General features: G+C 31.3%; 104 protein-coding genes, 1 pseudogene and 1 riboswitch (1 of these 106 running past the window's edge). Of the genes and pseudogenes, 64 read left to right on the plus strand and 41 right to left on the minus strand.

The genetic code is table 11. The annotated features are described in order from the left end of the window. Both ACH5TX_RS07495 and ACH5TX_RS07500 read left to right on the plus strand, forming a co-directional pair. Positions 1–2,599: pseudogene (locus ACH5TX_RS07495) on the plus strand (hypothetical protein); the annotation flags it as partial. Between the two features lie 151 nt (positions 2,600–2,750). After that, positions 2,751–3,623, plus strand: a complete 873-nt coding sequence (locus ACH5TX_RS07500) for a helix-turn-helix domain-containing protein (protein WP_439338912.1) — start codon at positions 2,751–2,753, stop codon at positions 3,621–3,623. Between the two features lie 608 nt (positions 3,624–4,231). Here ACH5TX_RS07500 and ACH5TX_RS07505 read toward each other — a convergent pair. Beyond that, the gene (locus ACH5TX_RS07505; RefSeq protein ID WP_439338913.1) at positions 4,232–5,869 is read right to left on the minus strand and encodes an ABC-F family ATP-binding cassette domain-containing protein; all 1,638 of its coding nucleotides are present in this window, start codon (positions 5,867–5,869) and stop codon (positions 4,232–4,234) included. A gap of 133 nt (positions 5,870–6,002) precedes the next feature. On the opposite strand from ACH5TX_RS07505, the gene ACH5TX_RS07510 reads away from it, so the two are divergent. Beyond that, on the plus strand, positions 6,003–6,449 hold the full coding sequence (locus ACH5TX_RS07510; protein ID WP_439338914.1) for a KTSC domain-containing protein: 447 nt from the start codon (positions 6,003–6,005) through the stop codon (positions 6,447–6,449). On the opposite strand, the gene ACH5TX_RS07515 is transcribed toward ACH5TX_RS07510, so the two are convergent. Both ACH5TX_RS07515 and ACH5TX_RS07520 read right to left on the minus strand, forming a co-directional pair. Then, a complete protein-coding gene (locus ACH5TX_RS07515; protein WP_439338915.1) occupies positions 6,450–7,700 on the minus strand; it encodes a glycosyltransferase in 1,251 nt (416 codons plus the stop codon). Between the two features lie 9 nt (positions 7,701–7,709). After that, positions 7,710–8,183 carry a heme-binding domain-containing protein gene (locus ACH5TX_RS07520; RefSeq protein ID WP_439338916.1) on the minus strand — a complete coding sequence of 158 codons (474 nt, stop codon included), beginning with the start codon at positions 8,181–8,183 and terminating at the stop codon, positions 7,710–7,712. 37 nt (positions 8,184–8,220) lie between these two features. On the opposite strand from ACH5TX_RS07520, the gene ACH5TX_RS07525 reads away from it, so the two are divergent. Then, positions 8,221–8,799, plus strand: coding sequence for an adenylosuccinate lyase (locus tag ACH5TX_RS07525; RefSeq protein WP_439338917.1), 579 nt, complete (start codon positions 8,221–8,223; stop codon positions 8,797–8,799). Positions 8,800–8,874: 75 nt separating this feature from the next. After that, a complete protein-coding gene (gene purB, locus ACH5TX_RS07530; RefSeq protein ID WP_439338918.1) occupies positions 8,875–10,218 on the plus strand; it encodes an adenylosuccinate lyase in 1,344 nt (447 codons plus the stop codon). Between the two features lie 250 nt (positions 10,219–10,468). Here the strand turns inward: purB and ACH5TX_RS07535 are convergent, their stop codons facing one another. Genes ACH5TX_RS07535 through ACH5TX_RS07550 form a run of 4 tightly spaced genes read right to left on the minus strand, consistent with a single transcriptional unit; the run spans position 10,469 to position 12,608 of the window. Next, positions 10,469–11,011, minus strand: a complete 543-nt coding sequence (locus ACH5TX_RS07535; RefSeq protein WP_439338919.1) for a GFO_1091 family lipoprotein — start codon at positions 11,009–11,011, stop codon at positions 10,469–10,471. Positions 11,012–11,025: 14 nt separating this feature from the next. Further along, positions 11,026–11,589, minus strand: a complete 564-nt coding sequence (locus ACH5TX_RS07540; protein WP_439338920.1) for a GFO_1090 family protein — start codon at positions 11,587–11,589, stop codon at positions 11,026–11,028. 31 nt (positions 11,590–11,620) lie between these two features. Next, complete coding sequence (locus ACH5TX_RS07545; RefSeq protein ID WP_439338921.1) at positions 11,621–12,112, minus strand: PG0215 family putative anti-sigma factor; 492 nt, start codon at positions 12,110–12,112, stop codon at positions 11,621–11,623. Then, positions 12,099–12,608 (minus strand): GFO_1088 family ECF-type sigma factor, encoded by a 510-nt coding sequence (locus ACH5TX_RS07550; RefSeq protein ID WP_439335290.1) that lies wholly within the window; start codon positions 12,606–12,608, stop codon positions 12,099–12,101. Before ACH5TX_RS07550 ends, ACH5TX_RS07545 begins: the two co-directional genes overlap by 14 nt. A 167-nt stretch (positions 12,609–12,775) precedes the next feature. On the opposite strand from ACH5TX_RS07550, the gene ACH5TX_RS07555 reads away from it, so the two are divergent. Continuing rightward, the gene (locus tag ACH5TX_RS07555) at positions 12,776–14,218 is read left to right on the plus strand and encodes a GFO_1087 family putative carboxy terminal peptidase (protein WP_439338922.1); all 1,443 of its coding nucleotides are present in this window, start codon (positions 12,776–12,778) and stop codon (positions 14,216–14,218) included. A gap of 12 nt (positions 14,219–14,230) precedes the next feature. Continuing rightward, positions 14,231–14,953, plus strand: a complete 723-nt coding sequence (locus tag ACH5TX_RS07560) for a Dph6-related ATP pyrophosphatase (RefSeq protein ID WP_439338923.1) — start codon at positions 14,231–14,233, stop codon at positions 14,951–14,953. A gap of 53 nt (positions 14,954–15,006) precedes the next feature. Here ACH5TX_RS07560 and ACH5TX_RS07565 read toward each other — a convergent pair whose 3' ends face one another. Next, entirely contained in the window at positions 15,007–16,878 is a 1,872-nt protein-coding gene (locus ACH5TX_RS07565; protein ID WP_439338924.1) for a TonB-dependent receptor plug domain-containing protein, read from the minus strand. A gap of 65 nt (positions 16,879–16,943) precedes the next feature. Then, a riboswitch (cobalamin riboswitch) is annotated at positions 16,944–17,216 on the minus strand. Positions 17,217–17,459: 243 nt separating this feature from the next. Between ACH5TX_RS07565 and ACH5TX_RS07570 the strand changes: the two genes are divergently transcribed. From ACH5TX_RS07570 to ACH5TX_RS07600, 7 genes are all read left to right on the plus strand, one after another. Continuing rightward, the gene (locus ACH5TX_RS07570) at positions 17,460–18,569 is read left to right on the plus strand and encodes an ABC transporter substrate-binding protein (RefSeq protein ID WP_439338925.1); all 1,110 of its coding nucleotides are present in this window, start codon (positions 17,460–17,462) and stop codon (positions 18,567–18,569) included. Next, a complete protein-coding gene (locus ACH5TX_RS07575) occupies positions 18,570–19,601 on the plus strand; it encodes a FecCD family ABC transporter permease (RefSeq protein WP_439338926.1) in 1,032 nt (343 codons plus the stop codon). A 3-nt stretch (positions 19,602–19,604) separates the two neighbouring features. Further along, positions 19,605–20,399, plus strand: coding sequence for an ABC transporter ATP-binding protein (locus ACH5TX_RS07580; protein ID WP_439338927.1), 795 nt, complete (start codon positions 19,605–19,607; stop codon positions 20,397–20,399). Between the two features lie 77 nt (positions 20,400–20,476). Further along, positions 20,477–21,859, plus strand: coding sequence for a DNA recombination protein RmuC (locus ACH5TX_RS07585; RefSeq protein ID WP_439338928.1), 1,383 nt, complete (start codon positions 20,477–20,479; stop codon positions 21,857–21,859). An 18-nt stretch (positions 21,860–21,877) separates the two neighbouring features. Next, a complete protein-coding gene (locus tag ACH5TX_RS07590; protein WP_439338929.1) occupies positions 21,878–22,222 on the plus strand; it encodes a DUF8785 domain-containing protein in 345 nt (114 codons plus the stop codon). Positions 22,223–22,235: 13 nt separating this feature from the next. After that, on the plus strand, positions 22,236–22,772 hold the full coding sequence (locus tag ACH5TX_RS07595; protein ID WP_439338930.1) for an acyl-CoA thioesterase: 537 nt from the start codon (positions 22,236–22,238) through the stop codon (positions 22,770–22,772). 77 nt (positions 22,773–22,849) lie between these two features. Continuing rightward, positions 22,850–23,203, plus strand: coding sequence for a hypothetical protein (locus ACH5TX_RS07600; protein ID WP_439338931.1), 354 nt, complete (start codon positions 22,850–22,852; stop codon positions 23,201–23,203). A 61-nt stretch (positions 23,204–23,264) separates the two neighbouring features. Here ACH5TX_RS07600 and carB read toward each other — a convergent pair whose 3' ends face one another. Continuing rightward, positions 23,265–26,117: a carbamoyl-phosphate synthase large subunit gene (carB, locus tag ACH5TX_RS07605; RefSeq protein ID WP_439338932.1), complete on the minus strand. Its 2,853-nt coding sequence runs from the start codon at positions 26,115–26,117 to the stop codon at positions 23,265–23,267. A 114-nt stretch (positions 26,118–26,231) separates the two neighbouring features. Further along, the gene (gene rpmH, locus ACH5TX_RS07610) at positions 26,232–26,393 is read right to left on the minus strand and encodes a 50S ribosomal protein L34 (RefSeq protein ID WP_188215129.1); all 162 of its coding nucleotides are present in this window, start codon (positions 26,391–26,393) and stop codon (positions 26,232–26,234) included. A 302-nt stretch (positions 26,394–26,695) separates the two neighbouring features. On the opposite strand from rpmH, the gene ACH5TX_RS07615 reads away from it, so the two are divergent. Next, positions 26,696–27,271 carry a tetratricopeptide repeat protein gene (locus tag ACH5TX_RS07615; RefSeq protein WP_439338933.1) on the plus strand — a complete coding sequence of 192 codons (576 nt, stop codon included), beginning with the start codon at positions 26,696–26,698 and terminating at the stop codon, positions 27,269–27,271. A gap of 4 nt (positions 27,272–27,275) precedes the next feature. Here ACH5TX_RS07615 and ACH5TX_RS07620 read toward each other — a convergent pair whose 3' ends face one another. From ACH5TX_RS07620 to ACH5TX_RS07630, 3 genes are read right to left on the minus strand one after another with little or no spacing between them, the layout of a single operon-like run. Further along, the gene (locus tag ACH5TX_RS07620; protein WP_439338934.1) at positions 27,276–27,692 is read right to left on the minus strand and encodes a PH domain-containing protein; all 417 of its coding nucleotides are present in this window, start codon (positions 27,690–27,692) and stop codon (positions 27,276–27,278) included. A 10-nt stretch (positions 27,693–27,702) separates the two neighbouring features. Continuing rightward, the gene (locus ACH5TX_RS07625) at positions 27,703–28,629 is read right to left on the minus strand and encodes a lytic transglycosylase domain-containing protein (protein ID WP_439338935.1); all 927 of its coding nucleotides are present in this window, start codon (positions 28,627–28,629) and stop codon (positions 27,703–27,705) included. A gap of 48 nt (positions 28,630–28,677) precedes the next feature. Beyond that, positions 28,678–29,343: an alpha/beta hydrolase gene (locus ACH5TX_RS07630; RefSeq protein WP_439338936.1), complete on the minus strand. Its 666-nt coding sequence runs from the start codon at positions 29,341–29,343 to the stop codon at positions 28,678–28,680. 117 nt (positions 29,344–29,460) lie between these two features. Here ACH5TX_RS07630 and ACH5TX_RS07635 point away from each other — a divergent pair, with 117 nt between their 5' ends. Further along, positions 29,461–29,757, plus strand: a complete 297-nt coding sequence (locus ACH5TX_RS07635; RefSeq protein ID WP_439338937.1) for an N-acetyltransferase — start codon at positions 29,461–29,463, stop codon at positions 29,755–29,757. Positions 29,758–29,830: 73 nt separating this feature from the next. Here the strand turns inward: ACH5TX_RS07635 and ACH5TX_RS07640 are convergent, their stop codons facing one another. Beyond that, positions 29,831–30,214: a hypothetical protein gene (locus ACH5TX_RS07640; protein ID WP_439338938.1), complete on the minus strand. Its 384-nt coding sequence runs from the start codon at positions 30,212–30,214 to the stop codon at positions 29,831–29,833. Positions 30,215–30,353: 139 nt separating this feature from the next. Then, entirely contained in the window at positions 30,354–31,676 is a 1,323-nt protein-coding gene (gene mtaB / locus ACH5TX_RS07645) for a tRNA (N(6)-L-threonylcarbamoyladenosine(37)-C(2))-methylthiotransferase MtaB (protein WP_439338939.1), read from the minus strand. Between the two features lie 342 nt (positions 31,677–32,018). Here mtaB and ACH5TX_RS07650 point away from each other — a divergent pair, with 342 nt between their 5' ends. Further along, complete coding sequence (locus ACH5TX_RS07650; protein ID WP_439338940.1) at positions 32,019–33,542, plus strand: ABC transporter substrate-binding protein; 1,524 nt, start codon at positions 32,019–32,021, stop codon at positions 33,540–33,542. A 5-nt stretch (positions 33,543–33,547) separates the two neighbouring features. Here the strand turns inward: ACH5TX_RS07650 and ACH5TX_RS07655 are convergent, their stop codons facing one another. The 4 genes from ACH5TX_RS07655 to ACH5TX_RS07670 all read right to left on the minus strand — a co-directional run bounded on the left by ACH5TX_RS07655 (position 33,548) and on the right by ACH5TX_RS07670 (position 36,439). Continuing rightward, positions 33,548–33,877, minus strand: a complete 330-nt coding sequence (locus tag ACH5TX_RS07655) for a hypothetical protein (protein WP_439338941.1) — start codon at positions 33,875–33,877, stop codon at positions 33,548–33,550. Between the two features lie 5 nt (positions 33,878–33,882). Continuing rightward, a complete protein-coding gene (locus ACH5TX_RS07660; RefSeq protein ID WP_439338942.1) occupies positions 33,883–34,821 on the minus strand; it encodes a TolB family protein in 939 nt (312 codons plus the stop codon). A gap of 61 nt (positions 34,822–34,882) precedes the next feature. Next, positions 34,883–36,058, minus strand: a complete 1,176-nt coding sequence (locus ACH5TX_RS07665; protein ID WP_439338943.1) for a GlmU family protein — start codon at positions 36,056–36,058, stop codon at positions 34,883–34,885. Between the two features lie 129 nt (positions 36,059–36,187). Then, complete coding sequence (locus ACH5TX_RS07670) at positions 36,188–36,439, minus strand: type B 50S ribosomal protein L31 (RefSeq protein WP_092853449.1); 252 nt, start codon at positions 36,437–36,439, stop codon at positions 36,188–36,190. A gap of 158 nt (positions 36,440–36,597) precedes the next feature. Between ACH5TX_RS07670 and ACH5TX_RS07675 the strand changes: the two genes are divergently transcribed. The 7 genes from ACH5TX_RS07675 (at position 36,598) to ACH5TX_RS07705 (ending at position 43,925) form a co-directional block, all read left to right on the plus strand. Next, positions 36,598–37,131, plus strand: coding sequence for a DUF4199 domain-containing protein (locus tag ACH5TX_RS07675; RefSeq protein ID WP_439338944.1), 534 nt, complete (start codon positions 36,598–36,600; stop codon positions 37,129–37,131). Positions 37,132–37,169: 38 nt separating this feature from the next. Next, positions 37,170–38,120 (plus strand): glycosyltransferase family 2 protein, encoded by a 951-nt coding sequence (locus ACH5TX_RS07680; RefSeq protein WP_439338945.1) that lies wholly within the window; start codon positions 37,170–37,172, stop codon positions 38,118–38,120. 98 nt (positions 38,121–38,218) lie between these two features. Further along, positions 38,219–39,949 (plus strand): phospho-sugar mutase, encoded by a 1,731-nt coding sequence (locus ACH5TX_RS07685; RefSeq protein ID WP_439338946.1) that lies wholly within the window; start codon positions 38,219–38,221, stop codon positions 39,947–39,949. Continuing rightward, complete coding sequence (locus ACH5TX_RS07690) at positions 39,949–41,793, plus strand: ABC transporter ATP-binding protein (protein ID WP_439338947.1); 1,845 nt, start codon at positions 39,949–39,951, stop codon at positions 41,791–41,793. Before ACH5TX_RS07685 ends, ACH5TX_RS07690 begins: the two co-directional genes overlap by 1 nt. A 584-nt stretch (positions 41,794–42,377) precedes the next feature. After that, the gene (locus tag ACH5TX_RS07695) at positions 42,378–42,920 is read left to right on the plus strand and encodes an RNA polymerase sigma factor (RefSeq protein WP_439338948.1); all 543 of its coding nucleotides are present in this window, start codon (positions 42,378–42,380) and stop codon (positions 42,918–42,920) included. A 33-nt stretch (positions 42,921–42,953) separates the two neighbouring features. Next, on the plus strand, positions 42,954–43,454 hold the full coding sequence (locus ACH5TX_RS07700) for a hypothetical protein (RefSeq protein ID WP_439338949.1): 501 nt from the start codon (positions 42,954–42,956) through the stop codon (positions 43,452–43,454). An 18-nt stretch (positions 43,455–43,472) separates the two neighbouring features. Then, positions 43,473–43,925: a sensor of ECF-type sigma factor gene (locus ACH5TX_RS07705; RefSeq protein ID WP_439338950.1), complete on the plus strand. Its 453-nt coding sequence runs from the start codon at positions 43,473–43,475 to the stop codon at positions 43,923–43,925. A 30-nt stretch (positions 43,926–43,955) separates the two neighbouring features. Here ACH5TX_RS07705 and ACH5TX_RS07710 read toward each other — a convergent pair whose 3' ends face one another. Next, positions 43,956–44,999, minus strand: a complete 1,044-nt coding sequence (locus ACH5TX_RS07710; protein WP_439338951.1) for a WD40/YVTN/BNR-like repeat-containing protein — start codon at positions 44,997–44,999, stop codon at positions 43,956–43,958. A gap of 104 nt (positions 45,000–45,103) precedes the next feature. Here ACH5TX_RS07710 and ACH5TX_RS07715 point away from each other — a divergent pair, with 104 nt between their 5' ends. The 6 genes from ACH5TX_RS07715 (at position 45,104) to ACH5TX_RS07740 (ending at position 54,418) form a co-directional block, all read left to right on the plus strand. Continuing rightward, entirely contained in the window at positions 45,104–46,318 is a 1,215-nt protein-coding gene (locus tag ACH5TX_RS07715; protein WP_439338952.1) for an RsmB/NOP family class I SAM-dependent RNA methyltransferase, read from the plus strand. A gap of 145 nt (positions 46,319–46,463) precedes the next feature. Next, entirely contained in the window at positions 46,464–46,685 is a 222-nt protein-coding gene (locus ACH5TX_RS07720) for a hypothetical protein (RefSeq protein WP_439338953.1), read from the plus strand. A 241-nt stretch (positions 46,686–46,926) separates the two neighbouring features. Continuing rightward, the gene (locus ACH5TX_RS07725) at positions 46,927–47,565 is read left to right on the plus strand and encodes a hypothetical protein (RefSeq protein WP_439338954.1); all 639 of its coding nucleotides are present in this window, start codon (positions 46,927–46,929) and stop codon (positions 47,563–47,565) included. A 286-nt stretch (positions 47,566–47,851) separates the two neighbouring features. Then, on the plus strand, positions 47,852–51,523 hold the full coding sequence (gene purL, locus ACH5TX_RS07730) for a phosphoribosylformylglycinamidine synthase (RefSeq protein ID WP_439338955.1): 3,672 nt from the start codon (positions 47,852–47,854) through the stop codon (positions 51,521–51,523). Positions 51,524–51,606: 83 nt separating this feature from the next. Further along, positions 51,607–53,028 (plus strand): T9SS type A sorting domain-containing protein, encoded by a 1,422-nt coding sequence (locus tag ACH5TX_RS07735; protein ID WP_439338956.1) that lies wholly within the window; start codon positions 51,607–51,609, stop codon positions 53,026–53,028. Positions 53,029–53,032: 4 nt separating this feature from the next. Further along, entirely contained in the window at positions 53,033–54,418 is a 1,386-nt protein-coding gene (locus ACH5TX_RS07740) for a T9SS type A sorting domain-containing protein (protein WP_439338957.1), read from the plus strand. Between the two features lie 157 nt (positions 54,419–54,575). On the opposite strand, the gene ppdK is transcribed toward ACH5TX_RS07740, so the two are convergent. The 4 genes from ppdK to pflB all read right to left on the minus strand — a co-directional run bounded on the left by ppdK (position 54,576) and on the right by pflB (position 62,296). After that, the gene (gene ppdK, locus ACH5TX_RS07745) at positions 54,576–57,308 is read right to left on the minus strand and encodes a pyruvate, phosphate dikinase (RefSeq protein WP_439338958.1); all 2,733 of its coding nucleotides are present in this window, start codon (positions 57,306–57,308) and stop codon (positions 54,576–54,578) included. A 286-nt stretch (positions 57,309–57,594) separates the two neighbouring features. Further along, on the minus strand, positions 57,595–59,097 hold the full coding sequence (locus ACH5TX_RS07750) for a DUF3360 family protein (protein ID WP_439338959.1): 1,503 nt from the start codon (positions 59,095–59,097) through the stop codon (positions 57,595–57,597). 139 nt (positions 59,098–59,236) lie between these two features. Next, a complete protein-coding gene (gene pflA, locus ACH5TX_RS07755) occupies positions 59,237–59,986 on the minus strand; it encodes a pyruvate formate-lyase-activating protein (RefSeq protein ID WP_439339158.1) in 750 nt (249 codons plus the stop codon). An 84-nt stretch (positions 59,987–60,070) separates the two neighbouring features. Then, the gene (pflB, locus tag ACH5TX_RS07760) at positions 60,071–62,296 is read right to left on the minus strand and encodes a formate C-acetyltransferase (RefSeq protein ID WP_439338960.1); all 2,226 of its coding nucleotides are present in this window, start codon (positions 62,294–62,296) and stop codon (positions 60,071–60,073) included. A 503-nt stretch (positions 62,297–62,799) separates the two neighbouring features. Between pflB and ACH5TX_RS07765 the strand changes: the two genes are divergently transcribed. The 8 genes from ACH5TX_RS07765 to ACH5TX_RS07800 all read left to right on the plus strand — a co-directional run bounded on the left by ACH5TX_RS07765 (position 62,800) and on the right by ACH5TX_RS07800 (position 73,668). Further along, a complete protein-coding gene (locus ACH5TX_RS07765; RefSeq protein ID WP_439338961.1) occupies positions 62,800–64,569 on the plus strand; it encodes an AMP-dependent synthetase/ligase in 1,770 nt (589 codons plus the stop codon). Between the two features lie 118 nt (positions 64,570–64,687). Continuing rightward, entirely contained in the window at positions 64,688–65,131 is a 444-nt protein-coding gene (locus tag ACH5TX_RS07770; RefSeq protein WP_439338962.1) for a MarR family winged helix-turn-helix transcriptional regulator, read from the plus strand. Positions 65,132–65,146: 15 nt separating this feature from the next. Beyond that, a complete protein-coding gene (locus ACH5TX_RS07775) occupies positions 65,147–67,555 on the plus strand; it encodes a 3-hydroxyacyl-CoA dehydrogenase/enoyl-CoA hydratase family protein (RefSeq protein WP_439338963.1) in 2,409 nt (802 codons plus the stop codon). Between the two features lie 131 nt (positions 67,556–67,686). Then, the gene (locus ACH5TX_RS07780) at positions 67,687–68,877 is read left to right on the plus strand and encodes an acetyl-CoA C-acyltransferase (RefSeq protein WP_439338964.1); all 1,191 of its coding nucleotides are present in this window, start codon (positions 67,687–67,689) and stop codon (positions 68,875–68,877) included. A gap of 121 nt (positions 68,878–68,998) precedes the next feature. After that, positions 68,999–70,801 carry an acyl-CoA dehydrogenase FadE gene (locus tag ACH5TX_RS07785; RefSeq protein ID WP_439338965.1) on the plus strand — a complete coding sequence of 601 codons (1,803 nt, stop codon included), beginning with the start codon at positions 68,999–69,001 and terminating at the stop codon, positions 70,799–70,801. Positions 70,802–70,899: 98 nt separating this feature from the next. Beyond that, a complete protein-coding gene (locus ACH5TX_RS07790) occupies positions 70,900–71,370 on the plus strand; it encodes a DUF6265 family protein (RefSeq protein ID WP_439338966.1) in 471 nt (156 codons plus the stop codon). A gap of 73 nt (positions 71,371–71,443) precedes the next feature. Next, a complete protein-coding gene (locus ACH5TX_RS07795; protein ID WP_439338967.1) occupies positions 71,444–73,090 on the plus strand; it encodes a M1 family metallopeptidase in 1,647 nt (548 codons plus the stop codon). 5 nt (positions 73,091–73,095) lie between these two features. After that, positions 73,096–73,668 (plus strand): YdeI/OmpD-associated family protein, encoded by a 573-nt coding sequence (locus tag ACH5TX_RS07800; RefSeq protein WP_439338968.1) that lies wholly within the window; start codon positions 73,096–73,098, stop codon positions 73,666–73,668. Positions 73,669–73,674: 6 nt separating this feature from the next. On the opposite strand, the gene ACH5TX_RS07805 is transcribed toward ACH5TX_RS07800, so the two are convergent. From ACH5TX_RS07805 to ACH5TX_RS07835, 7 genes are all read right to left on the minus strand, one after another. Further along, positions 73,675–74,556, minus strand: coding sequence for a carbohydrate kinase family protein (locus ACH5TX_RS07805; protein WP_439338969.1), 882 nt, complete (start codon positions 74,554–74,556; stop codon positions 73,675–73,677). 32 nt (positions 74,557–74,588) lie between these two features. Then, the gene (locus ACH5TX_RS07810; RefSeq protein WP_439338970.1) at positions 74,589–75,869 is read right to left on the minus strand and encodes a glycosyltransferase; all 1,281 of its coding nucleotides are present in this window, start codon (positions 75,867–75,869) and stop codon (positions 74,589–74,591) included. A 19-nt stretch (positions 75,870–75,888) separates the two neighbouring features. Then, positions 75,889–77,970 (minus strand): HAD-IIB family hydrolase, encoded by a 2,082-nt coding sequence (locus ACH5TX_RS07815; RefSeq protein WP_439338971.1) that lies wholly within the window; start codon positions 77,968–77,970, stop codon positions 75,889–75,891. Between the two features lie 327 nt (positions 77,971–78,297). After that, a complete protein-coding gene (locus ACH5TX_RS07820) occupies positions 78,298–78,975 on the minus strand; it encodes a Crp/Fnr family transcriptional regulator (protein ID WP_439338972.1) in 678 nt (225 codons plus the stop codon). A gap of 52 nt (positions 78,976–79,027) precedes the next feature. Further along, positions 79,028–79,867, minus strand: coding sequence for a universal stress protein (locus ACH5TX_RS07825; protein ID WP_439338973.1), 840 nt, complete (start codon positions 79,865–79,867; stop codon positions 79,028–79,030). Positions 79,868–79,956: 89 nt separating this feature from the next. After that, positions 79,957–81,009 carry a response regulator gene (locus tag ACH5TX_RS07830; RefSeq protein ID WP_439338974.1) on the minus strand — a complete coding sequence of 351 codons (1,053 nt, stop codon included), beginning with the start codon at positions 81,007–81,009 and terminating at the stop codon, positions 79,957–79,959. Further along, complete coding sequence (locus ACH5TX_RS07835; RefSeq protein ID WP_439338975.1) at positions 81,009–82,250, minus strand: PAS domain-containing sensor histidine kinase; 1,242 nt, start codon at positions 82,248–82,250, stop codon at positions 81,009–81,011. Before ACH5TX_RS07835 ends, ACH5TX_RS07830 begins: the two co-directional genes overlap by 1 nt. 222 nt (positions 82,251–82,472) lie before the next feature. Between ACH5TX_RS07835 and ACH5TX_RS07840 the strand changes: the two genes are divergently transcribed. The 12 genes from ACH5TX_RS07840 (at position 82,473) to ACH5TX_RS07895 (ending at position 96,502) form a co-directional block, all read left to right on the plus strand. Continuing rightward, the gene (locus ACH5TX_RS07840; protein WP_439338976.1) at positions 82,473–84,848 is read left to right on the plus strand and encodes a heavy metal translocating P-type ATPase; all 2,376 of its coding nucleotides are present in this window, start codon (positions 82,473–82,475) and stop codon (positions 84,846–84,848) included. A 75-nt stretch (positions 84,849–84,923) separates the two neighbouring features. Then, a complete protein-coding gene (gene ccoS, locus ACH5TX_RS07845; protein WP_439338977.1) occupies positions 84,924–85,109 on the plus strand; it encodes a cbb3-type cytochrome oxidase assembly protein CcoS in 186 nt (61 codons plus the stop codon). A gap of 11 nt (positions 85,110–85,120) precedes the next feature. Continuing rightward, positions 85,121–87,304, plus strand: coding sequence for a cytochrome-c oxidase, cbb3-type subunit I (ccoN, locus tag ACH5TX_RS07850; RefSeq protein WP_439338978.1), 2,184 nt, complete (start codon positions 85,121–85,123; stop codon positions 87,302–87,304). 16 nt (positions 87,305–87,320) lie between these two features. Beyond that, positions 87,321–87,506: a CcoQ/FixQ family Cbb3-type cytochrome c oxidase assembly chaperone gene (locus ACH5TX_RS07855; RefSeq protein WP_439338979.1), complete on the plus strand. Its 186-nt coding sequence runs from the start codon at positions 87,321–87,323 to the stop codon at positions 87,504–87,506. Then, on the plus strand, positions 87,503–88,444 hold the full coding sequence (locus ACH5TX_RS07860) for a cbb3-type cytochrome c oxidase N-terminal domain-containing protein (protein ID WP_439338980.1): 942 nt from the start codon (positions 87,503–87,505) through the stop codon (positions 88,442–88,444). Before ACH5TX_RS07855 ends, ACH5TX_RS07860 begins: the two co-directional genes overlap by 4 nt. Positions 88,445–88,530: 86 nt before the next feature. After that, the gene (gene ccoG / locus ACH5TX_RS07865) at positions 88,531–89,955 is read left to right on the plus strand and encodes a cytochrome c oxidase accessory protein CcoG (RefSeq protein ID WP_439338981.1); all 1,425 of its coding nucleotides are present in this window, start codon (positions 88,531–88,533) and stop codon (positions 89,953–89,955) included. 173 nt (positions 89,956–90,128) lie between these two features. Further along, positions 90,129–90,575, plus strand: a complete 447-nt coding sequence (locus ACH5TX_RS07870) for a FixH family protein (RefSeq protein WP_439338982.1) — start codon at positions 90,129–90,131, stop codon at positions 90,573–90,575. Position 90,576: 1 nt separating this feature from the next. Beyond that, positions 90,577–91,278, plus strand: coding sequence for a sulfite exporter TauE/SafE family protein (locus tag ACH5TX_RS07875; protein ID WP_439338983.1), 702 nt, complete (start codon positions 90,577–90,579; stop codon positions 91,276–91,278). Between the two features lie 131 nt (positions 91,279–91,409). Then, complete coding sequence (locus ACH5TX_RS07880; RefSeq protein ID WP_439338984.1) at positions 91,410–92,081, plus strand: TetR/AcrR family transcriptional regulator; 672 nt, start codon at positions 91,410–91,412, stop codon at positions 92,079–92,081. A gap of 5 nt (positions 92,082–92,086) precedes the next feature. Continuing rightward, positions 92,087–93,757, plus strand: a complete 1,671-nt coding sequence (locus ACH5TX_RS07885; RefSeq protein WP_439338985.1) for a peptidase domain-containing ABC transporter — start codon at positions 92,087–92,089, stop codon at positions 93,755–93,757. Further along, the gene (locus tag ACH5TX_RS07890; RefSeq protein WP_439338986.1) at positions 93,750–95,111 is read left to right on the plus strand and encodes an HlyD family secretion protein; all 1,362 of its coding nucleotides are present in this window, start codon (positions 93,750–93,752) and stop codon (positions 95,109–95,111) included. The genes ACH5TX_RS07885 and ACH5TX_RS07890 overlap by 8 nt, the downstream gene beginning before the upstream one ends. Next, entirely contained in the window at positions 95,108–96,502 is a 1,395-nt protein-coding gene (locus ACH5TX_RS07895) for a TolC family protein (RefSeq protein ID WP_439338987.1), read from the plus strand. Before ACH5TX_RS07890 ends, ACH5TX_RS07895 begins: the two co-directional genes overlap by 4 nt. Before the next feature lie 60 nt (positions 96,503–96,562). Here ACH5TX_RS07895 and ACH5TX_RS07900 read toward each other — a convergent pair whose 3' ends face one another. Both ACH5TX_RS07900 and hemN read right to left on the minus strand, forming a co-directional pair. Next, positions 96,563–97,396, minus strand: coding sequence for a universal stress protein (locus ACH5TX_RS07900; RefSeq protein WP_439338988.1), 834 nt, complete (start codon positions 97,394–97,396; stop codon positions 96,563–96,565). A 54-nt stretch (positions 97,397–97,450) separates the two neighbouring features. Then, the gene (gene hemN / locus ACH5TX_RS07905; RefSeq protein ID WP_439338989.1) at positions 97,451–98,815 is read right to left on the minus strand and encodes an oxygen-independent coproporphyrinogen III oxidase; all 1,365 of its coding nucleotides are present in this window, start codon (positions 98,813–98,815) and stop codon (positions 97,451–97,453) included. A gap of 122 nt (positions 98,816–98,937) precedes the next feature. On the opposite strand from hemN, the gene ACH5TX_RS07910 reads away from it, so the two are divergent. The 3 genes from ACH5TX_RS07910 to lpxD all read left to right on the plus strand — a co-directional run bounded on the left by ACH5TX_RS07910 (position 98,938) and on the right by lpxD (position 101,887). Beyond that, complete coding sequence (locus ACH5TX_RS07910; protein WP_439338990.1) at positions 98,938–99,561, plus strand: YceI family protein; 624 nt, start codon at positions 98,938–98,940, stop codon at positions 99,559–99,561. Positions 99,562–99,651: 90 nt separating this feature from the next. After that, complete coding sequence (locus tag ACH5TX_RS07915) at positions 99,652–100,824, plus strand: LETM1-related biofilm-associated protein (protein WP_439338991.1); 1,173 nt, start codon at positions 99,652–99,654, stop codon at positions 100,822–100,824. 67 nt (positions 100,825–100,891) lie between these two features. Next, positions 100,892–101,887, plus strand: coding sequence for a UDP-3-O-(3-hydroxymyristoyl)glucosamine N-acyltransferase (gene lpxD, locus ACH5TX_RS07920; RefSeq protein WP_439338992.1), 996 nt, complete (start codon positions 100,892–100,894; stop codon positions 101,885–101,887). A 436-nt stretch (positions 101,888–102,323) separates the two neighbouring features. Here lpxD and ACH5TX_RS07925 read toward each other — a convergent pair whose 3' ends face one another. From ACH5TX_RS07925 to ACH5TX_RS07945, 5 genes are all read right to left on the minus strand, one after another. Beyond that, positions 102,324–102,551 carry a VF530 family protein gene (locus ACH5TX_RS07925; RefSeq protein ID WP_439338993.1) on the minus strand — a complete coding sequence of 76 codons (228 nt, stop codon included), beginning with the start codon at positions 102,549–102,551 and terminating at the stop codon, positions 102,324–102,326. Next, positions 102,532–102,672: a DUF6500 family protein gene (locus ACH5TX_RS07930; protein ID WP_439338994.1), complete on the minus strand. Its 141-nt coding sequence runs from the start codon at positions 102,670–102,672 to the stop codon at positions 102,532–102,534. The genes ACH5TX_RS07925 and ACH5TX_RS07930 overlap by 20 nt, the downstream gene beginning before the upstream one ends. Then, on the minus strand, positions 102,653–102,757 hold the full coding sequence (locus tag ACH5TX_RS07935) for a DUF6500 family protein (RefSeq protein ID WP_439338995.1): 105 nt from the start codon (positions 102,755–102,757) through the stop codon (positions 102,653–102,655). The genes ACH5TX_RS07930 and ACH5TX_RS07935 overlap by 20 nt, the downstream gene beginning before the upstream one ends. Positions 102,758–102,761: 4 nt before the next feature. Then, positions 102,762–104,033: a DEAD/DEAH box helicase gene (locus ACH5TX_RS07940; RefSeq protein WP_439338996.1), complete on the minus strand. Its 1,272-nt coding sequence runs from the start codon at positions 104,031–104,033 to the stop codon at positions 102,762–102,764. A 132-nt stretch (positions 104,034–104,165) separates the two neighbouring features. Further along, on the minus strand, positions 104,166–104,747 hold the full coding sequence (locus ACH5TX_RS07945) for an NUDIX hydrolase (protein ID WP_439338997.1): 582 nt from the start codon (positions 104,745–104,747) through the stop codon (positions 104,166–104,168). 130 nt (positions 104,748–104,877) lie between these two features. Between ACH5TX_RS07945 and pyrE the strand changes: the two genes are divergently transcribed. Beyond that, positions 104,878–105,522: an orotate phosphoribosyltransferase gene (gene pyrE, locus ACH5TX_RS07950; protein WP_439338998.1), complete on the plus strand. Its 645-nt coding sequence runs from the start codon at positions 104,878–104,880 to the stop codon at positions 105,520–105,522. 21 nt (positions 105,523–105,543) lie between these two features. Next, on the plus strand, positions 105,544–105,939 hold the full coding sequence (locus ACH5TX_RS07955; protein WP_439338999.1) for an SRPBCC family protein: 396 nt from the start codon (positions 105,544–105,546) through the stop codon (positions 105,937–105,939). Here ACH5TX_RS07955 and ACH5TX_RS07960 read toward each other — a convergent pair. Beyond that, positions 105,936–106,664, minus strand: a complete 729-nt coding sequence (locus ACH5TX_RS07960) for a biotin--[acetyl-CoA-carboxylase] ligase (RefSeq protein WP_439339000.1) — start codon at positions 106,662–106,664, stop codon at positions 105,936–105,938. The two genes, ACH5TX_RS07955 and ACH5TX_RS07960, sit on opposite strands and share 4 nt — an antisense overlap. Before the next feature lie 94 nt (positions 106,665–106,758). Between ACH5TX_RS07960 and rsfS the strand changes: the two genes are divergently transcribed. The 7 genes from rsfS (at position 106,759) to ACH5TX_RS07995 (ending at position 112,572) form a co-directional block, all read left to right on the plus strand. Continuing rightward, the gene (gene rsfS, locus ACH5TX_RS07965) at positions 106,759–107,130 is read left to right on the plus strand and encodes a ribosome silencing factor (RefSeq protein ID WP_439337028.1); all 372 of its coding nucleotides are present in this window, start codon (positions 106,759–106,761) and stop codon (positions 107,128–107,130) included. 9 nt (positions 107,131–107,139) lie between these two features. Next, the gene (ftsH, locus tag ACH5TX_RS07970; RefSeq protein ID WP_439339001.1) at positions 107,140–109,077 is read left to right on the plus strand and encodes an ATP-dependent zinc metalloprotease FtsH; all 1,938 of its coding nucleotides are present in this window, start codon (positions 107,140–107,142) and stop codon (positions 109,075–109,077) included. Positions 109,078–109,204: 127 nt separating this feature from the next. Continuing rightward, positions 109,205–109,813 (plus strand): LUD domain-containing protein, encoded by a 609-nt coding sequence (locus ACH5TX_RS07975; RefSeq protein WP_439339002.1) that lies wholly within the window; start codon positions 109,205–109,207, stop codon positions 109,811–109,813. Position 109,814: 1 nt separating this feature from the next. Next, entirely contained in the window at positions 109,815–110,636 is an 822-nt protein-coding gene (locus tag ACH5TX_RS07980) for a phosphatidate cytidylyltransferase (protein WP_439339003.1), read from the plus strand. Then, positions 110,626–111,282 (plus strand): phosphatidylserine decarboxylase family protein, encoded by a 657-nt coding sequence (locus tag ACH5TX_RS07985; RefSeq protein ID WP_439339004.1) that lies wholly within the window; start codon positions 110,626–110,628, stop codon positions 111,280–111,282. The genes ACH5TX_RS07980 and ACH5TX_RS07985 overlap by 11 nt, the downstream gene beginning before the upstream one ends. After that, a complete protein-coding gene (locus ACH5TX_RS07990; protein ID WP_439339005.1) occupies positions 111,275–111,541 on the plus strand; it encodes an acyl-CoA-binding protein in 267 nt (88 codons plus the stop codon). The genes ACH5TX_RS07985 and ACH5TX_RS07990 overlap by 8 nt, the downstream gene beginning before the upstream one ends. Before the next feature lie 95 nt (positions 111,542–111,636). Beyond that, on the plus strand, positions 111,637–112,572 hold the full coding sequence (locus tag ACH5TX_RS07995; RefSeq protein WP_439339006.1) for a T9SS type A sorting domain-containing protein: 936 nt from the start codon (positions 111,637–111,639) through the stop codon (positions 112,570–112,572). 238 nt (positions 112,573–112,810) lie between these two features. Here ACH5TX_RS07995 and ACH5TX_RS08000 read toward each other — a convergent pair whose 3' ends face one another. Further along, the gene (locus tag ACH5TX_RS08000; RefSeq protein ID WP_439339007.1) at positions 112,811–113,686 is read right to left on the minus strand and encodes a helix-turn-helix domain-containing protein; all 876 of its coding nucleotides are present in this window, start codon (positions 113,684–113,686) and stop codon (positions 112,811–112,813) included. Positions 113,687–113,740: 54 nt separating this feature from the next. Next, positions 113,741–114,478, minus strand: a complete 738-nt coding sequence (locus ACH5TX_RS08005) for a methyltransferase family protein (protein ID WP_439339008.1) — start codon at positions 114,476–114,478, stop codon at positions 113,741–113,743. A gap of 379 nt (positions 114,479–114,857) precedes the next feature. Between ACH5TX_RS08005 and ACH5TX_RS08010 the strand changes: the two genes are divergently transcribed. Continuing rightward, positions 114,858–115,238, plus strand: coding sequence for a nuclear transport factor 2-like protein (locus ACH5TX_RS08010; RefSeq protein ID WP_439339009.1), 381 nt, complete (start codon positions 114,858–114,860; stop codon positions 115,236–115,238). 18 nt (positions 115,239–115,256) lie between these two features. Beyond that, positions 115,257–115,343: the 5' portion of a GNAT family N-acetyltransferase gene (locus tag ACH5TX_RS08015; RefSeq protein ID WP_439339010.1), read on the plus strand. The gene runs 360 nt beyond the window's last position; only the first 87 of its 447 coding nucleotides appear in the window; the start codon lies at positions 115,257–115,259; its stop codon lies beyond the right edge, outside the window.

A 115,343-nucleotide genomic window follows, 5' to 3' on the forward strand; every position in this document is an offset into this window, starting at 1 on the left:
TGATGGTGCCGATGGAGACTCAGCATACCAAATATGGTTAGATAATGAGAATACTGGAACGAAAGCTGATTTTTTAGCAAGTTTAGTGGGTGAAACAGGTGCGCAAGGGCCACAAGGTGTTGCTGGTAATGATGGAGCTGATGGGGCTGATGGTGTAAATGGTACAAATGGTGTTGATGGTGCCGATGGAGACTCAGCATACCAAATATGGTTAGATAATGAGAATACTGGAACTGAAGCTGTCTTTTTAGCTTCATTAAAAGGAGATAAAGGAGACAAAGGAGATACTGGTAATCAAGGGCCACAAGGTGTTCCTGGGAATGATGGAGCTGACGGTTCAGATGCAACAGTAACCATAACAAATAACCTTACTTCTACAAGTACTACGGAAGCATTATCTGCGGCACAAGGGAAAGTATTAAAAGATTTAGTAGATACCAAGGTAAACACCACTATAATAAACGACCTTACTACAGGTGGTACAACCAATGCACTTTCTGCCGAACAAGGTAAAACATTAGAAAATAGTAAAGCAGCAAAAACGAACGTATTAGAACTTGACAATACTAATGCGTTTACACCTGATGCTGATTATGAGCCAGCTACAAAAAAATATGTTGATGATTCTAATACCACTATAATAAACGATCTCACTACCGGTGGTACAACAGACGCGCTTTCTGCCGAACAAGGTAAAACTTTACAAGACTCTAAGCTTGATAAAACCCTAACAAACACCAACCTACTGGTAGGTAATAGCAGTAATGTAGCGACATCAGTTGCCTTAAGCGGCGATGCCACTTTAGCAAACGATGGCACACTTACCATTACAGACAATGCCATAGATGGCACCGATATTTCGTTAAGTGGTGAAACTGCAGGCGATATGACATATTTTAATGGGACAGACTGGGTACGTTTACCAAAAGGTTCAGCCAACCAATCTTTAGTAATGAACAGTGGAGCAACAGCTCCAGAATGGCAAAGTGGCGGAGCTACAGAAGACGTAGAGGTAGTTCTTGGAAGTGCCACTGGTGGCAATGGAACAATTATTCCCATTCCAGCCAATGTAAGTGATTATAAATACATTAGACTTGAAACAGATAATTGGTATGTAGGTTCTGATTTACACGCTGTGCATGTGCATGGTACGGCATTAGTATCAAACATGGCAAATAAACGAATATTAATTTATGCTGACGCCGACAGAAATTACCTTCATGCAGATGTTAATGCATCCCGTACAAGTCTAACAGTAAATTGTACTGGTTCAGCTACATGGAGAATTGTTGGTATCAAAGCCCAAAAAACAGTATTAAACCCTTCTTTAGCCACCGTAATAAACGACCTTACTACAGGTGGTACAACCGATGCGCTTTCTGCCGAACAAGGTAAAATTTTAGAAAATAGTAAAGCAACAAAAGCGAACGTATTAGAACTTGACAATACTAATGCGTTTACACCTGATACTGATTATGAGCCAGCTACAAAAAAATATGTTGATGATTCTAATACCAATATAATTAACGACCTTACTACAGGCGGTACAACAGATGCACTTTCTGCCGAACAAGGTAAAACTTTACAAGACTCTAAGCTTGATAAAACCCTAACAAACACCAACCTACTGGTAGGTAATAGCAGTAATGTAGCGACATCAGTCGCCTTAAGCGGCGATGCCACTTTAGCAAACGATGGCACACTTACCATTACAGACAATGCCATAGATGGCACCGATATTTCGTTAAGTGGTGAAACTGCAGGAGATATGGCATATTTTAATGGGACAGACTGGGTACGTTTACCAAAAGGTTCAGCCAACCAATCTTTAGTAATGAACAATGGAGCAACAGCTCCAGAATGGCAAAGTGGCGGAGCTACAGAAGACGTAGAGGTAGTTCTTGCAAGTGCCACTGGTGGCTATGGAACAATTATTCCCATTCCAGCCAATGTAAGTGATTATAAATACATTAGACTTGAAACAGATAATTGGGATATAGCTACTGATTTACACGCTGTTCATGGTACGATATTAGTATCAAATATGGCAGGTAAAAGGATTTTAATTTATGCGGACACAGTATATTATTTTCATGCAGATATAAATGCATCCGGTACAAGTTTAACAGTACATTGTAGTGGTACTGCTGATTTTAGAATTGTTGGTATCAAAGCACAAAAAACAGTATTAGACCCTTCTTTAACCACTGTTATTGACGACGATACTTTTGCTACGGCTTCTAGTAGTAACGTACCAAGTGCAGAGAGTGTAAAGGCTTATGTCGATGCTAATTCAAACCCTGCCTATTCAACAGCAGAACAACTTACAGGGCGTACTTGGGTAGACGGAAAACCAATTTACGAAAGATCTTTTGTTGGAAATTACAATGCTTCGATCAATATTTTAACAGGTGTAGATAAAATTATAACTTCTAACATTAGTGTTAGATACAATGGTTCTTCTGATTGGTACTCGGGTACTACAAGCACTGATGACGTAGCATTAATAAAACGTGCAACTGGTAATGTAAATATTGCTGGTTCTGGAGGCTTCAATACAAACGATTATATTATTGTTGTTACGTATACCAAACTTTAAAAATTTCACTTATAGCTGATTCAATAGCTATGAAACCTATAAAAAGCTGAATAACAACCACAAAAAGTTATTCAGCTTTTTTTTATGCAACATTACTAGAGAAATCTTACTAACTTTTTTACTTTAGTAGCATAAAACTATCCCTCTATATATGGAATTTAAAGATCTAAAAAAAGGCTATAAACTAATTGAATGTGAAAACTTAGAAATAGCCGCTTCTTGTGAAGCGCATTTTGAAGAAGATGAATGCACTGTTAATGAATATTATCAACCTTATAGTTTCCTTTTTTATGTTGAGCAAGGAATTGTAGAAATTGAACTAGATAACAAACTGCATCGATACAACAAAGGAAGTTTTATTTTAGTAAGAAAGCATCTTCATGCAAAAGTATCTAAACGATTTACTAAAGAAGAAGGACAAGCAAAAACATATACATTTATAATGCCCGATAAGTTTTTAAGAAACGTTATTGCCAATTTTAAATTTGAAAAAGACCTACAACCCATAGGTGAACGTATTTTAAAGCTAGATCCAACCCAAAGATTACATAATATTATCACAAATATTAAAACTGCTGTAGACAACAAACAATATATAGACACTGTAGAATTAGAAGCAAATATAGTACAATCTTTAAGAGCTATTATAGATTCAAACTATAAACTAGCTATACTTTTTAAAGAATTCTCTTTAGCCGAAAGAGCCGATTTGTATTTATTTATGAACCTTAATTTTATGCTAAAAACATCTTTAAAAGAATTAGCAGAACTATCTGGTAGAAGCCTTTCTACTTTTGAACGAGAATTTAAATTGATTTTTAATGAAACGGCTCATAAATGGATATTAAAAAAACGGTTACAATTGGCTCATACACTACTAGTCGAAGCCAACAATTTGGTAAGTGATGTTTGCCTTCAAACTGGATTTGAAGACATAGGACATTTTAGTAAAGCCTTTAAAAAAGAGTTTGGTATAAACCCATCAACATTAAAACAATCTGATGATAAACTTGTAAAGCTCTAATCTGCTAAAAGGTGAGTTATTTGAATTAATAATCCAAATCTACATTTCTCGATTTGTTGTTTTTTCTCCAACTAAAACAATTGACGTTTTTAGATAAATCCCTATGCTTTTTCTCGTTTATTTTCTCTCATATTTATCAATAAGAGAGTCGGAGATTATCTTAATAATCTAAACAGTTTAACAATGACTAGTAGATATTTTCGCTAAGTTAAAACGCTGACTTTATATAATAGCTATAGTTAACAAAATCTATTTAATATCTCTATTAAATTGTGAATCTACTTTACGAACTTGGTTTGTTGGGATATTTTGGTTAATGATGTACATTCCATATTTACCCATTATCTTAAAGGCAGCACTTTTTATCAATCACATTTTTTTTTAATAAAACTCTCTTTTTTATTCAAACTCAAAACTTGACGTTTTTAGACAAATAATCAAAGTATTTTCTTAGTTATTTCGCATTAGAAAAGCAAAAAAGGAGAACCGGTAATTACCAACTAAAACAGTATAAATGACTGGAAAATAGTTTCGCAAAGGTAATAAGCCGGTTATCTCTTTTTTTTATATATTTTTAATAAAAAAAGAAAACATAAAGCTTAAGCTATTTACTTCTTCAAATCAATCTGCTTCAAATTCTCAATACGGTTTCTTACTAAGAAATCGTCAATAGTTTCAAAATGCTCAATAACACGTTGGTCTTTAAATTCAAATACTTTTTGTGATAAGCCTTGAAGAAAATCACGATCGTGAGATACTAAAATAAGCGTTCCATCAAAAGACAATAAGGCTTCTTTTAAAACATCTTTAGATTTTAAATCTAAATGATTGGTAGGTTCATCTAAAATTAACAAATTAACAGGTTCTAAAAGGAGTTTCACCATGGCTAGTCTGGTTTTTTCTCCACCAGAAAGCACGCTTACTTTTTTATCAATATCGTCGCCTTTAAACATAAAACGACCTAAAATATTTTTTATCTGTGTTCGTATATCCCCCTGAGCAACCTCATCTACGGTTTGAAAAATTGTTAAATTCTCATCTAACAACGATGCTTGATTTTGCGCAAAGTAACCCACTTTCACATTATGTCCTAAACTACATTCGCCATCTACATCTATCTCGCCCATAATAGCTTTAATCATGGTCGATTTTCCTTCACCATTTCTACCAACAAACGATACTTTTTCGCCACGTGCAATAGACATGTTTGCATTTTTAAATACCACATGTTCGTCGTACGCTTTAGACAACTCTTTAACAGTTACAGGATAATCTCCCGAACGTTGTGCTGGTGGAAACCTAAGTTTTAAACTAGAATTATCTATTTCATCAATTTCTATAATATCTAGTTTTTCCAACATACGTTCTCTTGAACTTACTTGGTTGGTTTTAGAATACGTGCCCTTAAAACGTTCAATAAACGCCATATTATCGGCAATAAACTTTTGCTGCTCTTGATAGGCTTTTATTTGATGCTCACGACGTTCTTCTCGCAATTGTAAATAATGAGTGTAGTTTGCTTTATAATCGTAAATACGCCCCATAGTAACTTCAATCGTTCTATTGGTAATATTATCAATAAACGCTTTATCATGTGAAATAACCATGACCGCTTTGGCTTTATTTAATAAGAAGTCTTCTAACCAAATAACCGATTCAATATCAATGTGATTGGTAGGCTCATCTAAAAGAATTAAATCTGGTTTTTGTAATAAAATCTTAGCTAACTCAATACGCATACGGTATCCGCCACTAAACTCGCTTGTTAAACGCGTAAAATCTTCACGTTTAAAACCTAAACCTCCAAGAGCTTTTTCAACTTCAGCATCATAATTCACATCTTCTAATGCATAAAATTTTTCACCTAAATCGGAAACCTTTTCTATAATCTTCATATAGTCATCCGATTCGTAATCAGTTCTAGTTTCCAATTCTTTATTAAGACGTTCCATTTCGTCTCGCATTTCAAAAATATGCTTAAAGGCTTTTGAGGCTTCTTCAAAAACAGTACAATGATCTTCGGTTAATAAATGCTGTGGTAAATACGCAATAACAACATCTTTAGGATATCTCACATGACCTCGGGTTCCTTTTTGAACACCTGCAATAATTTTCATCATGGTCGATTTTCCTGCGCCATTTTTTCCCATTAAAGCTATTTTATCGTTCTCATTTATAGTAAATGAAACATCACTAAATAAAGCTTGTCCACTAAATTCTACTGCTAAAGCATCAACTGAAATCATAGTTTATTTTTTAAAGCTGCAAAGCTAGAAAAAAGCACGTTAATAAAAAGAAATAATGTTTTTATAACAATCTTTTCTCTTTCAGTATTTTATAAAGACTATCTTCGCGCCTTATTTTGAAAAAAGCCTGGTAATGAAACGTATAAACGAATACAAAAAATTGTTTAATGTTGAAAAAAACATTGAACTAAAACAACTAAAAAAAACATACCGAAATTTAGTTAAAGAATGGCATCCTGATAAATTTCAAGCAGGTGATGAAAAAGCTATTGAAGCCGAATTGAAAAGTAGACAAATAATTGACGCGTATCATTTTTTAGTAAGTATTGCTCCAGAAACTAAGGCTGCAAATTTAGAAGAATACAATACGACCATAACGTCACCAATAATGGATTGGCAACATAAAGGCATGTTGTTAGAAATAACCTTTTTAGATGGTAATACCTATGAGTACTTTGGAGTTAATAAAGCGTTATACATTAAACTTTGTCAGTCTGATAAATTAACACGCTTTGCAAAGCGTAATATTTTTAACAGCTTTATTTATAGAAAAATTAAAAAGAGTGAGGTTGAGGCTTAATTAATTTTTATTCTTTTCCTCAATCCACTTACTCATAAACTTAGTGCTTTGCATGGTATGATGCTGTATCATTTGCCCTGTGAAGTTATCTAATCTATGAATTTGTATATTGTTTAAAATTGAATTTATTTTGAACACAAAATCAGAAACGAACAGTTGTTTATCAAAACGGGCATTCATTACAATAAACCCGCTTTTTTGTTTTCCGTTCCAAAAAATCTTGTTCGTATATAATTCAATAGCCTTATCTGCAAATTGTTCGGCATCATCTGCTATAAAACCATTTGAATCAAATCCACCAAACATACCTTCAGCAGCAATTGATGTCATAACAGCAGGTGTTCCGTTTAACATGGCATCAATAAGTTTGCCTTTTAACCCCGCACCAAAACGTAAAGGCGCTAAACACACTCTAGCATTCTGCATTACTAAACTTACATCTTCTGCAAACCCCTTAATAATAAAACCTTCTTTTATATTGTTTAACTGAAGTACTTTTTCTGAAGCATAAGCTCCATAAATATGCATTTCAACTTTTGGTAACTTTTTTCTAATTAAAGGCCATATTTCTTCTTTTAAAAATAAAATCGCATTATAATTAGGTGCATGTAAAAAATTTCCAATCGTTATAAAATGCTCTCTTTGATTTAATTTTGGTAAATTACGTTTCGCCTCCATTGAAATTACTTCGGTTAAAAAAGGCAAATAATACAAAAGGTGGGCACTTACATTAAACTGATTTTTTAATATTTCTATTTCTTCTTCTGAAATTATAAGACTTAAATCGCATCTATAAATACTTGCAATTTCTCGTTTTGCTGTATCATTAAACAAATATGTCTTGCTAAAAACAGACTGATCTTTAAGCGCTTGTTCTCGCCCTTTTCTTAAACAATGTAAATCTTCAGTATCTAAAATTCTTAAAGCATTTGGGCATTGTTCAGCAACACGCCAACCAAATTGTTCTTCAACCATAAAACGATCAAACAGCACTATATCTGGATTTAATGTTTTAACAAACACATCAAAACTATCGCTATTTAGCGCTATATCAACTTGCTCAACACCAATTTCAGTTAAATCAAAAGCATTCTCTTTTTTAGCACATGTGCTAGCAAACGTTATTTTATAACCTGAAGATCGAAATATATCTATCAACTGCATCATACGGCTTCCTGCAGCAGAACTATTAGGTTCAGGCCATACAAAACCAATAATTAATATTTTTTTTTGAATTAGGTTACTAGACATAAATTAAATTTATTCTGGTTTAGGCATTAAACTATACTTTATACGAACCTGTTTTGCCCAATTAACAACAGATGCTATTTGTGCATCTGTAAGTTTAGCTTCTGCGTGTGTCCATGTATACGAAGGTAAAGGCATTTCTTTTTCTTCAACTTGTTCTATAATTTCTTCAAATTTATGATCTTTTCGTTTTACTGAATTACCTACCCAATTAGAGAGGTTTAGTTCATGCTTCCCTTCTTCTACATGATGATTTAACCAGTAATTAACAGGGGTTATATTGTTATACCAAGGATATCTGGTAACATTGCTATGACAATCGTAACATGTTTCTTTTAAAATAAGCTTGACATCTTCTGGCGGATTGGTTTCTTCTAAAAAAGCATCTATAGAAGCTAAATCTCCTTGATTTTTTTCTGGACCGAAAAACTGTGAAATTAAAAGCAGGATTAATAAAACCCAAAGTATCTTTTTTATTATTCGCATTTTAGTAATTTTATATTTTAAAAATACTAAAATTCATTTGACTACAGCACAACTTTACAAAGAATTAAATTATGTCAATCATTCGCGTGAAAAACGTCTACATTATGCTCATTTAATGATTGATAATCCAAGCTTAGTCCCTAAATTATTAGAAATTCTTTTTAGAGTTAATGATAAAATATCGCCACGTGCTGCTTGGGTTTTCGAATTTATGTGTAGTAATAACATTAACACTATCATTCCTTACTTAGATATTTTTACAGAACAGATGCATAAAGTTCATCTAGATTCTGCTGTAAGACCCGTTGCTAAAGTTTGTGAATTAATTGCCAAAGCATATACGTCAAAAGTAAATAATGAAGTAAAAAAAGCATTAACTACCATACACAAAGAACGTATTATTGAAGTTTGTTTTGATTATATGATTAATGATGAAAAAGTAGCTCCAAAGGCTTATAGCATGAGTACACTTTTTATGTTTGGAAAAGCATATGATTGGGTTTACCCTGAATTAGTCTTAATTTTAGAACGCGATTTCTCTTTACAAAGTGCCGCTTTTAAAGCACGAGCAAAACAAATATTAAAAAAAATAAAAAAGAGCCCTTCTAAAAACTAAAAAACTTCCGTCTTCAATCTTCCGACTTCAGTCTAAAAATTCTATCTTTGCAACTTCTTAAAAAACAAACCATACATGTCATTATCACCACTTAACGCCATCTCTCCTATTGATGGAAGATACCGAAGTAAAGTAAACGAATTAGCGCCTTATTTTTCTGAAGAAGCTTTAATAAAATATCGTGTTTTAGTTGAAATAGAATATTTTATTGCGCTTTGCGAAATTCCGTTACCACAACTTGCAGCTATTGACACTGCCATTTTTGAAGATTTAAGAGCTATTTACAAAACCTTTTCTACAGAAGACGCTCTTGCTATTAAAAAAATTGAAAGCGTTACAAACCATGATGTTAAAGCAGTTGAATACTTTATAAAAGAAAAGTTTGATGCTTTAGGTTTATCTGAATACAAAGAGTTTATCCATTTTGGATTAACATCTCAAGATATAAACAACACTGCCATTCCTTTAAGTATTAAAGAAGCAATGAATGATGTTTATGTTCCTGAATATTTAATTATTCTTGAAAAACTAAAAACATTAACTAAAGACTGGGCTGAAATTTCTATGCTTGCAAGAACTCATGGGCAACCAGCCTCTCCTACTAGATTAGGTAAAGAGATTGAAGTTTTTGTAGTACGCCTTGAAGAACAATTTAATTTATTGAATGATATACCAAGTGCTGCTAAATTTGGTGGAGCAACAGGTAATTTTAATGCACACCACGTAGCCTATCCAAATATTGATTGGAAAGCTTTTGGAGGTAGTTTTGTTCAAGAAAAACTAGGTTTACAACACTCGTTTCCAACTACTCAAATAGAGCATTACGATCATATGGCTGCTTTATTTGATACATTAAAACGTATTAATACCATTATAATTGATTTAAACCGAGATATATGGACCTATGTATCTATGGATTATTTTAAACAAAAAATTAAAGCAGGTGAAGTTGGAAGTAGCGCTATGCCACATAAAGTAAATCCTATCGATTTTGAAAATAGCGAAGGTAACTTAGGTATTGCAAATGCTATTTTCGAGCATTTATCGGCTAAACTACCGGTTTCAAGATTACAACGTGATTTAACAGATAGTACTGTTTTACGTAATGTAGGCGTGCCTTTTGGACATACTTTAATTGCTTTTAAATCGACTTTAAAAGGTTTAAATAAATTACTTTTAAATGAAAGTAAATTTGCTGAAGACTTAGAAAACAATTGGGCTGTAGTAGCTGAAGCCATTCAAACTATTTTGCGTCGTGAAGCTTATCCTAATCCATATGAGGCCTTAAAAGGATTAACAAGAACCAATGCTAAAATAAACAAAGATTCTATTTCAAATTTTATTGACACTTTAGAGGTTTCAAATTCAATTAAAGAAGAATTAAAACAAATTACACCTAGTAACTATACAGGGATTTAAGATATGCCAATATTAAGCGACAAACAATCTTTAATTCTTTGCGGCGTTATGGCCGGTGGAATTTTTGTTAGTGGTATTTTAGAAATACTAACCAATTTTGTTGTTTTAACTATTTTAACACTTGTTTTTTTTACAATAATTCTGAATCTTTTTTTAATTAAAGAAAACTCAAAAAAAGAAGAAAACAATATCAAATAAAAAAAGGTTTACCATATTGGTAAACCTTTTTTATTAACATCTATAATTCACTTTACTTAAAGAAATCCATAACATTTGCAAGTTGATTTTTATCAACTCCTGTCTTTTGTACCGCTCCTACTAAGGTTACCATCTTATCTGGATTCATATTATTTCCTAAAATACGTACCACACCAAAGCCTAATTCTTTAGAACTTCCAAAAACAACAACTTCATCTGCTGTTTCTTCTGTTCCAATATATTTCACAACTATTTTATTTCCTTTATCATTAAATTCCATAAGATCGTTATACTTAGAATCACTTAAAATAGTTTTCACTGTTTCTATTTCTTCTTTTAATTCTTCAGCATTATCTTCATCGGCTTTAAATCCTAAAAAATTTAATTTACTTACTGAATTATAAGCCTCATTTTGCTCTTCAGAAAAACTAGTCTTATCTATTTTCATCATAGACAATGGAATGTCTTGTGAAATAAAGTTTTTTGTCTCTTGCTTATCTACAAAATAACTTTGTAAACTAACACCACTGCTACAGCTAACTAAAATAGCTGTAGCAAATAAGGTGCAAATTAATTGATTGATGGTTCGTTGCATGATTGAATAATTTATTAGTTCTTTTTCTCTAAATGCTTACCGCCTGGAATATTCATTTTATCGGTAAGTTTAGATATTTCATTTAAATCGATATCGCCAGTAAGCGACACAATTACAGTTTCAATTTTACGCTGCTCTCCATTAATTTCAACGCCTTGACCTTTCATAGCTTTATCAATACCATTAACAAAGATTAAAAGTTCTTTAACATGGTCGGCATCTTTACCTTCTTTAACATAAAATTTCACTTCGGTGCCATCATCTTTAACTTCCATAAGTTCCTCTAACGAACTTGAACGCGATTTCACCCATTTTGAAAGATCAACAGATATTGTTTTATTATCAGTTATTATCGTTTTAAAACTGGTAATACTTTTAACCATATCAATATAAGCTTTTGCTTCAGCATCATCTACATCAATACCCATTTTTGCTATCATTTGAAACATTTTTGGCTTAATGGAGACAAAAGTTACATCAGAATTATCACTGTATTTTTCAAAAATATCTTTTTGAGCCATTCCTGATAAAGGCATTAACATAATTGCCATTACTAATACTATTAATTTATTTTTCATTTTATTTATTTTAAAGGTTTTCATTATTTAATTATTTGTTTGTTTTAAAAATTATACTTGTTCCGTTTTCAATTTCATTAAGGTATCCTAGTGCAGACGTTCCTTTATTTACTTCGTTTAAGTAACTTACAGTAGAAGCTCCCTTATTAAAATGACTCGAAATCATTGCTAATGATTTTGACACTTCTTTATAAGCGTCTTTTGGGTTATTATAAGTGCCATATGCATATTCATCGTACGAAGAAACCAATGGTTTTGTATAATAAATCCCTAACATAAGAACAGCTACGGCTGCGACAGAAATCCATTTATAGTTAAATACTTTTTTAGTTTTTAATGGAATGTCTTTAGTAAATTGTTCTTGCTTGTTTACCAAAAAATAGGCGAACATGGGTTTATACATTTCTAAATGTGGCGCTACAGTTTCTTGCGAAAAATAGTTTTTTAACTGCTGCTCTTCTTTTAGAGTAGTTTCTCCATTCTCGTATTTTTCTAGTAAATTTTCTATATTATTTAATACCATAATTATGTGTATTAGTTAATTTTTCTCTTATTGTTTTTCTTGCTCTCGATAAGTTTACTCGTACTGCCGTGTTATTCATATCTAACATTTTCGCAATCTCATCAAAATCGTAATCTTCTATATCTCTTAATTGAATAATCATTTTTTGTTGCTCAGGTAACTCTTCTATTATTTTAGCTACCCAATTTACACTATCATTTAACTCAACTTGTTTTTGTAATTGTGTATTACCATCCTCATAGTTGCTGTGTACAATTTTTAAATTTTGTGCTTGCTTCGACTTTAATTTATCAAAACAAAAATTCTTTGTCATGGTCATTGAAAATGCTTCTACATTTTTATACTCTTGCATCTTCGTTTTATTATTCCATAACTTCAACAAAACCTCTTGTGTTGCATCTTCAGCTTCTTCTGTAGATACAAGCAATCGTTTTGCTAAACGAAAGACCTTATCTTTAAAAGGCATTACAATATTTAAAAACTCTGTTTGAGTCATTTTTGGTTTGGTTTAGTTAAAACAACTTTAGTAAGGCTGTTTGATATTACGACGACACACTTTCTTTTTTGTTACAATTAAAATAAAATTCGTTGAGATTATTTTTTTATTACACAATAATGTAAGTAAATTTAGGGTTTTATAGACTACTTACATAAATACCTTAAATGAAAAATTTAAAAGCCCTTGTTCTAATCCTTATAGTTGCTATTAGCACTGCAAGCTGTTTTAACGATAATGATGACGATAGTGTTTCTGCAAGCCAAATAAACGATTTCGTATGGAAAGGAATGAATATTTTCTATCTCTATAAAGAGAATATCCCAAACCTTGCAAATGATAGATTTAATAATAATAATAATAATGGTGAATATGCTAATTACTTAAATAGTTTTAATTCTCCCGAACAATTATTCGAAAGCTTAATTTACAAAAGACAAACCGTTGATAGATTTAGCTGGATAGTAGATGATTATTTTGAATTGGAAAATCAGTTTAATGGTATTTCTAACACAAATGGTATTGAATTTGGTTTCTTTTCTAATCCTAACATTGCCAATGAAGGTATAGGTATTATAAAATTAGTATTACCTAATAGTCCAGGCGATATTGCAAATTTAAAACGTGGTGATATTTTTTATGGTATAAATGGACAAAGGCTTACTAATCAAAACATAAATGAGTTATTAAGTCAAGAAACCTACACTTTAAATCTTGGTTTTTATAACGACAAAGGCACACCAGAAACAACAGATGATAGCATTGACCCATTAAATGAAGATATAACATTAACTAAAGTTCAATATACTGAAAACCCTGTTTACCAAACTAATATATTTAATATTGGTGGTGAAAATGTTGGCTACTTAATGTACAATGAGTTTAACAATAGTTTTGAAACGCAATTAAATGATGCATTTGGTGAATTTAAATCAAATAACATCAAGCATTTGGTTTTAGATTTACGCTACAATCCAGGAGGCCGTGTAAGTACTGGAACATTTTTAGCAAGTATGATAACAGGACAATTTACAGGTGAAATTTTTAGTAAAGTTATTTATAATGAAGATTTACAAGTAGCAAATAACATCTACAATTTTGATACTAAAATAGAAAACGGCAATACCATTAACAGCTTAAATCTTCAAAAGCTTTATGTGTTAACAACAAGTAGATCTGCATCTGCAAGCGAAGGTTTAATAAATGGTTTAGCTCCATTTATAGAAATTGTACAAATAGGCACTAACACAACTGGAAAAACACAAGCATCTATTACAATTTATGACTCTGAAGATTTTGGAAGACAAGGCGTAAATCCAAATCATACATATGCTATGCAGCCCCTTGTTGCAAATGCTATAAATAAAAATGATGTAGCTGTACCAGGTTCTGGACTAACACCATCAATTGGATTTGAATACCAAGAAAACCCTTTTAACTACGGGATATTAGGCGATATAAACGAACCCTTATTAGCAATTGCTTTAGCTGATATTGAAAATTCTACTTCTAAAATTTCAAAAATAAAATCTAAGGCTAACTCTTCATTAAAATTAATATTTGACAGTAACGATCTTAATCCTTATGAAGGTGGTATGCGTATTGAATAAACATCTATAATTTTGAAAAAACACAAAACCTACTTCAACTGGAGTTCTGGTAAAGATTCCGCTTTAGCGTTACACCATTTATTACAAGACGAACGTTATTCGATTGATGAATTAATTACCACCGTAAATAGTCATTACAACAGAGTCTCTATGCACGGATTGAGAAAAGAACTTTTACTTGCTCAAACGGATGCTATTAATATAAAGTCTAGCCTTATAGAATTACCAGAAATGCCATGTATGGAAGTCTATGAGCAAAAAATGGAAGAAATAGTTTCTAGACTTAAAAACGATGGCTTTACACATAGTGCTTTTGGAGATATTTTTCTAGAAGATTTAAGAATTTACAGAGAGAAAAAACTTGAAGAACAAGACTTTGAAGCCCTATTCCCTATTTGGAAACGAGATACAAAAGAGTTGCTTAATGAATTTTTAGATTTAGGTTTTAAAACCATTATTGTTTGTGCCAATTCTAAATATTTTGGCGAAGACTTTGTAGGAACTATTATTGATAAAAATTTTATAGACAATCTTCCTGAAGGTGTTGACCCCTGTGGTGAAAATGGTGAATTCCATACCTTTTGTTTTGATGGCCCTATATTTAAAAAACCTATTAAGTTTTCTATAGGTGAAAAAGTATATCGTGAATATAACACACCAAAATCAGACGACGATTCTATTTGTAAAAGTGATTCTGAAAAATATGGTGTTTGGTATTGCGATTTAATTCCATAAAAAATGCCGCCAAATAGCAGATGACGGCATTTAAAATTGACTTTATTCTCTCTTTATAAAGTCAATTGAAGACCTATACTAACATTTCTACCTTTAGTAGTATAACCAATAATTTCAAAGTAATCTTCATTAAAAAGATTTGTTATACTTGCAAAAAGCTTCATTTTATTGTTAATTAATTTCTGACTAAAATAGATATCTATCAATGAAAACGAATCTAACTCAACATTTTGATAGGTCGAAAAGTCTGTATCTGTTCGACTTCCTACAAATTGATAATTTAAAGACGCAAAACTTTTCTTAGAAAAATTATAACCTAAACTTGCATTTGCTTTATGTTTTGGGATACGTAAACGCACGCCTTCTTTTAATTCTGTAAAGGTATAATTAGCACTAATAGATAAATCTTTAACAAGATTAACAGCTGTCTCTATTTCAAAACCATGTACAGTTGCATCTGTTGTTGCGTTTTCATAAGTAGCACCATAAACAATCGTATTATCTTCATTTCTATTAAAATAAACACCATTTATACGGAACCCTTTTTTATTATTAAACTCTAAACCAGCTTCTATAGTAACATTTTCTTCTGGTTCTAAATCTGGATTTGCTCCATAATATCCGAATAACTGAGATAGGTTTGGTGCTATAAAAGAGGTTGCATAAGAGCCAAACACTTTAGCATAACCATCTTTTACAGGAATACTGTAAGACGGGTTAATATTATAAACTAAATGCGAACCATATTCGCTATGGTTATTAAATCGTGCACCAGCATTTAAATTCAACCCGAAGTCTGATACATAAACGGCGTTTATATACGGATCGGTATTTGTAAAACTTTCTTCGGCAGCAAAAACACTTTTATAATCGCCATAATTAACACCTACAATCGTATAAAACGTTTTATTAAAAACATATTTATTAAAGGCATCAACCACAAAACTTTTAGCTTCATTTACCGAACCAAAATCTGAAATAGTTTCTCTATCTATTTTAGTATACGCTGCATTAACTTGAAAACTTCCATTTTCATAATTAAATTTTGGCGAGACTCCTACTCTAGACTGTTCTGATATATATTTATCGTTGGTATCTGCTATAGTATATGTTGGTGGTGGAAATCCATCAATATCTGTTTTAAATTTATCATAACTAGCAAAAGCAGTTAATTGTATAGCATCGCTTATTTCATAACCCATTTTTAAATTGGTATTATACCTTGAAAACACATCGTTTTCTGCATTATCAGCTTTAGCTGCCGATAAACCATCAGCATATCTATTTCCAAAACTCGCCAAATAAGTAAACTTATTTAAACTACCATTTATAGATACATTATTAGTGACATTTGATCCCTTAAGACCTGAATCGTCTTGAGTTTGATTCGTCCCTACAACCGTTAAAAAACTAGCAGCCACTTCTTTTTTAGACACTTTTTTTGTGGTAATATTTATTACCGCTGTAGCAGCTGCATTCCCATATAATGTACTAGCAGCGCCTTTAATTATTTCAATAGTTTCAATAGTATTCAAATCTAAAAGACGTAAATCAAACTCATTAGAAACTAATGATGGATCGTTTACAGAAACTCCATCAATAAGTATTAAAACCTGTCTTGTGCTTCCTCCCCGAACATAGTATCCTAAATTCTGACCTTCAACACTTCTACTGCCATTAATTTCAATACCACTCTTGGTATTAATTAATTCAGACAGATTGCGTCCTTGATTGTTTTCAATCTCTTGTTGTGAAATTTTAATAACCGTTTTACCTGAATTTTCACGTTTCAATTTAAATCGTGAATCTGTAACAACAACTTCATCAAGTTGTTGCACTTTTGTTGAATCGACTTGCTCTTGTGCAAACCCTAACATTGATATACCAAAACACAGTACACCAAAAACATTTGTTTTTTTGTTCATTTTAATGAATAATACTCGAGAACCGCATGGATAACATACGCAAACCTTTATCCCGAAAGTTTAACTTATTTGTTTTGAAAATGGCAGGTCTCCTGACTTGCGTCTTCATGTTGGTCTTCCCAAAGATTAATCTTCAGTGACATTGAAGTTGAACATGAAGCTTTATAGCTTACAGTTGCGGGAACAGTTCAAGAATGAAGAATAACGGATATAGATTTTATTTTCAGAATTTTATTCAAAATTCATCAATAGTTAATCATCAATCGTCAATCTTTTCACTTGATTCCCTTTTAATTTATTCACGTGAAATGAATAAAACCAAATTTCGATGCAAATGTAAATATTAACTTTAATATAGTATCTCAAAGCTTACTTTTTCTTGGTCATTTTATAAATTAAATAAATAAAACCTACTAAAAAGTGAGCGATTATTATGCCTCCTACTATATATATTGTTAAATTTGAACCATCTCGCATTGTTAATATTTTCACCAAAAGTAACAAGCTATAAAATGTTTAAAAATGACAATTGTCATATCCTATTTATGAATTACAAATATCTTTTTTTAGTTTTTACAATCATGTTATTTAATTGTAAAAACGACTCTAACAAAAAAGGTTTAGAAGCTACCAAAAGCAAACAACTAGACATTAAATATGCTAAAGGCTTTTCGGTTAAGAGTTATCAAACATATAAAATTTTAGAAATTAAAAAACCTTGGCCAAAGGCTGAAAAAGTTTACAAATATGTTTTAATAAGTAAAGAGAATGCGACTAAAACAAGTTTTAATCAAGATGAATATGATGCTGTTATAATTAATCCTATTCAAAAAATAGTAGTGACCTCTACCACTCATATTCCAGCTTTAGAGCTTTTAAATGAAGAAGAAACTTTAGTTGGATTTCCAGGAACCGATTATGTATCTTCTGAAAAAACAAGAAAGCGTATAGATACTGGTAACATAAGAGAACTAGGAAAAAACGAAGGAATAAACACCGAAGTTTTACTAGCATTACAACCAGATGTTGTTATTGGTTTTGGTATTGATGGCAATAACAGAACCTTTGAAACTATAAAAAAATCTGGTATTCCTGTAATTTTTAATGGCGATTGGGTTGAAGAATCTCCACTTGCTAAAGCCGAATGGATTAAACTTTTTGGCGTTTTATTTAACAAAGAAAAAAAAGCCGATTCTATTTTTAATAGCATTGAAAAAAATTATTTACAAGCTAAAAAGTTAGCTAAAAACACTAAAACAAGTCCTAGTATTTTAAGTGGTGCTATGCATAAAGACATCTGGTATTTACCCAATGGAACAAGTACCGAAGCACAAATTTTAAAAGACGCGCATACCAACTATTTATGGCAAGATTCAAAAGGCACAGGGAGTTTATCTCTTAATTTTGAAACTGTTTACACAAAAGCTAAAGATGCCGATATTTGGTTAAGTCCTTCAAATTACAATAGTCTTGAAGCGCTAAAAAACGGAAGTACGCATCATACAATGTTTAATGCCTTTCAAAATAAAAACATCTTTTCTTTCACTAATACCACAGGAAAATCTGGTGGTGTTATATATTACGAGCTGGGTTTAACAAGGCCCGATTTAGTTTTAAAAGATCTTATCAAAATTTGTCACCCAGAACTCTTAAAAAATTATGATCTTTACTTTTTTAAACGTTTAGAATAATTGAAAGACTCTAAAACATATAAAATTCCTTTTTTGGCATTAACCATTTTGCTGATTATTTGTTTGTTAGCAAATATTAGTTTGGGTTCTGTTCATATTCCATTAAAAGACGTTTTTAATAGTCTTATTGGTAATACATTACAAGAAAACACTTGGCAACATATTATTTTAAACTATAGATTACCAAAAGCATTTACAGCCATATTAGTTGGTTCTGGCTTGGGTATTTCTGGTTTGTTAATGCAAACCCTTTTTAGAAATCCATTAGCAGGCCCTTTTGTTCTTGGTATAAGTTCCGGAGCGAGTTTAGGAGTTGCTTTGGTTATTTTAGGTTCGGGTTTATTTGGTGGTTTTTTAACAACATTATTACTATCTAAATGGAGTATTGTAATTGCAGCTAGTTCTGGTAGTTTTCTCGTTTTATTAGCAGTTTTAATAACTTCATTAAAAGTGAGAGATACTATGGCAATTCTTATTATTGGACTTATGTTTTCTAGTATAACTGCGGCTATTGTTAGTGTGCTTTCTTATTTTGGATCTGCAGAACAATTACAACAATACACATTTTGGGGCTTTGGGAGTTTAGGTAATTTATCTTGGAATGAATTATTAATATTTTTCATTATTTATGCCTTCGGAATTTTAGTTAGTATAACCTCGGTAAAATCGTTAAACACATTACTTTTAGGGCAGAATTACGCTAAAAGCTTAGGTTTAAATATTAAAAGAAGCCGTTTAGCCATTATTATTGCAACAAGTTTACTTGCAGGAACTATTACTGCTTTTGCTGGCCCTATTGCATTTATAGGATTAGCTATTCCACATTTAACGCGTCAAGTTTTTAATACCTCAAACCACAAAATATTATTACCTGCAACCTTCTTATTTGGAGCTATTATTATGCTTGTTTGCGATAGTATTTCACAAGTACCTAATAGCGATTACACACTTCCTATTAATGCTATAACATCGTTAATTGGAGCGCCTGTTGTTATTTGGTTATTAGTTAGAAAACGAAAAATGATGTTTTAAATAATGACAAACAAAAACGAACATATCATTTTAAAAACCGAAGATTTATCTATTGGTTATACTTCTAAAAAAGAAAAAAACATTGTTGCTTCTAACATAAATATTGCATTAAAAAAAGGAGAGCTTGTTGGTTTAATTGGCGCAAATGGCATCGGAAAATCAACGCTTTTAAGAACACTAACCAATGTTCAAAACCCGATTAGTGGTCGTGTTTTAATTAATAATAAAGAAGTATCTAAACAACACCCATTAGAATTAGCCAAAGTATTGAGTCTTGTTTTAACTGATCCTATTGCTTCAAAAAATTTATCTATTTTAGAACTCGTTGCTTTAGGCAGAATGCCTTATACAAACTGGATTGGCAACTTATCTAGTAAAGACATGGTTATAGTAAACAAAGCCATGGAACAAACACATGTTCAACATTTAAAAGACAAAAAATGCTTTGAACTAAGTGACGGACAGTTACAAAAAGCTTTAATTGCCAGAGCTTTGGCTCAGGACACCGATTTAATTATTCTAGATGAACCAACCACGCATCTAGATATGTATCACAAAGCTTATATACTAAAACTATTAAAAGAACTCGCTAAAGAAACAGGCAAAACCATCTTATTTTCATCACACGAAATAGATTTAGCTATTCAATTATGTGACTCCTTAATTGTTATGAATAAAGACGAAGTTGTGATGAACGATCCTTGCAGCTTAATTTCAAAAGGAACATTCAACACATTATTTCCAGAAGATTTAATTGCTTTTGATAAAAAAACAGGCAGTTTTAGAGTGAAGAAGTAAAATTTATAAATCTTCGTGCTTCCAATCTTTATACTTCATATCAAAACATTTATATTTGATTAAATTTCTTTTTTTTAATGGACAACGTTATTATCATTTTATCTATTTTAATTTCTCTAGCAATTGGAGGGTATCTGGGTATGCTTTTTACTAAACTAAAAAGTAAAAGTGAACAAAGCACTCTTGAGGAACGCAATAACAATTTACAGCAACAATTAAATGATTTAAAAGCATTTAATGCATCTGAAACAGAAAAACAAAACACAAATTTTAATCTTCAAATTAGTCAGTTAAAAGAAACAGTTTCTAAAATTGAAACTGAACGCGAAGAAATACGTCGTGAAAAAGAATTTTTAAGTACAGAATTAGCTAGAAGAAATTCAGAATACGAAAATCTGCAACAGCAAAACATAAAACGTGATGCCGAAATAGAAGAGCGCCAAGAGCAATTGCGTAAAGATTTTGAATTATTAGCCACTAAAATTCTAGATGAAAAATCGGAAAAATTCACAATTCAGAATAAAGAAAACATTAAAAATATTTTAAATCCACTTCAAGAAAAAATAAAAACTTTTGAAGAAAAAGTAGATTTGACCCAAAAGGAAAGCATCAGTATGCATTCGGCTTTAAAAGAGCAATTGTTAGGTTTAAAAGACTTAAACCAACAAATGAGTAAAGAAGCCACCAACCTAACTAGAGCTTTAAAAGGCGATAGTAAAATGCAAGGAAACTGGGGCGAATTGGTTTTAGAACGTGTTTTAGAAAAATCGGGCTTAGAAAAAGATAGAGAGTATTTTGTACAACAAAATTTTACCAGAGAAGATGGTTCACGTGTTTTACCCGATGTGGTTTTAAACCTTCCCGATGGTAAAAAAATGATTATTGATAGTAAAGTATCTTTAACCGATTACGAACGTTTGGTAAATGCTGATGATGACGATAAAGGTATCTATTTAAAAGCGCATGTTAATTCTATAAAAAGACATGTCGATCAACTTTCTGAAAAGAATTATCAAGATTTATATGATATTGAATCACCAGATTTCGTACTCATGTTTATCCCTATTGAACCTGCTTTTGCCGTGGTTGTAAATGAAGACAATAGTATTTATAACAAAGCCTTCGAAAAAAACATTGTTATTGTAACACCTTCTACTCTACTTGCAACACTTAGAACGATTGATTCTATGTGGAATAACGAAAAACAACAACAAAATGCCATTGAAATAGCTAGACAAGCTGGTGCTTTATATGATAAATTTCATGGTTTGGTTATTGATTTAACTGGTGTAGGTAAAAAAATTGATGCTGCCAAAACTGATTATTCTGCAGCTATGAATAAATTAGTTGATGGTAGAGGCAACTTAATTACCAGTGTAGAAAAATTAAAAAAGATGGGAGCTAAAGCAAAAAAAGCACTTCCAGAGGCTATTATAAAACGTGCAGATGAAAACGAATAAAACAATAAATACAAGCAAATGAAATTTTTAATCAAATCACTTATTGGCATTCTAGTTATAGTCGCACTATACTTTAGCTTTATTTATTTTGTAAGCTATAGCGATGGTGTTAGAGCTGGAAAACTAGTAAAATTTAGTCATAAAGGTATGATTGTTAAAACCTGGGAAGGCGAAATAAGCCAAGGTGTATCAGATGCTCAAACCTTTGTATTTTCTGTAGAAGACAAAGAAAAACAAGCTATTAAAGACTTAAACGAGTACCAAGGTAAATTTGTTAAACTTCACTATTTCGAGCGTTTTAAAACGTTCTTCTGGCTTGGTGATACCAAATATTTTATAACAAAGGTAGAAGTACAAAACTAAAACTATAACATACATGTTTAAACATCCTAAAGATTCACAAGTAACTATTACCGAATTAATGCTGCCTGCACACTCAAACTTTAGCGGTAAAATTCATGGTGGTTACATTCTAAATTTAATGGATCAGATTGCATTTGCCTGTTCTTCTAAACATTCTAGAAATTATTGCGTTACAGCATCTGTAAATAAAGTAGATTTTTTAAACCCTATTGAAGTTGGCGAACTTGTTACATTAAAAGCATCTATAAATTATACGGGTAGAACCTCTATGGTTGTTGGTGTTCGTGTAGAATCAGAAAATATACAAACAGGAGAAAAGAAGCACTGTAACTCTTCTTATTTCACTATGGTAGCTAAAGATGAAAATGGCAAAAACGTACCCGTTCCAGGTATTATATTAGATGATGAACAAAGTGTTAGACGCTTTGCACGAAGTATAAAAAGACAAGAACAAGCCAGAACACGTTCAAACAGTTTTAAAGCTTCAGAATTTAAAATGGAAGAACACATTGAGTTGGTTAAAACACAGAATGCAAAAATTGATTTTTAGAATACTGATATTATTTTAATTCTTTTGTAAGGCATATTGTTTTTTTTAGACTAACTACTTATTAAATATTTATTGATATGAAAAATTTAATTTTATTATTTGTTATTGCTTTGTTTTTATTTAATTGCTCTTCAAGCGAGAATGACGATACAAATACCACTCCTGATCCTCAACCAAATGCAATAACATACAATGGCAATATAAAAAGTATTATTAACAATAACTGCACAACATGTCATGGAAGCCTTACCACACAAGGAGCTCCAACATCTTATGTAAATTATAATCAAGTTAAAGCAGCTGTAAATAATATTATTTCAAGAACAAATAGTAGTTCTAACCCAATGCCTCCAGCACCAAATGCTATGTTATCTCAAGCAAATCGTGATTTAATACAAAAATGGAAAGACGATGGTCTTTTAGAAAAATAAATACACCCATAAAAAAAGCCGCTAATAGCGGCTTTTTTTTATTTAATTAAATATCTACTTGTTATTTATTCAAATACATTTTACGTCTTGAATATAAATCGTAAAATTCATCATCTTTTAAACCATCTATAAACAAGATACTTTCTCCAGTACTTTTCATTTCTGGACCAAGTTTTTTATTTACGTTATGGAATTTATCAAAAGAGAATACTGGTTGCTTAATAGCATATCCTTCTAATTTAGGTTTAAAATCAAAATCTTTAACTTTTTTATCACCTAACATTACTTTGGTTGCATAATTTACATATGGTTCTCCGTAAGCTTTTGCTATAAATGGCACCGTTCTAGATGCTCTAGGGTTCGCTTCAATAATATAAACGGTATCGTCTTTAATAGCAAATTGAATATTTATTAAACCAACCGTATTAAGTGCTAAAGCAATCTTTTTAGTATGATCTATAATTTGCTGCATTACTAAATCACCAAGGTTAAATGGTGGTAATAACGAATTACTATCGCCTGAGTGTATACCACATGGCTCAATATGTTCCATGATACCAATTATGTAAACATCTTCTCCATCACAAATAGCATCAGCTTCTGCTTCAATAGCTCCATCTAAATAATGGTCTAATAACAATTGATTCCCTGGCATTCTGCTAAGTAAATCAACCACATGCTTTTCTAACTCTTCTTTATTAATTACAATTTTCATCCCTTGTCCTCCAAGAACATAAGATGGACGTACTAATATTGGAAAGTCTAACACATCGGCTATAGCAGCAGCTTCATCGGCTGTTGTAGCAATATCAAACTGTGGGTAAGGAATGTTATTTTCTTTTAATAAATTAGAGAACAACCCTCTATCTTCAGCTAAATCTAAAGCTTCAAAACTAGTTCCTAATATTTTAATACCATATTTAGTTAGTTTTTCAGCAAGCTTTAAAGCCGTTTGACCACCTAACTGTACAATAACACCTTCTGGTTTTTCATGTTTGATAATATCATAGATATGTTCCCAAAAAACAGGTTCGAAGTATAATTTATCTGCAGTATCAAAATCAGTTGAAACCGTTTCTGGATTACAGTTAATCATAATAGTTTCATAACCCGCTTCAGCAGCAGCTAAAACTCCATGAACACAACAGTAATCAAACTCTATTCCTTGTCCAATTCGGTTAGGACCAGAACCTAGTACAATCACTTTTTTCTTTTCTGTAACAACACTTTCGTTATCTGCATAACGATTACCATCAGCCGTTTCCATATCGCTTTCAAACGTTGAATAATAATATGGTGTCTTTGCTTCAAACTCGGCAGCACAAGTATCTACTAATTTATAAACACGATTAATACCTAGTTCTTCACGTTTACTATATACTTGACTTTCTAAACAATTTAGCATATGTGCTATTTGTCTGTCTCCGTAACCTTTTTGCTTTGCTTCTAGTAATAAATCTTTATCTATGGTATCAATAGTAAAAGTTGAAATTTCATTTCTTAAAAAATGCAACTCTTCATATTGCTTTAAAAACCACATATCAATTCTTGTGATTTCGTGAATTCTACTTAGTGGAATTCCCATAGCAATGGCATCATAAATAATAAACACACGATCCCATGATGCATGCGTTAATTTCTCTATAATTTGATCGTAATTTTTATTTTCTTTTCCGTCGGCTCCTAACCCATTACGTTTAATTTCGAGCGATTGTGTTGCTTTATGTAAGGCTTCTTGAAACGAACGTCCAATACCCATTACTTCTCCAACAGATTTCATTTGAAGTCCTAAAGTTCTATCAGAACCTTCAAATTTATCAAAATTCCAACGAGGTATTTTAACAATCACATAATCTAAAGTAGGCTCGAATAATGCCGAAGTAGATTTTGTAATTTGGTTATTTAATTCATCTAAATGATAACCTAAAGCCAATTTAGCAGCAATTTTTGCAATTGGATATCCAGTAGCTTTACTAGCTAATGCTGAAGAACGTGATACACGCGGATTAATTTCAATTGCAATAATATCTTCGTTTTCATCTGGAGATACAGCAAATTGCACATTACAACCACCAGCAAAATCGCCAATACTACGCATCATATGAATAGCCATATCGCGCATTTTCTGGAACGTTCTATCACTTAAAGTCATAGCAGGAGCTACAGTAATAGAATCCCCTGTATGAATTCCAATAGGATCCATATTTTCTATAGAACAAATAATAACAACATTATCATTTGAATCTCTAAGAAGCTCTAATTCATATTCTTTCCAGCCAATTAAAGCCTTATCAATCATAACTTCATGAATAGGAGAAATCTCTAATCCGCGAGTTAATAATTCATCAAAATCTTCTTCTTTATAAACAAAAGAAGCTCCAGCACCTCCTAAAGTAAAGGATGCTCTAATAATTAAAGGAAAACCAAACTCTTGAGCTATTTCTTTTCCTTTTAAATATGAAGTTGCAGTAGCTTGAGGCGCCATAGGAATACCTATTTTAAGCATCAATTCTCTAAACTGCTCTCTATCCTCAGTGATGTTTATGGCATCAATATCAACACCTATAATTTCAACGTCAAAATCTTTCCAAATACCTTTTTCGTCAGCTTCAATACATAAATTCAAAGCTGTTTGACCTCCCATTGTTGGTAATACAGCATCAATTTGAGGATGATCTTTAAGGATTTTAATAATTGATTTTGTGTTAAGTGGCAACAGGTATACATGATCTGCCATAGACGGATCAGTCATTATAGTTGCCGGATTAGAATTGATAAGAATCGTTTCAATTCCATCTTCTCTTAAAGATCTTAAAGCTTGTGTACCAGAATAATCAAATTCACATGCTTGCCCAATAACTATTGGCCCAGACCCAATTATTAAAATAGATTTAAGTTTAGGATTTTTTGGCATTTTTACTGTTTATATTATTGAATTATAATTTGTTACAAAAATAGATGATACGTAGATATAAAAAAAGGCGTTACACTTAAGTAACACCTTTAAATTATCAACAATTGTTAATCATTATTTCTTATGTCTAGATTCAGTTGACACAGATAATTTTTTTCTTCCTTTAGCTCTTCTACGTGCTAAAACTTTTCTACCATTAGCAGAAGCCATTCTTTCTCTGAAACCGTGTTTGTTTCTTCTCTTTCTTTTTGATGGCTGAAATGTTCTTTTACTCATTATCTTATGTCTTTAAAATCTGAAATGTATTTTTTATCTTTGTTTGGTGCTTCTCCAAAACTGAGGGCAAATATACAAAGCCTTTATTACTTTGCAAATCATTTTCGAAAAAATATTTATTTAATTTTTATAACCTATAAACATTCTTAAAGACCTTTATTTATTTGGGATAATCAGTCGTTTTTTTGTTTAAAAGGTATAAGTAATTTTTAATAAAAATTTAGTTTCTTTGTAATCGAAATAAAAACAGACGTCAATTTGAACGCAAAACACGTCTATAATTCATATCAAACTAAATAAAAATGTACAATAAAATCATAAAACTTATTATTGCAGCTGGTATCATTGCTTTTGCTGTTTATCAATTTACAGAAGGTAACATAGGTAACGGCATTATGTATATTTTACTTTCTACAATTTTCATCTTTCTTTATTTTAAAAACGAGTTTATTCTATTAGCCTTTTTAAGATTACGTAAACAAGATTTTGTTGGTGCTAAAAAATGGTTGAATAAAATTAAAAACCCAGAAAGTGCTTTAGTAACTAAGCAACAAGGTTATTTCAACTACTTACATGGTATCATGGTATCTCAAAGCAATATAAATGAAGCTGAAAAATATTTTAGAAAAGCCATTTCTTTAGGCTTATCTATGGATCATGATTTAGCTATGGCTAAATTAAATTTATCTGGTATTGCTTTTTCTAAACGCAGAAAACAAGAAGCTCAAAAACTTTTATCTGAAGCTCAAAAACTAGATAAACAAGGCATGCTTACAGATCAAATTAAGGAGATGAAGCAAAACATGAAACGTGCCCAAGCTCCAAATCAACATTTCGGAGCAGGAGGTTCTATAAGAGCGCAGAAACGTAGAGGATAAATTATTACTTTACCTCTATATTTGGATTTATCTGAATTAAATCCTCAATAAAATTAGATTTTTCTTTTGGTGAAATAATTACTGAAGCATATTTACCATAGTGTAATTCAATTCTATCTAAAGAAGCTGCTGGAGATGACATTAAACTATTTGAACTCCTTATAGATTTTATTGAATGAATATCTAAGTCTTTATTATACAAAAACCCTGATTTAATTTTTAAAACGCTATTTACTATAGTATACTTGGTGTTTAAAAACAAGTGTAATACAAAACCGAATGTTAAAATAAAAACACCAATTGGGACAACTATACTTTGAATTGATTCTGCTTTAAAAATTCCAAAACCGAAGGATAAAGCTAAAATCAAAAAAATAAACAGCAATAATCCGTAGCTAATTTTTGACTTATAAACTTTCATTATTTTTTAATTACTGTACATCATAATATCCTTCTTTAGGAATATCAATAGTATATAATTTTCTAGATTTATTATTAAGATGTGGCTCACGCAACCAAGGGTTGTGTAGTTTTAGTATTTTATAATTAATACCAAAATTTTGTGCAAACTTTGAAAAATTGGTTACAGCTGTGTCTACTTCTACCTTATATGTAGGCACATTATTATATAAATCTTTATCTCTAAAGTTAAATCCATATTTTGAAGGGTTTGATAAAATCTCCTTTAAAGCCACAATTCTAAACAGATAACGCCCAGTTTCTTCTCCTAGCAATAAATCGTAATAATTATTAACACCTTGTTCTTTTAAACGTCTAGAAACTCCCGCATTTCCTGCATTATAAGCCGCAGCGGCAAGTGTCCATGATCCAAGCTCTTCTTTAGACTTTAATAAATATTTACAAGCAACCTCAGTTGCCTTTTCTAAATTATAACGCTCGTCAACATTCTTATTAACCTCTAAACCATTTTCTCTAGCCGTTGCTGGCATTATTTGCCAAAAGCCCTTTGCTCCTGCTGGGGAAACGGCATTTGTTAAACCACTTTCTATAACTGCTAAATATTTAAAATCTTGGGGGATATTATATTTTTCTAAAATAGGTTCTATAATTGGAAAATACTTTTTTGCACGCTTAAACATTAATAAACCATTAGATTGCCAGTAAGTATTTACCAATAACTCACGATCCATACGCTCTAAAATATCTGGATTTTTAAGAGGCATGGCTTCTCCTGAAAAATCTAAATTTTCTGGAACTTGAAGCGCATAAACATTATAATCGTTTATTAGTTTTGTTTCAAAATTTTCATCGGTTGGAGCATCTTGTAGGGCATAAATAAATAAGGCACACAAACTTAACAACCCCACAAACGCCAAGGCTTTTTGTACTATCTTCATCTTCAATAAGTTTTTTTTAAAGTTAAAAAAAATAATTGGATTGACTCTCTAGTCTTTTAAAATAATGCGAGGTAAATTTTCGTTAAACCATTTGTGTTTATTAATAATCATAATATGTGTCCCATTTTTTATTGAAATACAATTAGATATGTTTTTAATAGGAAATACAGCATCATTATCGCCATGAATATGAATTATATTCGGGTTATGATCTTCTTGATTCCAACATACCATATTCTTAATAGCCCAACTTAAATATTTACTATCGTTAACAGATAAATACTTTTTATATAATTCCAATCGTTTTGTAACAACCTCTCCAAAAGCATATTTAGCAAATACATCTATATTACTAGCCAATTGAGTAGGCACTAATTTATATGCTTTAGTAGCCTTTGCTAGCAACATGTGTTTTGGTATTTCACCCATCGTTTTTACACTAGAAACAATTATTAACTTACTCACTTTTATATGTTTATTTATTTCCTGAACCAATACACCTCCAAAAGAAACTCCTAACAACACACAATTATCATGTTTAATAAATTGAGAAACTCTAAACGCATAATCTGAGAGCAATTCATCATCTAAAGGCATAATCCATTCCAAATAATGAATTTCAAATTGACAATCTGGTAGTTTAATATATTCGAAAATTTTAGGGCTAGCTGCCATTCCTGGCATTAGGTAAACATGTATTATCTCTTGATGCATAAGCGATTAACTTGATTTTTACTTTAATTTAATGTTTTTTTTATGTACTTTTGCAAAACAAAGCTACTAAATTAGTATTCGCTAAATTAGATTCCATTGAAATAAAAATTTTACAACATGATTGATGCTGCTGAATTAATTGATAATGACTTTTTACGTCAGTTTGAAATAAAAATTGATAATCAATTAGCAAAAATTGAATATTCACTCCAAGAACGAAAAATTTTTTTAACAAAACTTATTATTCCAGAAGGAATTAAAAGTGAAGATTTTAGCAAAGAATTTTTAGCTGTTGTTTTTGAACAAATTGAAGCTAGAAATTTAAGTGTGGTTCCTACGAGTCCTGAAATTGCAAAATTTGTAAGAGGAAACAGAAAGTACAAACGTATGCTACCTGTAGGATTGAGAATATAATTTTCTAAAAAAAGACAATAAAAAAAGCCAAAACTAGATGTTTTGGCTTTTTTTATATTTATAATTCTTAATATTAATAATATTTTGAATAATCGTCTGATACTTTTTCTAAACGTAAATCTTGAGAGTTACTTAAAACAAGTTGTCCTTCTGAATTTAGAATAAACGTTTTTTGAGACTCATCATCCATTAGCGTTATAACTTCATTATTCGCTTCCCATTTAAAAGGTACTGCACTTGATGCCATTTCATCAGGACTATTTACACTTCTTTGTATATTTAATCCTGTATTATTATCGCCAAAGACCAAGGTTTGTATTTCTGTAGAATTTGCACTTAAATCATTAGACTCCCAAACACCTAATAAATTAGTGCTGTCATTAATATCTTCTGAAGAACAAGATGTAAAAAAAGATATAATAATAAGAGTTGCTAAAAACTGTATGTGTTTTTTCATAACTAATAGATTTGGGTATGCGTAATATTAAAAATATAGGTTACTCAAAACTAAGGCTGTATGGCAGTTTCATCAAAAAAAATCGTTTAAACTCAATTAAACCAACTTCAAAGGAGTAATCTACTACTTTACTAAGGAATTATTCTTCAAAAAAATCAAAACGTACTAAGCCCTCATCGTCAATTTCTTTAAGTACTACCTGATGTAAGGTGTTTACTAATTCAGGATTCCAAGGCGACTTAACTTTTACATAATTTTCAGTAAAACCATGTATATATCCTGCTTTATTTTCACTTTCAAATAAAACAGTTCTATTAGTCCCAATTTGACTTTCATAAAAAGCACGTCGTTTTTTAACAGACAAGCCACGTAACATTTTACTACGTTTGCTTCTTACATTGTTTGGAACCACATCATCCATTTCTGCTGCCTCCGTATTGTCGCGTTCAGAATACGTAAAAACATGTAAATAAGAAATATCTAATTCATTTAAAAAATTATATGTTTCTAAAAAATGATCATCGCTTTCTCCAGGAAAACCAACAATAACATCAACACCAATACAAGCATGCGGCATGACTTCTTTTATTTTTGATACGCGATCTACATACAATTCTTTCATGTAACGGCGTTTCATTTTTTTAAGAATTTCATTATTTCCTGATTGTAATGGAATATGAAAATGCGGTACAAAAGCTCTAGATTTTGAAACTATATCAATGGTTTCATTTTTTAATAAATTGGGTTCTATTGAAGAAATTCGTAAACGCTCAATACCTTTAACTTTATCTAACTCGGTAACTAAATCTAAAAACGTGTGCTCGTGTTTTTTATTTCCGAATTCCCCTTTACCATAATCACCAATATTTACACCAGTTAAAACAATTTCTTTAATATTTTGTTCCGAAATTTCTTGAGCATTTTTCAAAACATTGCTCATGGTATCACTTCTTGAAATACCGCGTGCTAAAGGAATGGTACAATAGGTACACTTATAATCACAACCATCTTGCACTTTTAAAAAGGCACGTGTTCTATCACCTATAGAATAAGAACCTACATAAAAATCAGCTTCCTCAATTTCACATGAATGTACTTCTCCTAAATCATTTTTAGAAAGGTCATTAAGATAATCGGTTATTTTAAACTTCTCGGTAGCTCCAAGAACCAAATCAACACCATCAACATCAGCTAATTCTTGAGGTTTCAATTGCGCATAACACCCAATTGCAATTACAAAAGCTTCTTCATTTGCTTTTTGAGCTTGTTTCACTATCGTTTTAAAACGCTTATCTGCATTTTCAGTAACAGAACAAGTATTTATAACATAAATATTAGCTCTTTCTGAAAAATCTACGCGATCGAAACCTTCATTACTAAAATCTCTAGCAATGGTAGATGTTTCTGAAAAGTTGAGTTTGCAACCCAATGTGTAAAATGCGACTTTTTTTCTAGAATTCATTTCTTATATAAAAACGTGCAAATTTAAGAAAAAAAGAGCGTTTCAAATTGAAACGCTCCTTATAAAACCATAACATAGTAATTATGTAAACCTGAGAGACTTTATTTTATTGACAATAGCAATAATAGTCAATTTTAAGACACCTCATTTTTTAAAAAGTCACATTTAATTTTTAACTTTTAAAAATTTATTAGAAATAAATAATAAAACCGCTATTTTTGAAACACATTAACACGTATTCATGTGATAGAAAAACACACTAACCTTTTAAAAACATTAAAATATTTAAGTCTATTTATCCTTTTTTTGAATCTTTCATGTTCAAATGAAAAATCTAAAAAAATGGATGCACTTGTTTTTCGCTATAACGAATATGCAAACATTAACACCTTAGACCCAGCTTTTTCTAGAACTTTACAAGATAATTCGGTTTGCAATCAATTATTTAACGGTTTAGTACAATTAGATAGCGACTTAAATATTTTACCATGTATAGCTAAAGAATGGACGATATCTGATGATGGAAAAACCTATCAGTTTTCACTAAGAAACGATGTTTATTTTCACAAACATGTTCTTTTCGGAAAAGACTCAACAAGAACTGTTATAGCCAACGATTTTGAATTTAGTTTAAACAGATTAAGAGATAAAAAACTCGCAGCTCCAGGTAGTTGGGTTTTAAATAAAGTAGACGATTTTAAAGCTATTAACGACAGCCTTTTTCAAATTACTTTAAAGCAACCGTTCCCTGCTTTTATAGGTTTACTTACCATGAAATATTGCTCGGTAGTTCCAAAAGAAATAGTTGAATATTATGGTACCGAATTTAGATCACAGCCTATAGGCACAGGGCCTTTTAAATTTAAACGCTGGGAAGAAAACATAAAACTTGTTTTTAGAAAAAACGAACTCTATTTTGAAAAAGATAAAAACGGCAAACAATTACCCTATTTAGAAGCCGTAGCATTAACCTTTTTACCTGATAAACAAAGTGAGTTTCTACAATTTATACAAGGAAATATTGATTATTTATCTGGATTGGATGCTTCATACAAAGACGAATTATTAACAGCCGACGGAAGACTTCGAGACACATACAAATCTACAGTAGATATGATTAGAGGTCCTTATTTAAATACTGAATATTTAGGGTTTTATCTAGATTCTGAAACCCCCGAAATACAATCTGAACTCATAAGAAAAGCCATTAACTATGGTTTTGATAGAAAAAAAATGATGATTTATTTACGAAACGGCATTGGTAATCCAGCCAATGGTGGTTTTATTCCCATTGGTCTTGCTGGTCATGATAAATCTATTGGTTTTACTTACCAACCGGAAAAAGCAAAACAACTTGTTGAGCAATTTAAAAAAGAAAGCGGCATAACTAATCCTGAAATTAACTTAACAACTACAAGTAATTATCTCAGTTTTTGTGAATTTATACAGCGTGAACTTGAAAAAACCGGACTCAATATTCATGTAGATGTTATGCCAGAAGCCACTTTAAGAAGTGCTCGATCTAACGGAAAAGTAGATATGTTTAGAAGCTCTTGGATTGCCGATTATTTAGATGCCGAAAACTATTTATCGATATTCTACAGTAAAAACTTTGCTCCAAACGGATCAAATTACTTCCACTATAAGAGTAAACAAGTTGATAGCTTATACAACAAAGCTTTTACTATAACGAATATTGAAGAACGCAAATTCTTATACACAAAAATAGATTCTTTGGCTATGGATAAAGCGCTTATGGTACCTTTATTTTATGATGAAGTAGTGCGTTTTACAAGAAAAAACGTAAAAGGTTTAGGAATAAACCCTATTAATATGATTGATTTAAAACGGGTGAGAAAAGATTAGTTCTCTTAATTAATATTTTTTCCAATATCATTAATTTCATCTTTAACGATTACCACTGATTTTTTCCATCTGTTTTCTAATAAATAGTGGATTAAACAGGCAAACCCTATACCAAAAGGCATCGTTATAAAACCTGTTCCAAAAAATGAAAAAAGCTTAAAATTATAATTACTAATCCCTGTGAAATAAAACAAAATTAAGTTTCCTAATACAATTGATCCAAAATAAAAAACAAAGACACCTAAAACACAATACACCAACTTTTTTTGTTGATAATCTTTAGCTAGTTTATAAAAATATTTACCAATAAAAAAAGCACATATTAAACCGATCATAAATTTTATTTATTTTTTACAAAATAATAGATATCATCATCACCTTTACCTTTTTCTCGCTTAGATGAAAAATATCCAGACACATTATCTTGATTCATAATAAAGGAAAAATCATCTTTATTACTATTTATAGGTTTAGGTAATTTTTCTGCTTTACCAAAAGTACCATCAGCATTCATGATACTTTTATAAATATCGAAACCTCCAAATCCGTTTGGTCTATTTGATGCAAAATACAAGGTATTATCATCAGCTATAATCGGAAACATTTCTTTACTATACGAATTCACTTTACTACCTAAATTTTTTGGTTCGCTAAAAGTATTAGCCCCTAAAACATCTACTTTAAAAATATCAGATCCTCCTTTAGTAGTCTCTTTTCCACCTCGTTGATTTGCTGTAAAATACAGCACATTACCATCTTTACTTAACGATGGATGTGCATACGAATATTTAGGTTTACAAAAAGGAAGTACTTTAAAATTTGTCCAACCGACACTTTCTTTATACTCACCAACTGCTATATGGAAATTAGTATCTTTAAAATCGCCTTTAGGTCTGTTTTTAAAAGTATAAAGCGTTGTTATATAAAGTAATTTACCGTCAGCAGATTTTGTTGCACTTGTAATTTGAGGTATATTTTGTTTAGAATCTATTTCAAGTAATTTTACCGATTCAATATCACCAGAACTAGCTACATCGCCTTCAAAAACAGTTAATACAGGACTCCCTTGAAAACGTTTTAACCTTCCTTTTTTATCTAATAAATAAGATGTAAAAAGTATTTTTTCACCAACCCGCATCATTCCAAAATGAGGATATTCGGTATTAATTTTATGATTTATTACAGTATAATTTTCTGTTTGAGAATAGGATATTATTCCAATAAAAAAAATAAAAACACAACGCCAATTGATCATAAGAGAAAGACTTGATTCAAACAAATATAATATTTTGAAATCAATTGTCAATTTAAAACATTAACTACCAATATATTAAACAAATCTATTCACGCCTATATTTCTTTGTTTCTTCAAAAACGTGTTCTAAAATATCTTTATCTTGCTGTGTAAATTCAATTTGACGCCTAGACATAACAACTTCTGCTACTTCAAAAGCCTTTTTTGTTAAATAGGTTGTAAAACCACTATTACCTCCCCAACTAAAACTTGGCACAAAGTTTCTTGGAAAACCACTTCCAAAAATATTAGCACTCACACCTACAACGGTTCCTGTATTAAACATGGTATTAATACCACATTTACTATGATCTCCCATCATGAGTCCACAAAACTGCAAACCTGTTTTTGCAAAACCTTCAGTTTGATAATCCCATAATCTAACCTCGGCATAATTGTTTTTCAAGTTAGAGTTATTAGTATCTGCTCCTAAATTACACCATTCACCTAAAACAGAATTCCCTAAGAAACCATCATGTCCTTTATTTGAATTAGCAAAAATAACAGCATTATTAATCTCTCCTCCTACTTTACTTTGAGGTCCTACCGTGGTAGGTCCATAAATTTTAGCGCCTAACTTTACAACCGCACTTTCGCATAAAGCAAAAGGTCCTCGAATAAGAGCTCCTTCCATAATTAAAGCATCTTTACCTATATATATAGGACCATTAGTTGCATTTAGTGTAGTAAATTCTATGGAAGCACCTTCTTCAATAAAAATATTTTCTGGAGCAATAATATTATTACTTTTAGGAATTGATTGCGATTCTCTACCCTCTGTTATTAAATTAAAATCTTCTTGAATAGCATCTCCGTTTTTAGAAAAAATATCCCACGTATTTTCAATTTTAATACTATCTCCTGTAAATTCTATAGCATCAAATGTATCAAAATCAATATCTTCTTGCGACTCTTTAGCAAAAAAGGCTATAATATTGTCGCCATCAAAAACAGCTTGATTTTCCTTTAAATCTTTAATAATACTTACTAATTCTAAATTTGGAAGATAAGACGCATTAATCATAATGTTCTCTTCCATTTCTACCATAGGATATTTATCAGACAAATAATCTTCAGTAATAGTTGTGGTGGTAGTTCCTAAAAAAGTTTCCCACTTTTCCCTAATGGTTAATATACCCACTCTAATATCGGCTACGGGTCTTGTATATGTAAAAGGTAATAGGTTATTACGAGATGGTCCGTCAAAAAGGATGTAATTCATTTTCAAATTTAATAAGTTATAATTATTGCTATTAACCTAAACTTTAATTTAATCAAAAATAGTTTAATTGCATAAAACAAAAAAGCCTTTCATTAATGAAAGGCTTTTAATATAAAATATAATGCAAAATTATTTTTTAAATTTCGCGTATTTGTTTTTGAATTTATCAATACGACCAGCAGTATCTACTAATTTAGATTTACCAGTATAAAATGGATGAGATGTTCTTGAAATCTCCATTTTTACTAATGGGTACTCAACACCATCAACCTCTAAAGTTTCATTTGTATTTGCAGTAGATTTTGTTAAAAACACATCGTCATTAGACATATCTTTAAATGCTACAATTCTATAATTTTCTGGGTGTATACCTTTTCTCATCGCTAAATGCTTTAATTCTTTTCAATTTTGGAAGTGCAAATTTAAGTAAATTTTATAAATCTACAACACTTTTTAATATTTTTTATTTACATTACAAATGTAACGTTTTATTATCTTTGAATACTAACTAATCAACTAACAAAATTATCATATATATTATGGAAAAATCTTTAAAATCAATTGCAATTAATTATGGCTTATACTTAGGAGTTGGATTATCTTTATTTACCCTTATTGGATACACTATAAACCTTAGCTTATTAGTTAATTATTGGGTTATGCTTTTAATACTACCATTAGCTGTTATAATTTCAGGAATTGTAGCTACAGCAAAAATAAAAGCTCATTTCAATGGTTTTCTTTCTTTTAAAGAAGCTTTTTCATCATTTTTTATAACTGTAGCCACTGGAATAATTATTAGCACATTGGTTTCAATTATCATTTTTAACTTTATTGATCCTGATGCAGCTATAGAAATAAAAAATATTTTAATTAGCAACACAGAAGATTTAATGAGAAGTATGAATGCTCCAGTAGAAGCCATTGCAGAAAGCGTTAGTCAAATTGAAAAACAAGACACCTTTGCTTTTGGCACGCAACTTAAATCTTTAGCACAAAGTATCATCTTTTTTGCTATTATTGGGTTGTTAGTTGCTGCTGCAATGAAAAAAAATAACCCAGACGCAGAATAAATTCAGTATTTTTGAATATTATTTTTGAAAATATATAAATGAATATATCTGTAGTTATACCACTACTTAACGAACAAGACTCTTTAACCGAATTACATGATTGGATTGCAAAGGTTATGCAATCCAATCATTTTTCATATGAAATCATTTTTATTGATGATGGAAGTACCGATGATTCTTGGAATATTATTAAACAATTATCTGTAAAAGACGAAAACTCTAAAGGTATTCGGTTTTTAAAAAACTTTGGAAAATCACAAGCTCTTCATGCAGGTTTTGAAAAAGCTAAAGGCGATGTGGTTATTACTATGGATGCCGACTTACAAGACAATCCTGATGAAATCCCAGAACTATACAATATGATTGTAAAAGATGGATTCGATTTAGTTTCTGGCTGGAAAAAGAAGCGTTATGATTCTGTTATTTCAAAAAACCTCCCTTCAAAATTATTTAATTGGGCCGCTAGAAAAACCTCTGGCGTTAAATTAAATGATTTTAATTGCGGATTAAAAGCTTATAAATTAGAAGTTGTTAAACATATAGATGTTAATGGTGAAATGCATCGTTATATCCCTGTACTGTCTAAAAATGCTGGTTTTACAAAAATTGGCGAAAAAGTAGTGCAACATCAAGCCAGGAAATACGGTGAAACCAAATTTGGAATGGATCGGTTTGTTCATGGGTTCTTGGATCTCATTACCATTTGGTTTTTATCCCGTTTTGGTAAACGCCCTATGCATTTATTTGGTGCTTTAGGTTTTATTATGTTTGCTATTGGTTTTGGCTTTGCAACCTACCTAGGCATCGATAAATTATTTTTAAATCCTTCTGGACGACTTATAACACAACGTCCTCAATTCTATATTTCACTAGTTACTATGATTATTGGGACACAGTTTTTCGTAGCTGGATTTTTAGGCGAAATTATATTACGCACCAAGCAGGACAAAAAACGATATTTAATTAAAGACAAACTAAATTTAATTTAATTATTAAAAAACAACTTAATAATTATCAATACCTAAACTATTTTTGTTAATTATTATCTCACAATTGCTTACTTTTGAAGTATATTTTTTAAGACATTATGATACACATTGAACCAAAAATTTTAGATAGAATTAATAGCTGGTTAACCCCTGCATTTGATGAAGATACGCAAGCTTTAATAAAAAGTAGTATTGCTAATGACCCAGAAGACATTCAAGAAAGCTTCTACAAAGATTTAGAATTTGGAACTGGTGGTATGCGAGGTATTATGGGTGTAGGCACTAATCGTATTAATAAATATACACTTGGAAAAAGTACACAAGGTTTAAGTGATTATTTACACAATCAATTTCCTAACGAAACCCCTAAAGCTGTTATTGCTTATGATTGTAGACACAACAGTAAAACATTAGCAAAAGTTGTTGCCGATGTCTTTTCTGCAAATGGTATTGAAGTGTATCTATTTGAAGATTTACGCCCTACTCCAGAATTATCATTCGCCGTAAAACATTTAAATTGCCACTGTGGTATTGTTTTAACAGCATCTCACAATCCTCCAGAATATAACGGCTACAAAGTTTATTGGCAAGATGGTGGGCAACTAGTCCCTCCGCATGATAGCGCTGTTATTAATATGATTAATGCTTTAGATTATGCCGATATTAAATTTGAAGCCAATGATAGTCTTATAAAATATATAGGAGAAGATGTTGATAATATTTTTATTGATGCCTCTGTTAAAAACGGATGTGTAGGAGCTACTGATGCTGCAAAAGACGATTTAACTATTGTGTTTACGTCGCTTCACGGTACATCTATTACAGCAGTTCCTGAAACCTTAAAACGTGCAGGCTATAAAAATGTGCATATTGTAAAAGAACAAGAAGTTCCAGACGGCAATTTTCCAACGGTTAAATCGCCAAACCCAGAAGAACCTGCAGCTTTAAAAATGGCTTTAGAACTAGCTGAAAAAGTGAATGCTGATATTGTTATTGGAACCGATCCTGATTGTGATAGATTAGGTGTAGCTGTTCGTAATGCAGATGGTGATTTACAATTGCTTAACGGAAATCAAACCATGTTAATGATGACTGATTTCTTATTAAAACAATGGAAAACAGAAAACAAAATAAAAGGTAAAGAGTTTATTGCTTCAACTATTGTATCTACACCAATGCTTAGCAAATTAGCTGAAGCATACAAGGTAGAAAGTAAAATAGTTTTAACAGGTTTTAAATGGATTGCTAAACTAATTCATGATTTCCCAGAGCTTGACTTTGTTGGTGGTGGTGAAGAAAGTTTTGGTTTTATGGTAGGCGATTTTGTTCGCGATAAAGATGCCGTTACCTCTACCCTTTTAGCTTGTGAAATTGCAGCCATAACAAAATCTCAAGGAAGTTCTTTTTTCAATGAGCTTTTAAACCTTTATACAGAGCACGGTTTTTATAAAGAAAAACTTGTTTCTTTAACTAAAAAAGGTATTGAAGGTGCTCAAGAAATTAAACAAATGATGGTTGATGCTAGAGAAACGCCTTTAAAAGAAATTAATGGTTCTAAAGTAGTTAAGTTTGAAGACTACGATTTATCAATCTCTAAAAACATGTTAACTGGAGAAGAAAGCACTATCGATATTCCAAAATCTAACGTATTAATTTATTATACTGAAGATGGTAGCCAAATAGCTTTAAGACCTAGTGGAACAGAACCAAAAATAAAATTCTACGTAAGTGTAAACACAAAATTAGATGCTGTTGAAAATTTCAAACAAACAGAAACCTTGTTAGACACTAAGGCTGAGGATATTTTAAAAGACATGAAACTCATTTAATGAATCATTTTTATAACATACTTAAGTATGCTAAACCATACAAAAGGTTTGCAATAGGACACATTATTTCTAATGTGTTTTTTGCTTTATTTGGCACACTATCTTTTGTGGCTTTAAAACCCATGCTCGATGTTATTTTTAAAAAAGAAAAAGAAGCTCCAACAGTTAAGCCTATATTTTCTTGGAACATTGAGTTTTCAAAATTAGGAGATTTTGCTGAAGACTATTTAGCATACCAAATGAATCAGTTTACTGGTGGCGATAATTCTAAAGCACTTATACTAGTTGTTGGGCTTATTATTGTAATGTTCTTATTAAAAAACATTTCCGGGTATTTAGCTAATTATTTTTTAGTATTCTTAAGAAATGGTGTTATTAGAGACCTAAGAAACAAAGTTTACAAGCAAACTGTAGAACTTCCACTTTCATATTTTTCTGAAAAACGAAAAGGCGATATTTTATCTCGTGTTACTAGTGATGTTTTAGACTTACAATATTCATTTTTGTCTGTCTTAGAACTTATTGTTAGAGAACCTTTAACGATTATTTTTACTATAACCGCAATGCTGATTATAAGTGTCAAACTCACCTTATTTGTGTTTGTTTTTATTCCTGTTATGGGGTTTATCATATCAAAAATTGGTAAAAGTTTAAAACGAAAATCAGATCGTGTTCAAAAAGAACAAGGAACATTTTTATCTACTTTAGAAGAAACCCTTACTGGCTTAAGAATTATAAAGGGATTTAATGCTGAAGAGAGTTTTAATGATAAATTCCAAGAATCAACAACACGTTTTTACCATTTTTCAAACAAGCTTTTAAATCGTCAAAACTTAGCGTCACCAACAAGTGAATTTCTAGGTATTTGTATGATTGCTGTAATACTATGGTATGGTGGTAATTTGGTTTTAAATTCAGATCCTGATTTAGCTCTAGACAGCAGTAGTTTTATAATATATATGGGGTTAGCTTATAATATATTAACTCCTGCAAAAGCAATTTCTCGTGGTCTGTATAATATTAAAAAAGGAGGTGCTGCTGCAGAGCGTATTCAAGAAATTATTGACACACCAAACCCTCTAAAGGATAAAGAAAATGCCATTTCAAAAGATAGTTTTGATTCTGAAATTGAATTCAAAAACATTTCTTTTAAATATCAAGATGAGTATGTTTTAAAAGATTTCTCTTTAACTATTCCAAAAGGAAAAACAGTGGCATTAGTTGGACAATCTGGTAGTGGAAAATCTACCATAGCCAATCTTATTACACGCTTTTATGATGTAAATAAAGGTAGTATTTTAATTGATGGAATTGATATTCGCGATTTAACCACAAGTTCTTTAAGAAGTCAACTTGGTATTGTAACTCAAGATGCCATTCTATTTAACGATAGTATTAAAAACAACCTAAAGTTAGGAAATGAAAATGCTACTGAAAACGACGTTATTGACGCTTTAAAAATTGCTAATGCTTGGGAATTTGTAAAAGATTTACCTGACGGTATAGAAACAAATATTGGCGACTCTGGAAATAAGCTTTCAGGCGGGCAAAAACAACGCTTAAGTATTGCACGTGCAGTTCTTAAAAGTCCTCCTATTATGGTTTTAGACGAAGCTACCTCAGCTTTAGATACCGAAAGCGAACGCCTCGTTCAAGTAGCTTTAGAAAATATGATGAAGAATAGAACTTCTATTGTTATTGCACACAGACTTTCAACTATTCAAAATGCAGATGAAATTGTAGTACTTAATAAAGGTGAAATTGTAGAACAAGGAAAACATAACGAGCTTATTGACAAAAAAGGTGTTTACCAAAAATTAGTAGACATGCAAAGCTTCGAATAAACAATTACAAACCATATAAAATATAAAAAAGGATAGAGATTTGGGTTTCTATCCTTTTTTTGTTCTTGTTAGATTTGGGGACAACTAACAACATAAGTAAGTTTCTGATACAAATTTATATTAAAAAAACATTCCTGACAAGAAAAAACGTATTTAATCGGGTTTTAAATGCATTTCGTCGATAAAATTGCAGATTTCAATAAGACTTTTAATAAACAAGAGAATACCTTAAGCATCTTGACAAAAAAGTGTTTACAAAAATGATTAGAGATGAAACGCTTTAGATAAACACGTAAAAAAAGGTATAAAATATAAAAAAGGATAGAGATTTGGGTTTCTATCCTTTTTTCTTCTTGTTAGACTTGGGGACGACTAACAACATAAGTAGGTTTCTGATACAAATTTATATTAAATAAACATAATTGACAAGAAAAAAATGTATTTAATCGCATTTATTTACACTTAATCGATTAAAAAGACTTTAAGATACTGATTTACAATCGCTTAATTTTTTACGGAAATATATAAATAAATTAGACTTTAAACTTTTAGTATATTTAGTAGTCTAAAGCAAAACTAGTTTAGTGACTGACGAAGTACAATTAATAGAACAACTTAAATCGAATACCCATAAAGAGCAAGCCTTTAGGGAGCTAATAACGCTTTATAAAGAACGTTTGTATTGGCACATACGTAATATTGTAAAGTCGCATGACGATACTGATGATGTCCTTCAAAACACATTTATTAAAATTTATAAAAATATTCATAACTTTAAAGGAGATAGCAAACTATTTTCTTGGATGTACCGTATTGCAACTAACGAGTCCATAACATTTATAAATAAAAACGCAAAACGCTTACAAACAACAAATGAAGAAGTTCAGCAATTAGCACTAAACAATTTAACTTCCGATGTGTATTTTGAAGGGAATGATATTCAATTAAAATTACAGAAAGCTATTGCAACATTACCCGAAAAGCAACAATTGGTTTTTAACATGAAATATTTTGAAGACATAAAATATAAGGATATGGCTGATATTTTAGAAACTAGCGAAGGAGCATTAAAAGCATCATACCATATTGCAGTAAAAAAAATAGAAACTTATTTAACTAAAGATTAAACCTTTAACAAACAAAACAGTCTTATTAATAAGATGAAAAAAAATAACTTACATAATATTAACGAAACCGGTTTTAAAGTACCTAAAGATTACTTTGAGAACCTTGAAGATGCTATATTAAGTGACATAAAACTTAAAGAGCTATCTCATGAGTCTGGTTTTATAACACCCAAAGATTATTTTGATACTTTAGAAGATCATATTATTGAAAAAACATCAACTAAAGAAACTCCAAAAGTAATTTCATTATTTAATAGAAGAAACCTACTTTACCTATCTGGTGTTGCTGCAGCTGTATTATTACTTTTTAATTTATCTATTTTTAACAACACAACCACTTGGGCATCATTAGATACTGAAACGGTAGAAGATTATATGATAAACGGAGGCTTATTAGACTCATATGAAATTGCATCATTACTAACAACAGAAGAACTCTCTGATGCTAATTTTATAGAAACTAATTTTAACGAAAACAATATTGAAACCTACTTAATAGATCATCTAGATATAGAAGATTTATATGTTGAATAAAACAAATATTATAAACAAATGAAAAAAATTATACTCCCACTATTCGTGCTACTATTATCATTAAGCACATTTGCCCAACATAAAGGCAGAGAAAAAATAAAAGCACTTAAAGTCTCTTTTATTACAGAAAAACTAGATTTAACAGCACAAGAAGCACAACAATTCTGGCCTATTTATAATGCTTATGATGAAGTAACAACAAAAATAAAATATACTGATATAAAAAAAATTAGACGTGAAATAAAACAAAATTTCACTACTATATCTAATGAAAGAGCCAATGAACTTTTAAGCCAACTATCGGGTTATGAAAAACAATTACATGATGAAGATGTTAAACTTATCAGCAAACTAAGAAAAGTGTTGTCTCCTAAAAAAATAATTTCACTAAGAATAGCAGAAGAAGATTTTAAAAGAAAACTATTTGAACGGTTTAAACAAATGCGACAAAATCATAAAAAACCTGAATAATAAAATATGGAGCAATAAGCTCCTTTTTTATTACCTAAAAGTTAATTTAGATATCTTTCCTTGTCCAGCTGCATACGCTGTACTATCATTTAAAAACCGAATAGTATAAAAGCTTTCATCTGTTATATGATTCCACAACTCACCAGAATCATTACTAAAATCGATTCCTGTAAAACCAACAGAAACTAAATCCTTTCCTCCTTTATTTGGAATATATTGGACACAACTCTTATAATTTGGGTTTTCATTCTCTGCTACTAAAACCCATGTTTTTCCGCCGTCAGTCGTTTTTATTTTATTGGCAGTATTTACACTTGGGTTGCTATAATCGCCTCCAATAGCAAATCCGTTATTTTCATCATAAAAATCGATGGAATAAATGCCTTCAGTAACTTTCTCTTGAATTATAGGCGTATTTACAACTTCCCATGAAGTGCCTTTATCTTCAGAATAATATATATTCCCACTTGTAGTAGCTATCCATGTTTTATTTTTAAGGACTTTAATATTAGTATTACTTGCAGCAAAAGCACCTTCGCCCGCTTCCGCTTTTGGCAAATTATTGCATGCTGTTTTTTGCCATGTTTGCCCACCATCTCTTGTTATAATAATAGACAAACAGCCATTCATACTATCACCAACAGCAATACCTTCGGTGTCATTCCAAAAGGTCATCGCATCATAAAAAACGCCTTCTCCTCCTTCTTCTTTATAAACCAATTCCATGTTTCCTGTATCACCAGTTTTAAACAATAAAGCTGGACTTTCAATACTTAGCATAAAGAAATCTGTACTTGTATGCGCAACTGCTCGAAAATGCAAGTTTAAAGTATCGTATTTTTGAATAGAAGTTTGCCATAATTTTGTTTTAGGATTATATAACCCAAAAGCACCATTATTCGCCGCAAAAGCTAAACTTTTATCATTCAATATATCTATTGCACGAATACTTAATAAGGAGTCTTGTAAAATGGTTTCAACATCTACGTTACTAAAACTTCTAATATTTTCGTCTTTCTTTCCCCCACATGAAAATAAAACGATAGTAACCAATACAAATAAAATACGATTCATAAATTTCAAATTTCTATAAAAGTAGAAAAGCAAAATGAATAAACAGATAAACGATTTAGCAAATCGACATTTTAAACGTAACTTTGCACCCTTATTTATATACAATGCGATTACACAGAAATTTATGCTTTGCGGTTATTGATGGTTTAACCCTAATATTTAACGAAGGAAAGTATGCCGATAAGGTAATACAACAACTACTAAAACGTGATAAACGTTGGGGAGCTCGCGACAGAGGTTTTGTTGCCGAAACCACCTACGACATGGTACGATGGAAGCGTTTATATGCGGAAATTGCTGAAGTAAAAGAACCGTTTGACAGAGAGAACCTGTGGCGTATGTTTGCTGTTTGGGCAACCTTAAAAGGAATAAAATTACCAGATTGGAAATATTTTGAAGGCACGCCTTTACGAAAAATTAAAGGGCGTTATGATGAACTCTCAAAAACCAGACGATTCAAAGAATCTATTCCAGATTGGATGGATGAAATTGGTCGGAAAGAATTAGGAGATGCTGTTTGGGGTAAAGAAATTGCTGCTTTAAACGAACAAGCCGACGTTATTTTAAGAGTAAACACGCTTAAAACAACCAAAGAAAAATTACAAACGGAATTATTCGATTTAGATATTGAAACAGATTTTATTGATAACTATCCAAGTGCACTAAAATTAAGAGAGCGTGCTAATGTATTTTCTACTGAAGCTTTTAAAAATGGTCATTTTGAAGTTCAAGATGCTTCATCGCAATTAGTAGCTGAGTATTTATATGTAAAACCAGGAATGCGTGTTGTTGATGCTTGTGCAGGTGCAGGAGGAAAAACATTGCATTTAGCCGCTTTAATGGAAAACAAAGGTCAAATTATTGCTATGGATATTTATGGCAATAAATTGAATGAATTAAAACGTCGTGCAAAACGAAACGGTGCTCATAATATTGAAAACCGTGCTATCGAATCGACTAAAGTCATTAAAAAATTATACAATAAAGCAGATCGTGTTTTAATTGATGCCCCTTGTTCTGGTTTAGGTGTATTACGTAGAAATCCGGATGCTAAATGGAAACTACAACCCGACTTTATTAATAAAATAAAGAAAACCCAACAAGACATTTTACAACAATATTCTAAAATGGTAAAAGCTGGTGGACAACTAGTATATGCTACCTGTTCGGTATTACCATCTGAAAACCAAGAACAAGTTGAAAACTTTTTAAAATCTGAAGCAGGTGAAAATTTCACGCTTGTAAAAGACAAAAAAGTATTGTCGCATAAATCTGGTTTTGATGGGTTTTATATGGCGTTGTTGGAACGTAAAGCTTAATACTTGTTTAATTTAATAAACTCTTATGTTAAAATAAGAAACACTTAACTTAATAATAGTTAAAAACGTTAAAGCTTTTTTAAAAAAATTCTTACACTTATAAAAAACACTTGATTTGTTTTAAATAATTTTAAAATTTAAAACAATGAAAAAACTATTACTAGTAACAGCAATCGCTATATTGGGATTCGCAACCGTTAACGCACAAGATATAGATTTTGGAGTAAATTTTGGCATTGTATACAAACTAGATAACGGTCTTAATTTTAATGCACGTTATAATTGGGGTTTAACCAATATTACTGTTGAACATGACATAACAAAAAATAATAGTGTGTTTCAACTTTCTGTAGGCTATTTTTTTTAAAACATTACACCTTAATATATTAAAAACCGAAGTCTATTAGCTTCGGTTTTTTGAGTTTTATTAATTATATAATAAGAACTTTAAAACAAATTTCAATAGAAAACCATATAACTCACCTTGTTTATATGTAGGAAAAATTAATTATATTTACAGTTTAACAGTAGTTAAAAACTCACTTTATATCGACTTATTTATGGGATGTGATAACTAAAAGATACTATATAAAAAGTTAGCAAAAATTATGAAAAAAATAACGATAATATTAATTATTATATTAAGTAAAACAGCTTATTCTCAAAATAAAGAATATATAAATGATTTTGGAACTCCTCTTACAAAAATCGAATTCAAAAAAATAAGAAGAGATGGTGGAGTTGTTGTTAGGCATAAAAACAATAATCATTCTAAAAAAGGAATTATTCCAATCGAATACAATGGACATATATCAGACTCTCTAAAATTAAAAATTATAAACTTTTTAGAATCAAATTCCAACTTTAAAATAGATAATACAGATAAAATAATTATAGATTATGCAATTGACCATCGCTGCAATGTAATAAATAATATTAATTTCAATCGTTATATCAAAACTATTGAAGAAAATGAAGATTTAGCTTTGTTTCTTGTCATAGACAATTATGACAATAATGCTAAAAATCAAATTGTAGACAGCTCTGATTTAATAAAAAATAACTTTTTCAAATACATCCATTGGAATTTAGAATATCAATACAAATGTGGTGGAGTTCTTTTAATTTATCCTGACAATTCATTCCTGAGAATTTATAGTGAACATAATCCTATGGACATATTTGATAAAATAACATTTGCTAACAATCGAATAAAACCAATAAAAAACTCAAAATCCCAGCAATAACCTCAACTTCATAAATGTTTACTAAAAACATTTGAACAAACCCCAAAGCTTATTTTTAAAAACGCAAACCCGCGTTAGCGATTAAGACATTTGTTGAAGCTCTCCCGATTTTTTTATCGGGAAGCGACTGCCGCAAGCGCGACCCCTTTTCGGGGTAACGCCCAAACTAAAAAACATCTGTTTAAAACCCCTTAATAACTCTCTGTTTAGTATGAAATTTTTTGCATGAAAATCAACTAAAAAGAAGTAAATTTGCACTTTCTTTAAACAAACAAATTAAGATATAATGATTCATTTCTTTGGAAACGTAACCAGTAAGGTATTTGCTGTTCAAACAACAAAAGAATTATCAACCGAGAGCATCTCAAAATTAGTTTGGTTATTTGGCGACCAACCTAAAATAGAACAAGCATCACTAGATGCTTTTTTTGTTGGCCCTCGTGCGGCTATGATAACACCTTGGAGTACCAATGCTGTTGAGATTACCCAGAATATGGGTATTGTTGATATTATTAGAATTGAAGAATTTGAAGCGGTTGCCGACGATTTTAAAGATTTTGACCCGATGATTTCGGAAATTTTTAAAGGCCTAAATCAAGACTCATTTACTATTGATATTCAGCCAGAGCCTATTCTTAATATTGAAGACATTGCGGCTTACAATGATCAAGAAGGTTTATCGTTAAGCGATGAAGAGGTGGCCTACTTAGAAGGAGTTGCTAAAAAGATTGGCAGACCGTTAACGGATTCTGAAGTATTTGGCTTTTCGCAAGTAAACTCAGAGCATTGTCGTCATAAAATATTTAACGGTACGTTTGTTATTGATGATGAAGAAATGCCGGTGTCGCTTTTCAAAATGATTAGACAAACATCTGAAGCACATCCTAATGATATTGTTTCGGCATATAAAGATAATGTGGCTTTTGTAAAAGGCCCTAAAGTGGAACAATTTGCACCTAAACGTGCCGATATTCCTGATTATTATACGACTCAAGAATTTGAATCGGTTATTTCGCTAAAAGCGGAAACGCATAATTTCCCAACAACGGTTGAACCTTTTAATGGTGCTGCAACGGGTGCTGGTGGAGAAATTAGAGATAGACTGGCTGGAGGAAAAGGATCGCTTCCGTTAGCAGGAACGGCGGTTTACATGACATCGTATTCGCGTTTGGAAGCAAACAGACCTTGGGAGCAAAAATTTGAAGCTAGAGAGTGGTTATACCAAACTCCAATGGATATTTTAATTAAAGCATCTAATGGAGCTTCTGATTTTGGTAATAAATTTGGTCAACCATTAATCTGTGGTTCGGTATTAACGTTTGAACACGAAGAAAATGCGGCTGCAAGCGCATCGGCAGCAAGGAAGCTTGGTTTCGACAAAGTGATTATGCAAGCGGGTGGTATTGGATACGGAAAAGCAGATCAGGCTTTAAAAGATACGCCTAAAAAAGGTGATAAAATAGTGATTCTTGGTGGTGAAAATTACCGAATTGGTATGGGTGGTGCTGCGGTATCATCGGCAGATACAGGAGAGTTTGCTTCTGGCATCGAACTTAACGCAGTACAACGTTCTAACCCAGAAATGCAAAAACGTGCTGCCAATGCGGTTCGTGGTATGGTAGAAAGTGATGAAAACTTTATTGTTTCTATTCACGATCATGGTGCTGGTGGACATTTAAATTGTTTATCGGAACTTGTTGAAGATACTGGTGGAAAAATTAATTTAGATAACTTACCTGTTGGAGATCCTACCCTATCGGCTAAAGAAATTATAGGTAACGAATCGCAAGAACGTATGGGACTTGTGATTGCCGATGAACATATAAAGACACTTAACAAAATAGCGGAACGTGAGCGTTCGCCAATGTATACTGTAGGTGATGTGACAGCTGATAACCGTTTTACTTTTGAATCTGAAACCAAAGGCGATAAACCTATGGATTTAGCTTTAGAAGATATGTTTGGTAGTTCTCCTAAAACGGTTTTAACAGATAAAACGGTTACTAGAAATTATAAAAACTCAAGATATAAAACCAAAAACTTACAAATCTACTTAGAGCAAGTGTTGCAACTGGAAGCTGTAGCTTGTAAAGATTGGTTAACAAATAAAGTAGACCGTTGTGTTGGTGGTAAGGTTGCCAAACAACAATGTGTGGGACCTTTACAAATTCCGTTAAATAATGTGGGTGTTATGGCACTAGATTATAACGGAAAAGAGGGTATTGCGACTTCTATTGGTCACTCGCCTATTTCAGGATTAATTAATCCTGAAGCGGGTAGTAGAAATTCAATCACAGAATCGCTTACCAACATTATTTGGGCGCCTTTAAAAGATAATTTAGCGTCTATTTCACTGTCGGCAAACTGGATGTGGCCTTGTAAAAATGAAGGTGAAGATGCTCGTTTATATAAAGCAGTTAAAGCAGTTTCTGAATTTTCTATAGATTTAGGAATTAATGTGCCAACAGGAAAGGATTCGCTTTCCATGAAACAAAAATACCCTAACGAAGAAGTAATTTCTCCAGGTACGGTTATTATTTCGGCTGCTGGAAATTGTAATGAAATTTCTAAAGTTGTAGAGCCTGTTTTAAAACAAAACGGCGAAAGCATCTATTATATTAATATGTCTCAAGACGAATTTAAATTAGGTGGTAGTTCTTTTAACCAAGTTTTAAATACAATTGGAAACGATGCACCTGATGTAAAAAGTTCAGCGTTTGTAAAAGACACGTTTAACACCATTCAAGATTTGATTAAAGCAGATAAAATTTCTGCTGGTCACGATGTGGCTTCTGGTGGATTAATTACTACGTTACTTGAACTATGTTTTGCTGATGTTAATTTAGGTGCCGATTTTGATATCTCTGCCTTAAATGAAGAAGATTCTATAAAAGTATTATTCTCTGAAAATTCAGGTATTGTTTTTCAAGGCGATGCTTCTATTGAATCTGTTTTAGCTGAAAACAATATTGAATTCTTTAAAATAGGAACTGTAAATAACTCAGCTACTTTAAATATTAAGAACAACGAAGATACATTCTCTTTTGATGTTTCTAAAATGAGAGATGTTTGGTATAAAACATCGTTCTTATTAGACCAAAAACAAACGGCTAATGGTTTAGCACAAGACCGTTTTGATAATTATAAAAATCAACCACTGCAATACACTTTCCCAAAACAGTTTACAGGAAAATTACCTGAACTAAACGGAAAAAGACCAAAAGCTGCCATTCTACGTGAAAAAGGATCTAATTCTGAACGTGAAATGGCAAACGCTATGTATTTAGCGGGGTTTGATGTGAAGGATGTACACATGACCGATTTAATTTCAGGTCGTGAGACCTTAGAGGACATTCAGTTTTTAGGAGCCGTTGGTGGTTTCTCTAACTCCGATGTTTTAGGATCTGCTAAAGGTTGGGCAGGTGCTATTAAGTACAACGAGAAAGCAAATAAAGCGATACAAGATTTCTTTAACAGAGAAGATACGTTGTCGGTTGGTATTTGTAATGGATGTCAGTTATTCATGGAATTAGAAGAAATTAATCCAGATCATGAGATTCATGGTAAAATGGTTCATAATGATTCTCATAAACATGAAAGTTCATTTACTTCGGTGAAGATTCAAGAGAATAATTCAGTGATGCTTTCTACACTTGCAGGAAGCACATTAGGTGTTTGGATTTCTCATGGTGAAGGAAAATTTAATTTACCTTACGGTGAAGATAAATATCAAATAGTTGCTAAATATGGTTATGAAGGGTATCCTCATAATCCGAATGGTTCTGATTTTAACACCGCTATGATGTGTGATAAAACAGGTCGTCATTTAGTAACCATGCCACATATTGAGCGTTCTACTTTCCAATGGAACTGGGCAAACTACCCTGAAGGACGTAAAGATGAAGCAACGCCATGGTTAGAGGCCTTTGTGAATGCTAGACTTTGGATTGAGAAATAAGAAACAATTCTTTATATAAAACCAAAAGCTTTTTCGTAAGAAAAAGCTTTTTTTTATGCATAATTTTTACGTATTTTCAAGACATGAAAAAACACATTTTTAAAATCATTACTATAATTTTAGGATTGATTTTTACTTCTCAAACTTTTAGTCAAAACGACCAAAAACTAGTAAAACGAGATTACTATAATGACAGCATCGTTTCTATAGAAAAATGGTACAATAAAAACAAAGAATTAGACAGTGTTAAAACTTACTTTAAAACTAAAGAATTATATGAAAGCTTTCATTACAAAAACAATTACTTAAATGGTAAATCTTACCAGTTTAACAAAAAAGGAGACATTATAACTACTTGGAACTTTAAGAACAACACCCTTATTGAACGTACAGATCATATTATAAAATTCAACAAAAAAAATAAAGACAATATAAAAAATGCATACGAAAGCATTAAACGTGTAAACGAACTTATAAAAGCGAACCCCAAAAACACTGAGCTTCGTTACCGAAGAGCTAGAATAAGATATTACCTAGAAAACCGTTATTTGGCACTAATTGATTTTAAGCAACTAACAAAAAACATGTTTGATTATGCAAAAAAGAATGACACAGTGCCTCCAAAAAAACTAATAGGAGAAATATATAACCTTACAGGAAGTCTTTACGCTTCCTTAGAGAAGAAAAACCAAGCCATATATTATAAGTTACAAGCTACCTTAGCAAATCCTGAAAGCACAAAATTAGCTTACAATTTTGCATCACATTTATACACAATTAAATCTTATAAACTTTCAGAAAATTTATTAAAAACGGCTTCCGAAAAATGGCCAAACCATTCCTTTACAAATCGCTTACTTGCAAGCTTATACATTGATTTCGAAGATTACAAGAAAGCCTTACATCACATAAATATTGCTTTTGAAAGAGAAGAAGATCTTCTAAAAAACAGTAAAGGAGTTACAGGTAAAGATATAAGAACTTTAAGAGGCTTTATTTATCATAAATTGGGTGACACTAAAAAAGGAATTACTGATTTAAAAAAAGCCATTAATTTAAACACCTCCAATGCTTACGTCTATAGAAATCTTGGAATTGTTTACTATGACACTGAAAAATACGAAAAAGCTTGTGAGTGCTTAAAAAAAGCTCAAAAATTAGGATATGAAAAAACATATAACAGAGATGACATACAAGATTATTTAGATTATTCTTGTAAAGAAAAATCTAATAGAGAAAACATAGAAAAACCAATAAAAACATCTGAAATAAACACATTACCATATTTACATCCTAATCCTTCTCATAACGTTATCAATATTAAAAACCTTCCTTTTGAAAATTTTCAATACACCATCTATGACTATAAAGAAAGAGTGGTAATGAAAAAAAAGACCTCTATCCATTCATCAATTAATATATCTTATTTACCAAAAGGTTTTTATACTATTAAAGTTATAAGTGGTGAAGAATCTGAAAACTTTATACTTATTAAGGACAAATAAAATCATGCTAAAAAACATCTCTTTAATTTCTATTTTTATTTCAGTTTTTTATGCTGAATCCCAAAACTTATCTGTCGCAAGATTTTACTACCAAGATAGTATTATAGCAATGGAGCAGTTTTCCAACAATAAAAAACTAGATAGTATCAAAACCTACTACAAAACTGGTGAGCTTGATGAACTCTTTTACTTTAACAAATCTAGTCTTAACGGAGAGTCATATAAATTCAACAAAACTGGAGAAAAAATAGTGACTTGGATTTTTAACAATGATAAATTAATAAGTAGAACAGATCATTTTATTAAGTTTAATAAAAAAAATAAAACAAGAATTCAATTAATTCATGATGAATTAGTTGAATTAAACAAATTAATTAAAAACACTAAAAACGGCACTGTAAACACCAATTTAATTCTTCAACTTTCACATAAACGCTTAGAATTAGGTAATAGAATATTAGCTTTATCTGATTTAATGAATGTGGTAAATTCTATTGAAAGCTTACCAGAAGAAGATCAAAAAAAATACAAATTAAGTTCTTATTATGACGCCCTAGGTAATGTTTATGAAAGTTTTGAAATGTACAGATTAGCAAACATATATAAATCTAAAGCATTAAAAGAAGAACCAAACAACTCATATTTTCAATATAAATTAGGAGCTTTTAAATACACTAGCAAGAATTATAAATCTGCCCTTAAATATTTAAAGAAAGTTATTCAAAAATCACCCGAGCATGCAGCAGCTCATAATATTTTAGCAAGCTTATATATAGATTTCGAAGCATATGAAAACGCTATGTATCACCTCTACATAGCATTTCGAGATGAAACAAACTTAATAAAATATGGCTTAGACAATACAGATAATAATTTATTAACTAAAAGAGGGTTTTTACAACATAAACTGGGCTTTTCAGAAAATGGAATTCTAGATTTAAAAGAAGCTATTTACCAAGACCCTCAAAATTCGTTTGCACATAGAACACTTGGTTTTATATATTCTGAATTAGGAAAAAACAATGAAGCATGTACCGAACTTTTAATAGCAAAAAAATTAGGCTATGAAAAAATTCATGATAGAAACGATCTATCTAAACACACCTCATCTTGGTGTAAAAATGATTCAATAAGTTCAAAAACATTAGGATTAAATAAAAGACCATATGTAAGTCCAAATCCTGCAACGGATTTAATTAAAATAAAAAATATAAACGACTCGAATTTTGAATTTGAAATATTTAACTCAGACAACATAGTTGTTAAACATGGTATTTCTGAAGAAAAAAGCATTCGTCTTTTTGGATTACAGCCAGACTTTTACACATTAAAAATAAAAAGTAAAGGACTCGAGTATACCATGAAATTTGTCAAAAAAAAGGCCATTTAAAACAAAGTACCTCCTAAACCAAAAGTCTTTGTGAATGCTAGACTTTGGATTGAGAAATAAACAATCTGTTTAATAAAAATTTAAAACGAAGCCAGAAGTGTAATTACGCTTCTGGCTTTTAGTTATTAAAAAATAAAAACATTATAAACTTTAGTATTTAAATACTGGTAGCTTTTATTACGGCTTGAGCAGAAACTAACCTTGCAATAGGGACTCTATAAGGCGAACAACTTACATAATTCATACCTGTTTTATAGCAAAATTCTACCGAACGAGGTTCGCCTCCATGCTCGCCACAAATTCCAACTTTTAAATTTGGTTTTACACTTCTACCTCGTTCTGTTCCCATTTCAACTAACTGCCCTACGCCTTCTTGATCTAATACTTCAAACGGGTCGGATTTTAAAACACCTTTCTCAATATAAATAGGCAAGAATTTACTAGCATCATCTCGCGAATAGCCAAAGGTCATTTGAGTTAAATCATTTGTACCAAACGAAAAGAAATCAGCGTGTTTAGCAATTTTATCGGCCAATAAAGCAGCTCTAGGAATTTCAATCATGGTTCCTACTAAATAATCGATACGATCATTTCTTTCTTTAAAAACAGTACGAGCTGTGTTTCTTATAATAGCTTCTTGTGCTTCATACTCTTTAACGGTTCCTACCAAAGGCACCATGATTTCTGGAATAACAATTTTATCTTTTGCCTTTACATTTAATGCCGCTTCAATAATAGCTCGAGTTTGCATTTCTGTAATTTCAGGATAGGTAATACCTAGCCTGCAACCTCTATGTCCCAACATAGGATTAAACTCCTCTAATTCTGCTACTTTTAATTTCACAGCTTCTAATGAAATGTGCATATCTTCGGCTAAACTTCGTTGGGTTTCTAATTGATGTGGCACGAATTCATGTAAAGGTGGATCTAGTAACCGAATGGTTACTGGTAAACCTGCCATAGCTTCAAAAATACCTTCAAAATCTTCACGTTGCATGGGTAATAATTCTTCTAAAGCTTGCTTTCTACCTTTTACTGTATCGGCCAAAATCATTTCACGCATAGCTTTAATTCTGTCTACTTCAAAAAACATATGCTCCGTTCGAGTTAACCCAATACCTTGAGCTCCAAAACTACGTGCAACTCTGGCATCTTTTGGTGTATCAGCATTGGTTCGCACCTCCATAACACCATACTTGTCAGACAATTTCATAATTTCGGCAAACTCGCCTGTTAACTCTGGTTCTATGGTATTAACTTTACCTTCTATTATATTACCTGTAGAGCCATTTAATGAAACCCAATCGCCTTCATGATATTCATGACCATCAACGGTAAGTATTCGTTTTTTATAATTTATTTTTAAAGCTCCGGCTCCAGATATACAACATTTACCCATACCTCTAGCAACAACCGCAGCATGCGATGTCATACCTCCACGAGCAGTTAAAATACCTTTAGCAATATTCATACCCTCTAAATCTTCAGGCGATGTTTCAATTCTAACTAAAATACTATTCTTAAATTTATTAGCCTCATCTGCAAAAAAAACAATTTTTCCAGTAGCCGCCCCCGGAGATGCTGGCAAGCCTTGTGCAATTACATGAGCCATTTTTAAAGCATCGGGATCAAAAATAGGATGCAACAACTCATCTAATTTATTAGGTTCTATTCTTAATAAAGCTTCTACTTCGGTTATCTCTTTTTCTTCTAAAAGGTCCATGGCAATTTTAACCATAGCAGCTCCAGTTCGTTTACCATTTCTGGTTTGTAAAATCCAAAGTTTACCATCTTGAATCGTAAACTCCATATCTTGCATATCGCGGTAATGTGTTTCTAATTTTTGTTGGTAGGTATTCAATTCTTTATAAATTGAAGGCATTAATTCTTCTAATGACGGATAGTTTTTTAATCTATCTTCCTCTTCAATATTTGCTAATACAGCCCAACGCTGCGACCCTAATTTTGTAATCTGCTGTGGTGTTCGTACGCCTGCAACCACATCTTCACCTTGAGCATTTATTAAATATTCTCCATTAAAAACATTTTCTCCTGTTCCTGCATCCCGTGTAAAACAAACACCTGTACCCGAATTACCGCCCATATTACCATACACCATAGCTTGTACATTTACAGCCGTTCCCCAATCTTCTGGATAACCATGCATGTTTCTGTAATAAATAGCACGATTACCATTCCAACTATTAAAAACAGCGATAATAGCTCCCCAGAGTTGATCCCAAGGGTTTGTTGGAAAATCATGTCCTGTTTGTTTTTTAACAGCATCTTTAAAATCGTAAACCAAATCTTTTAGATCTTGAATAGAAAATTCATTATCTAAATGAATCCCTCGTTTTTCTTTAAGATGCTCCATAATTTCTTCAAACGGGTCAATATCTTCTTTTGAAGCAGGCTTCATACCTAAAACAACACCGCCATACATTTGAATAAAACGTCTGTACGAATCCCATGCAAAATGTTCGTTCTTAGTTTTCTTTGCTAATCCTAAAACAACTTCATCATTTATACCAAGATTTAAAACTGTATCCATCATTCCTGGCATAGAAACTCTAGCTCCCGAACGCACCGATACTAATAATGGGTTTTGTTTGTCTCCAAATTTAGTTCCCATAAACCTTTCAATATTTGCAATAGACTTTTCTACCTCATCCTTTATCATTTCTAAAACAGCCACTTCTCCAAGTAGGTTATAATCTGTACAAACTTCTGTAGTAATAGTAAATCCTGGTGGAACAGGAATACCAATGGCACTCATTTCAGCTAAATTAGCACCTTTACCTCCTAGTAAATTTTTCATTTCACTATTTCCGTCAGCCGATTTATTTCCAAATCTGTAAACTCTTGTTTTTGCTTCTTCTAGTAGTTCCATAATAATTATAGTTAATAGGTTTTACCTTCTTTAATAAAAACTCAAATAAAAATGTATGATTTTATTTTTAGACCACCTATAAATCTATATTACAACTAAATGATATTCAATGACATAAATCATATAATATGTCGTTTTTATTATTTATATAAAACAAAAACCCCAATTTCAAATAAATGAAATCGGGGTTTTTAGGATTTATAGTTAACCAATTTATGAAGCTTCAGATATGTTTATCATAATAGCATTCAATTTTTTTATACAAACTCTAAATACTGTATTTTTTTTACAAGAAAGATTCAATACCATAACTTCCTCTAAGCATTCCTACTACAAGAACTGCTGCAACGCAAATAATGAGTATAGTTAACGGAATAACTAATCTATCTATAACAGATAACTTCTTAGCTCTATCTTTATCGCCTATTAAACCATTATTATCTAAAAACATAGCTAAAGCCCAAGCCAATACTGGATTTGTTACCATAGCCATAAAAATACAAACTCCGGCAGCTTGTGCACATGAACTCTTTTTAATCATTTGAATACCAGCTTCAATCATAGGTAAAAACACACCAACAAGTAACGCAATACATCTTACTGGTGGCCATACAGCTACGTCCATCGGGCTTCCTAAAATAGCAACTGCCATAACCATTAAACCTAGAAGAATAGCTCCTGCAGGAATAGGTCTTTTTGCTATTGCAGCCGGAATTAAATAAGTACCCCAAGAAGACGTAATATTACCACCACCAACAGCTGTTCCTACCATTTGTCTTATAGAACACATGGTCATAGTATCATCAACATCCATTAAGACTTTCTCTGATTTCTTTGGGTAATTCATTTCTTGAAAAATACGATGTCCTAAGAAATCTGGCGACCACATTGCTACCGCTAAAATAGCGAAAGGTAAAGACGCAATAAAATGCTCCATTTTAGGTAAACCTAACATCCAACCTTCATCTGTACTTCCCCACCAATATGCTGGATTAAGATTTGGCAACCCAATTTCTGTTGTAATTTGAAGATCAAAACCAGCACCTCCAATTAAAGCAATAGCTAAAGCTAAAATTGCACAAGCAGGAATAGCTAACCAACGCTTATCTATTCGAGCAAGAAAACTGTATAAAATTACAGTAAAACTTAAAATAATTAAGGCTAAATAACCCATAGATCCTGCTTCAACAGCTGTTGATTCAAGTCCCATGCCCCAATTTTGAATGGTTTTAATTTGACTCATTGCTCCCATAAAACCTAAAAAGGTTAATAATCCACCAGCAACGCCTTTACTTGTTAAATTTACTAAGCGAGATCCCCCTTTAAAATAACTAAGTAAGAGTCCAAATACACCAATTAAGATTGCTAAAGCTAAAGGGTGTGCTCCTGCTAAAGCTATTGTTGCAATAAGCGGAATCATAGGTCCATGATTACCTGCTAAATTTGCTCTAGGATTAAAAAAACCAGAAGCCAAAATAACAAACAAAAAGGCAGGAATTATCATCTCTACTCTAGATACCTCAATAGCAAATTCCTTCCCTAGTGTAATGTGATCCCAAGCTTCGGTTAAACCGTTAGCCCAAGCCATCATTACTGATGAATACATAGCAATAATACCAAGAGTTCCTGCAAGTGCTGGCACTAAATCTTCCCATTCAAACCTAAAATCTCTTCCTGGAAGATTTAATTTGAATCTTTTAGGTTTCATTATTTGCAATTCATGCTCTAGGTAATCTGATCGACTCTCAAAATCTGAAGCCGGTTTATGCTGTTCTTTATAAGTTTTCATGTATTATTTTTTCGGACGAGAAATTAGTTTGTTACTATTTTTAATTGGAGATACATGGCGATAATAAACCCCATATAAAACCAATTAAGGTATTTGTTGTTTTAATTTTTTTTGAATTTATAATGCTAAAAACAGCGTATTAGTTGTGTTTTACTTCTTTAAAGTATTGACTTAAAATTTTTGAAGCAGTAACAATTTCTTCTTCTGTATTTTCGCGAACATCTTCAAGCTCATATTTCCAACCTAAGGCTTCCCATTTATGAATTCCTAATTTATGATATGGCTGAATTTCAATTTTTTCTATGGTTTTAAAATCTTTAAAATGATTTCCTAACGCATGTAATAATTCTGGTTTATCTGTGATTCCTGGAATTAACACATATCGTAACCACATTTTTTTACCAGAATCTTCTCTATATTTAGCAAAGTTGAGACCTGTATCTTTATTAGGATTACCAGTTATATATTGATAGCCTTCTTCAGTCATATGCTTAATATCTAGCATGATTAAATCGGCATAATCATCTAACAACTCCTGTGAAAAATGATTTAATATGCGACCGTTAGTATCAATATTAGTATGAATACCTTCTTCTTTTAATCTTTTAAAAAAAGGTATTAAAGCTTTTGCCTGTAATAATGGCTCTCCTCCAGAAACGGTTACACCTCCTTTTTTTCCAAAATAAGGTTTTGTTTTAAGGGCCATTTCAACTAATTCTTCTATAGGATAATCGCTCCCGCCATGGGTATCAATAGAATCTGGGTTATGACAATACAAGCATTTTAACTTACATCCTTGCAAGAATATAACCATTCTAATACCGGGACCATCATGTGTTCCGAAGCTTTCAATAGAATGTACTCTTAAAAAATTTGCTTGAGTTTCGATAAGGCAGTGTTTTAAAAATTAACATCTGATAGAAAAGCTAAAAAACTTCATCTATCAGATGCTTAAAATTATTTAAATAATTAATTACATTGATTTGTGGAACGAACGGTTTATAACGTCTAACTGTTGCTCTCTAGTTAATCGAATAAAGTTTACCGCATATCCTGATACTCTAATAGTTAATTGAGGATACTCTTCTGGACGCTCCATAGCATCTAATAAGGTTTCTTTATTTAATACATTCACATTTAAGTGCTGTGCATTTTTAGAAAAATAACCATCTAGAATGGTTCCTAAATTTTCTATACGTTCTTCTTGGTTAGCACCTAAAGATTTTGGTACCATTGAGAATGTATTAGAAATTCCATCCTGAGAATCGCTATATTGAATTTTAGAAACAGAGTTTAAAGAAGCAATTGCCCCTTGTGTATCACGACCGTGCATTGGATTTGCTCCTGGTGCAAAAGGTACACCACTAGCTCTTCCATCTGGTGTTGCTCCTGTTTTCTTACCATATGCTACATTAGATGTAATAGTTAATACAGACATTGTTGGTTCTGCATTCTTATAAACTGGTAATTTCTTTAATTCATTATTAAAATCTGCTACAGCGTTTACAGCTAATTCATCTACACCGTCAACATCATTTCCGTATTTAGGAAACTCTCCTTCAATTTCAAAATCTATCGCTAAACCTTCTTCATTTCTAATTGGTTTTACTTTAGCATATTTAATAGCTGAAAGCGAATCGGCAACAATTGATAATCCTGCGATACCATAAGCAATATTTATACTTGGATTCGTATCAATTAAAGCCATTTGAGCTTTTTCATAATAATACTTATCATGCATGTAATGAATAATGTTCATAGAATCATTATAAATACGAGCAACATCTTTCATAGCTACTTTAAAGTTAGCCATTACTTTATCGAAGTCTAAATATTCATCAGTATATTCTGGAATACCTTCAACCATTAAAGTTCCTGTTTTTTCACATCGACCAGCATTAATAGCTAATAATAAAGTTTTAGCTAAGTTCGTTCTTGCTCCGAAAAACTGAATAGATTTCCCTAATGCTTGGTAAGAAACACAACAAGCAATTCCGTAATCATCAGAACCACGGTTGGTTCTCATTAATTCATCATTTTCAAATTGAATTGAAGACGTATCAATAGAAACTTTAGCACAATAGTCTTTAAAATTTTGTGGTAAAGCTTCCGACCAAAGAATTGTAATATTTGGTTCTGGTGACGGCCCTAGATTGTATAATGTATTTAAGAATCTGAATGACGTTTTAGTTACTTTCGTTCTTCCATCAGAGAACATACCACCTATAGCTTCTGTTACCCATGTTGGATCTCCTGCAAAAATCTCATTATAAGCTTCCATTCTTAAATGACGAACCATACGTAATTTCATTACGAATTGATCGATATATTCTTGAGCTTCAACCTCTGTAATTACACCTTCTTCTAAATCTTTCTGAATATATATATCTAAAAATGTTGACACATTTCCTAAAGACATAGCTGCACCATCTTGTTCTTTAACCGCAGCTAAATACCCCATATAGGTCCATTGTACAGCTTCTTGAGCATTTTCAGCTGGTCGTCCTAAATCTAAATCATATTTAGCACCTAACTCACTAATTTCTTTTAATGATTTTATTTGTTCTGCAACTTCTTCACGTAAACGAATAACTTCTTCAGTCATTGGTCCACCCAAATTTTCTAAATCTGCTTTTTTTGCTTCAATTAAGAAATTGATTCCATAAAGTGCTATACGACGGTAATCTCCAATAATTCTACCTCTAGCATAATTATCTGGTAAACCAGTTAAAAACCCTAATGATCTGAATTTTTTTATTTCTGTAGTATAAGCATCAAAAACACCATCATTATGAGTTTTAACAAATTTTGTAAACAAATCTGTTAATGCATCATTAGGCTTTACACCGTGTTCAGACAATGCTTTTTGAACCACTTTAAAACCTCCAAAAGGTTTCATAGTTCTTTTTAGTAACTCATCTGTTTGTAAACCAACAATGACTTCATTTTCTTTATCAATATAACCTGCACTAAAGGCATTTATAGTAGAAATTGTTTCAGTATCAACAGATAGTACTCCATTATTTTTTTGCTCTTTTTGAGTTGCGTTTTTGCATAAATCCCATAATTTCTCTGTCTTTTCACTAGCACCAACTAAAAATTGGTCATCTCCGTGATAAGGAGTAATATTATTTAATACAAAATCTCTAACATCAACTTGTTTTTTCCAAAGTTCGCTCTTAAATTTTTTAACTTCCATTTTTACCTTAATTATCAATTACGAATATTAATTTATTCTTACTGCATCAAAAATAGAGCTAACCTTTAATCTTAAAACTGATATATATCAGCTTTAATTTCCCGAAATACCTTCATATACAAGGAATACTTTACGAAAACGTTTGAAACATGGTAATCAAAAAATCAAAAAAATTTCATTTATGTCAATTTATTTTTACCTGGGTTAATATAGCATAGTTTTGAGATAAATAAGAATACACGTAAAATGCGATTTTCATTTTTTTTTAAACAAAAAAAGCTTCCAAATTACACATTTAATACATAATTCACCTTATTACTAACATAACATTAAAAAAGCAGCAATAACAAATACACTTGAAAATAAAATATTCCTCATCAATTAAACATATTATATACTTTCTTTATAATTAAAGAATTAACAAAAAAAGCCTCCAAAATTTATCAATTTGAAAATCTCAATTATTTTCATACTTTGCATAACTAGAAACTTAATAAATAATAATGGCAGATATTACACGGATATTTGATTTTCTTTATCATCAATTAGAAAGCTACGACTTAAAAAAGGCACTTTCTACAAAATATAATGGTGAATGGAAATCTACTTCTACACAAGAATTTATTAACCAAGCAAATGCTGTTAGTAGAGGATTACTACGTTTAGGAGTAAAACCTAATGATAAAATTGCTGTTATTTCTTCTACAAATAGAACCGAATGGAATATTTTAGACATTGGTGTATTACAAATAGGTGCACAAAACGTTCCTATTTACCCTACTATTTGCGCTGAAGATTACGAATATATCTTAAATCATTCTGAAGCTATTTATTGTTTTGTTTCTGATATTGAGGTACTAGAAAAACTTAATACCATAAAAGCTAATACAAAACTTAAAAACGTTTATACTTTTGATACTATTAAGGATGAAAAAAACTGGACTGATATTTTAGAATTAGGTAAAGATGATAGTAATCAAAATGAAGTAGAAACAAGAAAAGAATTAGTAAAACCTAATGATTTAGCAACACTAATTTATACATCTGGCACCACTGGAAAACCAAAAGGGGTCATGATTAGTCATAATAATTTAGTTACTAATGTTTTAGATAGCGAAAAACGAGTACCCTTTGAAAACGGAAAATCTAAAGCTTTAAGTTTTCTTCCTATTTGTCATGTTTTTGAACGTATGATTTTATACCTATATATATATTGTGGTGTAGAAATTTATTTTGCAGAGTCTATTGAAAAAATGAGTGACAATTTAAAGGAAGTAAAACCTAACGTTATGACAGCGGTTCCTCGCCTTTATGAAAAAGTTTACGACAAAATAATTGCCAAAGGAGCCGACTTATCTGGTATAAAAAAGATGCTTTTCTTTTGGGCTGTTAATTTAGGTTTACGCTATGAACCATACGGTAAAAATGGTTGGTGCTATGAACTGCAACTAAAACTTGCTAGAAAACTCATTTTTAGTAAATGGCAAGAAGGTTTAGGTGGTAATTTAGACATTATGGTTTCTGGTAGTGCTGCATTACAAACACGATTAACACGCGTTTTTGCTGCTGCGCAACTACCTATTATGGAAGGTTACGGACTTACAGAAACATCTCCAGTAATTTCAGTTAACGATATGCGTAATGGTGGTTTTAAAATTGGAACTGTTGGAAAAATAATAGACAACGTTGAAATTAAAATTGCTGAAGACGGCGAAATTTTATGCAAAGGCCCTAATGTTATGATGGGCTATTATAAAGATCCAGAAAAAACAGCTGAAGTTATGTCTGGAGACTATTTCCATACGGGAGATATAGGCGAAATAGATGCAGGAGGCTTTTTAAAAATTACAGACCGTAAAAAGGAAATGTTTAAAACCTCTGGCGGAAAATATGTAGCTCCTTCATTACTTGAAAACAAATTTAAACAATCACGATTTATAGATCAAATTATGGTTATTGGTGAAGGCGAAAAAATGCCAGCTGCTTTAATTCAAATAAATTATGAGTTTGTAAAAGAATGGGCAAGACGCCATAATATAGATTATATATCAGACACTAATATTATTTGCAATCCGCAATTAATAGAACGTATACAAGCAGAAATTGATTTTGCCAATGCTACTTTTGGTAAGTGGGAACAAATTAAAAAGTTTGAAATAACTCCTGATGTTTGGTCTATTGATGCAGGCCATTTAACCCCTACAATGAAAATGAAACGTAAAGTTATTAAAACTATGTACGGTAATCTTATTGAAAAAATATACAGAACATAACGCTAAAGGTTGCTAGTTTCAACTAACTATTCTTATTTAAAAATCTATTAAATTTTATTTAATTTATTATGCGTGCATAATAAATTTTCATATATTTGAGCACACCAACCCTCTCAACATGAAAGATAAAACAATAGATTACGTGCTCCGGACTACATGGTTATCCGTCCAGAAAATGTATAATGAAGAAGCAGCAACAATAGATAGTACCATGGCAACAGGGTTTACCCTATTAAGTATAGATCCAGAAAAAGGAACACCTTCAACAGCATTAGGTCCTAAAATGGGTATGGAAGCAACTAGCTTAACCCGTATACTTAAAACCATGGAAAAAAAGAAATTAATAGAACGTCATCCAAACCCTAAAGACGGTAGAGGTGTAATTATACGCTTAACAGAATTTGGTCGAGAAAAAAGAGATTTTTCAAGAGATAAAGTTTTAATTTTCAACGATGCTATTAGAAAAAATGTATCAGAAAAACAACTAAACCACTTTTATGAAGTAGCCGAAGTTATAAACGATATGGTTTCAAATAAAAAGATATACAATCAAAAAGATTAGTAAGTTTTTAATAAGATGAGCAAACGAATAATTAAAAAAGTAGCCATTATTGGTTCTGGAATCATGGGAAGCGGAATCGCTTGTCATTTTGCTAATATTGGAGTTGATGTATTATTACTAGACATTATTCCAAGAGAACTTAATGCTAAAGAAAAAGCAAAAGGTCTAACTTTAGAAGACAAGGTTGTTAGAAATCGTTTAGTAAACGATGCTTTAGCAGCGTCCTTAAAATCTAAGCCTGCTCCTATTTATCATAAAAAATTCGCCAATAGGATTACCACTGGAAATCTTGAAGACGATATTTCTAAAGTTGCAGATGCAGATTGGATTATGGAAGTAGTTATAGAACGACTTGACATAAAAAAGCAGGTTTTTGAAAATCTTGAAAAATACAGAACACCAGGAACTTTAATAACATCCAACACTTCTGGAATCCCGATTCATTTTATGAGTGAAGGAAGAAGTGAAGATTTTCAAAAACATTTCTGTGGTACACACTTTTTTAATCCAGCTCGATATTTAAAATTATTCGAAATCATACCAGGACCAAAAACAGATGCTTCGGTATTAGACTTTTTAAATGGTTATGGCGAACAATTTCTTGGAAAAACATCAGTAATTGCAAAAGATACTCCTGCCTTCATAGGAAATCGTATTGGTATTTTTAGCATCATGAGTTTATTTCATGCTATTAAAGACATGAATTTAACTATTGAAGAAGTTGATAAATTAACAGGTCCTGTTATTGGTAGACCAAAATCGGCAACTTTCCGTACGGTTGATGTTGTAGGTTTAGATACTTTAGTACATGTCGCTAATGGTATTGCCGAAAACTGTAAAGATGATGAACAATTAGAACTGTTTAAACTACCAAATTTCATCAACACCATGATGGAAAAAAAATGGTTAGGAAGTAAAACAGGACAAGGGTTTTACAAAAAGCAGGTTTCTGCTGATGGCAAAAAAGAAATTCTTTCATTAGATTTAAATACTTTAGAATACAGATCGAAACAAAGAGCAAAATTTGCAACCTTAGAGTTAACTAAATCTATTGACAAAGTCGTTGACAGATTTAAAGTTTTAGTTTCAGGAAAAGATAAAGCAGGCGATTTTTACAGAAAAAGTTTTGCTGCTTTGTTTGCTTATGTTTCAAATAGAATCCCTGAAATAACGGACGAATTATACAAAATTGATGATGCCATGAAAGCAGGTTTTGGATGGGAACATGGTCCTTTTCAAATTTGGGATGCCATTGGCGTTGAAAAAGGTATAGAAATAATGAAAGCTGAAGGTTTAAAACCTGCTGCTTGGGTAAACGATATGTTAGCGTCTGGAAGCGATTCTTTTTATACCATAAAAGATGGCGCTACTTACACCTATGATATTCCGAAGAAAATACAAGAAAAAGTTCCAGGTCAAGATGCCTTCATTATATTAGATAACATTAGAAAATCTAACGAAGTCTTTAAAAATTCAGGCGTTGTTATTGAAGATTTAGGCGATGGCATTTTAAACTGCGAGTTCCAATCTAAAATGAATACTATTGGAGGCGATGTTCTTGCAGGATTAAATAAAGCCATAGATTTAGCTGAAAAAGATTATCAAGGATTAATTATTGGTAATCAAGGTGCGAACTTCTCGGTAGGTGCTAATATTGGTATGATTTTCATGATGGCAGTCGAGCAAGAATATGACGAATTAAATGCTGCTATTAAATATTTTCAAGATACTATGATGCGCATGCGTTATTCTGCAATCCCTACCATTTCTGCTCCACATGGTATGACACTAGGTGGTGGATGTGAACTATCAATGCATGCCGATAAAGTAGTAGCAGCTGCCGAAACTTATATTGGTTTAGTTGAATTTGGAGTTGGTGTGATTCCTGGTGGTGGTGGTTCTAAAGAAATGGCTTTAAGAGCATCAGATACATTTACTAAAGGTGATGTAGAACTTAACACGCTCCAAGAATATTTCTTAACTATTGGTATGGCAAAAGTTGCCACTTCAGCTTATGAAGCCTTTGATATGGGTATCTTACAAAAAGGAAAAGATGTTGTAGTTGTTAATAAAGACCGACAAATAGCAACAGCGAAAGCCTATGCTAAATTAATGGCTGAAACAGGTTATACGCAACCAGTAAAACGTAAGGATGTAAAAGTACTTGGTAAACAAGCTTTAGGAATGTTTTTAGTAGGAACAGATGCCATGGAAGCCTCTAGATTTATTAGCGAACACGATCATAAAATTGCCAACAAGTTAGCCTACGTGATGGCTGGTGGCGATTTATCGGAACCTACATTAGTAAGCGAACAATACTTACTAGATTTAGAACGAGAAGCATTCTTAAGTTTATGTACAGAACGCAAAACATTAGAACGTATTCAGCATATGCTAAAAACAGGAAAACCATTACGTAATTAAAGGCCCCTATCCCCAAAGGGGAACTGGTAAGTTTAAATTTGTAATCTTGAAAAGAAATAGAAATAAAAATAACGAATAAAATCCTATTTACCCCTAATAGGAATTCCCCCTTTGGGGGCTAGGGGGCTAATATGAAACAAGCATATATAGTAAAAGCATACAGAACAGCCGTTGGAAAAGCGCCTAGAGGTGTATTTCGTTTTAAACGTGCCGATGAATTAGGTGCTGAAACCATTCAGCACATGATGAAAGAATTACCTAACCTAGATGTCTCAAGAATTGACGACGTTATTGTTGGTAATGCGATGCCAGAAGGTGCACAAGGTTTAAACATGGCTCGATTTATTTCGCTAATAGGATTAAACTCTGTTGATATTCCTGGAGTAACTGTAAACCGTTTTTGTTCGTCAGGAATAGAAACTATTGGTATTGCAACTGCAAAAATACAAGCAGGAATGGCCGATTGTATTATTGCTGGAGGTTCAGAAAGTATGAGCTCAGTACCTATGACGGGTTTTAAACCTGAATTAAATTATGATACTGTAAAAGCTGGTCATGAAGATTATTATTGGGGTATGGGAAATACTGCTGAGGCAGTAGCAAATCAATTTAAAGTATCACGTGAAGATCAAGATGCATTTGCCTACAATTCACATATGAAAGCTTTAAAAGCACAAGCTGAAAACAGGTTTCAAGATCAAATAGTTCCTATCAATGTGGAACAAACTTATATTAATGAAAACGGCAAAAAAGCAACCAAATCTTATATTGTAACTAAAGACGAAGGGCCTCGTGCAGGTACTAGCTTAGAGGCTTTAGCAAAATTACGAGCTGTATTTGCTGCTGGCGGAAGTGTTACTGCAGGTAATTCATCTCAAATGAGCGATGGTGCAGCATTTGTAATGGTTATGAGTGAAGACATGGTTAAAGAATTAAATCTAGAACCTATTGCTCGATTAGTTAATTATGCAGCAGCAGGCGTAGAACCTCGTATCATGGGAATTGGCCCTGTAAAAGCCATTCCAAAAGCATTAAAACAAGCTGGTTTAAAACAAAGCGATTTAGATCTTATTGAATTAAATGAAGCTTTTGCTTCACAATCTTTAGCAGTCATTAGAGAGCTAGATTTAAATCCAGACATTGTTAATGTAAATGGTGGCGCTATAGCATTAGGACATCCACTAGGTTGTACAGGAGCTAAATTATCTGTTCAATTATTTGATGAAATGAGAAAACGCAATATGCAAGGAAAATACGGCGCAGTAACTATGTGTGTTGGCACAGGACAAGGCGCATGTGGGATTTTTGAATTTTTAAATTAAGACCTCAACTAGGCAACCAAAAAAAAGATAATTTATAAAATAAAAAGAGTTTTAAATAAAGTATAACTAAAAACACACCCGTAACAGTTCTTCCCCTTTGGGGGAGTTAGAGGGGCATATTATGGCACAAGATTTATTAAGAGGCGGTCAATTCTTAGTTAAAGAAACAAACTGCGAAGACATTTTTACACCAGAAGATTTTTCGGAAGAGCAAAATATGATGAAGGAAGCTGTCACAGAATTTGTAGACAGAGAACTTTGGTCAAATAAAGCACGCTTTGAAGCTAAAGATTATGCCCTAACAGAATCTTGTATGCAAAAAGCAGGAGAAATGGGTTTCTTAGGAGTTTCTGTTCCTGAAGCTTACGGTGGAATGGGAATGGGATTTGTTGACACCATGCTCGTTTGCGATTATATTTCGGGTGCAACCGGATCGTTTAGTACGGCCTTTGGAGCGCATACAGGTATTGGCACCATGCCTATTACCTTATATGGTACCGAAGAACAGAAACAAAAATATGTTCCGAAACTAGCTAGCGGCGAATGGTTTGGATCGTATTGCTTAACAGAACCTAGTGCTGGTAGTGATGCCAACTCTGGAAAAACGAAAGCGGTTTTATCTGCCGATGGAAAAACATACAGTATTACTGGTCAGAAAATGTGGATTTCTAATGCTGGTTTTTGTAGCGTAATGATTGTTTTTGCGCGTATTGAAAACGATAAAAACATTACTGGTTTTATTGTTGAATACGACCCAAATAACCCGAATGGAATTACCATGGGCGAAGAAGAACATAAGTTAGGAATTAGAGCGTCATCTACGCGTCAGGTATTCTTTAATGATACCGTAGTGCCTGTTGAAAATATGCTTTCAACAAGAGGTAACGGATTCAAAATTGCCATGAATGCTTTAAATGTTGGTAGAATAAAGTTAGCCGCTGCATGTTTAGATGCACAACGCCGTACAATAAGTGAATCGGTAAAATATGCTAATGAGCGTATTCAATTTAAAACACCTATTTCTAGTTTTGGAGCTATTCGTCAAAAAATAGCAGAAATGGCTACCAACTGTTGGGTAGGAGAATCAGCTAGTTATAGAGCTGCAAAAAACATTGAAGATCGTATAGAATTACGTCAAAATAACGGCAAAGACACACACCAAGAAGCCGAATTAAAAGGTGTTGAAGAATATGCTATTGAATGTTCTATTTTAAAAGTTGCCGTTTCTGAATATACACAACGATGTACTGATGAAGGTATCCAAATTTTTGGAGGTATGGGCTTTTCTGAAGACACACCTATTGAATCTGCTTGGAGAGATGCTCGTATTGCTAGGATTTATGAAGGTACTAATGAAATAAACAGAATGCTAAGTATTGGTATGCTTATTAAAAAAGCTATGAAAGGTCATGTAGATTTACTAGGGCCAGCAACTGCAGTTGCTAATGAGCTTACTAGTATTCCGTCTTTTGAAACACCAGATTTTTCAGAATTATTTTCAGAAGAAAAAAGTATAATCAAAAATCTTAAAAAATTATTTTTAATGGTATCTGGTGCTGCTTTACAAAAATATGGAGAGAAAATTGAACAACATCAACAGCTTATGCTAGCTGCTTCCGATATTTTAATTCAAATATACATTGCAGAATCTGCTATTCTACGAGCAGAAAAAATGGCTAAAAAAGAAGGAGAAGATAAGGTTTCAGAACAGATAGCTATGGCAAAATTAAACTTATTTCATGCTATTGATGTTATTGAAACAGCAGGGAAACACTCTATTATTTCATTCTCTTCAGGAGACGAGCAGCGCATGATGCTTATGGGCTTAAAACGTTATATAAAATATGTAAACATGCCCAACATTATAGAATTAAGAAATATTATTGCTAACAAAGTAATTAAAGAAAACAAATACTGTTTTTAGAAAAAAAAAGTGACTAATTCAATTCTAAAAAGCGCATCAAAAACTATTTTTTGATGCGCTTTTTTTATTTTATCTATTTTAGTAAAAACTTTATAACTATGAAAACATTATATTTTCTAACCTTACTACTTGCATCATCATTAGTCTTTTCTCAAAATAATAGCACTATTGAACCTAAATTAGAAAATATTTCTTGGATATCTGGTAATTGGAAAGGTGAAGCTTTTGGAGGCTTTACAGAAGAAAACTGGAGCCAACCTTCAGGAGATTCCATGATGGCTACATTTAAATTAATTATTGACAATAAAGTGTCATTTTATGAAATTGGAATTATTAGAGAAGTAGAAAACACTTTAATCCTTCAACTAAAGCATTTTAATAATGATTTGAAAGGTTGGGAAACTAAAGACGAAACGATTGATTTTCCTCTAAAAAAAATAACAAAACATAATGTTGTTTTTGAAGGCATGGTTTTTGAAAAGGTAAATGAAAATGAAATGAACGTTTATGTTGACATACATCAAGAAGATGGCACTATTGAAACCGTTAAGTTTAATTATACCAAATAACTAACATTAACAAACATTTAATAGCCTTTTAAAATGTTTTTCTATTATTTTATCATCAAATAAAAACAAATAAATGAAATATAATTTTTTAGCACTTATCACTGTATTAGTATTTTCATATACCTCTGTAAAAGCACAAGAATTACTGTCAGAAAAAAATAGTTTTACACATCAAGACACCCTAAGAGGCACTATAACTCCAGAACGCGCTTGGTGGGATGTAACCTATTATCATTTAGATATTAAAGTAGAACCAGCTAAAAAATATATTTCGGGCAAAAATACTATTCAATATAAAGTATTAGAAAATAATTCTATAATGCAAATTGATTTGCAGCCTCCTTTAAAAATAACGAAAGTCATTCAAAATGGTGATTCTTTAGAAGTAAAACACGATGGCAATGCGCATTTAATCCAACTAATAAGCAAACAAGATGTAGGAAGTATTCAATCTCTTGATGTGTATTATGAAGGCAATCCAAAAGAAGCCATTAAAGCGCCTTGGGATGGAGGGTTTTCATGGAAGAAAGATGAAAATGGAAATGATTTTGTTGCAACATCTTGTCAAGGCTTAGGTGCTAGTGTTTGGTGGCCAAATAAAGACCACATGTATGAAGAAGTTGACAGTATGCTAATTAGTGTGAATGTACCAAGAGGTTTAATGGATGTTTCAAACGGAAGACTTCGTAAAATTGAAGAATTTACAGATACAAAAACCTACCATTGGTTTGTTAGCAATCCTATTAACAATTATGGTGTGAATGTAAACATTGGAGATTACACACATTTTTCTGAAGTTTTTGATGGTCAAGGAGGTAATTTAGATATGGACTATTATGTACTAAAAGATCATCTAGAAAAAGCAAAGAAACAATTTAAAGATGCTCCAAGAATGATGAAAGCTTTTGAGCATTGGTTTGGTCAATACCCATTTTACAAAGACGGATACAAGCTTGTTGAAGTACCTTATTTAGGAATGGAACATCAAAGTTCGGTTACTTATGGTAATAAATTTATGCAAGGCTATTTAGGTAGAGATTTATCGGGTACTGGTTGGGGATTAAAATTCGATTTTATTATTATACACGAATCTGGACATGAGTGGTTTGCTAATAACATAACTTATATTGACATTGCAGATATGTGGATTCATGAAAGTTTCACAAACTATTCTGAAAGCTTATTTGTAGAATATTATTATGGTAAAGAAGCTGGTGCTGAATATGTAATTGGTACTAGAAAAGGCATTAAAAATGACAGACCCATTATTGGATATTATAACGTAAACAAAGAAGGTTCTGGAGATATGTATCCTAAAGGCGGAAACATGCTTCATACCTTAAGACAACTGGTTAAAGATGATGAAAAATGGCGTCAAATTTTACGTGGATTAAACACAACATTTTATCATCAAACGGTAAGTACGCAACAAATTGAAAATTATTTATGCAAAGAAACCGGCATTGATTTAACCGAATTTTTCAATCAATATTTAAGAGATATCAGAATACCAACGCTAGAATATTCCATTCATAAAAAAGAATTAAAATATAGATGGACCAATATTGTTGACGGATTTGATATGCCTATTCAAGTACAAATTGGAGATGATGACAGTTGGATTTATCCTAAAGCTGAATGGCAAACATTATCATTAGATTCTAAAAACGCTACATTAAAAGTGGATCCTGATTTTTATGTAGAAGTTAAAAAGCTATAATTCCTTTGGAAATACCTGAATTATATTTTAAAACAGATATTGAATGGCGAACATGGTTACACAGTAATTATAATTCCTATAAAGGCATTTATTTAATCTTTTATAAAGTTGAAAACAAAGAACCATCTATGCGATGGGAAGAAGCGGTAAAAGTAGCTATTTGCTATGGATGGATTGATTCTACAGTAAAAAGCTTAGGAAACGGAAAACGCCGACAATATTTTTCACCAAGAAACGACAAAAGTGTTTGGAGTGCTTTAAACAAGAAATATATTGATTCACTTATTGCTGATAATTTAATGCATGAAAGTGGATTAAAAAAGATTGAAATTGGAAAACAAAATGGTAGTTGGACTGCCTTAGATGATGTTGAAAATGGCATTATACCAGAAGCCTTACAACTAGAATTTGATAAACACCCAACGGCTTTTGATAATTACCAAAACTTTGCCCCTTCATATAGAAAAAGCTATTTATATTGGTTAAAACAAGCCAAAAGAGAAGCGACAAAACAAAAGCGTATTTCTGAAATCATCAAACTCTGTGAAGCAAATATTAAGTCAAGAGACAACTGGTAAACAAAATTAAGGGTTTATAAAAGCACCAATTTGCGCATTGCTTATTTTAGGATTTGCACCATCCTCTTGCGCTACTAGTGCACCAACAGCACAAGCAAAATTTATGGCCTCTTGTGGACTAACATTATTTAACAATTGACTAATTAGCGATCCTAAAAAGGAATCGCCAGCACCAACTGTATTCTTAACTTTTATTTGATAGCCACTATTATAATAAAGCTTTCCATTATAAAGTAAAACGGCTCCATGCGCTCCTTTGGTAACACAAACATGCTTGGTATTTGTCTTTTCTGCTATATAATTCAAATTTTGTTCTAAGGAGTTATATACAGAACCCATACTCTTACTTACTTCATAAAGTTCATCATCGTTAAACTTAATAAAATCAGATGTATTCATAAGATATAGAAGTACTTCTTTTGAATAATGAGGTGGTCGTAAATTAAGATCAAATACTTTATAATGTGCTAAATCTATAAGTTTATAAAGCGTATCTCTAGATATATTGTCTCTAGTTATTAAACTCCCAAAAACAAAAGCATCAGATGCTTTTACAGCATCTATAGAAGCTTCTGTTAAACTTATTTTATCCCAAGCACTTGGATATACAATATCATACGATGCAGATCCTTTATCATTTAATATGACCTTAACCTCGCCTGTTTCAAATGTATCAATAACTTGAATGCAACTTATATTTAAATCATTCTCTAAAAAATAATGCATTAATTTATTACCAGCAACATCATTTCCAACAGCACTAATCATAATAACTTCATTATTAAAAGAAGCAGACCGAAGTGCCACATTTAATGGTGCGCCACCAATTTTTTTATAAGTTGGAAAAACATCCCATAGTACTTCTCCAAAACAGACAATGTTAGCCATAAATTTTATTTTAATAATTTAATCATTCTTACTTAGTAAAAAAGATTAGACTCCATAGTTTGTTGATTAATGGAGCTTTTAAAAACTTCAATCATTCGCTTAGCGATTCCTGTCCAACCAAAATTACGACGTGCAAAACGAGCGCCTTCAACAGACAATTCATTTCGCATTTTAGGATATAAAAGCGGCATAGCCATCATAGCACCAAACTCAACAGGCCTGTGAGGATCTGCAAATAAAGCTTGATTACCAAAATCAATTAAATCATACAAACCACCATGCACAGTAATAATACTTGGTGTACCACAAGCCATAGCCTCAATAGCAACCATTCCAAAAGGCTCATATCTAGAAGGCATAACAAAAATATTAGCCGATCTATAAACGTTTGCTAAATCTTCATCGGCTATATAATTTTTCCATTTTATTTTATCCATAATACCAAGTTCGGTTGCCAACTTCTTAAGTGTTGCAACACCTTCATCATCTTGATCAGATTGATCGCTACCAATAGCCGCTACTAATCTAGCTTCAGGGCAAAGTTCGAAAACCGTTGGTAATGCTCTTATTAAAAGATCATAACCTTTATTATGTGCCATTCTTCCTAAAGTTAAAATATCTGTAGGATGAATATCGTACTTAACACGAATTTTGTCATTTTCTTTTGAAGGTACTGGAAAAAATCGATTTTCGTCAATTCCAGGAGGAATCATAGTACAATTTTTAGCCAAAACATCGTATTGTTTTGTCAACAAATCTACTTGAGGCAATGTTGTAGCAATTACGTGATTACACATTTGATACACAAAATATTCTTTTCTAATACGTTCTTTAAAACGATAATTTTTCTCCATCACCTTTTCATCCATATCACTTCCCATAGTATGCTGTTTCCACCAACCAACAGAGTGTGGTGTATGCACATGCGAAACGCCTAATTCTTCGGCTATTTTTTGTCCTGCCCAACCTGCATCCCAATAATGAGAATAAACAACATCATACTTTTTGCCTTCTTTTTTAATAGCTGCTAAGCAATTGGTAACAAACTTTTTTAAATGATCGTGCATATCTTCTTTTCGGATAAACTTTTTTCCTCCAAAAGGAATTCGCCATACACTGTAATTTTCATCTACATGATCGTACTCTGGTTGATCTTCAAATTGACGTGTTACTAAATCTACTTTTTTTCCTAGTCTACTAAAACGCTCAGCAAGTTCTAAAACATAAACTACTTGTCCACCAGTATCTGGTTTTCCTAATTCTGCATTGGCTCCTACATAGCCATGTAAAGAGATCATCAATATTGATTTCATATGTTTAAATTTTAGTTAATTATTTAATTATTCGTAAGTCATTGCAAGCTGATATATATTGGGCCGCAGACCAAGCCTGATACGCTTTACCCATAGCTTTTCCTGTAGTACCATGTGCCCATTCGGTAAATTCCCATTCTTCTGTTAATCCTTCTTTATTTATTAGAGCTAATTTGTACAACTCTGAAATAGCAACATCTCTAAGCCCTAACTTATTAATAAACTTCACCCAAAAACCGCCTACAAAAGGCCAAATACCACCATTATGATAGTGATTTGGAAGGTTTAATAAATTAACGGTATAGTATGGTTTCCAATCAGGATCACCAGGTGTTACAACAGGATACACATTAGATACAGGAAACGGATCATTAACACCAACACCTAGCATAAACTTGAAGGTTTGATGGGCTTTTTCTGCATCGACAGCGCCATGTAAAAAGGCTAACACGTTTCCAAACACATCACAACGCCAACTAAAATCGAAAGGTGTTGTTTGCGCTATTAAATAAGGCGTATCTCCTAGTGTAAATTGACGTTCGGCAAAGGACACCGATTGAAATAATTTTTGCTGTGTTGAAGGCCAAAAATTTTGTAATATTTCTTTTTTAATAACTTGAGACCATCTTATATGTTCTCCAGCTTCTTCATAATCTCCTAACATTTCCAGCATACGCCCAAAACATACATTTGCTCGATACCAAAGAATTTCATCATAAAGAATGTTATAACTTCCTCCAAACAAATCGGTCCAATCTCCAGCTTCAGGAATTTCTAATAAGGCATCATTGTTACTATCGTGCGCTCCTAACCAACGCATGGTTTCTTTAATATCTGAAATATATTTTCGAAGAAACTTTATATCTTTTGTTACATTAACATATTCATAAAACGCAATTACTACCCAAATACCACTATCAATAGAACAGATACCTCCTACTCCAGAATAATCGGCTACATTGTCTTTTATACGAACGTTAGAAGGTATTTGTCCGTTACGAGAAATGTGTTCAAACAGAGTTATTAATGTTTGACGTTGGCATTTATGAATTTCTTCATCATGTATAAGCGATAACGATCCTATAACTGTAATAGCTCCATCACGAGCCCAAACGCTATGATAATTTTCATCGGTTCCATTTGGCACATTATCTTTTATAGAACATGCCGAAAACCCTAAAGGTGTAATATTCTTTTTTAATGCTTCAACAGCTTTATCATAACCTTCTCGTATTAATTCTAATTTTTCTTTATCGTCTTCATCTGCTATATTATTTAACTCTTGTTGAATGATATAATCATCGATATGATCTTCTTCATTAATTATTTTTGCTTCCTCAGGTAATATGCCATAATATATAAGTCCTTCAATAACACCATCACCATGATCTCCCTCGGCATGGTAAATCTCTCTGTGCTTTGTAAACCTATATAGTTCTTCATGGGCATTGGCAACTACAATACCTCTAACATCATCCATATCGAACATAGCCGAATCATTTCCGCTATCTCCTGCAACCACAACATTATCGGCCTTTAAATCTAATTTTTTAAGCAACCATTGTAGCGCATTTCCTTTATTAGCCCATTTAGGAAGAATATCTAAAAATTTTTCTCCAGAATACACCACGTTTATGTGCATGTCTGCATTTGAAAAATCTTGTTCGATACTAGATATTAATGCCTCGGTAGCATCATGAAAATAGTAACTCCTTTTATATGAATGTTGAAATTTAGCCGGTTGCTCACTTATTGGATGATTGATGCTTTGTATAACTTGTTCAACCCTTGTTAAGTCCCAACCATCATCTAAAACATCATTAAATTCTTTAACAATAGATTTACTATTAAAATCATAAATAAGAGTTCCTACACCAGCTATTATATAATCTGGTTTTGGCAAAATTCCTTTTTTTATAAGACCAAGCACATCGTCTATTAATCGTCCTGTATTATACGCAAGTAAAACATCTGTTTTTGCTTTGTATTTATTCCAAGTTTTAGGGAAGTTACTTTTTAAAGTGTGAAAATCGATTAGTGTGTTATCAATATCAAAAGATAAAATTTTGATAGGACTCTTTTGCATAAGGTTTATATCCATAATTTAAGAAAAAGGTATAGTGTTTTGTTGACTGATTTCGGGAATGAAATCGTCTAAAAAAACTGTTTGTTTTGCTTAAGATACAGAAAAAACAACGAACAAACCCCTTTAAAAACAGGCTTCTAAGGCTCATTAATTATTTTTAGTAAAATAAAAATATCACATACTTTAAAATGAGTATTTAAAAAAATAAGCCGCTTAAAAAATGAATATGTGAATTACAAAAACATGAGTAAATTGCCTTTATAAAACAAAAACGCATAATCGATTTTATTCAATTATGCGTTTAATTAGGTTTTTAATATTAAAAAATAAATTAAGTAAAAGCTACTCTACACGCTTTAACCCATCTAAGCTTTCAATTTTTATTTGCTTGCCTATTGTTGAAATAAGACCTTCTTTTTTAAATTGAGATAATACACGAATAGCAGACTCGGTTGCTGTACCAACAATATTTGCAAAATCTTCACGAGATAATAAAATGCTTAATGTTTTATCTGGATTGATACCAAAACTATCGTGAATATAAACTAAGGTTTCAGCCAAACGTTGACGCACCGTTTTTTGAGCCATGTTAACTATAATATTATCGGCTTCTTTTAAATCATGCGCCATATCTTTTAACACTCCAAACGAAAATTTAGAATTCCTTTTCAAATCACTAATCATTTCACTTTTAGGAATGAAACAAACTTCCATATCATTTAAAGCCATGGCTTGTAAATTTGAAGGCTCTTCTGTAATAAGCGATCGCTGTCCTAACAACTGCCCTTTTACTACCATTTTTACAATCTGATCTTTTCCGTTTTCGCTTAATTTTGATAGTTTACAAATACCATTTCTAATACAATAAACACCATTTATAATTTCGCCTTCTTCAAAAATAATTTCACCCTTTTTAATAACCCTAGATGTTTTACATCCAGAGATACGTATTAACTCTTCTTTATTTAAAGATTTAAGCGAATTAAATTGTTTAATTATGCATTGTTCACACTTTCCCATAATCAATTTGATGTTTTTAAAACTAACAAAATGTACTGTTTAAAATATTCATTTAATGTAAAACTAAAAAAGGAACATCGGTATAATAACTTATTTTTGGAGTGGTAGGATGAAATAATATTTTTTGAAAATAGTTTAAATTTTTAGCCAACATTGCTATTAAATTTATGTTTCTATTTTCTACAAATTTCTGTAAAGCATCTTCAATATGATTATTGGTTAGAAAATGAAAACTATGTTCATTATTATTAAAATAATCACCTAGAAATTCTTTGTTTTTTTGTTGATCTTCATTTAAATCAATACCATCTCTCTTTATATTTAAAACTCTTACAGCAGCTTGACATGACTCTACAACATCTGCCAGAGGCTGTATAGTTTCTGTTGGATAAAAGAATGAAAAGTCTGTTGGAAACGCAATCTCTTTCAAGTCTACATACTTAGCATTTTCTGGCACCACCAATGTTGTACATTTTACTTTTGTAATAACATTACCCGTATTAGTTCCTATAGCAAACTTACCAATACCAGATGCACCACGAGTCCCCATGACTATATAATCAATCTTTTTCTCAGTAACCTGCCTTCGAATAGAATTAATAATATAATTATTATCCATTATAGGATAGTACTTATGATTTGGGTTTGAAAGCGACCTTTTATGTATTCGCTTTACAGTTTGTTGTAAAAGTTTTTTTGAAGAATGCTTTAAAACACTAGAAACATTGGCATCATCAAAAACAGGAACATTTTCATTGTATGCTAAAACATTTGAAGTATTAACATGTAATATATAAAAATTACATGTTGATTTACTGAAAAATGAAAGCGCGTACTCAATAGCATTCCATGCGTTCTCAGAAAAATCAGTGGGTATTAAAATATTCTTCATGTGTTTATTTAGTTCTAAAAACAAAAATAAACGCATGATGTTTAACGAAATATGACCAATATCATATTTCTCCTATTATTGAAATAAATCTAGGTTACTTGTTGTAGTTTTTTTAGATCTAAAATTTTGATATTTCTTCCTTCTATTTCAATAATACCATTATCTTTAAAACTAGAAAGCGTTCTAATTAAGCTTTCTGTAGCAATTCCTGCAACACTTGCTAAATCATTACGTGAAATTCTAATAATATCATCTGGAGTTTTTCTATTAAGCTTTTCGGCAAACTTTAATATGGTATTTGCGGTTCTCTTTTTAACCGAGCTATATGCCATTTGTAATAAATGATCTTTAACACCAGTAAGATCTTCTGCTAATAATTGAATAAGCTCTAAAGTTACTTTATGATTATTTTCAAGTACGTCTTTAAGTTCACTTTTAGAAATACCTATTAATATGGTATCTTTTATAGCTGTTGTAGTTTCTTGGTATACTGTATTTTGAGTAAACGATGTGTAACCAAATAAATCATCTTCCTTATATAAGGCAGTTGTAAGATCTTTTCCTTGCTCATCAAACTTATGAGACTTAACTAATCCTTTAGATATTAAATAAATATAATTTGAATTTTGTCCTTCTTCATAAACAACATCACCATGAGCATATTCAACAACTTTACCATTATCATCAAAAAAGTTCTTTAGGTCGTTAAGCGTTCTAATGTCATCTTCGCCAGATTCATTTTCTCCATTTTCTTCATCAACATCTCTTAAAATAGCCGCCTTCGCCAATCTACTTTCTATAGCGCTAATAAGCTCTTCTTCTTCAAAAGGTTTTGTTATATAATCATCGGCACCAAGATCCATACCTTTTCTAACATCTTTACGCTCGGTTTTTGCTGATAAAAAGATAAAAGGAATGTGTTTAGTACTTTCATTCTTTGCTAATGCTTCTAAAACACCATAACCATCAAGTTCTGGCATCATAATATCGCAAACAACAATATTAGGTAAATACTTTATTGCAGTCTCAACCCCTAATCTCCCATTAGGCGCTGTTACAACTTCATAATTAGATAGCTCTAACAATTCTGCTGTGTTTTCTCTTAAAACAACATCGTCTTCTATCAACAATACTTTCTTCATTATTCTGCTTTATTTTGTATTATAATTGTAAATGTACTTCCTTTATTTTCTTCACTTATAAAACTTATAGTACCTCCTAAATTTTCTAAATGGCTTTTAACAATATTTAACCCAATACCTGTTCCTTGGGCAAGCAGAGCGTTTTCGGCTCTAAAGTAACGATTGAATATGCTTTTTTGATCTTTAAGAGGAATTCCTATACCATTGTCTTTTATATTAAACGTTGTATATGTTTCATCTTGTTTTACATCAATATCTACGATCGTATTTTCTGAAGAATACTTTATAGCATTATTTACCAAATTTGATAATGCCAATTCTATAATTTTTTCATCTTGATGCAAAGACATATCGTCTATATTCTCTGGATAATTAATTACTTGACCATCTTTTAGAAGCATATTAGCATTATAAACCACTTCGTTCACCACTTTACTTAGTTTAAAAGTGGATAGCTTATAATTCATTTTTCCTGTTTCTAATTTTTCAATAGACAAGAAATCATTTAATATATTATTAAGGTAATGTACTTTATCTGAAATTGTTTTTATATGCTTATCTCTTCTCTCTTGCTGCTCACTTAACTTATACTTACTCAACAACATAGAAGAGGTTAAAATACCACTTAAAGGTGTTTTAAACTCATGAGAAACTAGCGATAAAAACTTAGTTTTTAATTCATTAAGCTCTTTTTCTCTTTTAAGCGCATCACTTATTTTATCTTGAGCTTCAATACGTTTCTTAATTTCTGCATCACGCTCTACATTTACTATTTTTAATTTTTCAACCGTATTGGTTAATTCATTAGTACGCTCTCTAACTTTTTTCTCTAACTGTGTATTTAATTCTAATAATTCTAGTTCTTGCTGCTTACGTATTGAAATATCTATAACTAAAGTCATTATAAAAGTATCTCCATTAATTTCTAACGGATTTAAACCTGCTTCAACAGGAAAAACAGCACCATCTTTACGTGCACCATACAAATCTCTACCACGCCCCATTTTTCGGCTTTCCTTTTTAGCCATAAAACCATCAAAATGAGCCCCATGATTTGAATGATAGGTTTTAGGAATTAAAACATTGAGATGTTGATTATATAATTCGTCTTTTGTATAGCCAAACATAGCCTCAGAAGACTTGTTTGTTGCTACAATTTTCTGATTTTTATCTACTACAATAACGCCTTCAGAAACAGCCTCAAAAAGTACATTAAAAACATTATCCTCGCTTCGAAACATTAATTACTACAGTATTACTGCCTTACAAACAGTGTTAAAATGAAAATGATTACTTACTTTAATTACAAAGACAAATAAACTAAAATACTGATTAACAAATCGTTTACAGTATCTCATGTTAAATATTCTTGTTTGGTAAATTTAAGTAAAACATGATAAATATCATATTTAAAAAGCACATCTTTTTTCAATTTTGGCTCAGGTATAAATGAGCAAATAATAATGAGTAAAGACACATGTTTTCACTGTGGTTTAGAGGCAACTTCTGCTAAAATCACATATGACGATAAAGCGTTCTGCTGTAATGGTTGCAAAACCGTTTATCAGATTTTTTCTGAAAACGATTTAAGTTGCTATTACGATTTACAAGCTGCGCCTGGAGCAACTCCCAAAGATATAGAAGGTAAATACAATTTTTTAGAGAACACAAAAATAATAGAGCAATTACTCGAATTTAATAATGCTACTACTCAAATAGTAACACTTTATATTCCGCATATTCATTGTAGTTCTTGCATTTGGATTTTAGAAAATTTAAACAAATTACATCCTGACATTAGTTCATCGATAGTCAATTTTGGTAAAAAGACGGTTCGAATAAATTTCAACATAGAGTTATTATCATTAAAAGAACTCGTTATACTTTTAAGTAGTATTGGCTACGAACCTTTTATTAGTTTAGATGATTATAGCGTTGGAAAAAAACACGTAAACCGAACACTAATTTATAAATTAGGTGTGGCTGGATTTGCTTTTGGGAACGTGATGTTTTTATCGTTTCCTGAATATTTTCAAGTCAACGAATTTTGGTTAGAACAGTTTAAACCACTATTTAGATGGCTTATGTTTGCTTTTTCTGTTCCTGTTGTTTTTTATTCGGCTCAAGACTATTTTATTTCAGCATACAAAGGCTTACGTACAAATATTTTAAATATTGATGTACCCATAGTTATAGGTGTCTCTGTACTTTTTATAAGAAGTACAGTCGAAATTATTTTAAACACGGGCTCTGGTTTTTTTGACAGTCTAACAGGTCTTGTTTTCTTTTTATTACTAGGAAAATTTTTCCAGCAAAAAACCTACACGTTTTTATCTTTTGAACGTGATTACAAATCGTATTTCCCTATCGGAATCACCAAAATAACAGATGATAATAAAGAAGAATCTATACAGGTTTATGACATTGAAAAAGGCGACCGGCTTTTAATTAGAAATGAAGAATTAATTCCTGTTGACTGTATTTTAATTAAAGGAAGCGCACGTATAGATTATAGTTTTGTTACAGGAGAATCAAAAACGGTTTCAAAACAATCTGGCGACAAACTATTTGCTGGCGGAAAACAACTTTACGGAAGTATTGAAGTTGATGTTTTAAAATCGGTAGAACAAAGTTACTTAACCCAACTTTGGAGTAACGATGTCTTTAAAAAAGATAAAGAGCTATCGTTTACAAACATTACCAACAATATTAGTAAACGCTTTACTTTAGTTCTTTTATCAATAGCTCTGGTAGCAACTGCATTCTGGTTGTTTTTCGATTCTAGCAAAGCATTAAACGTATTTACATCTGTTTTAATTATTGCATGCCCTTGTGCTATTGCCTTAGCTGCTCCATTTACTTTAGGAAATATTTTACGCATATTAGGAAAGAAAAAGTTCTACCTTAAAAATGCCAGTGTTATTGAACAATTATCAAAAATAAACACCATTATTTTTGACAAAACAGGAACAATAACAGCCAATAAGGAAACAACCATCAAATATGAAGGGTTCGAATTATCTGAAGATGAAGAATCCTTATTAAAAAGCACATTACGAGGCTCTAACCATCCTCTAAGCAGATCACTTTACCAACTTTTAAACCAACATGACATTGTAACATTAGACACTTATGAAGAACATCTAGGTGAAGGTATTACAGCTTCTTATAAAAATGCAAATATTAAAATAGGGTCAGCTTCTTTTATAGGCCATTCAGCACATACAGCAACCTTAGACACATCAGTGCATGTAAGTACAAACAACTCTTACAAAGGTAAGTTTACCTTTTATAACACCTATAGAAAAGGATTATCTCAATTATTTAATATTCTTAAAAAAGAATTTGATTTGGTGATTCTCTCAGGTGATAATTCAGGTGAAAAAAATAATTTAACAAAATTACTACCTACAAAAACAAAACTGCTTTTTAATCAAAAACCAGAAGATAAACTTGAATACATAAAATACCATCAAAGCGAAGGTGCCAATGTATTAATGATTGGCGATGGTTTAAATGATGCAGGCGCACTTGCACAAAGTAATGTAGGTATTGCTATTTCAGAAAACGTGAATGTTTTCTCCCCTGCTTGTGATGCCATTTTAGATGCTTCAAAATTTAATCAGTTATACAATTATATAAAAATTTCAAAGTCGGCTATAAAAATAATTAAATGGAGTTTTTTTCTATCATTTATCTATAACAGTATCGGACTTTATTTTGCAATCACAGGACAATTAGCTCCTGTTGTCGCTGCTATCTTAATGCCTTTGAGCTCAATAAGTATTGTTGCTTTTACAACTATTGCTACAAATATTTTAGGCAGGAGATTAAAGTAAAAACAAAAAACATGACAAATGTCATATTTTAAAAATTACTATGAAAGTACTTTTGAACCATAACTTCAAGTAGGTATGGGTGTTATTTATGTATTACTAACAATAAGTGTTATTGTTGCTGTCGGATTTTTTATAGCGTTTATTCTAGCTGTAAAAAGCGGTCAGTATGACGATAGCTATACACCATCAGTTCGTATGCTTTTTGAAGATGAACTCGTAAAAGAAAAAAACAAAAAATCAATACTAACCAAAAAAGATTAACAACTATAATTATGGATTTGCAACAGTTTCATTACGATAATAAAATCGTTACCAAGTTTCTTTACGCCACAATAATTTTTGGTGTAGTAGGAATGGCTGTAGGTTTACTATTAGCTTTTATGTTCCTATTTCCAAATTTAACCGACGGTATTTCGTGGTTAAGTTTTGGCCGTTTAAGACCACTTCATACCAATGCCGTTATTTTTGCTTTTGTTGGAAACGCTATGTTTGCTGGAGTTTACTATTCGCTTCAGCGTTTATTAAAAACACGTATGGCTAGCGACCTATTAAGTAACATTAATTTCTGGGGTTGGCAACTTATTATTGTATCGGCAGCTATTACGCTTCCATTAGGTATTACAACTTCAAAAGAATATGCCGAATTAGAATGGCCAATTGATATTGCCATTGCACTTATTTGGGTTGTTTTTGGTATAAATATGATATGGACTATTTTAAAACGTAGACAACGCCACTTATATGTTGCAATTTGGTTTTACATTGCCACATTTGTAACTGTTGCTGTACTTCATATTTTTAACAGTTTAGAATTACCTGTTAGCGCATTAAAAAGTTACTCTGTGTATGCCGGTGTACAAGATGCCTTAGTACAATGGTGGTACGGACACAATGCCGTAGCATTCTTTTTAACAACACCGTTTTTAGGTTTAATGTATTACTTTGTTCCTAAAGCAGCTAACAGACCTGTATATTCATATAGATTATCTATTGTTCACTTTTGGTCGTTAATCTTTCTATACATTTGGGCTGGACCTCATCACTTATTATACACAGCTTTACCAGAATGGGCTCAAAATTTAGGAGTTGCATTTTCTGTGATGCTTTTAATGCCTTCTTGGGGTGGTATGATAAACGGATTATTAACACTTCGTGGTGCTTGGGATAAAGTTAGAACAGATCCTGTTTTAAAATTCATGGTTGTAGCTATTACCGGTTACGGTATGGCAACTTTTGAAGGACCAACATTATCGCTTAAAAATGTTAATGCGATTGCTCACTTTACCGACTGGATTATTGCTCACGTTCACGTAGGAGCCTTAGCATGGAATGGTTTTATGGCATTTGGTATTATTTACTACCTAATCCCTAAATTATTTAAAACAAAATTATATTCTTTAGGATTAGCCAATTTACACTTTTGGCTAGGTACTTTAGGTATTATAATGTATGCGTTACCAATGTATGTTGCTGGGTTTACACAAGCAAGTATGTGGAAACAATTTAATCCAGATGGATCATTAACATATGGTAACTTTTTAGAAACTGTTACTGAAATTATCCCTATGTATTGGATGCGTGCTATTGGTGGCTCATTATACATTATAGGTATGCTAATATTAGTGGTTAATGTTATAGCAACTGTTAGAAACGGTAGCAAAGTAGAAGATGAATTAGCCGAAGCACCTGCTCTTGAGCGTGTAACTAAAAAGCGTACTTCAAGCGAAGGTTGGCACACTTGGTTAGAACGTAGACCAATACAATTAACAATTTTAGCAACTGTAGCTATTTTAATTGGAGGTATTGTACAAATTATACCAACCATTATGGTAAAATCTAACATACCAACTATAGCCAGTGTAAAACCATATACACCTTTAGAGTTAGAAGGTCGCGATATCTACATACGTGAAGGCTGTGTAGGCTGTCATTCACAAATGATTCGTCCTTTTAGAAGTGAGGTAGAACGCTATGGCGAATACTCTAAAGCTGGCGAATATGTTTACGATCATCCATTCCTATGGGGAAGTAAACGTACTGGTCCAGACTTACATAGAATAGGATCTAAATATTCAGACAACTGGCACTTTAACCATATGTACGATCCACAAAGTACTTCATCTGGTTCAATCATGCCTCGTTACCCTTGGTTAATTAAAAATGAATTAGACAAGTCGCAAATTGAAGCAAAAATGAAAACAATGGTAAGTTTAGGTGTTCCTTATTCTGAAGAAGAGATTGCTAATGCACAAGCTGATATGTTAGCTCAAGGAACAAAAATTGAAGAAAACCTATATACTGATCCAGACTTTGTAAAAACCTATGAAGAAGATAAAAAATATGCTGCCGAAAGTGGGGAATCTTTTGTTGAAATGAAAAACAGAGAAATAGTAGCAGTTATTGCCTATTTACAACGTTTAGGTACCGATATTAAAGTAGACATATCACAAAACTAACCATAAAATTATAACTATGTTAAAATTTGCAAAAAACTATATGGAGAGTATTACGGGTATAGAAATTTACCCAATAATTTCTCTTCTCATCTTTTTCACATTTTTTGTAGTACTCTTTTTATGGGTATCTACTGCAAAAAAAGACTATATAAAAACTGTAAGTAACATTCCTTTAGACAACCAAAACGACGATATATTATGAGAAATTTAATCCCATCTTGGATTCGTGTTCCTGTAGCATTTTTTGTTATTTTCGGAGCCGTAGAATTCTTTATAGATTCTGGAGAAAAACCTGCCTTTATTGAATACCCTGTAGTATTACTATTTTTATTTTTAGTATTACTTATATTAATTGCTATTGAAGCCATAATTGGTGCATTAGAAAATGTAATGCTTCATAAATTAGATGAAGAAGCTAAAGCACGATTTTTAGCAGAAAAAAATAAGTCGTTTAAATTTACATGGTTATCAAATATCTACAAAAAGCTTGCAGGTGTTGATAAACCAATAGAAGAAGAACACGAAATTATTTTAGACCATAACTATGACGGCATTAAAGAGTTAGACAACAACTTACCTCCATGGTGGATCTATTCTTTCTATATTTCAATTATTTTTGCAGCAGTATACTTATTACGATTCCATGTATTTGAAGGCGAAAATCAATTTGATGAATTAGAGACGGAATTAGCTGATGCAAGAATAGCTATTGATGAATACAAAAAAACAGCCAAAAACTTAGTAGATGTTAATACTGTTACCGTACTAACTGAAGCTTCAGACCTAAGTGCAGGGAAAAAGACTTTTGAAACCAACTGTGTTGCTTGTCATATGGCAGACGGTGGTGGTGGTATTGGTCCAAATTTAACCGATAAGCACTGGATTTTAGGCGGAGACATTAAGCATATTTTCAAAACGATTTCTGAAGGAGGTCGTTCAGGAAAAGGTATGATTGCCTGGAAACAACAACTAAAACCGCTAGAAATGGCACAAGTAGCAAGTTATGTTTTAACATTTCAAGGTACTACACCAGCAAATCCTAAAGAGCCACAAGGCGATCTTTGGGTTGATGAAAATGCAGAAACAAATTCTGCAGAAATAAGCACCACAGAATCAGATTCGTTAACTGTTACCAACTAACAACACTAGTGTTTAGAATCAAGAATTAACACGATTAATAGCAAATACTTAAAGTTAATTCTTGGTTCTTTTTTTACCCAAACAAAATGAAAACACCAGAAAACGAAACATTTAGAGACTCCATTGGAACCATAACAGAAGATGGTAAACGTGCTTGGGTTTTTCCAAAAAAACCAAGTGGAAAATTCTACAAGTATAGGAAATGGGTTAGCTATGGTTTATTAGCATTTTTATTCTTATCGCCATTTATAAAAATAAATGGCAATCAGTTTTTAATGTTCAACGTTTTAGAGCGTCGTTTTAATATTTTTGGATTTCCGTTTTGGCCACAAGATTTTCATTTGTTTGTCATTTCAATGATAATTGGGGTGGTTTTCATTACCCTTTTTACTGTTGCTTTTGGTAGAATTTTTTGCGGATGGATTTGTCCTCAAACCATTTTTATGGAAATGGTTTTTAGACGTATTGAGTATTGGATTGAAGGAGACAGAGGGAAACAAATTAGACTATCTAAACAACCATGGAATGCAGAAAAAATTAGAAAGAAAGGATTAAAACTTGTTATCTTTCTTATTATTTCATTCATTATTGCTAATATATTTTTGGCTTACTTAATTGGAAGCGATAAACTCATTCAATACATTACAGATGGTCCTTTTAGCCATGTAAGCAACCTTATTTCCTTACTTATTTTTACGGCTATTTTTTATTTTGTTTTTGCTTGGTTTAGAGAACAAGTTTGTGTTATTGCTTGTCCTTACGGACGTTTACAAGGCGTGTTATTAGACAACAAATCTATTATTGTTGCTTACGACCATAAACGAGGAGAAGGTGAAAATGGCAGAAAAAAAATCAAGAAAAATGAAGATAGAGAAACTTTAGGACATGGAGACTGTATTGATTGTGCTCAATGTGTAAGTGTTTGTCCTACAGGTATTGATATTAGAAATGGCACACAATTAGAATGTGTAAACTGTACCGCTTGTATTGATGAATGCGACAGCATTATGGAAAGCGTTAATTTACCAAAAGGTTTAATTAGATATGCTAGCGAAGACAATATTGAGAAAAAATCCACCTTTAAATTAACCCCTAGGCTAAAAGGTTACATTGCTGTACTTGCTATTTTAATTGGTATATTAATTGGTATGTTATTTTTAAGAAATGATGTTGAAGCCAATGTTTTAAGGTTACCAGGTCAGTTATACGAGCATAAAGACAATAACATTATTAGTAATGTGTTTACCTACAAACTAGTTAATAAAACAACTAAAGAGATAGATCATGTTAGTTTAAAACTACTATCTCATAAAGGTACATTAAAATTGGTTTCTACTAGCGATGAGTTTGTAGTACCAAGTCAAGGTATTGCCAAAGGGACTTTATTTATAGAAATAAATAATTCGGCATTATCTGGCGATAGAAATAAAATTAAAATTGGTGTTTACCAGAACGATAAACTTATTGAAACTACTACGGCTAATTTTTTAGGACCTAGAAGTTACAGATAAATATATTGCTACGGTTAAAACATAAGATAACAAATAGGTACATTAGGGATTGAGGCATTGTTGAAGCTCCTTGCAGAGAGCGACTGCCGAAATATTTATATTCATGAGTTCATTAATTTAAAATAATTAACCACGAATAAAGCCCGATGGGAAATGCTAAAAAAATAGAAACTATGAAAATTAATTGGGGTACTGGAATTGTAATTGCATTTGTAGTGTTTATAAGCTTTATCTTGTATTTTATCATTCCCATGAATATGGATAAAAAATACAATCATGATTTAGTAAGTGAAAATTATTACGCCGATGAGCTAGCTTATCAAAACGACATTAACAAGCTTACAAATGCGAATAATTTAAACCAAAAAATCACTTACAAAAGATCTGACGAAGGACTGATTATTAATTTCCCCAACGACATAGACTATAAAAAAATTAAAGGAAAAGTGTTCCTATATAGACCATCTAACAAACAGTTAGATTTTGATACTGCTATTTCATTATCTAAACCTTATTTGCTCATACCTGACAATCGTTTGGTAGATGGTCGATGGAACATTAAAATAGACTGGCAATTAAACAACCAATCTTATTTATTCAAAGAAACAATAAATTATTAACATGCTAATTTCAGCATTTGTTTTAGGGCTATTAGGAAGCTTTCACTGCATTGGCATGTGTGGCCCTATTGCCTTTATGTTACCTGTTGATAGAACAAATGCTTACAAAAAGATATCTCAAATAACTATTTACCATATTGGTAGACTACTGGCTTACAGTATTATTGGTTTAATTTTTGGACTTATTGGAAAGAGTCTTAATATCTTTGGATTCCAACAACAACTATCTATAGCCATTGGTGTTTTAATGATACTTGTTGTTTTACTACCTCAACAAACCTTCAATAAATATAATTTCTCTAAACCTATTTACAAACTTATAAGCAAAGTAAAATCGGCTTTAGGACAAGCTTTAAAAAGAAAAACAGCAGACACATTTCTAACCATTGGATTTCTTAATGGTTTTCTGCCCTGTGGATTAGTTTACATGGCTGTTTTTGCTGCAATTGCTGGAGGTAATGCTATAAATGGAAGTTTATACATGACTGTTTTTGGTTTAGGCACCATACCTTTAATGACCTCAGCTATTTATTTAAGTAATTTTTTAAAAGGCAGTGTTAGACAAAAAATACAAAAGGCCATTCCTGTTTTTGTAATACTAATTGGGGCATTATTTATTCTTCGTGGCTTAGGTCTTGGTATTCCTTACATATCCCCTGCTCTAACAAATGACACTGTTACTAGTAGCATTAATTGCCACTAGAAAGAAACACCCTTTTTCAACATAATTACATCATTATTTTTTTTAAGAAATATTAATTATTTCATAAAAACATATTTTTATTTTCAATATTAATAGTATTACTATTATATTTGCGTAAATATGTTTTAAATATGAATACATTACTATCTAATTTAAAAATTACAGTACCTGAAAAAATATACATTAAAGATCCGGAATCTTCTGCTTTAGGTAAGCGCATCATAGAACAAAGTATTATCTTAATTGATGATATTGGTTTTGATAGCTTTACTTTTAAAAAACTAGGTGTTTTAATTAAATCTAACGAAAGTTCTATTTATCGATATTTTGAAAGCAAACATAAATTACTAGTATATTTAACATCTTGGTATTGGAGTTGGATTGAATATCAACTTGTTTTTGAAACTCATAACACTTCTGATAAAACAGAAAAACTAAAACGCGCCATAGAAATTGTATCTAGAACGATTAAAGAAGATAGCAACTACTCGCATATAAATGAAATTGTATTAAATAGAATTATAATTAATGAAAACTCTAAATCTTTTTTAACAAAAGAAGTAGACAACGAAAATAAAGAAGGTTATTTTTTAGCCTATAAACGCATTATTTATCGCTTACGTGATATGATTACTGAAGTAAATCCTAAATATAAATTTGCTTCAAGTTTAGCTAGTACAATTATAGAAGGTAGTTTACACCAACACTTTTTAAAAGATCATTTTATATCAATTACAGATTGTAAAGACAACATAACACCTACAGATTTTTATATTCATTTAGTATTAAACGCCCTAAAATAACTTCTATGGAAAAACAAATAATGTCTCCTTGGCAACGCTTAATTGGCTTATTACAATTAGAAAAAAAAGATATTTTTCAAGTTTTTTATTACGCTATATTTTCTGGAATAGTAGCTTTATCGCTTCCTCTAGGTATACAAGCCATAATAAATTTAATTCAAGGCGCTCAAATATCAACATCATGGATTGTTTTAGTTGTTTTAGTAACCTTAGGTGTTGCTTTTTCTGGTGCTTTACAACTAATGCAGTTACGCATTATTGAAACCATACAGCAACGTATTTTTATGCGTTCATCATTTGAATTAAGCTACCGCTTCCCTAAAATTAAAATGTCTGAATTGCGTAATTACTACCCGCCAGAATTAGCAAATCGCTTTTTCGATACTTTAACTATTCAAAAAGGATTATCAAAAATATTGATTGATGTCCCAACAGCTATTTTGCAAATATTATTTGCTCTTATTTTGTTATCTTTTTACCATCCATTTTTTATTCTGTTTGGTGTTTTACTATTAGTTTTAATATTTATAGTATTTAAGTTTACTGCAAAAAAAGGCTTAGAAACCAGCTTAAAAGAATCTAAAAACAAGTATAAAGTAGCCCATTGGATTCAAGAAATTGCAAGAACTGTTATTAGCTTCAAACTTTCTGGAAGCACCAATTTAGGTGTAAATAAAAACGATGTTTTAGTAAACGATTACTTAAAAGCAAGAGAAAGTCATTTTAAAATATTAATCATTCAATTTATTCAAATGATTAGTTTTAAAGTTATTGTAACTGCTAGTTTACTACTAATTGGAGGAGCGCTTGTACTAAATCAAGAAATGAATATTGGTCAGTTTGTAGCTGCCGAAATCATTATTTTATTAGTAATTGCCTCTGTTGAGAAATTAATTTTAGGTTTAGAATCGTTTTATGACGTATTAACATCTATTGAAAAATTAGGACAAGTAGCAGATAAAGAACTAGAAACACAAGACGGAGAAAACCCAACTTTTAATGACAATGTAAACATTGAACTAAACAACGTTTCTTATAGAGTACCAAACAGAGATTTAAAAATAGTTAACAATGTTTCTTTAAATATTTCTTCAAAAAGTAGAATTTTAATTCTGGGGGAAAGTGGTTCTGGAAAATCATCATTATTAAGACTTATAGCAGGTATAAACGAACCAACAACAGGTAACATTTATATTAACAACTTACCTATAGGTAGTATTACTTTAAACCATTACAGATCGCAAATGGGTTTATCTTTAACAGAAGAAACGCCTTTTGAAGGCTCTATTAAAGAAAACTTAACCTTTGGAAACCAAACCATAACAGATGATGAAATTTTTGATGTCATGGAAAAAATTGGGTTAATGGAATTTATAAAAGAACAGCCAAAAGGCTTACACACTATTTTATATCCAGATGGTAAACAAATGTCACATACGGTTTCTAAAAAACTAATACTTGCTAGAGCTATTTTAAAAAAACCAAGTGTTTTAATTTTAGAAGATGCATTAGATCGCTTTAACCCAAAAGAAACAAATGCCATAACCAACTATTTAACACATAAAGATAGACCATGGGCATTAATAGTTGTTAGTGGGAGTAGTCGTTGGAAAACAAAATGCAACCAAATTATTGAATTAGATAAAGGTTCTATAAAAAACGTAAACCATGCTTAATATATCTCACAATACATTAAATAACAAAGTCGATTTAAAAAGCTTTAAATCTGCCAAAAACATATTTAATAAAAACTATTACAAACGTTTTAATCAGTTTTTATTAGTTCTAGCTATTATTGGTTTCATTGTACTTTTTTTACCGTGGACTCAAAATATTACTGGTCAAGGTTTAGTAACTACGTTAAAACCAAATCAACGACCACAGACATTACAATCTCAAATTCCTGGACGCATTGAAACTTGGTATGTTCAAGAAGGTGATTACGTAAATAAAGGTGATACCATCTTAAGAATTTCAGAAATAAAAAGTGATTATTTTGATGATAAATTAGTTGAAAGAACAAATACACAAATAGAAGCAAAATCATCATCAGTTGGAGCTTATGAAGGCAAAGTACAAGCTTTAAAAAGGCAAGTTTCTGCTTTACAAAGCGAGCAAAAACTAAAGATGCAACAAACGCAAAACAAACTATTACAATCGCGTTTAAAAGTAAAAAGTGATAGCATCGATTTAGAAGCTGCTAAAACCAATATTAGCATTGCCGAACGTCAATTTAATCGTATTCAAACCCTACAAAAAGAAGGCTTAAAAGCTGTAAAAGATGTAGAAGAAAAACGCTTAAAACTTCAAGCTACTCAGGCAAAACTTATTTCGCAAGAAAACAAATATTTAGCTAGTAAAAATGAGATTCTAAATGCACAAATAGAGTTATCTAGAATTACAGCTCAATATGCCGATAAAATATCGAAAGCACAAAGCGATATGTATACAGCACAATCTAGTGGCTTTGACGCCCAAGCACAAGTTACTAAACTTGAAAATGCTTATACAAATTACAAAATGCGAAACAATTTACTATATGTAACGGCACCACAAAATGGTTATATAAATAAAGTATTAACAGGTGGTATTGGGGTTACCTTTAAAGAAGGAGAAGCTCTTGTTGGCATTATGCCTGCTCAATATGATTTAGCGGTTGAAACCTATGTAAAACCAATAGATTTACCTCTTTTACACAAAGGCGAACAAGTTCGTGTTCAGTTTGATGGTTGGCCAGCAATAGTATTTAGCGGATGGCCTAATGTTTCGTACGGAACCTACGGCGCCAAAGTAGTCGCTATTGAACGATTTATTAGCGACAACGGAAAATACCGAGTATTATTAGCTCCAGATGAAACAGACCATGAATGGCCAGAAGCTATTCGTATTGGTTCTGGTGCAAAAACCATTGCACTACTTGAAGACGTGCCTATTTGGTTTGAGTTATGGAGGCAAATTAATAGCTTTCCTCCTAATTACTACCAACCAAAAAACAACAGTAAAAAAGCCTCAAAAAAAGATAAAAAATGAAAAACTATATAGCAAGCCTATTTTTGTTTATAAGTAGTTTACTTTCTGCTCAAGACAGCTTATCTGTTATTAGTCTGTCAGAATACTTAGGGTATGTAAAATCTTTTCACCCTATTGTAAAACAAGCTAACTTAATTATAAGTGAAAGCGAAGCGAAGCGTATGAAAGCTCGTGGCGCTTTTGATCCTAAACTAGAAGTTGATTATGGCAGAAAAAAGTTTAAAAATACCGAGTATTACGACAAATTAAACGCATCATTTAAAATACCTACTTGGTATGGCGTGGAATTAAAAGGAAATTTTGAAGAAAACTCGGGTTATTATTTAAATCCAGAAGCTACGCTTCCTGAAGATGGTCTTTATAGCGTTGGGGTTTCTGTTTCTGTCGCAAAAGGTTTACTTATAAACAAACGTATGGCTATGCTTAAACAAGCTAAAATGTTTGTAAATCAAGCGAAAGCAGACAGACAACTACTGGTAAATAACATTTTATACAATGCCACACTTACTTATTTTAATTGGTTAAAAACCTATAATGAAAAACGTGTATATGAAGATTTTTTAACCAATGCTGAAATGCGATTTAATGGCATAAAACGAAGTTATGAAACTGGAGACAAACCTGCTATTGACACTTTAGAAGCACGTATAGCTCTTAACAACAGAAAACTAAATTTAGAGAAATCGAATATTAAATTTATAAAATCATCTTTAGAATTATCAAATTATTTGTGGTTAAATGAAAATACACCTATTGAAATTAAAGAAGGTATAACTCCAGATATAAATACATTTGAAACTATTGATGCTGTTTTAAACACATCGATTATAGATATCGAAAGTACTGACTTAGATAATCATCCGAAATTAAAATCGTTAGATTATAAATTTCAAAGTTTAAATATTGAAAAACGTTTAAAACTGAATAATCTTTTACCTAAAATAGATTTACAATATAATTTTTTATCACAAACGCCAGAAATTGCTAGATCGTTCAGTACATCGGCTTATAAAAGTGGCGTCAACATTAGCTTTCCTTTGTTTTTAAGAAAAGAACGCGCCGATTTAAAATTAGCTAAATTAAAACTACAGAATACTAAATTTGAAATTCAATCGACAAAAGTAACTTTGAAAAATAAAATCAGTGCAATAAATCAAGAACTAGCATCTTTTTCTTTACAAAACAACTATACCTCTGTTATTGTTAATGATTATAAAAAAATGCTAACAGCAGAAGAACGCAAGTTTTTCTTAGGAGAAAGCTCTTTGTTTTTAGTAAACTCAAGAGAATCAAAACTTATTGACGCTAAGCTTAAAGCCATTTCTCTTGAAAATGACTTCTTTAAAACAAAGGCTAACTTATTTAATGTACTAGCTGTATCTATACTATAAAAAAAGAAGCTTAATTAAGAACAAGCTCCTTTTTTAAAATTAGTATGTCGACTACAAATATTAAATCTTAAAGGTTATAACCGGTAGTGTTGCATGATTAGCCACATCTTCACCCACACTGCCTTCAAAAAAATGTGCCAATCCTTTTTTACCATGAGTAGGTATTGCAATAATATCTGCTCCTATTTTATTTGAAAAACTCAAAATACCGTCTTCAACAGTATAATCAGATACATAATGCACATCTTGCATACGTTCTAAATTACCTTCGGCTTTTGTAAAAAAGTTAACAACACGTCTTTCAATTTCTAAAGAACTTTTAAATCTATCATTAGGAAGGTTGACGTATACAAAGTACATTTTAGAACCTATTTTACTAAACATATTAACAGCATTAATATATGGCTTAATACATTCTTCTGAAAAATCGCAAGCAAACGTAACTACTTCAAAATTAATTTGATTCACTTTATTCTTAATAACTAAAACAGGAATCTCTGCATTTCTTACTACACGTTCTGTGTTAGAACCTACAAAAATATCTTTAACCCCATTTGATCCATGAGACCCCATTATAATAAGATCTGCTCCATGTTTTTTAGCAACATCATTAACCTCACTAAAAACTTTAAAATGTTTAATAATAGGTATTACTTTAATATCTTTTAAATATTCCTTTTCAAGAAATTTCTCGAATTTTTGCTCAGATAAGGTTATAAAAAAAGCGACCTTTTCATTTTGAAGCCCTTCAGAAGCTGTATATACTAAATCAGACATTTCTAACATGTGAAGCGCTAAAATCTCTGCATCATACTTTTTAGCTAATTTAGCTGCTGTTTCTAAAGCATATTCTGAATATTCAGAAAAATCGATGGGTACAATAATTTTTTGCATAATATTTGATTTTAGTTTCCCACATTAATGAGAATGAAATTATTAAATAATATATTAAACCGTCATTGAAAACAACTGTGTATCGGGTTTCTTGCGTTGCAATAACAAATCGAAAGCCATACATATATTCCTAACAAATGGCTGGCCTTTTTTTGTAACTTCAATAGTTTTAGAGTTTACAATAAGTAATCCGTCACTTTCCATTTCTTTCAACCTTATAAGTGCTTCTGGAAGTTCTTTAAAGTAAAGAGAATCATTAGACCAACTCGTTTTAAACTGACACATTAAATTAAGAATATGCTTTCTTATAATTAAATCTTCTTCATTTAAAATATGACCTCTATAAACAGGCAATGTATTTTCACTTAACAACTGATAATAATCTTCTATACTTTTTTCATTTTGAGCAAAACCATACCAACTATCACTTATTGCAGACACTCCTAAACCAATCATAGCTTGTGTTTTTGAAGCAGTATAACCCATAAAGTTTCTATGTAAATTTCCCTTTTCCATAGATTGATATAAACTATCTGTTTTTAATGCAAAATGATCCATTCCTACTTCGGTATACCCAACTTCAGCCAATAATTTTTTACCTATTTCATATTGCTTTCTTTTAAGCTCTGGTGTTGGTAAATCATCATCATTAAAACCACGTTGCCCATTTCCCTTTATCCATGGTACATGCGCATAACTGTAAAACGCTAATCTATCTGGAAGCAAAGCTTTTGTTTTTAAAATGGTTTCTTCAACATGTTCTAATGTTTGAAATGGAAGTCCGAAAATAATATCATGACCAACCGATGTATAACCAATCTCTCTTGCTAATTCTGTAGCTCGCTTTACATTTTCAAAAGGTTGTATTCTATGAATGGCTTTTTGCACCGTTTTATTATAATCTTGTACACCATAACTAACACGTCTAAACCCAACATTATAAAGTGCTTCTAAATGTTTGCGCGTTGTATTATTAGGATGCCCTTCAAAACTAAACTCATATGTATCAGCTAATTCAGAATCTTTTAATAACCCTTTAATTAATTTTTCTAAATTTTCTGGACTAAAAAAAGTAGGCGTACCACCACCTAAATGCAACTCTTTAATAACTGGTTTTTCGTCAAATAATTCTAAATATAATTGCCACTCTTTTAAAACAGCATTTATATACGGACTTTCTACATTATGTTGTTTAGTTATACGCTTATTACAACCACAAAACGTACATAAACTTTCGCAATATGGTAAATGAATGTATAAACTAATACCTTCTTTTGTATTACTCTCCCTAACCGACTTTATTAATGACTGCCTCCAATTACTCAAAGAAAAAGTCTCTTGATTCCAATACGGAACCGTTGGATAACTCGTATAACGTGGCCCTGCTATATTATACTTACTAACTAATGAACTTAACATACCTAACATTTAGAATCAAAATTATAGGATTGCTAATGTTAAAAATATGATATATATCATATCGAGTATTTGCTATCCGTTCATTATTACATAACTTTACAGTAAATAAAAATTTTCTAAAAATGAAAAAATTAAGTTTTCTAGTTATTGTTTTAGCTATTAGTTTGGTAGCATGTAAAAACGAAAAAAAGAATGAGCAAAAACCTGAAGAAATAGCTCCGAAAGAAGCTTTTGTTGTTAAACCCGAAGCGACCTCTGTAAAATGGACCGCTTATAAAACCACAGAGAAGAAGCCTGTTGGTGGAGAATTTAAAATTTTAAAGTTTGAAAACAAATCGGGTGAAACTCCTCAGGAAGCTTTAAACAATTTAAGCTTTTCTATTCCTATTAGTGGCGTGTTTACAAATGATGCTACAAATACAAGAGACGCAAAAATTAAAACGTCTTTCTTTGGGGCTATGTTAGACACCGATATTTTAAAAGGTACTATTAAAGTAACTAACAACAGTTATTCAGCAAGTATTACTATGAATGGTGTTACTCACGATTTACCTTTAGAAGTTAAAATTACAGAAGGAAGACGTGTATCTATGACAGGTACAATGAACCTTAAAGACTGGGATGCATTAGGTGCTCTAGAATCTTTAAACAAAGTTTGTTTTGATTTACATAAAGGAGCAGATGGCGTTAGTAAAACATGGGAAGATGTCGCTATAGAAGTGAATACTTTTTTACGAAAAAATTAATTATTGTAAATAATAATAAAAATTTACACCAAAATTAAGCTGCTTTAACGAGCAGCTTTTTTATTTTTATAAAACTAATAAACCAAATGTATGAATCCATCAGCACCAGGTTGGATAAAAAAATTACTTAAAGAAGTCAGTAAAAATGATTCATTATTAAATTACAATGAAGCATCTTTTTATGATGATTTAAGATCATGCGGTTTTATTTATGGTAGCAACTTAGGTGTTATTGGCAACATAATAGCTAAAAATGATCTTACTGAAGAAGAACTTTGTAAAACCAATTTATTACTTGCTTTTCTACACGCACATCATCGTTCTGATAACAAAACAAAGTTTACTGATAGCATCATAGCATTTTACACTGCTATTAACGAACTTAAATTGTCCTTTTTTCACGGATTAATAGGAGGCAAAAAATCGGAAGAACAACTTGAAAAAATATTACATAAGCGTGTTCAAATTGACGATAATTTTTTAACCAAAAACTTCAACTACTTTGTAATAAACGCTTTGTTATATGTTGACATATTGGCTTATAATGAATATTTAAAAAAGGGTAATATTACTAGTGATTATATAAAAAACCTAGAAGCGGCTATTTCATCAATTTCATTAGAAGTTTTAAATTCAAAGAAAACTAAAAACCAATATGACGACAGTTTAATTAAACTATTTGAAGCATCACTAAGATATCAAAACAATAATAACACCAATTATAAGAAAGCCATAACATTGGTTAAAAACATGCAAGAGGCTCACTATATTTTAGACATTGCTTGTATGGCGTCTTGGAGCGATAGAATTATAGATGAAAACGAAAAACATTTTTTATTAAAACTAGGCTCAGACTTAAATTTAAACACCAGTCAAATAAACAAATCAATAAAAACAATTAACGATTTTTATACAGTTAACAAAGACAATATTGCGCTATTAAGTTCCAAAAACATTGTACAAAGTTTTTATAATAATTCTAGTAGAATGGTAACTAAATTAATTACCAGAAATAGCAAACGCCTATACCAAGAATTAAAAGATAGCAAAGAGCTCATGGTACTAATATCGCAATCTACTATAAGAGATTTAAATGCTGAAGAACAAAAAAAAGTACAAGAACAACTTTTAGATATATTTAAATCTATTCCTAGTCTCGCCATCTTCTTATTACCTGGTGGTGCATTATTACTACCGTTAGTTGTTAAATTTATACCCAAATTACTACCATCTGCTTTTGATGAAAACAGAATTGAAGACTAAAAAATATGTTTTCTGTTTTTTTTCTGTTAGATTTACAAAAACGCTAACCAACAACTAAAAATAACAGATGACATCTTACACAATTAGTGAAATTAACGATATTTTAAAAGGAGAATTAATAGGCAACACTAATCAGAAAATTGAAGGTCCGGAACAATTACTAAACGCTAACAGCAACCAGATTACTTTTATAGGAAGTGCTAAATATGTAAAGCATTGGGCAGACTCAAAAGCTTGTGCTGCTATAGTAAACGACAATTTAAAAATTGAAGCTGATAATAATCGTGCTATCATTAAAGTGAAAAATGCCGATTTAGCAATGGCTAAAATATTAGAATTATTCAATCCTCCTGCTCCGGTGTTTAACACCGATATTCATCCAACAGCTGTTATTCATGAAACAGCAACTATTGGTAACGGTTGTAAAATTGGTGCTAATTGTTATATTGGTAAAGATGTAGAATTAGGAAACGGCGTTGTTTTATACCCTAATGTGTGCGTTTTTGATGAAACTAGTATTGGAGATCATACCGTTGTTTGGTCTGGTACCGTAATTAGAGAACGCTGTATTATTGGTAGCCATTGTATCTTTCATACAAATGTAAGTATTGGTGCCGATGGTTTTGGATATAGACCTAGTGACGATGGTAGAGGTTTAGTTAAAATACCTCAAATAGGAAATGTTATTATTGGACATTATGTAGAAATTGGAGCAAACTCTTGTGTAGATAGAGCTAAATTCAGTTCTACTATTATTGGCGATGGTTGTAAAATTGATAACCTAGTTCAAATAGCTCATAACAGTATTATGGGACGTTCTTGTATTATGGCAGGACATAGTGGACTTGCAGGATCGGTTACCCTTGGCGATGGTGTTATTATTGGAGGAAGCGCCTCTATTAAAGACCATACTACTATTCATTCTGGAGCAACAGTTGGAGCAGGCTCTGGGGTTATGAAAGATATTCCTGCTGGAAAAACAGTTTTAGGATATCCTGCTCAAGATGCTAAAGACATGCTTAAAGAATGGGTAGCAATAAGACGTTTTATGAAAAGTCAATAAAATTAGACAGTAAACACAGTAAGTATTTTAGCTTATTGAAAATCTAAACTATATAAGTAATCAAACGGAATATATTTCAGTATTGAAATGATTTATTCTCTTTATACTTGACTACAATTAAATATAAATAAACTAAAAATTCCACAAATGGAAAAAACTTGGATAATAGCAATATTGCTTTTTTTAGTAATCACTTTTCTTTTCTGGAAGCTTACTAGTGGACATTTCAAAAAAGAATATGGTAAAAAATTGTGGAACAAATGGGGAACGAGACTTTTTTATTGGCAAGGAGCAATATACACTAGTACCGGAATTACAATTCTAATAATGTTTGTTTTAAAATGGGGTAATATTTTAACCTTTTAAAAGTCTAATTGATCGAACTGTTCTAATAATAGAAATAAATATTACCGAGTAGTTTGGTTCTTAACATAACCTACTTCTTTTTATTCTTCAACATATTTAAATACATATTCTCAACCTTAGTACGTGCCCAAGGCATTCTACGTAGAAATTTCAAACTAGATTTCACAGAAGGATTATCTGTAAAACATTTAATCTTAATATTATACCCCATATACTCCCAACCATAATGAGCTACTAAACCGTTAATAATTTGTTCTAGTTTTATACCGTGTAACGGATTATTTGGTTGAGATTCCATTTACAAGATTTTTAATTTTTACTGCTTTTTCAAAATGGTCTAGCTTATGAGTTTTTATCCACCATGTGGCAGCTTTCATAAGTAACTCTGGGTTATCATTTTTATTTGCAAAAAAAAGCATAAAAGGACAAACCTACGTTTGCTCCTTTTTGTGCTATTTTTTTATCGCAAACTTCTATAATTTTATCTTTTAAAACCTTTTGCATAATCTTAATTACGTCTATCTGTATTACGCTTTGGACGTCTCGAAGTATTCTTCTTGTTAGAATTATTATTAGAACTACGAGAACGGTTAGAGTTTCTATTTTGACGCCCTTGGCCCTGTTTTATTGGTGCTGTAGAAGCATTAGGATCGGGCTCAAAACCTTCAACTATTTCAACAGGCAATTTCATTTCAATTAGCTTTTCAATATCTCTTAAAAAAGTAGTTTCATCTGCACTTACTAAAGATAAAGCCTCTCCACTGGCTCCTGCTCTTCCTGTTCTTCCTATTCTATGCACATAATCTTCAGAAATATTTGGTAATTCAAAATTCACAACATGTGGCAATAAAGGAATATCTAGTCCACGAGCAGCAATATCGGTTGCTACTAACACACGAACACGTCCACTTTTAAAACCTGCTAATGCTTTGGTTCTAGCTCCTTGACTTTTATTTCCGTGTATGGCAGCAGCGGTAATACCGGACTTATCCATTTTTTCACAAAGCTTATTAGCTCCATGTTTGGTACGTGTAAATACTAAAACCTGTTTCCAGTTACCTTCAGAAATTAATTTAATAATTAATCCTGTTTTTAAACCTTTTGCGACTCTATATACTTTTTGAGTTATCGCTTCAACTGTTGTATTCTCTGGAGTTGCTTCAACTTGCACAGGGTGATTTAAAATACCATGTGCTAATTTCTTAATATCTTTAGAAAAGGTTGCCGAAAACATTAAATTTTGACGTTTCTCTGGCATCGATTTTATAACGCGCTCTATATCTCGTAAAAAACCCATATCTAACATTCTATCGGCTTCATCTAACACAAAAATCTCTACACGTTTAAGCGACAACAATCCTTGACTTTGTAAATCTAATAAACGCCCAGGCGTTGCTACCAAAACATCAATACCTTGACGAATAGTTGCTGCTTGTGGCTTCTGGTTAACTCCACCAAAAATAACGGCACTTCGCAAATTTAAAAACTCGCTATACTCTCTAACATTAGCATATACTTGCGCTGCTAACTCACGAGTTGGTGTTAAAATTAAGGCTCGAATAGGTCTGTATTTTGCTTTCGGATTTTCAGAAAGTAAATGTAAAAGTGGCAATGTAAAACCTGCCGTTTTCCCTGTTCCTGTTTGCGCTGATGCTAAAACATCTTTTCCTTCTAAAACTGGAGGAATCGCTTTTTCTTGAATTGGACTTGGAGTTGTGTATCCTTTTTTGCTAATAGCTTTTAGCAAGGCTTCGGATAAGCCTAAAGATTTGAATGACATATAAACTGTTTGGTAAAGCCTTTTTAGGCCAATGAGATGACAATTTATTAAGTAAACAAACCACCTCTATTTTATTAAGCTGCAAAGGTACGCTTAATTTTCTCGATGCGTTTTTATTTTATTTGTAGAATATTAAACTAACAGCTTAATATTAGCATACGAATTATTAAGAGCTTCTTTAGCTTGTTCATTATTAAGCCATTCAACTTTAGTAATCCCTTCTTCTTCTTGTGGATATAAATAACCTTTAAAACTGGTTTTCATTTCAAACCAATAGGTTACTTTTATTTTATGCCTTCCATTACGCTTAAAAATATGATAGGTCGTGTTTAATGGTTTTACTATTTCTAATCCTGAAACACCAGTTTCTTCGGTAACTTCACGAATGGCTGTTTGTTCAATAGTTTCATTACCTTCTGCTTTTCCTTTTGGTAAATCCCACTTATCATTTCTATAAATAAACAAAATCTCTTTATCATCATTAAAAGCTTTACCACCTCCTGCTATCACATTAGGTAGTTTCTTTAAAAACTTTTTCAATAACTTGTCTTCATTTTTATGAATAAGTCTAACTTCTTCTAACGACGTATTATTCAGTTCTTTTATAACTTTTCCAATATTAACGGTATCAAGCAAATAATTTTTAAAATTAGTTTCTTGTTCAACCATGGTTGTTAATACTATCGGTTTATCTCCAACAAAAACTTTATACATAATGTGTATTTAACAATTTTGTTTTGGTAAAAATATCATTTTTACTGACAAACGAGTAAATGTTGAAAAAAATATTTTTATTAATTACCAACTGTTATATAAAACTAATTTATTGTGTAATTTTGTACCTATGATTTTTAACAAAGAAACTGCCAAAAAAACTGCTGAAGTTTTATTACAAGTAAATGCGATAAAACTCAGCCCAAAAGCTCCTTTTACATGGGCTTCTGGATGGAACTCTCCAATTTATTGCGATAATCGTATTATATTATCCTATCCTCCAATTCGTAATTATGTCCGTGAAACCATGGCTAAACATATTGAAGCTCAATATGGCAAACCAGATGTTATTGCAGGTGTAGCTACTGGAGCTATAGGCATTGGTATGCTAGTTGCAGAATATTTAGGATTACCATTTATTTACGTAAGACCAGACGCTAAAGGACATGGACGCAAAAACCAAATTGAAGGTTTTATTGAAAGCGGACAAAATGTTGTAGTTGTAGAAGATTTAATTAGCACTGGAAAAAGTAGTTTAAATGCTGTAAGAGCTTTAAAAGAAGCTAATATAAAAGTAAAAGGCATGGTTGCTATTTTTACTTATGGCTTTGATGTAGCTAGTGAAAACTTTAAAAACGAAGGCGTTACATTAAACACCTTAAGCAACTATGAAAATTTATTAGAACAAGCTTTAGATACTAATTATATTTCTGAAAAAGAATTAGAAACTTTATCTGAATGGAATTCTAACCCAAGTGAATGGAATGCTATTTGATATAGTAATATAAAAAAAATTATGAATTTAGAATCTCCAAAAATAAACGTTGGTAAATCACCTCAAGAAGTCTTTGATTTTTTAGCTGATATTAAAAATTTCGAATCTTTACTGCCTGAAAACATTAGCAAATTTGAAGTCTTAGATGACGATAAATTTTTATTTGCATTAAAAGGTATGCCCGAAATTATTCTTAAAAAGAAAGAGGTTACTCCTCCTAATAAAATTGTTTTAGGTGCCGCTGGAGGAAAAATAGATTTTTCACTAGTTGGAAACATTATTGAAATTAATGACACCTCTAGCGAAGTTCAATTAGAATTTAGTGGCGACTTTAACCCAATGATGGCAATGATGATAAAAGGGCCTATCACTAAATTTATTGAAACCCTTGCTACAAGTATTCCTAAGGCTATTTAATAAAGTAGTGTTATTTCTTTAAGATCAAATTTTTCAACAATTTCATCTTCTAAAATCACTTGAAGCTTACCATATTTGGTAACACCTTTTATAAAACCAGAAAATAAAACACCTTCAGCATTTTTAAATGTTGAAGGTTTGTTTTTTCTAAACAAATTGGTTTCATATTCATTTTTTACAAAATCATATTTTCCTTGTTCTAAAAGAGAAGAATATTCTTTTGTATACTTAAGTACAAGTTGTAAAATTTCATCTAAATTATAATGTACTCCCGTAATCTTTTTTAAAGAAGAAGCCTTTGGAAGATTTTTAAATTCCGTCTGGTTTGCATTAATTCCAATACCAATAATTGTAGAGTTTAATTTATTTTTTATGACATTTTCAATCAAAATACCACAAATCTTTTTGTCTGCTGACAAAATGTCGTTAGGCCATTTTATATGTAAATCTGGAATATTTAACGTTTTAAAAGTTTTTAAAATAGCTAAAGAAATAGCCATACTAATATAGAAAGGAAATTCAACATCATACATATTTAAATCCTTAAACACACTAAACATAAGGTTCTTCCCTGTATCAGAGTCCCAAACCGTACCCATTTGCCCTCTACCTTGCGTTTGCTTTTCAGTCATAACAACTGTATAATCGGCAACTTCTGTCTCATTAATAAGTTTCCTCAAATAGTTATTTGTAGAGTCGATGGCATTAAGTTTGATTATAGGCATGTACAAGGTTATTTAGATACTATAAAATCTTATGATTATTTTAAAGTATAAAGAACTAAAAAAATAATAACTTTGCACAAATTAAATAAAATTAATGGCGAAACAAGAAATAAACGCAGATCAACTCATATCAGTTATAATTAGTGGTATAGAAGATGTTAAAGGAAAAGAAATAAATATTTTAGATTTAAGGGACATTGAAAACACAGTTTGTGATTATTTTATTGTTTGCGAAGGAACTTCAAATACACAAGTAAACGCCATAGTAAATTCAATACAGAAAAAAGTTAGTAAAGAACTTAAAGACAATCCTTGGCATACAGAAGGCTTAGATAATTCTGAATGGGTATTAATTGACTATGTTAATGTTGTAGTACACGTTTTTCAAAAACATATTAGAGAATATTACGATATTGAAAGCCTTTGGGGTGATGCAAAAACAACAGTTATAGAAACGAGCTACTAAAAAAGACACATGGCAAAAGACAAAAAAAATATAAAGGATAACAAACCTAAATTTAGCCCATACTGGATTTACGGTATTCTAATAGCGCTTTTCTTAGGGTATGAATTATTCAGTGGAGCTACCTATCAAGAAGAAAATGATATAACTCCTTCTGACTTTTTTAAGTATGCAGAAGATAATGATGTAAAAGAAGTACAAGTTATTAATAAGCATACTGCCTATGTTTATTTAACAAAAGAAGCTGAAGAAAAGGAAATACACAAGGGTACTAAACCCAAAAGTTATTTACCGAGTACTAAACCATTGCCTAATTACAAATTTGAAGTAGGTGACCTCCAAAATTTTGAAAATGATTTAAAAGCTATTGGTAAATATGATATCTATAGTTTAGAAACAGAAACCGATACTTTGGGTAATCTATTAATGGGTATTCTACCTTTTATTTTACTTATTGGTGTTTGGATTTTTATTATGCGTCGTATGTCTGGTGGTGCAGGCGGAGGTGGTGCTGGTGGCCAGATATTTAATATTGGAAAATCTAAAGCAAAACTTTTTGACCAAAACACAGAAGTAAAAACAACTTTTAAAGATGTAGCTGGTTTAGAAGGTGCTAAAGAAGAAGTACAAGAAGTTGTAGATTTCTTAAAATTCCCAGAAAAATATACAACACTTGGTGGAAAAATACCAAAAGGAGCGCTACTTGTAGGCCCTCCAGGAACTGGTAAAACATTATTAGCTAAAGCCGTTGCTGGTGAGGCTAAAGTGCCTTTCTTTTCATTATCAGGATCTGATTTTGTTGAAATGTTTGTTGGTGTAGGAGCTTCTCGTGTTAGAGATTTATTTAAACAAGCTAAAGAAAAATCACCTTCTATTATTTTTATAGATGAAATTGATGCCATTGGTCGTGCTAGAGGAAAAAATGCCATGTCTGGAAGTAATGATGAACGCGAAAACACGCTTAATCAATTATTAACTGAAATGGATGGGTTTGGCACAAATACAAATGTTATTGTAATTGCTGCCACCAATAGAGCGGATATTTTAGATAAAGCTTTAATGCGTGCAGGTCGTTTTGATAGACAAATTTTTGTTGACTTACCTAACTTAACAGAACGTAAAGCTATTTTTGAAGTACACCTTAGACCGCTTAAAAAAGCAAAAGGACTAGATGTTGATTTCTTATCTAAACAAACGCCTGGTTTTTCGGGTGCAGATATTGCCAATTTATGTAATGAAGCTGCTTTAATAGCTGCAAGAACAAATAAAAAATCTGTTGAAAAACAAGACTTCTTAGATGCTGTAGATAGAATAGTTGGAGGTTTAGAAAAACGAAGTAATTTATTTTCTGTTGAAGAGAAAAAAACAATTGCATACCACGAAGCAGGTCACGCTGTAGTAAGTTGGTTCTTAAAACATGCCGATCCTTTAGTAAAAGTAACTATTGTTCCTCGTGGAAGATCATTAGGAGCTGCTTGGTACTTACCGCAAGAAGCATATATTACAAGAAAAGACAAGTTTCTAGATGAAATATGTGTAACCATGGGTGGTAGAGCTTCAGAACAAATTATTTTTAACGAAATATCTACCGGTGCATTAGGCGATTTAGAAAGCGTTACTAAAAAAGCGAAAGCTATGGTAATGATTTACGGATTAAGCGAAAAAGTTGGAAACATTACCTATTATGATCCTGCTGGAGAAAATGGTTTTGTAAAACCGTATAGTGAAAAAACAGCGGAGCTTATTGACACAGAAATTAAAAGCATCATTGAAACACAATATCAAAGAGCTGTAGAATTATTATCCTCTAAAAAAGATTTATTAGATAAACTAGCTAATAGATTAATAGAAAGAGAAGTTATATTCAAAGACGACTTAGAAGAACTACTAGGAGTTTCTCCATTTAAAAAGAGTTCATCTAAAATAGAAAATACAGACGAAGAAGAGTAAAACACACAAAACAAAATATTAATTTTGTTAAGCTTTTAGTAAAAATCTTAAATTAACAGCATCGTTAATTTAAGATTTTTTATATTTGATAAATTCATAGAGAATTCAGTTAATAGCAGGTAACTAAATGAATCTTTTTAGAAAAATATTTGGTTCTAAATCTGATCGATTTGATGAAGAACTAAAATCAGAAGATAGAGGCAAATATATGCCAGAAATAAAACTACCAATAGACGAAAGGTTTACCATAAACTTTAAATCTAATGGAGGTAAGTTCCTCTATTGTGATAATTTAAATGAGATATTTCAAAATTTAGAAAATATCATTGTAGAAAACAATTGGGAAGAAAAAAAGGTGTTATTGTTAGATGAAAATCTTCAAAGTAGATTTAAAAAATCAGATTTAAATACTACTAGAAAAATAAGTGAGGCTACTTTTTTCTTAACAACCTGCGAAAACTTAATTGCTAATGATGGTTCTTTACTTATCTCCTCAAAACAAATCTTTGAGAAAAAGCTTCCAGAACTTCCTGTAAATTTTATTGTATTTGCAACTACTAGTCAAATTACTGAAACTATAGGTGAAGGTTTGCGAGCTATTAAATCTAATAATAGAGAAAAAATACCAACAAACATCACTACCATTAAGCACTTTAAATCTGGTGATGATAAAGATTTTCTAAGTTATGGTAGCAGTGCTAAAAACCTATACCTATTACTTTTAGAAGACCTATAAGATGAAAGAAACTCTTATTCGATCCCTTTCTGGTTTACTTTATGTTGTATTATTAATTCTCTGTTTGCAAAATAAATATGCATTAATTGCACTCTTTTTTGTTTTTGGTTTAATAAGTATTAATGAGTTTCTAAAATTAATTCAACTAAAAAGCTATATTCCTTATATCATTTATATAATTTTATTTGCTGTTTTTGGGTATTGGCAATTGATTCTAAAAACAGATAAAGGCTTAGATGAAATTACTCAAATACTTATGGTGTTTAGCATATTTGTAGAACTCTTTTTAATTAAAGATTTGTTTTCAGAAAAAAGCACACCACTTTTTAGTTCTAAACGCTTTGTACTTACAACCTTCTATTTATCTACAGCATTTGTATTTTTAATTTTAATAGCAAATTATTATGATACATACAATCCTAATATTTTATTAGGAGCTTTTATTTTAGTTTGGGTTAATGATTCTTTTGCCTATTTAGTAGGTAAAAATTTTGGCAAGCAAAAGCTTTTTGAAAAAATATCTCCCAAAAAAACTGTAGAAGGTTTTCTTGGAGGCTTACTTTTTTCATGCATTGCAAGTTATTTTATTGCTACCTTTACACTGACATTAAATTTCACAAATTGGCTTATACTAAGTATTATTATTAGTGTATTTGGAACATTAGGAGATTTAATAGAATCAAAATTTAAAAGACAAGCTAAAGTAAAAGATAGTGGCACTATTATGCCTGGTCATGGCGGTTTGTTAGACCGCTTAGATAGTATTATTTTTGCCGCACCATTTATATATTTATTTTTAAGAATTTTACACTATGTTTCATAAAGAAGGATATAAAATTATAACTATAACATTTATTTTAGTAGCTGCTTCATTTTTATTAGCAGATACTTATATCTCAATTAAATGGTTACAAATATTTGTTATGATTGCTTTGTTTGCTTTCTTAATAATTATCCTTCAGTTTTTTAGAAACCCAAAACGCCATACTATTTTAAACGACAAACATGTAGTTTCTCCAGTTGATGGTAAAGTTGTGGTTATTGAAGAAGTATTTGAAAAAGAATATTTTAAAGAAAAACGCTTACAAGTTAGTGTATTTATGTCTCCAATAAATGTTCATGTAACTCGTTACCCTATTAGCGGACATGTAATTTTTAGCAAATACCATCCCGGTAAATTTTTAGTAGCATGGCACCCTAAAGCTAGTGAAGAAAATGAGCGCACCACTGTAGTTGTAGAAAATGAAACTTACGGAAAAGTGCTTTATAGGCAAATAGCAGGAGCTTTAGCAAAACGTATTGTTAACTATGCAAAGCAAAACGATAAAGCTACCCAAGGATCTGATTCTGGTTTTATAAAATTTGGGTCTAGAGTTGATTTATTTTTACCTCTAGACACCAACATAAAAGTAACACTTAACCAAAAAGTTAGAGGTGGAGAAAGTATTATTGCAGAAGTTAATGAGTAGAGAGGCACTAGACATTGAATTTAAAGAAGCGGTGAAGCGAGTTAATGCACATACCGAGCCTTTTCCTGCCGACACCCTTTTAAAACTCTACGCTTATTACAAAAAGGCAACTAACGACTACGGAAGACCTAGAAGTAAAGAACCTATAATTAATGCTTTTAAAACAAATGCTTTATTTCAGGCTAAAAATGTTGGCGAAGATGAGGCTAAACAAAACTATATTGATTTAGTAAATAATTACTTTTTATACAGAGAGTAATAAAACACTACTTCGTCTATTCTATTTACCTCTTAATAATTCTACTCTTATTATTAAGTTGCTAGCAAGAGTTATTTCAACTAAAAAAGTATAAAATGCAGAAATCTATTTCAATATTTTTAATACTCATTTCATTATCAATTTGCAATGCTCAAGAACCTATATTTTGGCAAGTTGACAATCTTTCGAAAATTGGAGGAAACAATGTTGAAATTATTGGAAATCCTAAAGTGATAGAAACCGATATAGGTTCTGCAGTTGAATTTAATGGTATTGATGACGGCCTTATTGTAGCGAATAACCCAATGAGTGGAATTGATGCTTTTACTGTTGAAATTATTTTTAAACCTTATACTGGTGGTGGCACAGAACAACGGTTTCTTCATTATCAACAAGATGATAGTAACAGAATACTCATAGAATTACGAAACAATAATGATGATAATTGGACGCTTGATACGTTTATAAAATCTGGAAGTTCGAGTAAAGCCTTATTAGATTATTCTTTTACCCACAACTTAGATACTTGGAACCATGCAGCATTGACATATAAAGATGGTGTGATGACACATTATGTTAATGGCCAAAAAGAATTAGAAGGTAATGTAGACTACCAAGTTGTTAATTCTGGTCAAACTTCTTTAGGAGTGAGATTGAACAAAGTTTCGTGGTTTAAAGGCGCTATACATTCAGTAAAAGTGACACCTGCTGTACTTAGTCCAACAGAGTTTATGGAAATTAGTAGTTTAGGTATTAATAAAGTTGATAAAAACCAACTGATTACCAAAGTTTCACCTAATCCTATATCTTCATCCAGTCTATTAACTTATCAGTTAGATGAACCTAGAAAAGTTTCAATAAAAATAATTAATATTCTTGGGAAAGAAGTCGCAACCATTTTTAATGACTTTAAAAATATAGGATCTCACAAACTAGATATAAATAGTAATAACTTAAATTCTGGAATGTATTTCTTAGTTATTAATTCTGGGAACAAAACCTCTGTTCAAAAAATTATTATTACAAAATAGATGTAATCAGCAGCTATCATCCCCCCTTCTTCTTTTAGTATGCTTTTTGGTTATTTACGCACTTGACTTTGTCAGAAATTTTAACTAACTTCGTTTAACGTATGATATAAATCATTAAAACGATTTCATATCAACGTCATTGTCTATAATGCTTATGAAAAATTTATCATTAAAGTAACATTCTTGAAAAGGATAAATTTAAACTCTAGCACTTAACAATATAACTTATCTATATTGATTAAAGCGAGCTTGCTCTTAATTTTTTTCTATATTGATTAGGAGGCAAATTATATTTATCTTTAAAACTACTATTAAAATGAGAGGCATTCTTAAAACCACTTTCCCAACAAATGTCGTTTATATTTAAATCCGGATTTTCTAATAAAGTTTTGGCATATTCTAACCGCTTGTTATTTAACCATTTTCCAGGTGTTTGATTATAGTAGGCTTTAAAATCTCTCTTAAACGTGGATAAACTTCTACCCGAAAGTCTTGCAAACTCTTCCATAGTTAAATCTGAATAGAAGTTCTTCATCATCACATTATTTAAATCTGTTTTTTCTACTTGTTCTAGTGATAAAAAGAAGTCTGTAAGCTTTTTGTTTTTTGGATTTAAAATTATATTGCATAGTAATTCTTCAAACTTTATTAGCACCAATTCTCTTGGTATTTCATTAGTTCGATTCATGTAATTGAAAATAGACATAAATAATGATTTTAGCGATTCTTCAACATTTATAGGATAAATCTGATTCTCATTTAAATAAGACAACTTTATATTAATAGTCTCTTTATATTTTTTTATAAATCTTCTAATGAAATCTTCAGTAATAAAAAATAACAGCGTGCAATAATCTTCTTCAAAATATTGCTTTGTATTATAAACACCTTTTTTTAAAAAAATGGCCTCACCTTGTTTTAATTGATGTGTGCCTTCTATGGCAGTCCAATCTTTTTTTCCACTTATAACATAACTCAAAAAAGGTACTTCGGTCCAAACCTTAAAATTTTCTATATCAATAGGGCATTTATATTCAACAAATAAAAAGTCATCACCTACTAATCTATTATAATTAACGGGACCGCTAAAGTATTTAAATACGTCTAAAGCCATAATTCTGATTTGTATAAATATTAAAGATAAAAAAAATATTAAGTATCTGATTATCTACTTCTTAAATTTAGTAAATGGAATAAGCATTGGTGTTTTTTTCATATACGCTTTGTACTTTTCCGTAAACTCTTTACGTAAATCTCTCTCTTCAAATAATGTTCCTACAAAAAAGTAAGTTGTTAATAGTATCGCAAAAGCTAAATGAGTTCCAGACATAACTGGCGTAAACCAAAGCCCCATAATGCCACCAAAATACAAAGGATGTCTTACGTATTTATAAAACCAAGTTATCCTAAATTCTAGCTGTGTATAAGGTTTGTTTACCAATTCAAGATAGGTTTGTCTTAATCCAAATAAATCAAAATGATTGATTAAAAAAGTGCTTACAAATAAAATTATCCATCCTGTGAAGAACAGTATATACATGACATAAAATAGAGTTGTACCTTCTTGTATGGTCCAAATATTACCTCCTATAGGTTCCCAATTCCAAATTAATACAAACAATAAAATACCGGCCTGCAAGACATAAGTACTTCTTTCAATAGGTCGAGGAATTGTTTTAGTTATCCAATCTTTAAATGATTTCCTGGCCATTACAGAATGAGGGACCGCAAACATTAGCACTAATCCGAGATTTTTTAAAATTGCCCATCCTGTGGACATTTCTGAGCTTCTATCAATGGATATCTCTGGAATTAGATAACTAATAGATAAAATCCAGAACAATAATGAAGCAAACCCTATGAGATACGCTACAATAGAATACAAAAACATAATTACTTTTTTCATGATACAATAAATTAATGATTATGCAGCAAAATTATTGACATTACAAGTGTTTTGTTTTTCTATAAAGCTCAACTTTTTTGCTGTGAGGTTCATTTGTGTTTCAATTAACATACTTGGAATTAATTAACTAAATATCAATTTATTAAACTCAAAACCTATTAGATAAAAATGAACTTTAAAACAAAAAAAATGGACTTTAGCATAAATCTTATCTCTGATTATCGAGATAAATTTGTCTCGAATTTAAAAATCAAATAATTATGAAAACTAAACCGATAAAAAACGAAAAGTATACTACTTCAATTCTAGGCTTTGGATGGTATACAAAAACAAAAGATTGGAAAAATGATAAGTATAGAGCTGTATTCACTAGTAAATAATGGATACTAAAATAACTGACAATACAAATACCCAAAATAGCACAAAAGCTATTGTAATTAATCATATGGATTCGTTTTACAACAATGATATTGAAGCACTAATGTCTGACTATACCGAGGAATCCATTGTAATAACTTTGGAACAGACATTTAAAGGATTAAGAGAAATTCGTTTGTTTATTGATGAGTTAATTAGTTTTTTTCCAAAGGGAAAAACTATTTTAATATTAGATAAAATTAGTATTGAAGACGATTTAGGCTACATAGTTTGGCACGCCAAAACACCTAATTTAGATATTCCTCTAGGCTCAGGAACCTTTATTTTAAAAAATGGTAAAATTTCTCAACAAACCTTTGTAGGACAGATTGAAGAAAAATAAATTAATAGAATTTAAATAATGATAACAACAAAATTAATTGAGCAAACAGAAATTCGGAATTTAGGCATTGATTCTACCTATGAAATACTTCCCTTTCTAAAACAA

The organism is Thalassobellus citreus, from assembly GCF_044385915.1.
GTDB classification, from domain to species: Bacteria; Bacteroidota; Bacteroidia; order Flavobacteriales; family Flavobacteriaceae; genus Thalassobellus; species Thalassobellus citreus.

Bases quoted from the DNA above. Each gene is read 5' to 3' on its own strand.
- ACH5TX_RS07500 (WP_439338912.1), top strand. From the start codon at position 2,751: ATGGAATTTAAAGATCTAAAAAAAGGCTATAAACTAATTGAATGTGAA.
- ACH5TX_RS07505 (WP_439338913.1), bottom strand. From the start codon at position 5,869: ATGATTTCAGTTGATGCTTTAGCAGTAGAATTTAGTGGACAAGCTTTA.
- ACH5TX_RS07510 (WP_439338914.1), top strand. From the start codon at position 6,003: ATGAAACGTATAAACGAATACAAAAAATTGTTTAATGTTGAAAAAAAC.
- ACH5TX_RS07515 (WP_439338915.1), bottom strand. From the start codon at position 7,700: ATGTCTAGTAACCTAATTCAAAAAAAAATATTAATTATTGGTTTTGTA.
- ACH5TX_RS07520 (WP_439338916.1), bottom strand. From the start codon at position 8,183: ATGCGAATAATAAAAAAGATACTTTGGGTTTTATTAATCCTGCTTTTA.
- purB (WP_439338918.1), top strand. From the start codon at position 8,875: ATGTCATTATCACCACTTAACGCCATCTCTCCTATTGATGGAAGATAC.
- ACH5TX_RS07535 (WP_439338919.1), bottom strand. From the start codon at position 11,011: ATGCAACGAACCATCAATCAATTAATTTGCACCTTATTTGCTACAGCT.
- ACH5TX_RS07540 (WP_439338920.1), bottom strand. From the start codon at position 11,589: ATGAAAAATAAATTAATAGTATTAGTAATGGCAATTATGTTAATGCCT.
- ACH5TX_RS07545 (WP_439338921.1), bottom strand. From the start codon at position 12,112: ATGGTATTAAATAATATAGAAAATTTACTAGAAAAATACGAGAATGGA.
- ACH5TX_RS07550 (WP_439335290.1), bottom strand. From the start codon at position 12,608: ATGACTCAAACAGAGTTTTTAAATATTGTAATGCCTTTTAAAGATAAG.
- ACH5TX_RS07555 (WP_439338922.1), top strand. From the start codon at position 12,776: ATGAAAAATTTAAAAGCCCTTGTTCTAATCCTTATAGTTGCTATTAGC.
- ACH5TX_RS07565 (WP_439338924.1), bottom strand. From the start codon at position 16,878: ATGAACAAAAAAACAAATGTTTTTGGTGTACTGTGTTTTGGTATATCA.
- ACH5TX_RS07570 (WP_439338925.1), top strand. From the start codon at position 17,460: ATGTTATTTAATTGTAAAAACGACTCTAACAAAAAAGGTTTAGAAGCT.
- ACH5TX_RS07580 (WP_439338927.1), top strand. From the start codon at position 19,605: ATGACAAACAAAAACGAACATATCATTTTAAAAACCGAAGATTTATCT.
- ACH5TX_RS07585 (WP_439338928.1), top strand. From the start codon at position 20,477: ATGGACAACGTTATTATCATTTTATCTATTTTAATTTCTCTAGCAATT.
- ACH5TX_RS07590 (WP_439338929.1), top strand. From the start codon at position 21,878: ATGAAATTTTTAATCAAATCACTTATTGGCATTCTAGTTATAGTCGCA.
- ACH5TX_RS07595 (WP_439338930.1), top strand. From the start codon at position 22,236: ATGTTTAAACATCCTAAAGATTCACAAGTAACTATTACCGAATTAATG.
- ACH5TX_RS07600 (WP_439338931.1), top strand. From the start codon at position 22,850: ATGAAAAATTTAATTTTATTATTTGTTATTGCTTTGTTTTTATTTAAT.
- carB (WP_439338932.1), bottom strand. From the start codon at position 26,117: ATGCCAAAAAATCCTAAACTTAAATCTATTTTAATAATTGGGTCTGGG.
- rpmH (WP_188215129.1), bottom strand. From the start codon at position 26,393: ATGAGTAAAAGAACATTTCAGCCATCAAAAAGAAAGAGAAGAAACAAA.
- ACH5TX_RS07615 (WP_439338933.1), top strand. From the start codon at position 26,696: ATGTACAATAAAATCATAAAACTTATTATTGCAGCTGGTATCATTGCT.
- ACH5TX_RS07620 (WP_439338934.1), bottom strand. From the start codon at position 27,692: ATGAAAGTTTATAAGTCAAAAATTAGCTACGGATTATTGCTGTTTATT.
- ACH5TX_RS07625 (WP_439338935.1), bottom strand. From the start codon at position 28,629: ATGAAGATAGTACAAAAAGCCTTGGCGTTTGTGGGGTTGTTAAGTTTG.
- ACH5TX_RS07630 (WP_439338936.1), bottom strand. From the start codon at position 29,343: ATGCATCAAGAGATAATACATGTTTACCTAATGCCAGGAATGGCAGCT.
- ACH5TX_RS07635 (WP_439338937.1), top strand. From the start codon at position 29,461: ATGATTGATGCTGCTGAATTAATTGATAATGACTTTTTACGTCAGTTT.
- ACH5TX_RS07640 (WP_439338938.1), bottom strand. From the start codon at position 30,214: ATGAAAAAACACATACAGTTTTTAGCAACTCTTATTATTATATCTTTT.
- mtaB (WP_439338939.1), bottom strand. From the start codon at position 31,676: ATGAATTCTAGAAAAAAAGTCGCATTTTACACATTGGGTTGCAAACTC.
- ACH5TX_RS07650 (WP_439338940.1), top strand. From the start codon at position 32,019: ATGGATGCACTTGTTTTTCGCTATAACGAATATGCAAACATTAACACC.
- ACH5TX_RS07655 (WP_439338941.1), bottom strand. From the start codon at position 33,877: ATGATCGGTTTAATATGTGCTTTTTTTATTGGTAAATATTTTTATAAA.
- ACH5TX_RS07665 (WP_439338943.1), bottom strand. From the start codon at position 36,058: ATGAATTACATCCTTTTTGACGGACCATCTCGTAATAACCTATTACCT.
- ACH5TX_RS07670 (WP_092853449.1), bottom strand. From the start codon at position 36,439: ATGAGAAAAGGTATACACCCAGAAAATTATAGAATTGTAGCATTTAAA.
- ACH5TX_RS07675 (WP_439338944.1), top strand. From the start codon at position 36,598: ATGGAAAAATCTTTAAAATCAATTGCAATTAATTATGGCTTATACTTA.
- ACH5TX_RS07680 (WP_439338945.1), top strand. From the start codon at position 37,170: ATGAATATATCTGTAGTTATACCACTACTTAACGAACAAGACTCTTTA.
- ACH5TX_RS07685 (WP_439338946.1), top strand. From the start codon at position 38,219: ATGATACACATTGAACCAAAAATTTTAGATAGAATTAATAGCTGGTTA.
- ACH5TX_RS07690 (WP_439338947.1), top strand. From the start codon at position 39,949: ATGAATCATTTTTATAACATACTTAAGTATGCTAAACCATACAAAAGG.
- ACH5TX_RS07700 (WP_439338949.1), top strand. From the start codon at position 42,954: ATGAAAAAAAATAACTTACATAATATTAACGAAACCGGTTTTAAAGTA.
- ACH5TX_RS07705 (WP_439338950.1), top strand. From the start codon at position 43,473: ATGAAAAAAATTATACTCCCACTATTCGTGCTACTATTATCATTAAGC.
- ACH5TX_RS07710 (WP_439338951.1), bottom strand. From the start codon at position 44,999: ATGAATCGTATTTTATTTGTATTGGTTACTATCGTTTTATTTTCATGT.
- ACH5TX_RS07715 (WP_439338952.1), top strand. From the start codon at position 45,104: ATGCGATTACACAGAAATTTATGCTTTGCGGTTATTGATGGTTTAACC.
- ACH5TX_RS07720 (WP_439338953.1), top strand. From the start codon at position 46,464: ATGAAAAAACTATTACTAGTAACAGCAATCGCTATATTGGGATTCGCA.
- ACH5TX_RS07725 (WP_439338954.1), top strand. From the start codon at position 46,927: ATGAAAAAAATAACGATAATATTAATTATTATATTAAGTAAAACAGCT.
- purL (WP_439338955.1), top strand. From the start codon at position 47,852: ATGATTCATTTCTTTGGAAACGTAACCAGTAAGGTATTTGCTGTTCAA.
- ACH5TX_RS07735 (WP_439338956.1), top strand. From the start codon at position 51,607: ATGAAAAAACACATTTTTAAAATCATTACTATAATTTTAGGATTGATT.
- ACH5TX_RS07740 (WP_439338957.1), top strand. From the start codon at position 53,033: ATGCTAAAAAACATCTCTTTAATTTCTATTTTTATTTCAGTTTTTTAT.
- ppdK (WP_439338958.1), bottom strand. From the start codon at position 57,308: ATGGAACTACTAGAAGAAGCAAAAACAAGAGTTTACAGATTTGGAAAT.
- ACH5TX_RS07750 (WP_439338959.1), bottom strand. From the start codon at position 59,097: ATGAAAACTTATAAAGAACAGCATAAACCGGCTTCAGATTTTGAGAGT.
- pflB (WP_439338960.1), bottom strand. From the start codon at position 62,296: ATGGAAGTTAAAAAATTTAAGAGCGAACTTTGGAAAAAACAAGTTGAT.
- ACH5TX_RS07765 (WP_439338961.1), top strand. From the start codon at position 62,800: ATGGCAGATATTACACGGATATTTGATTTTCTTTATCATCAATTAGAA.
- ACH5TX_RS07770 (WP_439338962.1), top strand. From the start codon at position 64,688: ATGAAAGATAAAACAATAGATTACGTGCTCCGGACTACATGGTTATCC.
- ACH5TX_RS07775 (WP_439338963.1), top strand. From the start codon at position 65,147: ATGAGCAAACGAATAATTAAAAAAGTAGCCATTATTGGTTCTGGAATC.
- ACH5TX_RS07780 (WP_439338964.1), top strand. From the start codon at position 67,687: ATGAAACAAGCATATATAGTAAAAGCATACAGAACAGCCGTTGGAAAA.
- ACH5TX_RS07785 (WP_439338965.1), top strand. From the start codon at position 68,999: ATGGCACAAGATTTATTAAGAGGCGGTCAATTCTTAGTTAAAGAAACA.
- ACH5TX_RS07790 (WP_439338966.1), top strand. From the start codon at position 70,900: ATGAAAACATTATATTTTCTAACCTTACTACTTGCATCATCATTAGTC.
- ACH5TX_RS07795 (WP_439338967.1), top strand. From the start codon at position 71,444: ATGAAATATAATTTTTTAGCACTTATCACTGTATTAGTATTTTCATAT.
- ACH5TX_RS07805 (WP_439338969.1), bottom strand. From the start codon at position 74,556: ATGGCTAACATTGTCTGTTTTGGAGAAGTACTATGGGATGTTTTTCCA.
- ACH5TX_RS07810 (WP_439338970.1), bottom strand. From the start codon at position 75,869: ATGAAATCAATATTGATGATCTCTTTACATGGCTATGTAGGAGCCAAT.
- ACH5TX_RS07815 (WP_439338971.1), bottom strand. From the start codon at position 77,970: ATGGATATAAACCTTATGCAAAAGAGTCCTATCAAAATTTTATCTTTT.
- ACH5TX_RS07820 (WP_439338972.1), bottom strand. From the start codon at position 78,975: ATGGGAAAGTGTGAACAATGCATAATTAAACAATTTAATTCGCTTAAA.
- ACH5TX_RS07825 (WP_439338973.1), bottom strand. From the start codon at position 79,867: ATGAAGAATATTTTAATACCCACTGATTTTTCTGAGAACGCATGGAAT.
- ACH5TX_RS07830 (WP_439338974.1), bottom strand. From the start codon at position 81,009: ATGAAGAAAGTATTGTTGATAGAAGACGATGTTGTTTTAAGAGAAAAC.
- ACH5TX_RS07835 (WP_439338975.1), bottom strand. From the start codon at position 82,250: ATGTTTCGAAGCGAGGATAATGTTTTTAATGTACTTTTTGAGGCTGTT.
- ACH5TX_RS07840 (WP_439338976.1), top strand. From the start codon at position 82,473: ATGAGTAAAGACACATGTTTTCACTGTGGTTTAGAGGCAACTTCTGCT.
- ccoS (WP_439338977.1), top strand. From the start codon at position 84,924: ATGGGTGTTATTTATGTATTACTAACAATAAGTGTTATTGTTGCTGTC.
- ccoN (WP_439338978.1), top strand. From the start codon at position 85,121: ATGGATTTGCAACAGTTTCATTACGATAATAAAATCGTTACCAAGTTT.
- ACH5TX_RS07855 (WP_439338979.1), top strand. From the start codon at position 87,321: ATGTTAAAATTTGCAAAAAACTATATGGAGAGTATTACGGGTATAGAA.
- ACH5TX_RS07860 (WP_439338980.1), top strand. From the start codon at position 87,503: ATGAGAAATTTAATCCCATCTTGGATTCGTGTTCCTGTAGCATTTTTT.
- ccoG (WP_439338981.1), top strand. From the start codon at position 88,531: ATGAAAACACCAGAAAACGAAACATTTAGAGACTCCATTGGAACCATA.
- ACH5TX_RS07870 (WP_439338982.1), top strand. From the start codon at position 90,129: ATGAAAATTAATTGGGGTACTGGAATTGTAATTGCATTTGTAGTGTTT.
- ACH5TX_RS07875 (WP_439338983.1), top strand. From the start codon at position 90,577: ATGCTAATTTCAGCATTTGTTTTAGGGCTATTAGGAAGCTTTCACTGC.
- ACH5TX_RS07880 (WP_439338984.1), top strand. From the start codon at position 91,410: ATGAATACATTACTATCTAATTTAAAAATTACAGTACCTGAAAAAATA.
- ACH5TX_RS07885 (WP_439338985.1), top strand. From the start codon at position 92,087: ATGGAAAAACAAATAATGTCTCCTTGGCAACGCTTAATTGGCTTATTA.
- ACH5TX_RS07890 (WP_439338986.1), top strand. From the start codon at position 93,750: ATGCTTAATATATCTCACAATACATTAAATAACAAAGTCGATTTAAAA.
- ACH5TX_RS07895 (WP_439338987.1), top strand. From the start codon at position 95,108: ATGAAAAACTATATAGCAAGCCTATTTTTGTTTATAAGTAGTTTACTT.
- ACH5TX_RS07900 (WP_439338988.1), bottom strand. From the start codon at position 97,396: ATGCAAAAAATTATTGTACCCATCGATTTTTCTGAATATTCAGAATAT.
- hemN (WP_439338989.1), bottom strand. From the start codon at position 98,815: ATGTTAAGTTCATTAGTTAGTAAGTATAATATAGCAGGGCCACGTTAT.
- ACH5TX_RS07910 (WP_439338990.1), top strand. From the start codon at position 98,938: ATGAAAAAATTAAGTTTTCTAGTTATTGTTTTAGCTATTAGTTTGGTA.
- ACH5TX_RS07915 (WP_439338991.1), top strand. From the start codon at position 99,652: ATGAATCCATCAGCACCAGGTTGGATAAAAAAATTACTTAAAGAAGTC.
- lpxD (WP_439338992.1), top strand. From the start codon at position 100,892: ATGACATCTTACACAATTAGTGAAATTAACGATATTTTAAAAGGAGAA.
- ACH5TX_RS07925 (WP_439338993.1), bottom strand. From the start codon at position 102,551: ATGGAATCTCAACCAAATAATCCGTTACACGGTATAAAACTAGAACAA.
- ACH5TX_RS07930 (WP_439338994.1), bottom strand. From the start codon at position 102,672: ATGCTTTTTTTTGCAAATAAAAATGATAACCCAGAGTTACTTATGAAA.
- ACH5TX_RS07935 (WP_439338995.1), bottom strand. From the start codon at position 102,757: ATGCAAAAGGTTTTAAAAGATAAAATTATAGAAGTTTGCGATAAAAAA.
- ACH5TX_RS07940 (WP_439338996.1), bottom strand. From the start codon at position 104,033: ATGTCATTCAAATCTTTAGGCTTATCCGAAGCCTTGCTAAAAGCTATT.
- ACH5TX_RS07945 (WP_439338997.1), bottom strand. From the start codon at position 104,747: ATGTATAAAGTTTTTGTTGGAGATAAACCGATAGTATTAACAACCATG.
- pyrE (WP_439338998.1), top strand. From the start codon at position 104,878: ATGATTTTTAACAAAGAAACTGCCAAAAAAACTGCTGAAGTTTTATTA.
- ACH5TX_RS07955 (WP_439338999.1), top strand. From the start codon at position 105,544: ATGAATTTAGAATCTCCAAAAATAAACGTTGGTAAATCACCTCAAGAA.
- ACH5TX_RS07960 (WP_439339000.1), bottom strand. From the start codon at position 106,664: ATGCCTATAATCAAACTTAATGCCATCGACTCTACAAATAACTATTTG.
- rsfS (WP_439337028.1), top strand. From the start codon at position 106,759: ATGGCGAAACAAGAAATAAACGCAGATCAACTCATATCAGTTATAATT.
- ftsH (WP_439339001.1), top strand. From the start codon at position 107,140: ATGGCAAAAGACAAAAAAAATATAAAGGATAACAAACCTAAATTTAGC.
- ACH5TX_RS07975 (WP_439339002.1), top strand. From the start codon at position 109,205: ATGAATCTTTTTAGAAAAATATTTGGTTCTAAATCTGATCGATTTGAT.
- ACH5TX_RS07980 (WP_439339003.1), top strand. From the start codon at position 109,815: ATGAAAGAAACTCTTATTCGATCCCTTTCTGGTTTACTTTATGTTGTA.
- ACH5TX_RS07985 (WP_439339004.1), top strand. From the start codon at position 110,626: ATGTTTCATAAAGAAGGATATAAAATTATAACTATAACATTTATTTTA.
- ACH5TX_RS07990 (WP_439339005.1), top strand. From the start codon at position 111,275: ATGAGTAGAGAGGCACTAGACATTGAATTTAAAGAAGCGGTGAAGCGA.
- ACH5TX_RS07995 (WP_439339006.1), top strand. From the start codon at position 111,637: ATGCAGAAATCTATTTCAATATTTTTAATACTCATTTCATTATCAATT.
- ACH5TX_RS08000 (WP_439339007.1), bottom strand. From the start codon at position 113,686: ATGGCTTTAGACGTATTTAAATACTTTAGCGGTCCCGTTAATTATAAT.
- ACH5TX_RS08005 (WP_439339008.1), bottom strand. From the start codon at position 114,478: ATGAAAAAAGTAATTATGTTTTTGTATTCTATTGTAGCGTATCTCATA.
- ACH5TX_RS08010 (WP_439339009.1), top strand. From the start codon at position 114,858: ATGGATACTAAAATAACTGACAATACAAATACCCAAAATAGCACAAAA.